At 54.1% G+C, this 112,661-nt stretch carries 117 protein-coding genes and 1 tRNA gene (2 of these 118 cut by a window edge); 76 read left to right on the forward strand and 42 right to left on the reverse strand.

Annotated features, from left to right (window positions below; genetic code table 11):
* Both ypeC and mgrA read right to left on the reverse strand, forming a co-directional pair.
* Positions 1-183 carry the 5' portion of a DUF2502 domain-containing protein YpeC gene (ypeC, locus tag I6L53_RS06430; RefSeq protein WP_042317701.1) on the reverse strand. 144 nt of this gene lie to the left of the window's left edge, so the window shows 183 of its 327 coding nt (coding positions 1-183); its start codon is at positions 181-183; its stop codon lies off the left edge, out of view.
* 126 nt (positions 184-309) lie between these two features.
* Positions 310-1,308, reverse strand: a complete 999-nt coding sequence (gene mgrA, locus I6L53_RS06435) for an L-glyceraldehyde 3-phosphate reductase (RefSeq protein ID WP_042317702.1) — start codon at positions 1,306-1,308, stop codon at positions 310-312.
* A gap of 181 nt (positions 1,309-1,489) precedes the next feature.
* Here mgrA and I6L53_RS06440 point away from each other — a divergent pair, with 181 nt between their 5' ends.
* Positions 1,490-3,145: an alpha-keto acid decarboxylase family protein gene (locus tag I6L53_RS06440; RefSeq protein WP_042317703.1), complete on the forward strand. Its 1,656-nt coding sequence runs from the start codon at positions 1,490-1,492 to the stop codon at positions 3,143-3,145.
* Here I6L53_RS06440 and I6L53_RS06445 read toward each other — a convergent pair whose 3' ends face one another.
* Positions 3,146-4,381, reverse strand: a complete 1,236-nt coding sequence (locus I6L53_RS06445; RefSeq protein ID WP_042317704.1) for an ion channel protein — start codon at positions 4,379-4,381, stop codon at positions 3,146-3,148.
* Between the two features lie 204 nt (positions 4,382-4,585).
* Here I6L53_RS06445 and glk point away from each other — a divergent pair, with 204 nt between their 5' ends.
* On the forward strand, positions 4,586-5,551 hold the full coding sequence (gene glk / locus I6L53_RS06450; protein WP_042317706.1) for a glucokinase: 966 nt from the start codon (positions 4,586-4,588) through the stop codon (positions 5,549-5,551).
* 205 nt (positions 5,552-5,756) lie between these two features.
* Positions 5,757-6,296: a DUF2058 domain-containing protein gene (locus I6L53_RS06455; RefSeq protein ID WP_042317707.1), complete on the forward strand. Its 540-nt coding sequence runs from the start codon at positions 5,757-5,759 to the stop codon at positions 6,294-6,296.
* 7 nt (positions 6,297-6,303) lie between these two features.
* Here the strand turns inward: I6L53_RS06455 and I6L53_RS06460 are convergent, their stop codons facing one another.
* Positions 6,304-7,002, reverse strand: coding sequence for an RluA family pseudouridine synthase (locus I6L53_RS06460; protein WP_042317708.1), 699 nt, complete (start codon positions 7,000-7,002; stop codon positions 6,304-6,306).
* Positions 7,003-7,191: 189 nt separating this feature from the next.
* Between I6L53_RS06460 and I6L53_RS06465 the strand changes: the two genes are divergently transcribed.
* The gene (locus I6L53_RS06465) at positions 7,192-7,674 is read left to right on the forward strand and encodes a cold-shock protein (protein WP_042317709.1); all 483 of its coding nucleotides are present in this window, start codon (positions 7,192-7,194) and stop codon (positions 7,672-7,674) included.
* 36 nt (positions 7,675-7,710) lie between these two features.
* Here the strand turns inward: I6L53_RS06465 and I6L53_RS06470 are convergent, their stop codons facing one another.
* Entirely contained in the window at positions 7,711-8,445 is a 735-nt protein-coding gene (locus tag I6L53_RS06470) for a LytR/AlgR family response regulator transcription factor (RefSeq protein ID WP_042317710.1), read from the reverse strand.
* A 14-nt stretch (positions 8,446-8,459) separates the two neighbouring features.
* Positions 8,460-10,157 carry a sensor histidine kinase gene (locus I6L53_RS06475; RefSeq protein ID WP_094465609.1) on the reverse strand — a complete coding sequence of 566 codons (1,698 nt, stop codon included), beginning with the start codon at positions 10,155-10,157 and terminating at the stop codon, positions 8,460-8,462.
* A gap of 388 nt (positions 10,158-10,545) precedes the next feature.
* Here I6L53_RS06475 and alaC point away from each other — a divergent pair, with 388 nt between their 5' ends.
* A complete protein-coding gene (gene alaC / locus I6L53_RS06480) occupies positions 10,546-11,784 on the forward strand; it encodes an alanine transaminase (RefSeq protein ID WP_042317712.1) in 1,239 nt (412 codons plus the stop codon).
* Between the two features lie 66 nt (positions 11,785-11,850).
* Here alaC and ypdK read toward each other — a convergent pair whose 3' ends face one another.
* Complete coding sequence (ypdK, locus tag I6L53_RS06485; RefSeq protein WP_010723117.1) at positions 11,851-11,922, reverse strand: membrane protein YpdK; 72 nt, start codon at positions 11,920-11,922, stop codon at positions 11,851-11,853.
* A gap of 369 nt (positions 11,923-12,291) precedes the next feature.
* Positions 12,292-13,212 (reverse strand): kdo(2)-lipid IV(A) palmitoleoyltransferase, encoded by a 921-nt coding sequence (lpxP, locus tag I6L53_RS06490; RefSeq protein ID WP_042317714.1) that lies wholly within the window; start codon positions 13,210-13,212, stop codon positions 12,292-12,294.
* 422 nt (positions 13,213-13,634) lie between these two features.
* Here lpxP and I6L53_RS06495 point away from each other — a divergent pair, with 422 nt between their 5' ends.
* Positions 13,635-13,877: a DUF2545 family protein gene (locus I6L53_RS06495; RefSeq protein ID WP_042317715.1), complete on the forward strand. Its 243-nt coding sequence runs from the start codon at positions 13,635-13,637 to the stop codon at positions 13,875-13,877.
* A gap of 167 nt (positions 13,878-14,044) precedes the next feature.
* On the opposite strand, the gene I6L53_RS06500 is transcribed toward I6L53_RS06495, so the two are convergent.
* The 4 genes from I6L53_RS06500 to I6L53_RS06515 form a co-directional block, all read right to left on the reverse strand.
* The gene (locus I6L53_RS06500; protein WP_042317717.1) at positions 14,045-15,226 is read right to left on the reverse strand and encodes a cyanate transporter; all 1,182 of its coding nucleotides are present in this window, start codon (positions 15,224-15,226) and stop codon (positions 14,045-14,047) included.
* Entirely contained in the window at positions 15,223-15,681 is a 459-nt protein-coding gene (locus I6L53_RS06505) for a nucleoside deaminase (protein ID WP_042317718.1), read from the reverse strand. The genes I6L53_RS06500 and I6L53_RS06505 overlap by 4 nt, the downstream gene beginning before the upstream one ends.
* 61 nt (positions 15,682-15,742) lie before the next feature.
* Positions 15,743-16,213, reverse strand: coding sequence for a cyanase (gene cynS / locus I6L53_RS06510; RefSeq protein ID WP_042317719.1), 471 nt, complete (start codon positions 16,211-16,213; stop codon positions 15,743-15,745).
* Positions 16,214-16,245: 32 nt separating this feature from the next.
* Positions 16,246-16,905, reverse strand: coding sequence for a carbonic anhydrase (locus I6L53_RS06515; RefSeq protein WP_042317720.1), 660 nt, complete (start codon positions 16,903-16,905; stop codon positions 16,246-16,248).
* 110 nt (positions 16,906-17,015) lie between these two features.
* Between I6L53_RS06515 and cynR the strand changes: the two genes are divergently transcribed.
* The 4 genes from cynR (at position 17,016) to I6L53_RS06535 (ending at position 20,321) form a co-directional block, all read left to right on the forward strand.
* Positions 17,016-17,909, forward strand: a complete 894-nt coding sequence (cynR, locus tag I6L53_RS06520) for a transcriptional regulator CynR (RefSeq protein ID WP_042317721.1) — start codon at positions 17,016-17,018, stop codon at positions 17,907-17,909.
* 106 nt (positions 17,910-18,015) lie between these two features.
* The gene (locus I6L53_RS06525; protein WP_042317722.1) at positions 18,016-18,783 is read left to right on the forward strand and encodes a basic amino acid ABC transporter substrate-binding protein; all 768 of its coding nucleotides are present in this window, start codon (positions 18,016-18,018) and stop codon (positions 18,781-18,783) included.
* A gap of 64 nt (positions 18,784-18,847) precedes the next feature.
* Positions 18,848-19,612 (forward strand): amino acid ABC transporter permease, encoded by a 765-nt coding sequence (locus I6L53_RS06530; RefSeq protein ID WP_042317723.1) that lies wholly within the window; start codon positions 18,848-18,850, stop codon positions 19,610-19,612.
* The gene (locus tag I6L53_RS06535) at positions 19,599-20,321 is read left to right on the forward strand and encodes an amino acid ABC transporter ATP-binding protein (protein WP_042317919.1); all 723 of its coding nucleotides are present in this window, start codon (positions 19,599-19,601) and stop codon (positions 20,319-20,321) included. Before I6L53_RS06530 ends, I6L53_RS06535 begins: the two co-directional genes overlap by 14 nt.
* A 50-nt stretch (positions 20,322-20,371) precedes the next feature.
* Here the strand turns inward: I6L53_RS06535 and I6L53_RS06540 are convergent, their stop codons facing one another.
* Positions 20,372-20,704 carry a YegP family protein gene (locus tag I6L53_RS06540; RefSeq protein ID WP_042317724.1) on the reverse strand — a complete coding sequence of 111 codons (333 nt, stop codon included), beginning with the start codon at positions 20,702-20,704 and terminating at the stop codon, positions 20,372-20,374.
* A 126-nt stretch (positions 20,705-20,830) separates the two neighbouring features.
* On the opposite strand from I6L53_RS06540, the gene I6L53_RS06545 reads away from it, so the two are divergent.
* Positions 20,831-21,304, forward strand: coding sequence for a methyltransferase family protein (locus tag I6L53_RS06545; RefSeq protein WP_042317725.1), 474 nt, complete (start codon positions 20,831-20,833; stop codon positions 21,302-21,304).
* A gap of 16 nt (positions 21,305-21,320) precedes the next feature.
* Here the strand turns inward: I6L53_RS06545 and I6L53_RS06550 are convergent, their stop codons facing one another.
* Positions 21,321-21,908 (reverse strand): dienelactone hydrolase family protein, encoded by a 588-nt coding sequence (locus tag I6L53_RS06550; RefSeq protein WP_042317727.1) that lies wholly within the window; start codon positions 21,906-21,908, stop codon positions 21,321-21,323.
* A gap of 7 nt (positions 21,909-21,915) precedes the next feature.
* Entirely contained in the window at positions 21,916-22,125 is a 210-nt protein-coding gene (locus I6L53_RS06555; RefSeq protein WP_253318425.1) for a hypothetical protein, read from the reverse strand.
* Positions 22,126-22,459: 334 nt separating this feature from the next.
* Between I6L53_RS06555 and I6L53_RS06560 the strand changes: the two genes are divergently transcribed.
* Positions 22,460-23,071 carry a DUF1062 domain-containing protein gene (locus tag I6L53_RS06560; protein WP_042317731.1) on the forward strand — a complete coding sequence of 204 codons (612 nt, stop codon included), beginning with the start codon at positions 22,460-22,462 and terminating at the stop codon, positions 23,069-23,071.
* Between the two features lie 211 nt (positions 23,072-23,282).
* Here the strand turns inward: I6L53_RS06560 and I6L53_RS06565 are convergent, their stop codons facing one another.
* The 3 genes from I6L53_RS06565 to I6L53_RS06575 all read right to left on the reverse strand — a co-directional run bounded on the left by I6L53_RS06565 (position 23,283) and on the right by I6L53_RS06575 (position 25,026).
* A complete protein-coding gene (locus tag I6L53_RS06565; protein ID WP_042317920.1) occupies positions 23,283-23,555 on the reverse strand; it encodes a hypothetical protein in 273 nt (90 codons plus the stop codon).
* Positions 23,556-23,933: 378 nt separating this feature from the next.
* Positions 23,934-24,008 (reverse strand) — tRNA-Arg (locus I6L53_RS06570).
* Positions 24,009-24,084: 76 nt separating this feature from the next.
* On the reverse strand, positions 24,085-25,026 hold the full coding sequence (locus I6L53_RS06575; RefSeq protein ID WP_042317732.1) for a formate/nitrite transporter family protein: 942 nt from the start codon (positions 25,024-25,026) through the stop codon (positions 24,085-24,087).
* A 291-nt stretch (positions 25,027-25,317) separates the two neighbouring features.
* Here I6L53_RS06575 and mlaA point away from each other — a divergent pair, with 291 nt between their 5' ends.
* Complete coding sequence (gene mlaA / locus I6L53_RS06580) at positions 25,318-26,073, forward strand: phospholipid-binding lipoprotein MlaA (RefSeq protein ID WP_042317733.1); 756 nt, start codon at positions 25,318-25,320, stop codon at positions 26,071-26,073.
* Positions 26,074-26,134: 61 nt separating this feature from the next.
* Here mlaA and fadL read toward each other — a convergent pair whose 3' ends face one another.
* On the reverse strand, positions 26,135-27,475 hold the full coding sequence (fadL, locus tag I6L53_RS06585; RefSeq protein ID WP_042317735.1) for a long-chain fatty acid transporter FadL: 1,341 nt from the start codon (positions 27,473-27,475) through the stop codon (positions 26,135-26,137).
* A 373-nt stretch (positions 27,476-27,848) separates the two neighbouring features.
* On the opposite strand from fadL, the gene I6L53_RS06590 reads away from it, so the two are divergent.
* The 4 genes from I6L53_RS06590 to sixA all read left to right on the forward strand — a co-directional run bounded on the left by I6L53_RS06590 (position 27,849) and on the right by sixA (position 32,460).
* Positions 27,849-28,133 carry a YfcZ/YiiS family protein gene (locus I6L53_RS06590; protein ID WP_042317736.1) on the forward strand — a complete coding sequence of 95 codons (285 nt, stop codon included), beginning with the start codon at positions 27,849-27,851 and terminating at the stop codon, positions 28,131-28,133.
* A gap of 179 nt (positions 28,134-28,312) precedes the next feature.
* Positions 28,313-29,623, forward strand: a complete 1,311-nt coding sequence (gene fadI, locus I6L53_RS06595; protein ID WP_042317737.1) for an acetyl-CoA C-acyltransferase FadI — start codon at positions 28,313-28,315, stop codon at positions 29,621-29,623.
* Positions 29,623-31,782 carry a fatty acid oxidation complex subunit alpha FadJ gene (gene fadJ / locus I6L53_RS06600; protein WP_042317738.1) on the forward strand — a complete coding sequence of 720 codons (2,160 nt, stop codon included), beginning with the start codon at positions 29,623-29,625 and terminating at the stop codon, positions 31,780-31,782. Before fadI ends, fadJ begins: the two co-directional genes overlap by 1 nt.
* 192 nt (positions 31,783-31,974) lie before the next feature.
* Positions 31,975-32,460 (forward strand): phosphohistidine phosphatase SixA, encoded by a 486-nt coding sequence (gene sixA / locus I6L53_RS06605; RefSeq protein WP_042317739.1) that lies wholly within the window; start codon positions 31,975-31,977, stop codon positions 32,458-32,460.
* 79 nt (positions 32,461-32,539) lie between these two features.
* On the opposite strand, the gene smrB is transcribed toward sixA, so the two are convergent.
* Positions 32,540-33,091 carry an endonuclease SmrB gene (gene smrB / locus I6L53_RS06610; protein WP_042317740.1) on the reverse strand — a complete coding sequence of 184 codons (552 nt, stop codon included), beginning with the start codon at positions 33,089-33,091 and terminating at the stop codon, positions 32,540-32,542.
* Positions 33,092-33,261: 170 nt separating this feature from the next.
* Between smrB and prmB the strand changes: the two genes are divergently transcribed.
* Genes prmB through I6L53_RS06640 form a run of 6 tightly spaced genes read left to right on the forward strand, consistent with a single transcriptional unit; the run spans position 33,262 to position 37,798 of the window.
* Positions 33,262-34,194 (forward strand): 50S ribosomal protein L3 N(5)-glutamine methyltransferase, encoded by a 933-nt coding sequence (gene prmB, locus I6L53_RS06615; protein ID WP_042317741.1) that lies wholly within the window; start codon positions 33,262-33,264, stop codon positions 34,192-34,194.
* A 26-nt stretch (positions 34,195-34,220) separates the two neighbouring features.
* The gene (gene aroC, locus I6L53_RS06620) at positions 34,221-35,306 is read left to right on the forward strand and encodes a chorismate synthase (protein ID WP_042317742.1); all 1,086 of its coding nucleotides are present in this window, start codon (positions 34,221-34,223) and stop codon (positions 35,304-35,306) included.
* A 3-nt stretch (positions 35,307-35,309) separates the two neighbouring features.
* Complete coding sequence (mepA, locus tag I6L53_RS06625) at positions 35,310-36,134, forward strand: penicillin-insensitive murein endopeptidase (protein ID WP_042317743.1); 825 nt, start codon at positions 35,310-35,312, stop codon at positions 36,132-36,134.
* On the forward strand, positions 36,134-36,943 hold the full coding sequence (locus I6L53_RS06630; protein ID WP_042317744.1) for a sulfite exporter TauE/SafE family protein: 810 nt from the start codon (positions 36,134-36,136) through the stop codon (positions 36,941-36,943). The genes mepA and I6L53_RS06630 overlap by 1 nt, the downstream gene beginning before the upstream one ends.
* Positions 36,943-37,491, forward strand: a complete 549-nt coding sequence (gene epmC / locus I6L53_RS06635; protein ID WP_042317745.1) for an elongation factor P hydroxylase — start codon at positions 36,943-36,945, stop codon at positions 37,489-37,491. The genes I6L53_RS06630 and epmC overlap by 1 nt, the downstream gene beginning before the upstream one ends.
* A 31-nt stretch (positions 37,492-37,522) precedes the next feature.
* Positions 37,523-37,798: a YfcL family protein gene (locus I6L53_RS06640; RefSeq protein WP_042317746.1), complete on the forward strand. Its 276-nt coding sequence runs from the start codon at positions 37,523-37,525 to the stop codon at positions 37,796-37,798.
* A 48-nt stretch (positions 37,799-37,846) separates the two neighbouring features.
* Here I6L53_RS06640 and mnmC read toward each other — a convergent pair whose 3' ends face one another.
* Positions 37,847-39,859 carry a bifunctional tRNA (5-methylaminomethyl-2-thiouridine)(34)-methyltransferase MnmC2/FAD-dependent 5-carboxymethylaminomethyl-2-thiouridine(34) oxidoreductase MnmC1 gene (gene mnmC / locus I6L53_RS06645; RefSeq protein ID WP_042317748.1) on the reverse strand — a complete coding sequence of 671 codons (2,013 nt, stop codon included), beginning with the start codon at positions 39,857-39,859 and terminating at the stop codon, positions 37,847-37,849.
* 157 nt (positions 39,860-40,016) lie between these two features.
* Between mnmC and fabB the strand changes: the two genes are divergently transcribed.
* Positions 40,017-41,234: a beta-ketoacyl-ACP synthase I gene (gene fabB, locus I6L53_RS06650; RefSeq protein WP_042317749.1), complete on the forward strand. Its 1,218-nt coding sequence runs from the start codon at positions 40,017-40,019 to the stop codon at positions 41,232-41,234.
* Positions 41,235-41,274: 40 nt separating this feature from the next.
* Here the strand turns inward: fabB and I6L53_RS06655 are convergent, their stop codons facing one another.
* The 3 genes from I6L53_RS06655 to I6L53_RS06665 form a co-directional block, all read right to left on the reverse strand.
* The gene (locus I6L53_RS06655; protein ID WP_042317750.1) at positions 41,275-41,808 is read right to left on the reverse strand and encodes a YqhG/Tai3 family protein; all 534 of its coding nucleotides are present in this window, start codon (positions 41,806-41,808) and stop codon (positions 41,275-41,277) included.
* Positions 41,808-42,176 (reverse strand): CHAP domain-containing protein, encoded by a 369-nt coding sequence (locus tag I6L53_RS06660; RefSeq protein WP_042317751.1) that lies wholly within the window; start codon positions 42,174-42,176, stop codon positions 41,808-41,810. The genes I6L53_RS06655 and I6L53_RS06660 overlap by 1 nt, the downstream gene beginning before the upstream one ends.
* Before the next feature lie 162 nt (positions 42,177-42,338).
* Positions 42,339-42,587: a helix-turn-helix domain-containing protein gene (locus tag I6L53_RS06665; protein WP_042317753.1), complete on the reverse strand. Its 249-nt coding sequence runs from the start codon at positions 42,585-42,587 to the stop codon at positions 42,339-42,341.
* 170 nt (positions 42,588-42,757) lie between these two features.
* Here I6L53_RS06665 and I6L53_RS06670 point away from each other — a divergent pair, with 170 nt between their 5' ends.
* Positions 42,758-43,132, forward strand: a complete 375-nt coding sequence (locus I6L53_RS06670; RefSeq protein ID WP_042317754.1) for a MerR family transcriptional regulator — start codon at positions 42,758-42,760, stop codon at positions 43,130-43,132.
* Between the two features lie 176 nt (positions 43,133-43,308).
* Positions 43,309-44,487 (forward strand): MFS transporter, encoded by a 1,179-nt coding sequence (locus tag I6L53_RS06675; RefSeq protein ID WP_042317755.1) that lies wholly within the window; start codon positions 43,309-43,311, stop codon positions 44,485-44,487.
* On the opposite strand, the gene flk is transcribed toward I6L53_RS06675, so the two are convergent.
* Positions 44,484-45,485, reverse strand: coding sequence for a flagella biosynthesis regulator Flk (gene flk, locus I6L53_RS06680; protein ID WP_042317921.1), 1,002 nt, complete (start codon positions 45,483-45,485; stop codon positions 44,484-44,486). The genes I6L53_RS06675 and flk overlap by 4 nt on opposite strands.
* 103 nt (positions 45,486-45,588) lie before the next feature.
* Between flk and pdxB the strand changes: the two genes are divergently transcribed.
* From pdxB to hisP, 15 genes are all read left to right on the forward strand, one after another.
* Positions 45,589-46,725 (forward strand): 4-phosphoerythronate dehydrogenase PdxB, encoded by a 1,137-nt coding sequence (gene pdxB / locus I6L53_RS06685; RefSeq protein ID WP_042317756.1) that lies wholly within the window; start codon positions 45,589-45,591, stop codon positions 46,723-46,725.
* A 66-nt stretch (positions 46,726-46,791) separates the two neighbouring features.
* Positions 46,792-47,805 (forward strand): aspartate-semialdehyde dehydrogenase, encoded by a 1,014-nt coding sequence (locus I6L53_RS06690; protein WP_042317758.1) that lies wholly within the window; start codon positions 46,792-46,794, stop codon positions 47,803-47,805.
* Positions 47,805-48,617, forward strand: coding sequence for a tRNA pseudouridine(38-40) synthase TruA (truA, locus tag I6L53_RS06695; RefSeq protein ID WP_042317759.1), 813 nt, complete (start codon positions 47,805-47,807; stop codon positions 48,615-48,617). The genes I6L53_RS06690 and truA overlap by 1 nt, the downstream gene beginning before the upstream one ends.
* A 28-nt stretch (positions 48,618-48,645) precedes the next feature.
* Positions 48,646-49,305, forward strand: a complete 660-nt coding sequence (locus I6L53_RS06700) for a DedA family protein (RefSeq protein WP_042317760.1) — start codon at positions 48,646-48,648, stop codon at positions 49,303-49,305.
* A 153-nt stretch (positions 49,306-49,458) separates the two neighbouring features.
* On the forward strand, positions 49,459-50,373 hold the full coding sequence (gene accD, locus I6L53_RS06705; protein ID WP_042317761.1) for an acetyl-CoA carboxylase, carboxyltransferase subunit beta: 915 nt from the start codon (positions 49,459-49,461) through the stop codon (positions 50,371-50,373).
* A gap of 68 nt (positions 50,374-50,441) precedes the next feature.
* Positions 50,442-51,710, forward strand: a complete 1,269-nt coding sequence (gene folC / locus I6L53_RS06710) for a bifunctional tetrahydrofolate synthase/dihydrofolate synthase (protein WP_042317922.1) — start codon at positions 50,442-50,444, stop codon at positions 51,708-51,710.
* Positions 51,700-52,383, forward strand: coding sequence for a cell division protein DedD (dedD, locus tag I6L53_RS06715; RefSeq protein WP_042317763.1), 684 nt, complete (start codon positions 51,700-51,702; stop codon positions 52,381-52,383). The genes folC and dedD overlap by 11 nt, the downstream gene beginning before the upstream one ends.
* 199 nt (positions 52,384-52,582) lie before the next feature.
* Complete coding sequence (gene cvpA / locus I6L53_RS06720) at positions 52,583-53,071, forward strand: colicin V production protein (protein WP_042317764.1); 489 nt, start codon at positions 52,583-52,585, stop codon at positions 53,069-53,071.
* Between the two features lie 34 nt (positions 53,072-53,105).
* Positions 53,106-54,623 (forward strand): amidophosphoribosyltransferase, encoded by a 1,518-nt coding sequence (gene purF, locus I6L53_RS06725; RefSeq protein WP_042317765.1) that lies wholly within the window; start codon positions 53,106-53,108, stop codon positions 54,621-54,623.
* 94 nt (positions 54,624-54,717) lie between these two features.
* Positions 54,718-55,287: a UbiX family flavin prenyltransferase gene (locus I6L53_RS06730; protein ID WP_042317766.1), complete on the forward strand. Its 570-nt coding sequence runs from the start codon at positions 54,718-54,720 to the stop codon at positions 55,285-55,287.
* 288 nt (positions 55,288-55,575) lie between these two features.
* Positions 55,576-56,358, forward strand: coding sequence for a lysine/arginine/ornithine ABC transporter substrate-binding protein ArgT (gene argT, locus I6L53_RS06735; protein WP_042317767.1), 783 nt, complete (start codon positions 55,576-55,578; stop codon positions 56,356-56,358).
* A gap of 247 nt (positions 56,359-56,605) precedes the next feature.
* Complete coding sequence (gene hisJ / locus I6L53_RS06740) at positions 56,606-57,388, forward strand: histidine ABC transporter substrate-binding protein HisJ (protein ID WP_042317769.1); 783 nt, start codon at positions 56,606-56,608, stop codon at positions 57,386-57,388.
* A gap of 91 nt (positions 57,389-57,479) precedes the next feature.
* Complete coding sequence (locus I6L53_RS06745; RefSeq protein ID WP_042317770.1) at positions 57,480-58,166, forward strand: histidine ABC transporter permease HisQ; 687 nt, start codon at positions 57,480-57,482, stop codon at positions 58,164-58,166.
* Positions 58,163-58,870: a histidine ABC transporter permease HisM gene (gene hisM, locus I6L53_RS06750; protein ID WP_042317771.1), complete on the forward strand. Its 708-nt coding sequence runs from the start codon at positions 58,163-58,165 to the stop codon at positions 58,868-58,870. Before I6L53_RS06745 ends, hisM begins: the two co-directional genes overlap by 4 nt.
* A 13-nt stretch (positions 58,871-58,883) precedes the next feature.
* The gene (hisP, locus tag I6L53_RS06755; protein WP_042317772.1) at positions 58,884-59,657 is read left to right on the forward strand and encodes a histidine ABC transporter ATP-binding protein HisP; all 774 of its coding nucleotides are present in this window, start codon (positions 58,884-58,886) and stop codon (positions 59,655-59,657) included.
* Positions 59,658-59,723: 66 nt separating this feature from the next.
* Here the strand turns inward: hisP and I6L53_RS06760 are convergent, their stop codons facing one another.
* The 4 genes from I6L53_RS06760 to yfcG form a co-directional block, all read right to left on the reverse strand.
* Entirely contained in the window at positions 59,724-60,233 is a 510-nt protein-coding gene (locus I6L53_RS06760) for a GNAT family N-acetyltransferase (protein WP_042317773.1), read from the reverse strand.
* Positions 60,234-60,302: 69 nt separating this feature from the next.
* Positions 60,303-61,196, reverse strand: a complete 894-nt coding sequence (locus I6L53_RS06765; protein WP_042317775.1) for a TIGR01777 family oxidoreductase — start codon at positions 61,194-61,196, stop codon at positions 60,303-60,305.
* A 20-nt stretch (positions 61,197-61,216) separates the two neighbouring features.
* Entirely contained in the window at positions 61,217-61,579 is a 363-nt protein-coding gene (folX, locus tag I6L53_RS06770) for a dihydroneopterin triphosphate 2'-epimerase (RefSeq protein ID WP_042317776.1), read from the reverse strand.
* Between the two features lie 54 nt (positions 61,580-61,633).
* Positions 61,634-62,281, reverse strand: a complete 648-nt coding sequence (gene yfcG, locus I6L53_RS06775; protein ID WP_042317777.1) for a GSH-dependent disulfide bond oxidoreductase — start codon at positions 62,279-62,281, stop codon at positions 61,634-61,636.
* Between the two features lie 138 nt (positions 62,282-62,419).
* Between yfcG and yfcF the strand changes: the two genes are divergently transcribed.
* From yfcF to yfcD, 3 genes are read left to right on the forward strand one after another with little or no spacing between them, the layout of a single operon-like run.
* Positions 62,420-63,064 carry a glutathione transferase gene (gene yfcF, locus I6L53_RS06780; protein ID WP_042317779.1) on the forward strand — a complete coding sequence of 215 codons (645 nt, stop codon included), beginning with the start codon at positions 62,420-62,422 and terminating at the stop codon, positions 63,062-63,064.
* A 55-nt stretch (positions 63,065-63,119) separates the two neighbouring features.
* Positions 63,120-63,671: a phosphodiesterase gene (yfcE, locus tag I6L53_RS06785; protein WP_042317780.1), complete on the forward strand. Its 552-nt coding sequence runs from the start codon at positions 63,120-63,122 to the stop codon at positions 63,669-63,671.
* Positions 63,672-63,727: 56 nt separating this feature from the next.
* The gene (gene yfcD / locus I6L53_RS06790; protein WP_042317782.1) at positions 63,728-64,294 is read left to right on the forward strand and encodes an NUDIX hydrolase YfcD; all 567 of its coding nucleotides are present in this window, start codon (positions 63,728-63,730) and stop codon (positions 64,292-64,294) included.
* A 4-nt stretch (positions 64,295-64,298) separates the two neighbouring features.
* Here the strand turns inward: yfcD and I6L53_RS06795 are convergent, their stop codons facing one another.
* Positions 64,299-65,318, reverse strand: a complete 1,020-nt coding sequence (locus I6L53_RS06795; protein ID WP_042317783.1) for a LacI family DNA-binding transcriptional regulator — start codon at positions 65,316-65,318, stop codon at positions 64,299-64,301.
* Between the two features lie 282 nt (positions 65,319-65,600).
* On the opposite strand from I6L53_RS06795, the gene I6L53_RS06800 reads away from it, so the two are divergent.
* From I6L53_RS06800 to I6L53_RS06820, 5 genes are all read left to right on the forward strand, one after another.
* Positions 65,601-66,011, forward strand: a complete 411-nt coding sequence (locus tag I6L53_RS06800; protein ID WP_217437769.1) for a PTS sugar transporter subunit IIA — start codon at positions 65,601-65,603, stop codon at positions 66,009-66,011.
* A 79-nt stretch (positions 66,012-66,090) separates the two neighbouring features.
* A complete protein-coding gene (locus tag I6L53_RS06805; protein ID WP_042317787.1) occupies positions 66,091-66,363 on the forward strand; it encodes a PTS sugar transporter subunit IIB in 273 nt (90 codons plus the stop codon).
* Positions 66,364-66,435: 72 nt separating this feature from the next.
* The gene (locus tag I6L53_RS06810; RefSeq protein ID WP_042317788.1) at positions 66,436-67,827 is read left to right on the forward strand and encodes a PTS ascorbate transporter subunit IIC; all 1,392 of its coding nucleotides are present in this window, start codon (positions 66,436-66,438) and stop codon (positions 67,825-67,827) included.
* The gene (locus tag I6L53_RS06815) at positions 67,824-68,654 is read left to right on the forward strand and encodes a transketolase (RefSeq protein ID WP_042317789.1); all 831 of its coding nucleotides are present in this window, start codon (positions 67,824-67,826) and stop codon (positions 68,652-68,654) included. Before I6L53_RS06810 ends, I6L53_RS06815 begins: the two co-directional genes overlap by 4 nt.
* On the forward strand, positions 68,647-69,600 hold the full coding sequence (locus tag I6L53_RS06820) for a transketolase family protein (RefSeq protein WP_042317791.1): 954 nt from the start codon (positions 68,647-68,649) through the stop codon (positions 69,598-69,600). The genes I6L53_RS06815 and I6L53_RS06820 overlap by 8 nt, the downstream gene beginning before the upstream one ends.
* 100 nt (positions 69,601-69,700) lie before the next feature.
* Here the strand turns inward: I6L53_RS06820 and yfcC are convergent, their stop codons facing one another.
* The 3 genes from yfcC to ackA form a co-directional block, all read right to left on the reverse strand.
* A complete protein-coding gene (gene yfcC / locus I6L53_RS06825; protein ID WP_042317793.1) occupies positions 69,701-71,221 on the reverse strand; it encodes a putative basic amino acid antiporter YfcC in 1,521 nt (506 codons plus the stop codon).
* Positions 71,222-71,408: 187 nt separating this feature from the next.
* The gene (gene pta / locus I6L53_RS06830; RefSeq protein ID WP_042317794.1) at positions 71,409-73,550 is read right to left on the reverse strand and encodes a phosphate acetyltransferase; all 2,142 of its coding nucleotides are present in this window, start codon (positions 73,548-73,550) and stop codon (positions 71,409-71,411) included.
* A 74-nt stretch (positions 73,551-73,624) separates the two neighbouring features.
* Positions 73,625-74,827: an acetate kinase gene (gene ackA / locus I6L53_RS06835; RefSeq protein WP_042317795.1), complete on the reverse strand. Its 1,203-nt coding sequence runs from the start codon at positions 74,825-74,827 to the stop codon at positions 73,625-73,627.
* Between the two features lie 339 nt (positions 74,828-75,166).
* Here ackA and yfbV point away from each other — a divergent pair, with 339 nt between their 5' ends.
* The 4 genes from yfbV to I6L53_RS06855 all read left to right on the forward strand — a co-directional run bounded on the left by yfbV (position 75,167) and on the right by I6L53_RS06855 (position 78,788).
* The gene (yfbV, locus tag I6L53_RS06840) at positions 75,167-75,622 is read left to right on the forward strand and encodes a terminus macrodomain insulation protein YfbV (protein ID WP_042317796.1); all 456 of its coding nucleotides are present in this window, start codon (positions 75,167-75,169) and stop codon (positions 75,620-75,622) included.
* Positions 75,623-75,714: 92 nt separating this feature from the next.
* Entirely contained in the window at positions 75,715-76,209 is a 495-nt protein-coding gene (locus I6L53_RS06845) for a YfbU family protein (protein ID WP_042317798.1), read from the forward strand.
* The gene (locus tag I6L53_RS06850; RefSeq protein ID WP_042317799.1) at positions 76,202-76,879 is read left to right on the forward strand and encodes a sugar phosphatase; all 678 of its coding nucleotides are present in this window, start codon (positions 76,202-76,204) and stop codon (positions 76,877-76,879) included. The genes I6L53_RS06845 and I6L53_RS06850 overlap by 8 nt, the downstream gene beginning before the upstream one ends.
* Before the next feature lie 76 nt (positions 76,880-76,955).
* Positions 76,956-78,788, forward strand: coding sequence for an SLC13 family permease (locus I6L53_RS06855; RefSeq protein ID WP_042317801.1), 1,833 nt, complete (start codon positions 76,956-76,958; stop codon positions 78,786-78,788).
* Between the two features lie 47 nt (positions 78,789-78,835).
* On the opposite strand, the gene yfbR is transcribed toward I6L53_RS06855, so the two are convergent.
* A complete protein-coding gene (yfbR, locus tag I6L53_RS06860) occupies positions 78,836-79,435 on the reverse strand; it encodes a 5'-deoxynucleotidase (protein WP_042317802.1) in 600 nt (199 codons plus the stop codon).
* Between the two features lie 83 nt (positions 79,436-79,518).
* The gene (gene alaA / locus I6L53_RS06865) at positions 79,519-80,736 is read right to left on the reverse strand and encodes an alanine transaminase AlaA (protein WP_042317803.1); all 1,218 of its coding nucleotides are present in this window, start codon (positions 80,734-80,736) and stop codon (positions 79,519-79,521) included.
* Positions 80,737-81,662: 926 nt separating this feature from the next.
* Between alaA and lrhA the strand changes: the two genes are divergently transcribed.
* From lrhA to nuoN, 14 genes are all read left to right on the forward strand, one after another.
* Positions 81,663-82,601 (forward strand): transcriptional regulator LrhA, encoded by a 939-nt coding sequence (lrhA, locus tag I6L53_RS06870; protein WP_042317805.1) that lies wholly within the window; start codon positions 81,663-81,665, stop codon positions 82,599-82,601.
* A gap of 629 nt (positions 82,602-83,230) precedes the next feature.
* Complete coding sequence (nuoA, locus tag I6L53_RS06875; RefSeq protein WP_042317806.1) at positions 83,231-83,674, forward strand: NADH-quinone oxidoreductase subunit NuoA; 444 nt, start codon at positions 83,231-83,233, stop codon at positions 83,672-83,674.
* A gap of 15 nt (positions 83,675-83,689) precedes the next feature.
* Positions 83,690-84,352 (forward strand): NADH-quinone oxidoreductase subunit NuoB, encoded by a 663-nt coding sequence (gene nuoB / locus I6L53_RS06880; RefSeq protein ID WP_003028075.1) that lies wholly within the window; start codon positions 83,690-83,692, stop codon positions 84,350-84,352.
* Positions 84,353-84,441: 89 nt separating this feature from the next.
* Positions 84,442-86,244, forward strand: a complete 1,803-nt coding sequence (gene nuoC, locus I6L53_RS06885) for an NADH-quinone oxidoreductase subunit C/D (protein WP_084196539.1) — start codon at positions 84,442-84,444, stop codon at positions 86,242-86,244.
* 2 nt (positions 86,245-86,246) lie between these two features.
* On the forward strand, positions 86,247-86,747 hold the full coding sequence (gene nuoE, locus I6L53_RS06890; RefSeq protein WP_042317807.1) for an NADH-quinone oxidoreductase subunit NuoE: 501 nt from the start codon (positions 86,247-86,249) through the stop codon (positions 86,745-86,747).
* Complete coding sequence (gene nuoF / locus I6L53_RS06895; RefSeq protein ID WP_042317808.1) at positions 86,744-88,081, forward strand: NADH-quinone oxidoreductase subunit NuoF; 1,338 nt, start codon at positions 86,744-86,746, stop codon at positions 88,079-88,081. The genes nuoE and nuoF overlap by 4 nt, the downstream gene beginning before the upstream one ends.
* Before the next feature lie 81 nt (positions 88,082-88,162).
* Complete coding sequence (nuoG, locus tag I6L53_RS06900; protein WP_042317924.1) at positions 88,163-90,889, forward strand: NADH-quinone oxidoreductase subunit NuoG; 2,727 nt, start codon at positions 88,163-88,165, stop codon at positions 90,887-90,889.
* Positions 90,886-91,863, forward strand: a complete 978-nt coding sequence (gene nuoH / locus I6L53_RS06905) for an NADH-quinone oxidoreductase subunit NuoH (protein WP_042317809.1) — start codon at positions 90,886-90,888, stop codon at positions 91,861-91,863. Before nuoG ends, nuoH begins: the two co-directional genes overlap by 4 nt.
* 14 nt (positions 91,864-91,877) lie before the next feature.
* Complete coding sequence (nuoI, locus tag I6L53_RS06910; protein WP_005129470.1) at positions 91,878-92,420, forward strand: NADH-quinone oxidoreductase subunit NuoI; 543 nt, start codon at positions 91,878-91,880, stop codon at positions 92,418-92,420.
* A gap of 11 nt (positions 92,421-92,431) precedes the next feature.
* The gene (gene nuoJ / locus I6L53_RS06915; protein ID WP_042317811.1) at positions 92,432-92,986 is read left to right on the forward strand and encodes an NADH-quinone oxidoreductase subunit J; all 555 of its coding nucleotides are present in this window, start codon (positions 92,432-92,434) and stop codon (positions 92,984-92,986) included.
* Positions 92,983-93,285 carry an NADH-quinone oxidoreductase subunit NuoK gene (gene nuoK / locus I6L53_RS06920; RefSeq protein ID WP_000612644.1) on the forward strand — a complete coding sequence of 101 codons (303 nt, stop codon included), beginning with the start codon at positions 92,983-92,985 and terminating at the stop codon, positions 93,283-93,285. The genes nuoJ and nuoK overlap by 4 nt, the downstream gene beginning before the upstream one ends.
* A complete protein-coding gene (gene nuoL / locus I6L53_RS06925) occupies positions 93,282-95,123 on the forward strand; it encodes an NADH-quinone oxidoreductase subunit L (RefSeq protein ID WP_042317812.1) in 1,842 nt (613 codons plus the stop codon). Before nuoK ends, nuoL begins: the two co-directional genes overlap by 4 nt.
* A gap of 161 nt (positions 95,124-95,284) precedes the next feature.
* On the forward strand, positions 95,285-96,814 hold the full coding sequence (gene nuoM, locus I6L53_RS06930; protein ID WP_042317814.1) for an NADH-quinone oxidoreductase subunit M: 1,530 nt from the start codon (positions 95,285-95,287) through the stop codon (positions 96,812-96,814).
* Positions 96,815-96,820: 6 nt separating this feature from the next.
* A complete protein-coding gene (gene nuoN, locus I6L53_RS06935) occupies positions 96,821-98,278 on the forward strand; it encodes an NADH-quinone oxidoreductase subunit NuoN (protein ID WP_042317815.1) in 1,458 nt (485 codons plus the stop codon).
* 58 nt (positions 98,279-98,336) lie between these two features.
* Here nuoN and I6L53_RS06940 read toward each other — a convergent pair whose 3' ends face one another.
* Together I6L53_RS06940 and rbn are read right to left on the reverse strand one after the other, a co-directional pair.
* Entirely contained in the window at positions 98,337-99,341 is a 1,005-nt protein-coding gene (locus tag I6L53_RS06940; RefSeq protein WP_042317816.1) for a chemotaxis protein, read from the reverse strand.
* Between the two features lie 63 nt (positions 99,342-99,404).
* Positions 99,405-100,322, reverse strand: a complete 918-nt coding sequence (rbn, locus tag I6L53_RS06945) for a ribonuclease BN (protein WP_042317817.1) — start codon at positions 100,320-100,322, stop codon at positions 99,405-99,407.
* Positions 100,323-100,388: 66 nt separating this feature from the next.
* Between rbn and I6L53_RS06950 the strand changes: the two genes are divergently transcribed.
* From I6L53_RS06950 to pmrD, 9 genes are all read left to right on the forward strand, one after another.
* The gene (locus I6L53_RS06950; protein WP_042317818.1) at positions 100,389-100,850 is read left to right on the forward strand and encodes a GNAT family N-acetyltransferase; all 462 of its coding nucleotides are present in this window, start codon (positions 100,389-100,391) and stop codon (positions 100,848-100,850) included.
* Between the two features lie 54 nt (positions 100,851-100,904).
* A complete protein-coding gene (elaB, locus tag I6L53_RS06955; protein WP_042317819.1) occupies positions 100,905-101,210 on the forward strand; it encodes a stress response protein ElaB in 306 nt (101 codons plus the stop codon).
* A gap of 97 nt (positions 101,211-101,307) precedes the next feature.
* Entirely contained in the window at positions 101,308-102,606 is a 1,299-nt protein-coding gene (menF, locus tag I6L53_RS06960) for an isochorismate synthase MenF (RefSeq protein ID WP_042317820.1), read from the forward strand.
* A gap of 84 nt (positions 102,607-102,690) precedes the next feature.
* Complete coding sequence (gene menD, locus I6L53_RS06965; RefSeq protein WP_042317821.1) at positions 102,691-104,361, forward strand: 2-succinyl-5-enolpyruvyl-6-hydroxy-3-cyclohexene-1-carboxylic-acid synthase; 1,671 nt, start codon at positions 102,691-102,693, stop codon at positions 104,359-104,361.
* Positions 104,358-105,116 carry a 2-succinyl-6-hydroxy-2,4-cyclohexadiene-1-carboxylate synthase gene (menH, locus tag I6L53_RS06970; protein ID WP_042317822.1) on the forward strand — a complete coding sequence of 253 codons (759 nt, stop codon included), beginning with the start codon at positions 104,358-104,360 and terminating at the stop codon, positions 105,114-105,116. Before menD ends, menH begins: the two co-directional genes overlap by 4 nt.
* Positions 105,117-105,130: 14 nt before the next feature.
* A complete protein-coding gene (menB, locus tag I6L53_RS06975; RefSeq protein ID WP_042317824.1) occupies positions 105,131-105,988 on the forward strand; it encodes a 1,4-dihydroxy-2-naphthoyl-CoA synthase in 858 nt (285 codons plus the stop codon).
* Complete coding sequence (gene menC / locus I6L53_RS06980) at positions 105,988-106,950, forward strand: o-succinylbenzoate synthase (RefSeq protein ID WP_042317826.1); 963 nt, start codon at positions 105,988-105,990, stop codon at positions 106,948-106,950. The genes menB and menC overlap by 1 nt, the downstream gene beginning before the upstream one ends.
* The gene (gene menE / locus I6L53_RS06985; protein WP_042317828.1) at positions 106,947-108,317 is read left to right on the forward strand and encodes an o-succinylbenzoate--CoA ligase; all 1,371 of its coding nucleotides are present in this window, start codon (positions 106,947-106,949) and stop codon (positions 108,315-108,317) included. Before menC ends, menE begins: the two co-directional genes overlap by 4 nt.
* A 110-nt stretch (positions 108,318-108,427) precedes the next feature.
* On the forward strand, positions 108,428-108,679 hold the full coding sequence (gene pmrD / locus I6L53_RS06990) for a signal transduction protein PmrD (RefSeq protein WP_378078175.1): 252 nt from the start codon (positions 108,428-108,430) through the stop codon (positions 108,677-108,679).
* Between the two features lie 3 nt (positions 108,680-108,682).
* On the opposite strand, the gene arnF is transcribed toward pmrD, so the two are convergent.
* The 5 genes in view from arnF to arnA are tightly spaced (each overlapping or abutting the next) and all read right to left on the reverse strand, a layout consistent with a single transcriptional unit that may run on beyond the window.
* Positions 108,683-109,069, reverse strand: coding sequence for a 4-amino-4-deoxy-L-arabinose-phosphoundecaprenol flippase subunit ArnF (arnF, locus tag I6L53_RS06995; RefSeq protein ID WP_042317831.1), 387 nt, complete (start codon positions 109,067-109,069; stop codon positions 108,683-108,685).
* The gene (arnE, locus tag I6L53_RS07000; protein ID WP_042317833.1) at positions 109,069-109,404 is read right to left on the reverse strand and encodes a 4-amino-4-deoxy-L-arabinose-phosphoundecaprenol flippase subunit ArnE; all 336 of its coding nucleotides are present in this window, start codon (positions 109,402-109,404) and stop codon (positions 109,069-109,071) included. Before arnE ends, arnF begins: the two co-directional genes overlap by 1 nt.
* Positions 109,401-111,056, reverse strand: coding sequence for a lipid IV(A) 4-amino-4-deoxy-L-arabinosyltransferase (gene arnT, locus I6L53_RS07005; protein ID WP_042317834.1), 1,656 nt, complete (start codon positions 111,054-111,056; stop codon positions 109,401-109,403). The genes arnE and arnT overlap by 4 nt, the downstream gene beginning before the upstream one ends.
* On the reverse strand, positions 111,053-111,955 hold the full coding sequence (gene arnD, locus I6L53_RS07010; RefSeq protein WP_042317835.1) for a 4-deoxy-4-formamido-L-arabinose-phosphoundecaprenol deformylase: 903 nt from the start codon (positions 111,953-111,955) through the stop codon (positions 111,053-111,055). The genes arnT and arnD overlap by 4 nt, the downstream gene beginning before the upstream one ends.
* A protein-coding gene (gene arnA, locus I6L53_RS07015; RefSeq protein WP_042317836.1) for a bifunctional UDP-4-amino-4-deoxy-L-arabinose formyltransferase/UDP-glucuronic acid oxidase ArnA crosses the window boundary here: on the reverse strand, positions 111,952-112,661 show its final stretch. The gene runs 1,273 nt beyond the window's last position; 710 of the gene's 1,983 nt are visible here — the last part of the coding sequence; its start codon lies off the right edge, out of view — the gene reads right to left on this strand; it ends in the stop codon at positions 111,952-111,954. Before arnA ends, arnD begins: the two co-directional genes overlap by 4 nt.

Below are 112,661 nucleotides of genomic sequence, written 5' to 3' on the forward strand. Positions count from 1 at the left end.
CCATTCATAATTGCGATGCCAGTAGTCGCGGTCACGCCAGTGTCCGCCGTCCCAGTAGTTACCGTAATTATCGCGATCGCCAATTTGTAATTTTATCGATGGCAACAGGGTGATTTCGCCCGCGTTTGCGGCAAGCGGTGTAAAAGCCAGTAAGGCTGCCGCCAGAATCAGTGACCTGAACATTCTTTATCTCCTTCACGATCGAAGCCGTAGTCGGCCTGTTAACGTAATATTACGGGGCCGTAAAGCCCCATTTCATCGCCTTAACTCTTAAATCATGAATGAGAGCACGAATTGCTAAAAAAATAGTTAGCGCGTGCTGTTCAGAATGTTGTCGATATCGGCGCACTCCTGCTCGGTGAAATGACGATTGGCCAGCATGCCGACCGCATCTTCAATCTGCGCGGTTTTACTGGCACCAATCAATACTGAGGTGACGTTGTCGTTACGCAGCACCCACGCGAGCGCCATCTGCGACAGTTTTTGCCCGCGCTTTTCGGCCAGCGTATTGAGCTGGCGAACGGTGTCCAGCTTTCCGGCGGTGATCTGATCCGGGTTCAGAAAACGGCTTCCGCTCGCCGCCCTGGAGTCTGCCGGGATCCCATTCAGGTAGCGATCGGTGAGTTGTCCTCCTGCCAGCGGCGAAAACGCGATACTGCCTACCCCTTTTTCCTGCAACATCGCCAACAGTTCGCTCTCCACCCAGCGTTCAAACATCGAATATTTGGGCTGATGAATCAGACACGGTGTACCCAGGTCGTTGAGAATATCAATAGCTTCACGCGCACGATCGGCAGGATAATTGGAGAGCCCCACATACAGCGCTTTCCCCTGGCGGACGATGTGGTCCAGTGCTTTCATCGTCTCTTGCAGAGGCGTTTGGGGATCCGGACGGTGATGGTAGAAAATATCCACGTACTCAAGCCCCATCCGCTTCAGACTTTGATCAAGGCTGGCAATCAGATATTTGCGGGATCCCCAGTCGCCGTAAGGGCCATCCCACATGGTATAACCCGCTTTGGTGGAGATGATCAGCTCATCGCGCCACGGCAAAAAATCTTCCTGAAGGATGCGGCCAAAGTTACGTTCCGCGGAACCCGGCGGGGGACCGTAGTTATTCGCGAGGTCAAAGTGGGTGATCCCCAGATCAAACGCCCGCTGAAGCAGGGCCCGGCTGTTTTCCACCTGGGTGGTGTCGCCGAAGTTATGCCACAAGCCAAGCGAGATAGCGGGTAGCTTCAGGCCGCTCTGACCGCAGCGGCGAAATGCCATTCTCTGATAACGATTTTCAACAGGCTGGTAAACCATTGTCTTCCCTCGCAGTGAATTCAGCTCTCAAGTGTATACGTTTACACTCGTCTTTATTCAATGACATTTTCGCCCCGGACACTGTACGTTTTTCTTTCCACCCTCATCGCCGCCGCTTTCTGGACAGCCCCAACGCTTCTTCAATACTCAACATGAGGTTATCGTCAGAAGGAAAGCTGTCATGCAAACCCCTTACACCGTTGCGGATTACCTGCTCGACAGAATCGCCGGGTGCGGCATCGGGCATCTGTTTGGCGTGCCGGGCGATTATAATTTGCAGTTTCTTGACCATGTGATCGAACATCCGCTTGTACGCTGGGTAGGATGCGCGAACGAGCTTAACGCCGCCTATGCGGCGGACGGTTATGCTCGGGTCGCAGGGGCTGGCGCGTTGCTGACCACGTTCGGCGTGGGGGAACTCAGTGCGATGAATGGTCTGGCGGGCAGCTATGCGGAATATGTCCCCATATTGCATATTGTTGGTGCCCCGTGTAGCGGCGCGCAGCGGCGGGGCGAACTGATGCACCACACGCTGGGCGATGGCGATTTCCAGCATTTCTACCGTATGAGCCAGTCCCTCTGTGTTGCCAGCGCGCTGTTGGATGAGCAAAACGCCTGTCACGAGATTGACCGCGTGCTGTGCACGATGTTGACCGCCCATCGCCCGGGTTATCTGATGCTGCCTGCTGATGTAGCGAAACGTCCCGCATTACCTCCCTCGACGGAGTTGGCTCTCGCTGGACCGGATTTGCAGGAGAACGTGGTGACGGCATTTCGCTACCATGCCCGACAAAAGCTGATTAACAGCCCGCGCGTGGCATTGCTGGCAGATTTTCTCGCCCACCGTTTTGGTCTGCAACCGGTCCTGCAACGTTGGATGGCCGAGACGCCCATCGCCCACGCCACGTTGTTGATGGGGAAAGGGCTTTTCGACGAACAACAGCCGGGGTTTGTTGGCACCTACAGCGCGGGAGCCAGCAGCGACGATGTCCGTCAGGCGATAGAACAGGCGGATACCACGATTTGCGTGGGCACCCGATTCGTCGATACGCTGACGGCTGGTTTTACCCAGCAACTGGCGCTGGAACGCACGATTGAGGTTCAGCCGCAGGCATCGCGGGTGGGAGAAATCTGGTTCAGCGGTCTGTCTATGGAGCAGGCGGTCACCACATTGCGTGAGCTGTGCCTGGAGCTCTCCTTTGCGCCGCCGCCCGCTAAACCTGCGACCGTACAGCCACACATTGAAAGAGGACCTCTGACCCAGGAGAACTTCTGGCATACCGTGCAGCAGGCACTGGCCCCCGGCGATCTTATCCTCGCCGATCAGGGAACGGCGGCGTTTGGCGCGGCGTCTTTGTCGCTACCCACGGGGGCGGAACTGATAGTCCAACCGCTCTGGGGATCGATAGGCTATTCGCTGCCCGCAGCGTTTGGCGCACAAACGGCGGCTCCTGAGCGTCGGGTGATTCTGATAACCGGCGATGGCGCGGCGCAACTGACTATCCAGGAAATAGGTTCTATGCTGCGCGACGGGCAGGCGCCGGTAATCCTGGTGCTTAATAACGACGGGTATACCGTCGAGCGTGCGATCCACGGGGAGAAACAGCGGTACAACGATATTGCTTCCTGGAACTGGACCCAGATCCCTCGGGCATTCAGCCTTGCGGATCAGGCTGAATGCTGGCGGGTGACTCAGGCCATCCAGCTCGAGGAGGTGCTGACCCGGCAGGCGCGTCCACAGCGGCTTTCGCTGATTGAAGTTGTACTACCGAAAGCCGATTTACCCGCGCTGTTACGTCAGGTCACCCAGGCGCTGGAATCGCGTAACAGCGGATGATTATTTATCTTCCCGGTTGGCGACCATCATCGGTTTACCCGCCAGTAGCAGCCAGGCCGGAAGCATCACAATACACAGTAGCGGCAGCAGGGTGGTGTCTGGCACCACCACCGCGGCCATAAACAGGCTGAGCCAGCCGTCACGGGTGACGACCAGTACGAGGCCCAGAATCGCGCAGGAGACGGTAATGGCCGCCGGAACGGCTTCAACGTGGGCGTGCAGCATCAGCCCTAACGCCACGCCGATAAAAACCGCCGGAAAGATCCGCCCTCCACGAAAACCGCTGGCTGCCGCAATGACCAGCGCGGCGAGTTTAATCACTGCTAACATGAAGAAATCCGTTGTGTCGAGCGTCTGGCTGAATGCCATTTGCTGCATTTCGTCCAGGCCCTTAAATAACGTCAGCGGTCCTCCCACCACGCCGAGTATCCCTAAAAGGAAGCCGCCGACGCCGAGGAGCAACACCGGGTTCTTCAGGCGATGCAGTAACGCGTGCAACCGGGGTAAGCACCAGACCGCCACCATCCCCACCGCAATAGCAATCGCCGCCACCACGGCTCCGGAGAAAATGTCCACGATGCGCATCTGGGTATAGTGGGCGACAGGCAGCGAGAAGTGAGGATGAAAGAACAAACTGGTGGTCAGCGAACCTGCCGCCGCCGCCATTAACGGTGCAAAGAGGCGATCCCACAAAGGGGTATCGTTCGAGCCGCTCAGGGTTTGCGAGAAAATCAATGCGGCGGCGACCGGTGTGCCAAACAGGGCGCCGATGGTGCCTGCAGAGGCCAGAATAGTCCAGTCGAGTGCATCAATCCGTGGAAAAAACCGACGCCCCAGCGCAACGGCTAATGCAATGTTAACTGCCATAATCGGATGTTCGGGACCGAGGCTAACGCCACCTGCCAGCCCCAGTACCAGCGCAACGATCAAACCAGGCAACGCCGCAGGAGAAATCGGCGCACCGATCAGCGGTTCGGTGGCAGGATCCGGGCCGGCATGTCCGGTGCTGTAGCGAATCACCAGACCAACCATAACCCCGGTTAGCGTCAGGATGAGCAGGATCCAGACGGAAGAATCGGCGGCGATCCCCAAACTTCCCGGCAGACGTTGCCAGAGTATGCTCTGCAAGATGGAAGCAAACTTCATGACGACTAACAGGACTAAACTGGATGCAACCCCCAGGATCAGAGCGGGAAGCGACAATAACAACATGGTTCTGGCTCGCGGATGGAGCATGTTTTTTTCCTTAATGCCGTGTCTTGTGCTCAGTTTGCCGTGTCAGACGGATGGCATCGCTGCAAATGGTGCTGAAACGATAAAGTTATTGTGTGACCTGGATCGATATTTTCAGGGGACTCGCTTTTCTGACGTTGTTGTTATGCCCCCGTGTATTTACAGTGTGGCAAAGACTTATTTTGACTTTAGCGGAGCAGTAGAAGAATGACAAAGTATGCTTTAGTAGGTGATGTCGGCGGCACCAACGCCCGTCTTGCTCTGTGTGATATCGACAGCGGTGAAATCTCGCAGGCCAAAACCTATTCCGGTCTGGACTATCCCAGTCTGGAAGCTGTCGTGCGTGTTTACCTCGATGAGCGCAAGGTTAACGTTGACGCTGGCTGTATCGCGATTGCCTGCCCCATTACGGGTGACTGGGTCGCGATGACCAACCATACCTGGGCGTTTTCTATTGCAGAGATGAAAAAGAATCTTGGCTTCAGCCACCTGGAAATCATTAATGATTTCACCGCGGTGTCGATGGCGATCCCGATGCTGAAAAAAGAGCATTTGATCCAGTTTGGCGGTGCGGAGCCGGTTGAGGGTAAGCCTATCGCGGTTTATGGTGCGGGCACTGGGCTGGGGGTATCGCATCTGGTTCATGTCGATAAACGTTGGGTCAGCCTGCCGGGCGAAGGGGGGCACGTCGATTTCGCGCCGAACAGCGAAGAAGAGGCGATCATCCTTGAGGTACTGCGTGCAGAGATTGGTCACGTCTCGGCGGAGCGTGTACTTTCTGGTCCGGGACTGGTGAATTTGTATCGCGCGATCGTTAAATCCGATGGTCGTTTGCCGGAAAATTTGCAGCCAAAAGATATTACTGAACGCGCGCTGGCCGACAGCTGCACTGATTGTCGCCGCGCGCTCTCGCTGTTCTGTGTGATCATGGGACGTTTCGGCGGCGATCTGGCGTTAACGTTGGGCACCTTTGGCGGCGTCTACATCGCCGGTGGCATCGTGCCTCGTTTCCTGGAATTCTTTAAAGCCTCGGGCTTCCGTGGCGGTTTTGAAGATAAAGGTCGCTTTAAAGCGTATGTCCAGGACATTCCGGTATATCTGATCGTTCACGATAATCCCGGTCTGCTCGGCGCGGGGGCACATCTGCGCCAGACGTTAGGCCAGATTCTGTAAGCTACGTTAGACGGACAAACCGCGTACTTCACGCGGTTTTTTGATCCCCATTCTCTGCGTCGCACGGACGCACTGTTTATTATCGGGCAGCATGTGTAACCCTGTCCGATCATAACGAGACCCGTAAACCGCGTCTGCCAACTGGTATCGCCGCAAATATTGCAGGTATAATTCCACCTATCATTCACCAGACTCAGAAGCAAAGATGACGAAACTTACCTTACAAGAGCAGATGCTGAAAGCGGGTTTAGTAACCAGCAAAAAGATGGCGAAAGTCCAGAGAACGGCTAAAAAATCACGCGTGCAGGCTCGTGAGGCAAGAGAGGCGGTCGAAGAAAATAAAAAGGCGCAGCTTGAGCGTGATAAACAGCTCAGTGAGCAGCAAAAACAGGCAACGCTGGCGAAAGAATTTAAAGCCCAGGTGAAGCAACTGATTGAAATGAACCGGATCACTGTCGCAAAAGGCGACATTGGCTTTAACTTCACCGATAACAATCTCATCAAAAAAATCGAAGTGGATAAGCTGACCCAGACGCAACTGATCAACGGACGTCTGGCCATTGCGCGTCTGGTGGCCGATAACAGCGGCGAGAGTGAATATGCGATTATCCCGGCCAGCGTCGCCGATAAGATTGCGCAGCGCGATGCCAGCAGCATCGTATTACACAGTGCGCTGAGTCAGGAAGAGCAGGATGAAGACGATCCGTATGCGGATTTTAAAGTGCCTGATGATTTAATGTGGTAAGGCACGGTCAAAACGGCGCGGCGTGATGAACGTTAATTTGCTCTCCGCTGACGGGGTGAACAAAGCGCAGTTCGCTGGCGTGAAGCATTAAACGCGAAGTGTGTTCTGTACCGGGCAGCAGGCGACCGCCATACAGGTCGCAGCCCAGAATCGGGTGCCCCACTTGCTGGCAATGAAGGCGTAGCTGATGTGTGCGCCCGGTTTCGGGCGTGAGTTGGACCCGCGTTAACGGTATAGAGGTCCCATCGGCCAGTTGCCGGGCAAAACGCTCAACGACCTGATAGCGAGACCGTGCGGGTTTGCCATTGATTGGGCAAATCGACATCAGCGGAAACAGGGCGGGATCTTTGGCAATCGGCGCGTCGATCGTTCCCTGGTCAGCTTCCAGATGTCCACAGAGCAGCGCGCTGTAGACTTTGCTGACGGTGCGCTGGCTGAACTGGTGGCAGAGGGCGGCATTGATCGCTTTATTCCGCGCCACCACCATCAGTCCGGACGTGCCGAAATCCAGGCGGTGGACCAGCGTGCAGCCAGGGAATTGCTGAACCAGCCGATAATGTACCGAATCAAGATTTTGCGGATTCTTCCCTGAAAGACTGAGTAACCCGGCAGGCTTATTGATCAACACCAGGTGATCGTCCTGATAGAGCGTCTCTATTTCATCGTCGCATGGTGGGGCAATAAAGGTATCAATGATCGTAGACATCAGGCTGCCCGGCGGGAAAGTGGGTGTGGATGATAACCCATTTTCAGCCGACCGGCGAATGACGACGACTTCACTTTCCCTCGCGTCCCCGAAATATATCATCCAGACTTAACCCAAAGACGTGGTCTGCGCAGGCATTGTGCTTTACACTGCGCGCTGCAAAAAATTGAGTAGATTAACCAGACGGTAATGGCGATGAACGGAACAATCACAACGTGGTTTAAAGATAAAGGTTTTGGATTTATCAAAGATGAGAACGGCGATAACCGCTATTTTCATGTGATTAAGGTTGCCAACCCTGAGCTTATCAAGAAAGATGCGGCGGTAACCTTTGAGCCGACCACCAACAACAAAGGCCTTTCTGCGTATGCGGTGAAGGTCGTGCCGGACAGTAAATATATCTATATCGCGGGCGAGCGCCTGAAGCTCACCTCGATTAAGTCATTCGTGGTGTTCAGCGAAGAGGTCCCGGTCGATACACCGATTGATAAAGACAATGCGGTGCTCTCTGTTGGGCTGCTGATGAACAGCATCAGGCCGAAAACCACGGCGAAACCCGGTGAAATGCGCTCGGTGAAAAAACTGGCGATCACCACTTTCCAGGGCACGACGCTGATCTTTTCGGAAGATGAGATTGATATCGAGTCCACGGTCAAAATGCTCAAAGTCTGATTTTTGCGCTGCCAGGCGACAACGCAACGCTGTTCACTATAAATGCATTAACTGCCGAAACTCTTTTACCTTACTGCGGCTTACGGGGATCTCAAATTCCAGATCCTTGAGCCGCAGAATATAGGTATTGTTAAACCACGGCTCGATCTCGCGGATCTTGTTCAGATTGACGCAGAACGAGCGGTGGCAGCGGAAAAAATGCGAGGGCGGCAGTTTGTTGCAGAACTCGGTGATATTGATGGGCATCACGTACGACTCCCGCCGCGTATAAACAAACGTCATTTTCTCATGGGCTTCGGCGTAATAAATATCGTTGATCGGCGTGACGATAATTCGCTCATCTTTGATCAGGTTGATGGTGTCGTTTTCGCGCGTAACGGGCCCAGTCGCACCGGCACCGGACTGTTGCTGCTGCCAGGCCGTCTCCAGTTTTTGCAGCATCCCGACGATCCGCGATTCCTGATATGGCTTAAGAATATAGTCAAATGCCTCCAGCTCGAACGCTTCAACCGCATGTTCTTTCCACGCGGTAATAAACACAATAAACGGCTTATGGGCGAACTGACTGATATTTTGCGCCAGCAGAACGCCGTCCAGAGACGGGATATTGATATCGAGAAAAATGGCGTCGACGCGGTGATGCTGCAAAAACTTCAGTACATCCAGGCCATCGTCAAACGTACCGACAATCTCCATCTGGCTATGTTCTTTAATCAGCCAACTGAGTTCCTGTTGGGCGAGGAATTCATCTTCAACGATGATGACTTTCACAGTGTTACTCCGGCTTAAAGCAATAACGTGGCGGGCGTAGCGGTCGCCGCGCGGTGGTTAGGCACATAAAAGGCGATTTCGGTACCTGGCTCCAGGCGGCGAATATGCAGGCCTTCACCGTATAACAGCTTAACGCGATGATGGACATTAAGCAGACCAATTTTATTGCCTGGCATTTCGTTGGATTCCACACGCTCAATCACCTTCGGATCGATACCGTGGCCGGTGTCCCTTACGGCAATGCGCACCCGGTTGCCGCACTCGGCGACGCTAATCGTCACCACGCCTTTCCCTTTACAGGGCTGGATGCCGTGGACAATAGCGTTCTCCACTAACGGTTGTATCAACAGGCTGGGGATGGCGCAGTTTACCTCTTCATCAATATCATAAATAACGGTCAGCTTATCGCCAAAACGGGCCTGTTCAATGGCAATGTAATCCTTGATTTGATACAGCTCTTTTTTGATGTCGATCTGCTCGTCATCCTTTAACTCAATGTTATAGCGCAGGTAACGCGACAAATTATAAATAAGCTGGCGAGCAGTATCCGGATTCAGCCGAATCGATGACGAAATGGCGTTCAGGGCGTTAAACAGGAAATGAGGATTAATTTTACTTTGTAACGCACGTAGCTCTGCCTTATTTGCCATTTCCCGTAATTGCTCGGTACGGGACACCTCGAGCTGGGTCGAAATAATCTGTGACAGACCAACCGCCATCTCCTGCAATGACGAGGTGATCTGATGGGCGTGACAGTAGTAAATTTTCAGTGTGCCGGTCACCACCCCTTTTTCCCATAATGGAATGACCAGCATGGAGTGGATCTCCGGCGTGCGGTGTGCTTCATCATTATTTTTAATGATAATTTCGCCATGATTGATCGCCTGTTGAGTGGTTGGGCTGACGAAGTCATCGTGGTTGCGGTAGTTGGCTTCCCCGACGCCGACGTAGGCCAGTACATGTTGGGTATTGGTAATTGCCACCGCGTCGGCGTGAATATCGTGACGAATGATTTCGCAGATCTGGCGCAACGACTCGCTGTTGACATGGCGAAACAGGGGCAGCGTTTTATTGGCGATATCCAGCGCCAGTTTGGCCTGTCGCGCGGCGCTCGCTTCTTTCTCCCCTTCAACGCTCTGTACCAGCATCACAATAAACCCGATACAGACGCTGCCGAGGATCATCGGAATACCGATTTTCGAGACGATATCCAGCCCCAGTTCGGTGGTTGGTGCCCAGAGAACAACCAGGATCATCGTCAGCGTTTCACAAAGCATGCCGCCCAAAATCCCGGCGCGCCAGTGTTGGGCTTTAGGGATCTTGCGGTTAATCCAGCCTGCAAGACACCCCGCCAGGATGCTGGTGATAAAGCAGGGGAGTGCTGTCACTCCGCCGATGTCAATCAGATAGCGGTGCGTCCCGGCAATTACCCCCGTAATAATACCTACCCACGGACCAAACAGGATCCCGCCTGACATCACGGCAATGATCCGCACATTCACCAGCGAACCTTCGACCGGAACGCCGGACCAGGTGCTGAACAACGCAAACATCGAAAAAATGGCGGTGACGGCGAGCAGTTCTTTTGGCGTATGGGCAGACTTATGCAGCAGCTCGCGAAACAGGCGGATGCGGATGAGAAAGAACAGACAGAATAGCATCAGCGCTGCACGGTCAAAGACGGCCAGCAGCATGGTAAATATTTCGTGCACGGGCGACTCTTGCCAAAGGGTTAAAGAACTATGATAGGTAACCGCAGGGCGGATGACCAGCCTGCTGAGATGTTGTGGCTAATGAGGAAAAACCTCAATTTTAAAAGGGGATTGATGCGTGATTGGTGTATTTACAATACATCTCATAAAACGCGGGCTTTCCTGGTTACTACTATAACAACAGAGTGTTATAGAAAAGTAACGCGAAATACGAGTGAAATAAGAAAGATTTCCTCTTTTAAAGTTGAGGTTCCTCTTTTTAGAAACAAAAAAATATTTTGCTTTCCCTCTCGACAGAGGGATTTTAATCAGGCTATTTTCTAAACATGCCACCATCGTGGCAGCGTCGCTCGGACGGTCCGGGCGCTAACGTGAATCTGAGGAAACTATGGCTGACTCTCGCCCTGAACGTCGCTTTACGCGTATTGATCGTCTCCCCCCCTACGTTTTTAACATCACGGCTGAACTGAAGATGGCTGCGCGTCGGCGCGGCGAAGATATTATCGACTTCAGCATGGGGAACCCGGACGGTGCGACGCCGCCTCACATCGTCGAAAAACTGTGCACCGTGGCGCAGCGCCCGGATACGCACGGTTACTCTACTTCTCGCGGTATCCCGCGCCTGCGTCGGGCCATCTCCCGTTGGTATCAGGAACGCTATGAAGTGGATATCGATCCCGAATCCGAAGCGATTGTCACTATTGGCTCAAAAGAGGGGCTGGCGCACCTGATGCTGGCCACACTCGATCATGGTGATACGGTGCTGGTGCCGAACCCCAGCTATCCCATCCATATTTACGGCGCGGTAATTGCCGGCGCTCAGGTGCGTTCTGTTCCGCTGGTGGAAGGTATCGATTTCTTCAACGAGCTGGAGCGTGCGATTCGCGAAAGTTATCCGAAACCGAAGATGATGATCCTCGGGTTCCCGTCTAATCCGACGGCGCAGTGCGTCGAGTTAGAATTTTTTGAGAAAGTGGTCGCGCTGGCGAAGCGTTACGATGTGCTGGTGGTACACGATCTGGCTTACGCCGACATCGTTTACGATGGCTGGAAAGCGCCGTCCATCATGCAGGTGCCTGGAGCGCGCGACGTGGCGGTGGAGTTTTTCACGCTGTCGAAAAGCTACAATATGGCGGGCTGGCGCATTGGCTTTATGGTCGGCAACAAAACGCTGGTCAATGCCCTGGCGCGGATTAAGAGCTATCACGACTACGGCACGTTTACCCCGCTACAGGTTGCCGCCATTGCGGCACTGGAAGGCGATCAGCAGTGCGTGCGGGATATCGCCGAGCAGTATAAGCGCCGTCGTGACGTACTGGTGAAAGGGCTACATGAGGCCGGGTGGATGGTCGAGATGCCGAAAGCCTCCATGTACGTATGGGCGAAGATCCCGGAACAGTATGCCGGGATGGGGTCGCTGGACTTCGCGAAGAAACTCCTGAACGACGCTAAAGTGTGTGTGTCGCCCGGAATTGGCTTTGGTGATTACGGTGATACCCATGTGCGCTTCGCGCTGATTGAGAACCGCGATCGTATTCGTCAGGCGATCAGAGGGATTAAATCGATGTTCCGCGCCGATGGCCTGTTGCCTGCCGGAACGAAATCGGCTTCTGAAACCCTCGAGTAACACGTTCTGTCCATCCAAACGTAAACAGGAGCCATCGGCTCCTGTTTTTTTGCTGCATTGTTGTCTTTAGATCATCAGGGCAAACGTACCGGCCCAAACGATGACCATAAAAGAAATGCCCATAAAGAAATATTTCACTTTCATCTCTCCGCGTAATGACTGATACGCCCGAATGAATTTCATCTCATCTGATTATAGAGAGCTGATACCAGTAAGAACAAAACCCGGAAAATTCCTCTGTTTCGTCTGCGGTATCACCTCAGAATTCTGTGCGTTGATTGCTCCAGACGGCGCTAATGTACGCCTAAAAATGAAGCGAGACAAGAGGCATTTTCTTATTTACTTTTAATAACTTACAACTGTCGTGATTCGGCGACAGTATAATTTCAGAGGGTAATAAATCACCATTGAGCGACGCGATCTCTGGCGTAAAAAGTGAGGATGAAAACCACAATATAATCAAGGTTATTGGTTATAGCAGACAATAAAAAAGGCCTTACGGCCTTTTTAGATGTAGAGCGAGGCTTCACCCAGTGGACGGGTTTTAAAGCGGCGGTGGATCCAGAGATACTGCTCAGGGGCGCGCATGATCTCTTTCTCGATAATTTTGTTCATATAGGCGGCGGCCTGGTTTTCATCTGCCGGGTAGCCTTTCATCTCAGGAGAGATATACAGACGGTAACCACTGTTACCGGCTTTTCTGACCATCGTAACGGTGAGCATGGCCGAACCTGATAAACGCGACAACACATAGGTACCATTCGTGGTTGCCACGTCCTTAACAGCGAAGAACGGAGCGAAAGAACTGCCTTTTGGGCCGTAGTCCTGATCCGGTGCAAACCAGACGGCTTCACCTTTCTTCAGGGCACCAACGATGCCGCGCAGATTGTTTCTGCCGATCATAGCTTTATTCGAACGCATCCGTCCGCGGGTCTGCACCCACTCCATCAGCGGATTGTTGTGTGGGCGATAGGTCGCCATCATCGGCTGGCAAAGGCCCATCACCCGACCACCCAGTTCCAGTGACATAAAGTGAACGCCAACGACCATCACGCCGCGGTTTTGCGCTTGCGCACGTTGCAGGTTATCCAGTCCCTCAACATCAAACCATTTACGCACGCGACGGTCCGGCCAGAACCAGGCCATACCGGTTTCCAGCAGCGCCATACCGAGAGAACGGAAATTCTCTTCGATCATCTTTTCTCTCTGTTCCAGAGAATAAGACGGGAAGCAGAGCTCAAGATTTTTACGGGCGATGGACTCGCGGCGCTTCAGGAAGGGGCGTGCCAACGAACCCGTTCGGGTGCCGAGAAAGCACAGAAGCGGATAGGGCAGTTGTACCAACAACCAAAGCACACCGAGGCCAAACCAGGTGAGCCAGTATCGCGGATGTAGGAACTCGCGGGAAAATTTGCATGTTGGGAACATAAATACCTTCTATTGATACCCATTTTTGTATCGCAGAAGACGTATTCTCCAACGCGGTACACTCAATGTTTTAGGCCATCATGTACGACAATGGTTCCTGCAAAGAGTGTAAAACTGCGTCAGGACAAAACCACGAGGGGCATGAATGCTGGACGTATAATGTACCACCAGGGGATTAATGTCAGCCACAAATAATTAATCAAGAAGCGTAAATATTTTCATTGCGTTTGAAAAATAATGGCGTGGTTTTTAATAGGTTGTTTTTAATAAAGTTTGAAAAGCACAATGCGGAATATTCGTATAATCACAATTGTTATAAAAAAGTTGAGAGATTTGCCGGAGAGACCACTTTCGCTTATGATTGAAAATATAAGGAGAGTAAGGATTTACGTTTGAAGTTCACGCAAAAAGGAGGTACGGCGATGATCTTTTTTTTAGCCTTTCTGCTCGTGAGTATGCTGGGTGTCAGTGGTTATATCGCGCAGGTTTTAGGTTGGGTATCAGCCATTAGCGCGTTTATCGGCATGATCATTCTGGCGGTGCTGATATACTACACCACGATGTGGTTGACTGCTGGTGATGAGATGGTCACAGGATTGTTTCTTTTTCTTTCACCGGCCTGCGGCCTGATCATTCGTTTTATGGTGGGCTACGGTAAGCGTTAATTAGCCCGGCAATAAATCATTAGTATTGATGATTGCCATTTTTTATATCGGGCTATCGCGTCGTAGGGAAAAGTGCCAGTTAGCTGGCACTTTCGTTGTCAGGATCAGCAAGAACGAACAGGTTAATTCCTTCTTATCTCCCTCCACCCCTTCATTTCTTTCGCGCCTTATTCAGCGACTGACCATTCCTGTGGATAGCGTGCCGGCACGAAACGCAGGGTGAGCGCCATAAGTCCGGCCACACAGAGGGCGTGGAACGTCCAGTCAAGCCAGTAATTGCCGCTCAGGCTCCGTAAGATACCGGAGAGCCAGGGAGAGAGGCCCGCGATTATAAAGCCAATCCCCTGCATAAAAGCGACTAATTTGCCGGATATCACCGGATGTTGGGCATGGTCCAGCGCCAGCACCAGACATAAAGGAAATGCGCCGCCCAGGCCGATACCGCAAACCACGGCCCAGAGGATTGGCAGTTGCGCAGGCCAGAGGATAAAACCGCAAAAGCCAAGCATCTGTAAGGCCAGCGTGAAAAGCAGCAGTTTACGACGATCCTGATGACGCGCAAGCATCGGCAATATTAGCGCCCCCGCTGTTTGACCGACGGTCATCAGAGCCAGCAGCGTGCCGCTGAACTGTGCGCTTTCGCCCAACTGAATATAGTACGGCGGCAGCCAGGCAATCAGGCTGCCGTAACCGCCATTGATCACGCCAAAATAGAGTCCCAGCGTCCAGGCGCGCGGGTTGAGTACGACGCGCACGGCAGCACTTTTCCGGTGAGGTGACGGCATCTCAGCTGAGCGAGGTTGTGCCAGCCAGCCGACCAGGGCAATCAGCGCAGGCAGAGCCCACCATGCCAGCGAGCGATACCAGAGTTCGCTATGTTGCGCGATCCACGGGGTCATCGCCGCGCCGAGTCCCCCTCCGCCCATTAATGCAGCTGACCAGAGCCCCATCACCTGCGGCATGCGACGATGAAAAAGGCGCTTAATTACCGTTGGCATGACAACCTGAACGATCCCAATACCGATACCGCCCAGCAGAGCGCTGCTCAGTAGTACGACGCTGTGCGGCGCCAGTTCGCGAAGCAACGCGCCGGTCGTAACCATCAACAGACTTAAGGCGACGCTAAGGCGCTCGCTGATATGGCGATTGATCCACCCTCCGGCCAGCGCCAGAGCCCCCATGGCGATCATCGGTAATGCTGTGAGCAGCGACGCCACGGCAAAGCTCATACCACTTGCGGCACGTAGTTGCGGCAAAAGTGGACCAACCGAGGTCAGCAGCGGACGCATATTCAGGCCAATCAGCACCAGAATCAGCAGGATTAGCCCAAAGTGGGGCGTTTTGTTCATGACTGTTTTTCAGCCCAGCGTTGATAAACTGCCAGCCCATTGGGTTGCGGAAGATGATGAACAGGCAGAGTTTGTTGCTCGAGGGGCTGCCGTAATTGCTGATAAATTGCCGCAGTGGAAAGACGGAATGTCTCACCATCGCCATTGCTGTTGGCGAACCAGACTTCTTTTACGCCGGTGAGATACATGGCACTAAGGCACATGGGGCACGGCTGACCGCTGGCGTAAACCACACATTCGCGAAGCGCCGCGCTGCCTGAATGAGCCGCAATCGCCCGAATGGCATTGAGCTCTGCATGCCCGGTGGGGTCATCATCCAGGTGTAGCGTGTTGACGGCTTCGGCGATCGCTTCGCCATTGCGGACAATAATCGCGCCAAACGGGCGTCCACCCTGTTCAACGTTGCGGGCTGCCAGGGCCAGTGCCTGTTGCAGATAATTATCATGTGCAGACATACTTTACTCCTGTGTACAGAGAAAAGAAGAACGATACGCCTGCGCGTACCGCTCTGATGGATTAGAAAGGCTTCGTGGGTAAATACTTACCATCGAGGGTAATTACGGCGCGCTCGCCGCCTTCCGGGTCCGCCACTTTTTTGACATCCAGCTTGAAGTTAATGGCGCTAATAATGCCGTCGCCAAATTTTTCGTGAACCAGCGCTTTTAACGTGGTGCCGTAAACCTGCAACATCTCATAGAAACGGTACATCGTCGGGTCTGTCGGTACGCGATCGTCAATACTGCCGCGCAATGGGATGGTCTGTAGCAACAATACTGCATCGCTGTCGAGAGCCAGTTTTTCGCCGACGAGACGCGCTGCATCGGCCGGGAGAGCATGTTGGCCAAGCAGCGCGGCGGTGACAAACGCTTCTGATAAGCCGGTGCCGTCCGCAAGTTGGGCAAACGTGAGATCTTTTTTGGCTTTGCTCAGCAGGATCTGGTCGGCCAGGGCCAGGCGAATATCACGGTTAATTTGCGACTGAATCATAATAGAACCTCTTTGATACGTTAAAAAATAGCTCAGGCTGCGGATGACTGGCGATAAGGCATCGCGCAGGTGTTTGGGTTTTCTGCCAGTGAAACGAACCGTCCGCGGGTGCCGTCGTAAGCGGCAATCTCAGCGCTTTCGATGTCATAGACCCAGCCGTGGAGCGCAATGCGTCCTTCTTCAAGTGCGAGACGCACTGAGGGATGGGTTTGAATGTTGGCGAGTTGCGCGATGACGTTTTCACGCACCATCGCGGCCGTTTTTTCAGCTAAAGAGGCATGCGTTCGTGACTCGTTGACTACGCGGGCGGAATCCGCATAGCGCAGCCAGTGATCGACGGCAGGCATGTGGTCCAGGCAGTGACACCCGGCAATCGCGGTCATCGCACCGCAATCGGAGTGCCCACAGATAACGATGTCGGTGACGCGAAGCGCAGAGACGGCGTATTCCACCGAGGCAGTCACCCCACCGGGTTCCGGGCCATATGACGGCACAATATTGCCGGCGTTGCGGATCACGAACAGATCGCCAGGCTCGCGCTGGGTGACCAGTTCGGGGACCAGGCGACTGTCCGAACAGGAGATGAATAACGCGCGGGGGTTTTGCTCAGTGGCAAGGCGTCTGAATAATTCCGCGCGTTCAGGAAATACATTGCGCTGAAATTTCAGGAAACCATCAATAATCTCTTTCACGAATAATCCTCTGTTTCGCTATGCGATGAACACAGGCTACGCGCTTCGTGTCATAAGATAAAAGACTCATTTATAATGGTGTCTATTGGAAAATCTTATAGGTAAGGGCGATGCTGGATCGACACACTCACTATTTTCTTGCCGTGGCGGAGCATCACGGATTCACCCGTGCAGCGGCGGCGCTGCACGTTTCGCAACCCGCGCTTTCGCAGCAAATCAGGCAACTGGAGGAGATGCTGGCCGTGCAGTTGTTCGATCGCAGTGGGCGAACGATCCGGTTGACCGACGCGGGAGAAGTCTATCTGCGCTATGCGCGCAGCGCGCTACAGGCGCTGGAAGAGGGCAAACGCGCCATTCATGATGTGGAGGATCTGAGTCGGGGCTCCCTGCGTGTTGCGGTCACACCGACTTTTACCGCCTGGTTTATCGGCCCGCTACTGGCTGAATACCATACCCGTTATCCCAATGTGACCTTACAACTACAGGAACTCTCACAGGATAAAATCGAAGAGATGGTGGTCAATGATGAACTGGATGTCGGCATTGCCTTTGATCAGGTTCACTCTGCGGATATCGATGCGCAGCCGTTGCTGACCGAGAACCTGGCCCTGGTCGTGGCGAATCATCATCCGCTGGCCGTGCAGGCGTCGGTGGATTTGAGCGTGCTCAATGACGAAAAGTTGATTTTATTGAACGCGGAGTTTGCTACCCGGGAGCAGATTGACCGTTACTGCCTACAGGCAGGACTGCGACCGCAGATTCTCATGGAGGCCAACTCTATTAGTGCTGTACTGGAGCTGGTGCGGCGCACCGGATTATCCACGTTGTTGCCTGCCCCCATCGCAGAACAGAGTCACGATCTCCAGGCGATTTCACTGACCCCGCAACTTCTCGAACGTACGGCCGTATTACTGCAGCGAAAAGGTGCCTGGCGAACCGCGGCTGCCAGGGCGTTTGTTGCGATGGCGCAAGAAGGCGTAACGGCTGGGAAAGCGGTAAGTTAATCGGGGATTTGGTGAGGTAAAACGCGGATCAGATAGTGATTGCATAAGGAAATCAGTTTGGGTATTTTTATGCAGTAAATGTGCATAAAAATAAAAGGAGAAGGGAATGTTCAGTCAGTGGATAAAAGCAGGATGTTTGATGATGGCGTTGACCGGGGCCGCTTTTGCAGCACAAGAAACTTACGTGGTCGGCGCGGGTGGCACCTATCGCCCGTTTGAGTTTGAAAACAGCCAGAAACAGCTGGAAGGCTTTGATATCGATATTATTAAAGCTATCGCTAAAGCGGAAAATTTTGATGTCAAACTGGTCAACACGCCGTGGGAAGGTATCTTCGCGACGCTGGGTTCCGGGGATCGCGACATTATTATCTCGGGGATCACCATCACGGATAAACGTAAGCAGATGGTGGATTTTTCTCTTCCTTATTTCCCGGCTGAGCAGTCAATTGTCGTTCCGGCTGATTCAAAAGTGAGTTCTCTGGACTCGCTGAAGACGGAAAAGGTTGGCGTCGTTAACTCCAGCACCGGTGACATTGTGGTTTCTGGCGTTCTGGGGAAAAACAGCACCGCGATTAAGCGTTTCGATAATACCCCGTTAATGCTACAGGAATTGTTTGAAGATGGTGTTAGCGCGGCGGTTGGCGATGTCGGTGTGGTGAAATACTACATCAAGCAGCATCCGGAAAAACAGTTCAAGCTCGTCCCGGATGCTAAGTTCGAACGCCAGTATTTTGGTATTGCGGTAGCCAAAGGGAATACCGAATTACAGCAGAAGATTAATGCGGGATTGAAGAAAATCATCGCTGATGGCACCTACGATAAAATTTATAAAACCTGGTTTGATAGCGAAGTCCCGACGCTTCCGTCAGAGTAATTTGCTTTATTAATTTTTTTAGGCTGACACGTTGTCTGTGTCAGCTTTTTTGCAGGGGAAAACCATGACGGGATTTCGTTGGGAAATCATCCAGGAGTATGCGCCATTGTTTATGGAAGGCGCGTGGATGACCATAAAATGTACCATCATCTGTGTCTGTCTTGGCACACTCTGGGGGTTGACGCTGGGGCTGGGCCGCATGGCGAAAGCCGAGCACGGCTTCTGGAAATACGCGCTCCGCTATTGTGTTCAGTATCCCGTTCGTTTCTACGTCAGCGCCTTTCGCGGAACGCCACTGTTTGTCCAGATCATGGTTGTCCATTTTGCGCTGGTGCCGCTGTTCATCAATCCCCGTGACGGGATGCTGGTTACCAGCGGACTGATGAGCGCCGATGTCGCCCGCGAATTGCGTTCGGGCTACGGTGCTTTCTTATCCTGTATTGTGGCGATCACGCTGAATGCCGGGGCCTATGTTTCTGAGATCTTCCGTGCGGGGATCCAATCGATTGACCCTGGTCAGATGGAAGCGTCGCGGGCGCTGGGAATGCCGTGGTGGAAAACCATGCGCAAAGTTATCCTGCCTCAGGCTTTTCGCCGTATTCTTCCTCCGCTGGGCAATAATGCCATCGCGATTGTCAAAGATTCCTCACTCGCCTCGGCAATCGGACTTGCCGATCTGGCCTATGCGGCGCGAACGGTTTCAGGTGCTTATGCAACCTACTGGGAACCCTACCTGACCATTTCGCTGGTGTACTGGGTACTCACCTTCCTGCTGGCACAGCTGGTTAACCGTCTGGAAAAAAGGTTTGGTAAAAGTGATCCACATTAAAAATTTACATAAACACTTTGGTGACAACCACGTTCTGCGCGGTATTGACTGTGATATCAAACCCCAGGAGGTGGTGTGTATCATTGGTCCATCGGGGTCCGGAAAAAGCACCTTCTTACGCTGCATGAATGCGCTCGAGACGGTTACCGAAGGCGAAGTCGTGGTGAATGGTTTTGCCGTTCACGATCGCAAAACCGATCTCAATAAAATGCGTGAAAGCGTCGGGATGGTGTTCCAGCGTTTTAATCTGTTTCCGCACATGACGGTGCTGGATAACCTGATGATGGCGCCGCAAATGCTGTTGGGGCTCTCCCGCAGTGAAGCGATTAACCGGGCTGAAATGCTGTTGGAAAAAGTCGGGTTAAGCGATAAACGCGATGCCTGGCCTTCACGCCTGTCGGGCGGTCAGCAGCAACGCGTGGCGATTGCACGCGCGCTGGCAATGAACCCCTCGATCATGCTGTTCGACGAGCCAACCTCGGCGCTGGACCCGGAGCTGGTTGGCGATGTGCTGGAGGTGATGAAGAACCTGGCCAATGAAGGCATGACCATGGCGATCGTCACCCATGAAATGGGATTTGCCCGTGAAGTGGCCGATCGGGTTATTTTTATCGATCACGGTATTATCCAGGAGGAAGGATCGCCGGAGGTACTTTTTACGTCGCCAGCAAATCCGCGAACGGCTGAATTTTTAAGTAAGGTTCTTTGATATAAGATGCCAGATCGGTATTTCCCGATCTGGCCATTTACGTCAGAAAATCAGATTTGCTCTTTTATTGTTTTGCTGCTGCCGTTTGTTTTTACCGACGCGATACCGACATCGCGCGACTGCGTGGAGGCGTACATCTGGCTGGTGCCAATGACCTGATGATTGCCTGCTTTTAAATTGAAGAAGAACTTACCATTCGACGCAGTTTTCGTTTCGTAGCGTTCGTCCAGCGGACTGTTCGACTGAACGGAAGCAATACCATTTTCTGCCGCCGCTTTCGTGGTATACAGTTCGCTCGTGAGGATCACCTCGCCATTCCCTGCTTTCAGTACAAAGCGGAACTGATCGTTTGTACTCTTACTTAATTCAAACCAACCGGCCATAATTATCACCTTTTTAAAAAGAGAGGAATTACCGCACCGTATTGAGCATAGTTTAATAATAATTTATCAGGCAATATTCGAAGGAATCTGAAAAGTCTCAAATAATCGCGGTGCAAAAGGAGGGGAATGAAACACGTCAATGTGCGTCTCGAAAAGCTCAGGAGTCGATTTCCGCCACCGGTTATTCTGTTAATCTTTGTGGTGGGAGATTGTCTTACCGCAAATCCGCGTTTTACCTTTGGTCTGGTTACCCAGGTTCTGAGCCTGGCGATAGCTGCGGTAAGCCTTGGCGTCATCATGACAACCGCGTGGCAAATGCATGTGAATCGCACCACGCTCAATCCGCTTCAGGCCGATAAAACGACGACGCTGGTCACGCGCGGATGCTATGCCTGGAGCCGAAATCCGATTTATCTTGGACTGAGCGGAGGACAACTTGCCGTTGCCCTCTGGATGGGCAGTCTGCCTGGCCTGATTGCCGTTCCACTCTTCATGTTGGCGGTGGCCAGGTTGCATATCGATTTTGAAGAGTTTCAGTTACATAAGCGCTTTGGGGCAGAGTGGGAGCACTACGCTAAGCAGGTTCGTCGCTGGCTATAAAAGGCCATCATGCTGGCTATCCGCAGATTGCGTCGACAAAGGCGATGGCATCAGCGACAGCATGGCGCGCCTGCCACGCAAGATGTCCGGGGCTGTCGGCGTCGCAGAAACCGTGCTGTGCATCGAACATATGACATTGCACCAGGGGCAATGTTTCCAGCTTCTGCTGCAGTGCTGTCGGGTCGAATGACGGCTCGTGGCGGGCCATGATCATCAGCGCAGGGCAGTGCGGTAACTCATCGCTGTACTGACGAATGCGAGAGCCATAGTGACAGATAACCCCATCACACAAGCCGCTTCCTGCGATTCGCCACGCAAGCGTTGCCCCGGTGCTGTAACCAATGACAATCAGTTTGCGATGTTGCGCGCGCAGTGTGGCAAGCAGCGTTAAGACGGGTTGGGGATCAAAACCCACGTGGTTTGAAAAATAGCGATAAGCTTCATCCTGTTGCGCATAACTGAAGGGACTGTCATGGGGGAAAAGCGCGGGAGTATAAACCGCGAACCCACGCGCTCGCCACATATCGCTGGTACGTTGTATATGTGCATTGATGCCGTAAATTTCATGCAGAATGACGACGGCATCTGACCGTTGGCTGGACATCTGCGGTTTAGTCGTCCGCTTTATGCGCCCAGGCTGGCATGGACGTCAGGAAGCGAATCGCACGCTTACGTGATTCCTCAGGGCCAACTTTTTGCCAGGAGTCAAGAAAACCCGCCAGGCCAGAAACGGCTTCATCCCAGGGCTTCAGATTGCCTTCGGCGTCGCTGCAATATGCGCAGTATTTATCGCTCGCTCCTTTGGCATCGGGTGCGGACAGCGGCATTCCGCAGGCGTGGCAAAACTGTTCTTGCTGTGACATGTAACGCTCCTTGTGTCCTGTGGTTGATGAATAAATATACGGTTATTTTTCGAGAAGAATCCGATGCCAGATCAAATAACCCTGTCAGATGTGTAACAAATATTGATTTGGTTTATGTATTGAGAAAATGAGGGTCTGTTAGTCTTACTGTCTCACCGATGACTCAAGGGATAGTTGTGCTGGAAATCTTTTCTTAACCCACTGAAAAATATCTTTAAATATTTTTCTCTTAGCAAAATTCATGGTTCGTTCAGGACGAATCCGTTTTTGTATGGGTTAAAAAAGGGTCAACATGCACCTCATATGGACCGTCAGTCCCGTGGGCTATCAGCGCATCGCGAAGCGCTGTCCTGCCTGCAATATCAAACGCGAATTCATCCCTTCCGGGGCTTTCAGAATGAATTCGCAAAAAAAGTTGCTGGATATCTGGAGCATCTATAAGTGTCTTCACTGTGATTACACCTGGAATATCAGCCTGTTCTCGCGACTCCCTGTCAACCGTATTGACCGCGATCTCTATGCGCGGATCGTTGCCAATGACGCAAGGGCGATCCAACTTTTCGCTCACGATCGCCACATTCTGAAGCGAAATAATGCCGAACTCTCCGGGAGCCCGGACTTTGCTGTTCGCGAGCAGTGGCGGATCACGTTTGCCCGGCATCAGCATCTGAAGGTGAGTATCAGATTAACGATCGCCTTTCAGGTCAGTCTGTTATCGGTGATGAAAAAGCAGTTGCGACTCAGTACGGGGGAGATAGCGCGGTGGGTTGCCGAGGGTAAGATTTGCGGTGTTACGCTGCGTGAACTCAAAAATCGTAAACGTCAGGATACGGCTTATGATTTCTGGATGAGCCCGGACGCGTTTTACGCGATCAGGAAAATGCGCATGGAAGCGAAACGCTAAACCAGGCGACGCCCGGCCTGCATGGCGGGCGTCAAAATTGGCGGGAAACGCAACGCCGAATCAGTTTCTTGTCTGGTGCTTTTCAAGGTAAATCATCGTCCGATCCGCGTGAATGGGGTTGCGACGGTATTCCTGATAACCCCTTGCTGGGGCATTCTCAGAAGCCACCTTCTTATTCTTAGGAGGTGGCTTCTATATTGAAGATGTTATTTTATCTGGCAGCGGCTCCTGCGGTTCCCCCAAATGCGCCGACTCCCAGGAGAAAACCAAAGTCATACCATCCGCCATTATTAGGAACGGAGTAAATAGCAATGGAATTATCAAACAGATGCCCAATCATCGCGAATACAGCAATCCATCCGTGCCACAATCCTGAGAAGAAACCCGGAGCCGACTCGTAAACCGCCCAATCCGATCGGCTTGCACAGCCAGTCAGCATCAGGGTTGCGACCACCACGAACGCTACTGCACTCATCTTTTTCATTCTCGATATTACCGTCATGAATTATCACCCTGAGATATGGATAACGGAGCACCTTAACATTTTCACCGTCAGCCACTTTTGCGCTACATCACGCATGCGGTGGTGTGTCGAATACCACGATAATTTGTACCGGTCCGGGAAACGGTAGCGTAAAGGTGCTTACATTCAATCGGTTTATGATTTCATCTTCTGGGCGGATTGTTTTGACCTGACTAACGGTGAATCAGTTGAGAGTCTTTCTGGTCAAATTGGGGATTCATAGATAATCGGAGCAGGAATACGTCATGGACTTTGTTAATTTCAACAGGTAATGATGAACATCAGGATAATAAAATGCCTTTTGTTATAGGGATGGATGGACGTTGGTGTTCGGCGGGATGGTGTCCCCTGCAGGAATCGAACCTGCAACTAGCCCTTAGGAGGGGCTCGTTATATCCATTTAACTAAGGGGACGAAGCGGCACCGAGTATACCGGTTTTTGTTTGTCTCGGTAAGTGAGGGGCCGCCTGACTGTTCAAACCGTCACCATTCAGGACTGTTTTTCCACCTTTTTCTGCGCGTTGTCTCTTTTTTGCGCCGTGATCCTGGCTTCTTCTTTACGCTTGTTGCTCATATCGTTGCGGATCTGCGCGTGGCTCATCAGGGCGAAGATAAAGGTACCGCCGCATATGTTTCCGGCAAGTGTCGGTAAGGCAAACGGCCAGAGGAAGTTGCTCCAGTGCAGCGTACCGTTGAATACCAGATAGAGAATTTCAACTGACCCAACCACGATGTGAGTGGTATCGCCCAACGCAATCAGCCACGTCATCAGGATAATCACCACGATCTTCGCCGCGCCAGCCGCCGGGAACATCCAGACCATCGTGGCAATCAGCCAGCCGGAAATAATAGCGTTGGCAAACATTTCCGCGGGGCTGTTTTTCATCACCTCCATGCCTATCTTAACGAACGCATCGCGGGTCTCTTCGTTAAAGATAGGCATATATTCAAAGGCCCACGCCGCAATCGCAGTGCCCAGAATATTCCCCAGCAATACAATGCCCCACAGCCGCATCAACAGCCCCGCGTTACCGAACGTCGGATTTTGCATCACGGGCAACACGGCCGTAACCGTGTTTTCGGTAAACAGCTGCTGACGAGCCATAATGACGATGATAAAGCCAAAGGTATAGCCGAGATTCTCCAGCAAGAAACTGCCCGGTACGCCCTCCAGTTTGACGTGGAAGATGCCTTTTGCCAGCAGTGAGGCACCCATTGAAAGTCCGGCGGCAATGGCTGACCACAACAGCGCCATCGCATCTCGCTCCAGCTCTTTCTCCCCGTCCTGACGAATATGCTCGTGAATCGCCATCGCCCGTGAAGGGAGGCGATCCTCATCCACTTCTATCTTCTTCCCGCTCTGTTTCTCTTCACTTTCGACAGCTAGCTCGTCGCTATGTTTATCTATCTTGTCGTTTTCATGATCAACCATCATTCATCCCCGATATGAGCACAGACAGAATAAAGCGTAGCGGTTTTTAGCCAGAACCCCGTGAAGACATACTCTGAAAACGCAAAAATGGTAACGTTTGTTTTTCTTCATCTCGCTAGAATAGAAGCGCGGCGATTCTGGTGTGACCAGGCTATGATCACATCAACGAGTTCGGTGATATAGACATCGTTTGACGTACTGTTACAATCGCTCACACCTTTACAGGCGGATACGATAGCGTTCCGTCATGGATGGCAATCAGCGATAGCCATAATTAACAGGGAGACATTTATGAAGCTTCGCCTGTCGGCGCTTGCGCTGGGAACCACACTGCTGGTGGGGTGTGCAAGTTCTGGCACAGAACAGCAGGGGCGTTCGGACCCGTTTGAAGGGTTCAACCGCACCATGTACAACTTCAACTTTAATGTGTTGGATCCGTATATCGTTCGACCGGTGGCTGTCGCCTGGCGTGATTATGTTCCGCAGCCTGCCCGTAATGGTCTGAGCAACTTCACCGGAAACCTGGAAGAACCAGCGGTAATGGTGAACTATTTCCTGCAGGGCGATCCGTATCAGGGGATGGTGCATTTCACCCGTTTCTTCCTCAACACGATTCTGGGGATGGGCGGTTTCATTGACGTCGCTGGTATGGCGAATCCGAAACTGCAACGCGTTGAGCCACATCGCTTCGGCAGCACCTTAGGTCATTATGGCGTAGGTTATGGTCCTTACGTGCAGTTACCGTTCTACGGTAGTTGGACTATCCGCGAGGACGGTGGTGATATGGCGGATACGCTCTATCCGGTTCTCTCCTGGCTGACCTGGCCGATGTCTATCGGCAAGTGGACGATTGAAGGGATTGAGACCCGCGCTCAGTTGCTGGATTCCGATGGCCTGCTGCGCCAGTCTTCCGATCCCTACATCATGGTTCGTGAAGCTTACTTCCAGCGTCATGACTTTATTGCGGATGGTGGGAAACTCAAGCCGCAGGAAAACCCGAACGCGCAGGCGATTCAGGACGAACTAAAAGAGATCGATTCCGAGTAAGCCGGTTTAGGCAAATAAAAAGGTGAGCTAAAAAGCTCACCTTTTTTACGTCTGCATCAAATCAGAATGCGTAGTTAAAGTTAGTACCGAACAGCCAGGCTTTACCTTCAGACTCGAACTGGTACGGACCTTCGTTAATTTTAACGCTCTGGCCGTGCATGTAAGAGACGCCAACGTCCACAGACGCATCTTTATTGAAGGCGTAGGTGGTACCGGCGCTCAGCCAGAAGCGGTCCTGATCCGGAATCGAGATAGAGCGGTTTTGTGACGGAACCGGGCTGTCATCGAAGGCGATACCGGTACGGAACGTCCAGTTATCATCGTAGTAGTAGGTGGTTCCCAGGGCGATACGGTAGGCGTCTTTAAAGCCTTCATCTTTCTGGAACAGCGTCTGACCACCGGTGGATTTCGCTTTCAGCTCCTGGAACTGACTCCAGCTGGTATATGCCAGGCTGTAGTGGATAGCCCACTGCGGTGCCACGCGGTTATAACCGGATACTTCCCACATTTCTGGCAGGTTCAGCGTCAGATAACCTGACTGGGTTGCACCGCCGGTAGCGGTCGGGATGCCCAGGTTATAGTTGTTGATCGCCGGCGGCAGATCGCTGCTGTAGTTACCTTTAAAGTCAATTTTGACTTCAGAACGGTAGGTCAACGCGTAACGGTTGTTCTTATCCAGTTCATACAGGATCCCGGCGTTCCAGCCGAAGCCCCATTGGTTACCGTTCAGGTGGGCAATTTTGGTATCGCTCGGGATGCCATTTGCGGTGGCCGCCAGTTGCTGACCCTGCGGTGTTTGTCCGGCGGGAGATTGCATCACCTGACCAGCGACCAGTTGACCCAGGTCACCGGCGAAGCGTTCGATTTTCGCACGCGCATAAACGGCGTTCAGACCAAGACCAAAGCTCCAGGCGTCATCTAAGCGATAGGCACCGCTTAAGTTGAGGTTCATGGTTTCGAGGTCGGTGGTACCGCCGACAGAACCGCCGGCGTAGGTATCGTTAAACTCTGTCGCCAGACCGTAGTTAGAGGTGATTGATGCCCCCCAACCGAACTGATCGTTGATTGGCGCAACAAAGTGCGCGTTTGGTACCCATGCTGTTGGGGCGATGTTGTCCGCATCAAGGCTACGGCCAGACGGCGAGCGTCCGCTGATGTTGACGTCCGGATCGATATAGACCGCACCGGCGGAGAACGTCGGGCGATCGAACATCGTGATCAGCGCTGGGTTACGGCTGACGTTACCTGCATCGTCTGCGATAGCGCCTTCACCCGAATAGGCCCGGCCGAGGCCAGAGGAAGAAAATTCGTTTAACTGAAAGCCTGCAGACCAGGCCTGGGTGGAGATGATTGCCACTGCGACTGCGAGAGCAGACTTTGTTAACAGGGTTTTCTGGCTCATGACCATAACCTCAATTGATTTATTTTTATACAAACTATGTTACATGGTGTAACAGGAGCGCGAAGTGTAGGGTCTGTGGGACGACTTAGAAATCAGACCAGTGGCGTGAGTATAGGTCTGATCAGCTGAAATGTTGCAAGTATGTTTATAAGTTTTTTCAATTGTGATCTCTAAAACGCGATCCAGTTGGCAAAATTGACGGCTTGCGCACTCATCCTTTTGGGTGAAATTTGTTTTAGATCATTTTTAAGTGTGATTTCGGTCACTTATCTCATTTCGCACAATTAACAACTGGAGAGGCGCATGTGGGGAGCGTAAAATATTCCCATCGTTTATCTGGCACCTTGGGTGCAAAATACAGAGGAAATCTACAATGAGTAAATGCAGTGCTGATGAAACCCCGGTTTGCTGCTGTATGGATGTTGGTACCATCATGGACAACTCCGATTGCACCGCATCATACAGCCGCGTGTTCGCTAACCGCGCAGAGGCTGAAGAGACGCTGGCGGCGCTGACCGAAAAAGCGCGTAGCGTGGAATCTGAACCGTGCAAAATCACCTCGACTTTCACCGAAGAGTCTGACGGTGTGCGTCTTGATATCGATTTCGTCTTCGCCTGCGAGGCCGAAACCCTGATCTTCCAGTTGGGTCTGCGTTAATCCCTCCTCGTTATTTTTGCTGCCCCGGTGAATTTTCCCGGGGCATTTTCATTTCTGGCAGTGATTATTCACTGTGCCATAGCTCTCACTTTCTTTGCGCTTCGCTTGGCTAAATGTAAAAAATTGGTTAAGACTATGATCAGGTCAGACCACTTATTTTATTTTTACAGGGGAGTGTTATGAGTCAGGCTTTACCGCTGGTCACCCGCCAGGGCGATCGCATCGCCATTGTGAGCGGATTACGTACGCCTTTTGCCCGTCAGGCGACCGCCTATCATGGCATTCCCGCCGTCGATCTCGGCAAAATGGTGGTTGGCGAACTGCTTGCACGCAGTGAAATTCCTGCTGATGTCATTGAACAGCTGGTGTTTGGGCAAGTTGTCCAGATGCCGGAAGCGCCGAACATTGCGCGCGAAATCGTACTCGGGACCGGCATGAACGTGCATACCGATGCCTACAGCGTCAGTCGCGCCTGTGCGACCAGTTTTCAGGCCGTAGCAAACGTTGCGGAAAGTCTGATGGCTGGCACCATTCGTGCGGGTATCGCCGGAGGGGCGGACTCGTCTTCGGTGCTGCCCATTGGCGTCAGCAAAAAACTGGCTCGGGTGCTGGTTGATGTTAACAAAGCCCGCACGATGGGACAGCGTCTGAAGCTCTTTTCTCGTCTGCGCTTGCGCGATCTGATGCCCATACCGCCTGCCGTAGCGGAATATTCTACCGGCCTGCGAATGGGCGACACCGCCGAGCAGATGGCGAAAACCTACGGCATTACCCGTGAACAGCAGGACGCTCTGGCGCATCGCTCTCATCAGCGTGCCGCTCAGGCGTGGGCGGAAGGAAAGCTGGCCGATGAGGTGATGACCACTTACACGCCACCTTTTAAAGATCCGTTGTCAGAAGATAACAACATTCGCGGTAATTCCACGCTGGCGGATTATGCCAGACTGCGTCCGGCATTTGACCGGAAACATGGCAGCGTAACGGCGGCAAACAGTACACCACTGACGGATGGCGCGGCGGCAGTCATCCTGATGACGGAATCCCGTGCCAAAGAGTTGGGGCTGGTTCCGCTCGGCTATCTGCGAAGCTACGCGTTTACCGCGATCGATGTCTGGCAGGACATGTTGCTGGGGCCTGCGTGGTCCACGCCGCTGGCGCTGGAACGCGCGGGTATCACCATGGCCGATCTGACGCTTTTCGATATGCACGAAGCCTTCGCCGCGCAGACGCTGGCTAATCTCCAGTTACTTGGCAGCGAGCGCTTTGCGCGTGAGGTGCTCGGTCGGTCCCATGCCACCGGTGAAGTCGATGACAGCAAATTTAATGTACTCGGTGGCTCGATTGCCTATGGACATCCGTTTGCCGCAACGGGCGCGAGGATGATTACACAAACCTTACACGAGTTACGCCGGCGCGGCGGCGGTTTTGGCCTGGTCACCGCCTGTGCGGCGGGGGGACTGGGTGCGGCAATGGTTCTGGAGGCGGAATAATGGAAATGACATCGGCTTTTACGCTTAACGTTCGCCTGGACAATGTCGCCGTCATCTCTGTTGATGTCCCCGGAGAAAAGATGAATACCCTCAAGGCGGAATTTGCCTCGCAGGTCCGGGCCATGCTGAAACAGATCCGCGAAAACAAGGCGATTCGCGGCGTCGTGATCATTTCCGCGAAAGCGGATAATTTCATTGCCGGGGCGGATATTAATATGATTAGTCGCTGCAAAAGCGCGCAGGAAGCGGAAACGCTGGCGCGACAAGGGCAGCAACTGATGGCTGAGATCAACGCGCTGCCGATCCCGGTGGTTGCCGCCATTCACGGTGCCTGTCTGGGCGGTGGGCTTGAACTGGCGCTGGCCTGTCATGCGCGTGTCTGCACAGATGATGCAAAAACCGTACTTGGTTTACCGGAAGTTCAACTCGGGCTGCTGCCAGGTTCTGGTGGCACCCAACGGCTACCACGACGAGTGGGAATCAGTATTGCACTGGATATGATTCTTACCGGTAAACAACTTCGCGCGAAGCAGGCGCTGAAAGCCGGGCTGGTAGATGAGGTGGTTCCGCAGACGATCCTGCTGGACGCTGCCGTGGAATGGGCGAAAAAAGATCGCCCTGGTCATCGACCCCTTCCGGTTCGTGAACGTATTCTGGCGGGTCCACTTGGGCGAGCATTGTTGTTCCGCATGGTCAGCAAGAAAACAGAACAGAAAACCCAGGGAAATTACCCGGCGACAGAACGCATTTTACAGGTGATTGAGACCGGACTGGCACAGGGTAGCAGCAGCGGCTATGACGCGGAAGCGCGCGCGTTTGGCGAGCTGGCGATGACGCCGCAGTCCCAGGCGTTACGCAATATCTTTTTTGCCAGTACGGATGTGAAAAAGGACCCCGGCAGCGAGGTTCCACCCGGACCGCTTAACAGCGTCGGTGTACTCGGCGGTGGGCTGATGGGCGGCGGTATTGCCTACGTCACGGCCTGTAAAGGTGGCTTGCCAGTTCGCATCAAAGACATTAATCCCAAAGGAATCAATCACGCACTGAAATACAGCTGGGACCAGCTTGAAACGAAGGTGCGTCGGCGGCATATCAAAGCCAGTGAGCGTGACAAACAGCTGGCGCTGATTTCGGGGTCGGTGGACTATCGCGGCTTTTGCCATCGCGATCTGGTTATTGAAGCGGTGTTTGAAGATCTGTCGTTAAAACAACAGATGGTGGCAGAAGTTGAGCAAAATTGCGCGTCTCACACCATTTTTGCATCCAATACCTCATCTTTACCTATTGGTGATATTGCGGCAAAAGCGGCCAGACCCGAGCAGGTGATAGGTCTACACTTCTTTAGCCCGGTTGAAAAAATGCCGCTGGTGGAGGTGATTCCGCATGCCACGACGTCGGGGAAAACCATTGCCACCACGGTTAAGTTGGCAAAAAAACAGGGTAAAACACCGATTGTGGTGCGTGATAAGGCCGGGTTCTACGTAAACCGTATTCTTGCGCCATATATCAATGAAGCGATTCGCCTGCTAACCGAAGGCGAGCGGGTCGACCAGATTGACAGCGCACTGGTAAAGTTTGGTTTTCCGGTCGGGCCAATCCAACTTTTGGATGAGGTCGGAATCGACACAGGCACTAAAATTATACCGATACTGGAAGCCGCTTATGGCGAGCGTTTTAGCGCCCCTGCAAATGTTGTTTCATCAATTTTGAATGACGATCGCAAAGGTAGAAAAAATGGTCGGGGTTTCTATCTTTATGGGGCGAAAGGGCGTAAAAGCAAAAAACAGGTCGACCCTGCAATTTATGCGCTTATTGGCGCGCAGGGGCAAAGTCGGCTCTCCCCCCAACAGATGGCGGAACGCTGTGTCATGTTAATGCTCAATGAGGCGGCGCGCTGCTTTGATGAGCAGGTGATCCGTAGTGCGCGCGATGGTGACATCGGCGCGGTGTTTGGTATTGGTTTTCCTCCGTTTCTCGGGGGCCCGTTCCGTTATATGGATGCTCTCGGTGCGGGTGAAGTGGTTGCGGTATTGCAACGTCTGGCTTCGCTGTATGGTCCGCGGTTTACGCCGTGCGACAGGTTGTTACAGATGGCGGAGCGAGGTGAAAGTTTCTGGAAAACAGATGCAACTGACCTGAATGAACAAGGTCAAATGTAAGGTAAATCCGTACTGAATGGTTGTGAGTTGATTAAATTGTAAACACAGATTGACTATACTTACGCCATTGAGGTAAAACACAGCGTTTCATTCAGTGAACGGATAAGGCACAATGCCGGCCACTGCATTACAGCAACCCTGAGGGGTTTTTGCTGGAGTGCGTGTGATTCTGGTTAACAAAAGCGGTGCAATATGCAAGTTTTTATCATGCGTCACGGCGACGCGGCCCTCGATGCCGCCAGTGATTCGGTTCGTCCCTTAACCACCTGTGGTTGTGATGAATCTCGCCTTATGGCGAACTGGCTGAAAGGTCAAAAAGTGGATATCGAACGTGTTCTGGTGAGCCCGTTCCTGCGAGCCGAACAAACGTTGGATGTGGTAGGGGGATGCATGAACCTGCCAGGCAACGTGGATGTTTTGCCGGAGTTGACTCCCTGCGGCGATGTCGGTCTGGTCAGTGCTTATTTGCAAGCTCTGGCCAATGAAGGTGTTGCTACCGCACTGGTGATCTCACACCTCCCGTTAGTGGGCTATCTGGTGTCTGAACTGTGTCCTGGCGAAACGCCGCCGATGTTTACCACCTCAGCGATTGCCTGTGTAACGCTGGATGAAAGTGGAAAAGGGGTTTTCAACTGGCAGATGAGCCCGTGTAACCTCAAAATGGCGAAAGCGATTTAACCTGTCGTCTTATCCTGTATGGGATGAGGTTTGTCGTACTCTCAAAGAGCCGCTGATGCGGCTCTTGTTGTTTTTGCGCTCAGGGGAGTTCCGGCGGTGTCCACTCTTCCACTTCAATCAACACGAGCAACGCGGCATCGCCGCCGTATTCTTTCGGCGCCTGATGGAAGGCCATGACATGGGGATGCTGCGCCAGCCACAGTGGCGTCTGTTGCTTCAGAACATGTTTGCCGTGACCGTGCATCACGCAGGCGCAAAACACGTGTTCCCGTCGGCAGGCGGCAATCAGCGCGCCCAGTTCCTGCTTGGCCTGAAGCTGCGTCAGTCCGTGTAAATCAAGAAACAATTCCGGGGAGTAATCGCCACGGCGCATTTTCTTCAGTTCAAAGTGACTGACGTCAGGACGAACATATTTCACCGGGCCTTCTGTATTCAGCAGCGGCTGAAACTCATCAGAGAAATAGTGGCTGGCATCGGCCTGCTCCGAAAGCAGTCGCTTAACCGGAACCTCAGTGACCTTTTTACGCAGCGGGCGATGAACAATGGTGTCCTGTTTAATCTGACGGGTGCCGGTCATCAACTGCCGGAACAGCGCCTGGTCCTCCTCGCTGAGCGATGTTTTCTTTTTCATTCTGCGGTCTCATCTTTTTTTATTATCCGCTAGTTTACCCGACTCGACGCGGATGCGAATGCTCAAAACGCAATTTTCACCCGCTATCCCCGCGCTTGATTGCTGATTTATCGCCGTCTTCATGGCAAACTAGCCGCCGAAATTAATGCGAGCATGCCCTGGAGGAACAGGTGGATAAAATTTTCGTTGATGAAGCAGTGAGTGATCTGCATACCATTCAGGACATGTTGCGCTGGGCGGTCAGCCGCTTTAGTGCGGCGAATATCTGGTACGGCCATGGTACTGATAACCCATGGGATGAAGCCGTACAGCTGGTGCTGCCCTCACTGTATCTGCCGCTGGATATTCCAGAAGATATGCGCACCGCGCGCCTGACCTCCAGCGAACGCCACCGTATTGTTGAGCGTGTGATCCGTCGTGTGAATGAACGTATCCCGGTGGCCTATCTGACCAATAAAGCCTGGTTCTGCGGCCATGAGTTCTACGTTGATGAACGCGTGCTGGTGCCGCGCTCTCCGATTGGTGAGCTGATCAACAACCGCTTTGCGGGGCTGATTGCACAGCAACCACACCACATACTGGACATGTGCACGGGGAGCGGTTGTATTGCTATTGCCTGCGCCTATGCCTTCCCGGAAGCGGAAGTGGACGCGGTCGATATCTCGGCGGACGCGCTGGCTGTGACTGAACGCAACATTGAAGAACACGGCCTGATCCATCACGTCACGCCTATTCGCTCCGATCTGTTCCGCGACCTGCCTAAAGTTCAGTACAACCTGATCGTGACCAACCCGCCGTACGTTGACGCGGAAGATATGTCCGATCTGCCTAATGAATATCGTCATGAGCCGGAACTGGGGCTGGCGTCCGGCACTGACGGCCTGAAACTCACCCGTCGCATTCTGGGCAATGCGCCGGATTACCTGTCTGATGACGGTATTCTGATTTGTGAAGTCGGTAACAGCATGGTACATCTGATGGAACAATATCCTGATGTGCCGTTCACCTGGCTGGAATTCGACAATGGCGGCGATGGCGTCTTTATGCTGACCAAAGCCGAGTTGATTGCTGCCCGCGAGCACTTCAGCCTCTATAAAGATTAAACAACAACGACAACAACGAGACCGCAATGGCAGGAAATACAATTGGACAACTCTTTCGTGTAACCACCTTCGGCGAATCGCACGGGCTGGCGCTCGGTTGTATCGTCGACGGTGTGCCGCCGGGCATTCCGCTGACGGAAGCTGACCTGCAGCACGATCTCGACAGACGTCGCCCTGGCACGTCGCGTTACACGACGCAGCGTCGCGAACCGGATCAGGTCAAAATCCTTTCCGGCGTGTTTGAAGGCGTAACGACAGGAACCAGCATTGGTCTGCTGATTGAAAATACCGACCAGCGTTCGCAGGATTACAGCGCTATCAAGGATGTGTTTCGTCCCGGACACGCCGATTACACCTACGAGCAAAAATATGGTCTGCGTGATTATCGCGGCGGCGGACGTTCCTCCGCGCGGGAAACCGCGATGCGCGTGGCGGCAGGCGCAATTGCGAAAAAATACCTCGCCGAAAAATTTGGCGTAACCATTCAGGGCTGCCTGACTCAAATGGGCGACATTTCGCTGGCGATCAAAGACTGGTCGCAGGTCGAGCAAAACCCGTTCTTCTGTCCGGACCCGGATAAGATCGAAGCGCTGGATGAACTGATGCGTGCGTTGAAAAAAGAGGGCGATTCCATCGGCGCGAAGGTGACGGTGGTCGCCAGCAGCGTACCGGCGGGGCTGGGGGAACCGGTCTTCGATCGTCTCGATGCTGATATCGCCCATGCACTAATGAGCATTAACGCGGTGAAAGGCGTCGAAATTGGCGACGGGTTTGACGTTGTGGCGCTACGCGGCAGTCAGAACCGTGACGAAATCACCAAAGACGGGTTCCAGAGCAATCACGCTGGCGGTATTCTGGGCGGGATCAGCAGCGGCCAACAGATCGTGGCCCATATGGCGCTGAAACCGACGTCCAGTATTACCGTTCCAGGGCGCACCATTAATCGCTTTGGCGAAGAGGTGGAGATGATCACTAAAGGTCGTCACGATCCGTGCGTGGGGATCCGCGCCGTACCGATCGCAGAAGCGATGTTGGCGATCGTGCTGATGGATCACCTGTTACGTCAACGGGCGCAAAATGCGGATGTCAAAACGGATATTCCACGCTGGTAAGAGATGAAAAAAACCGCGATAGCATTGCTGGCTCTGCTTGCCAGCACGGCCAGCCTGGCGGCGACGCCGTGGCAGAAAATTGCCCAACCGGTGCCGGGCAGCGCGCAGTCAATTGGTGGCTTCTCGAACGGTTGCATTGTGGGGGCGGATACGCTTCCCGTGCAGTCGGATCACTATCAGGTGATGCGCACCGATCAACGCCGTTATTTCGGCCATCCCGATCTGGTGATGTTCATTCAGCGTCTGAGTACACAGGTGAACAATCTTGGGCTGGGAACGGTGCTGATTGGCGATATGGGAATGCCCGCCGGTGGGCGATTTAATAGCGGACATGCCAGCCATCAGACCGGCCTGGATGTGGATATTTTCCTGCAGTTGCCAAAAACGCGCTGGACTCAGGCGCAACTGCTGCGCCCCCAGGCGCTGGATTTGGTCGCCCGTGACGGTAAACATGTCGTGCCCTCGCTGTGGAAACCGGAAATCGCCAGCCTGATTAAGCTGGCGGCGGAAGATAACGATGTCACCCGCATTTTTGTGAATCCTGCCATAAAACAACAACTTTGCCTGGATGCCGGTACCGATCGCGACTGGTTACGTAAAGTGCGACCCTGGTTCCAGCATCGTGCGCATATGCATGTACGATTGCGTTGCCCTGCCGACAGCCTTGAGTGCGAAGATCAGCCTTTGCCTCCTCCGGGCGATGGTTGTGGCGCTGAGCTGCAAAGTTGGTTTGAACCACCAAAACCTGGAACAACAAAGCCTGAGAAGAAGACACCACCTCCGTTGCCGCCTTCCTGCCAGGCGCTACTGGATGAGCATGTACTCTAATGGATAATTTTGCGGACCTGTTTTTGGTCTCTCCGCTGCTGTTGATGGTATTGTTTTTTGTGGCAATGCTGGCTGGATTCATCGACTCACTGGCGGGCGGCGGTGGTCTGTTGACCATCCCTGCGCTGATGGCGGCAGGGATGACTCCCGCGCAGGCGCTGGCGACCAATAAACTACAGGCCTGCGGCGGCTCGATTTCATCTTCAATTTATTTTATTCGCCGTAAAGTGGTAAACCTCGCCGACCAGAAACTCAATATCGCGATGACGTTTATTGGTTCGATGAGCGGCGCGTTGCTGGTGCAACACGTGCAGTCAGACGTGCTACGTCAGGTTTTGCCTGTCCTGGTGATCTGCATTGGTCTCTACTTTTTGCTGATGCCGAAAGTGGGTGAGGAAGACCGGCAGCGTCGCCTGTACGGTCTGCCGTTTGCCCTGGTTGCCGGAGGCTGCGTGGGTTTCTACGATGGCTTCTTTGGCCCGGCGGCAGGCTCCTTTTACGCGTTGTCATTTGTCATGCTGTGCGGCTATAACCTCGCCAAATCGACGGCCCACGCGAAAGTGCTCAATGCCACCTCTAATATTGGCGGTCTGCTGCTGTTTATCATCGGCGGGAAAGTGATTTGGGCCACCGGCTTTGTCATGCTGATCGGACAATTTCTCGGGGCGCGGATGGGCTCGCGACTGGTACTGAGCAAAGGACAAAAGCTGATTCGGCCGATGATCGTCATTGTCTCGGCAGTTATGAGCGCCAAACTTATTTATGATAACCATGGACAGGAGATTCTCCACTGGCTGGGGATGAATTAATGAACAGTACGCACCGCTACGAACAGTTGATTGACATTTTTAACGGCTGCTTTGCCGATGATTTTAATACCCGTCTGATTAAAGGCGACGACGAACCGATCTATCTTCCTGCTGATGCAGAGGTCCCGTATCACCGGATTGTCTTTGCGCATGGCTTTTACGCCAGCGCATTGCATGAGATTTCGCACTGGTGCATTGCCGGAAAGGCGCGCCGCGAATTAGTGGATTTTGGCTACTGGTATTGTCCGGATGGCCGCGATGCGGCGACGCAGGGACAGTTTGAAGATGTAGAAGTGAAACCGCAGGCGTTTGACTGGTTGTTCTGCGTGGCGGCGGGGTATCCGTTTAACGTCAGTTGCGACAACCTGGAAGGCGATTTTGAACCAGACCGTGTGGTGTTCCAGCGTCGGGTTCATGCACAGGTGATGGCGTATCTGGAGAACGGCATTCCCGAACGTCCGGCGCGCTTCATTAAGGCATTGCAGAATTATTATCACACGCCTGAACTTACGGCGGAACAATTCCCGTGGCCAGAAGCGCTCAACTGAAGCCAGCGCCACGTTACAATGAGGAAAGAAGATGATCGCGGAGTTTGAATCACGCATTCTGGCATTAATCGATGACATGGTAGAGCATGCAAGCGATGATGAGCTGTTTGCCAGTGGGTATTTGCGTGGCCACCTGACGTTAGCCGTCGCAGAACTGGAAGGTACTGATGATCATTCCGCTCAGTCCGTCTATGCCAACGTCACCCGCAGTCTGGAAAATGCGATCGGTGCCGGTGAGTTGTCGCCACGCGATCAGGCGTTAGTGAAAGCGATGTGGGACGTGCTGTTCCAGAAAGCCACACAATAATCACATACCGCCATCCGGCCTGGTCAACTTGCCGGATGGCGCGCCTGTTTATCCCATCTGTGTTTTAACCGCTTTACCCTTCAACAGTTTCCGCACCCATAAACGATTGGGATTTAATGCTGCCAGCGTGGCGGCATCCATCGGCACCGGTTCATCACTCATCTGTGAGGCCAGAATTTCTGCGCACAGGGGAGCGGAGCACAGCCCGCGGGAACCCAGCGCACCCAGCATAAACAAATCGTCATACACCGGCGCACTTGCCGCGTCCGCTTTGTTGTTGGCTAAATCGGCGTACTGCACCAGTGTGGCAGTGTAGTCCGGAACGCTTCCCACCATCGGCAAATGGTCGCGGGTGGCGCAACGCACGCCGCAACGCGCCGCGTTGTCGCTGACATCGACCTCTTTGGCCCATTCCGCCGCCGGGAAGCAGTCAATCAGACGCTGTCGATTCTGCTGCTGGTCGTCTTCCCGATACTGCGTCTCTTCACTGCCGCGATGGTAACTGGCACCGATACAGTGCTGCTGATTAGCCGGGTTCTGCGGCGTGAGATAGCCGTCATAGCACAGCACCTGACGGATCCCGCTAAGCCCAGGCGTCGTCGGAATATGGCTTACCTGGCCGGCGACAGCATAGACGGGTAACGGTTGTGTCTGCGTGAAATGGCTAATCTGATGACCGTTAGCCAGGACCACCACCGCATGTTCAGCGCAATTACCGCGCATAAAGTGCAAATCCCAGCCGGATGCAGACTGGTTAAGTGCCACCAGCGAATGCTGATAGTGGCAGCGTAATCCCTGTTTTTCGGCAAGCTGAAGCACGGCTGAGGTTAATTGCGCCGGGCACAGCCAGCCCCCCAGAGGATACGTCACACCGCCACAGTCGGTTTCGACACCGGTAAGCTGCCGTGCCTGTTCAGCATCGACTGCGCTTGCCAGCGCTGAAGGTAAATCCAGCGACAGCATCTGCGCGATTTTCTGCTGACTCTTGTCGTCCCAGCCGAGCTGCGTGACGCCACACCAGTCGTGCTCGAACTCGACGGGGAGGGCGTCATAGAGACGACGGGCGAACGTAAATGCGGCGGGGAAAAAGAAGTTTATTGCCGTGTCGTGTTTGCTGAGAAGAGGGTAGAGCGCTCCCTGACGGTTGCCGGACGCGCCCTGAGCGGGTTTATCATCCGCGCAATAGAGTGTGACCTGCCAACCGCGGCGCAGCAGCGCCAGCGAAAGCAGTGCGCTGGCAATCCCGCCGCCGATGAGGGCAACCTCGCGTTTTTTACTGCCCTGACGGGAAAACCACGGCATTAACGTCGGCAGCGTGAGGGTTTGTTCCATCACGCCGCGAAGCATTTCGCGCTTGCGACCGAAGCCTTTGCATTTCTGCATGGAAAAACCGGCTTCCTGCAAACCGCGACGGACAAATCCGGCAGACGTAAAGGTTGCCAGCGTGCCGCCCGGACGAGCGAGTCTCGCCATCGCGTTAAACAGTTTTGGCGTCCACATATCCGGGTTTTTGGCAGGGGCGAAACCATCAAGAAACCAGGCGTCGACTTGTTGATTCAGGCTGTCATCGAGTTGATCGGTGAGTTCATTGATATCGCCAAACCAGAGATCGAGCGTGACGCGTCCTCCATTCAGCAGCAGACGATGGCACCCCGCCAGCGGCAACGGCCACTGGGCCTGAAGTTGCCCGGCAAACTCGGCCAACTCCGGCCAGTGCTGATGTGCCGCCGTGAGATCGTCGCGGCTCAGCGGAAATTTTTCAAAACTGATGAAATGTAATCTTTGTAGCGTAACGTCGGGCTGCGTAGCGCGAAATGCAGCGAACGCCTGCCAGAGCGTGAGAAAGTTCAGACCGGTGCCGAAGCCGCTCTCCGCAACGATAAACAGCGGGTGAGAATGTGCCGCAAAGCGTTCGGTGATCCGGTTGCCTCCAAGGAAGACATAGCGCGTCTCTTCCAGACCGTTGTCGTTGGAAAAGTAGACGTCGTCAAAATCTCGGGAAACAGGTGTACCCTCAGCGTTGAATTCGAGGTTGGCGGGTTGTATAGCGTATTGTTTCACGTAAGTTACTCGTCTGACAGGCAGTGTCACGATCTTAGCGATGTGTGCCTGGCGGCGCAAATTTCAGTATAAATTGGCTGATCGGACTTGTTCGGCGTACAAGTGTACGCTATTGTGCCAATCGAAACTTACTATAGTGCGATTACAGAGGTATTGAATGAAACGTGCAGTGATTACTGGCTTGGGCATCGTTTCCAGCATCGGTAATAACCAGCAGGAAGTCCTGGCATCTCTGCGTGAAGGACGTTCAGGGATCACTTTTTCTGACGAGTTTAAAGATGCAGGGATGCGTAGCCACGTATGGGGCAACGTCAAACTGGACACCACTGGTTTGATTGACCGTAAGGTGGTTCGTTTCATGAACGATGCCTCTATTTATGCCTATCTCTCCATGCGTGAAGCGATTGCGGATGCAGGCCTGAGTGAAGAAGCCTATCAGAACAACCCGCGCGTTGGCCTGATTGCCGGTTCCGGTGGCTCTTCCAAAGCGCAGGTGTTCGGCGCTGACGCCATGCGTAGCCCGCGTGGCCTGAAAGCGGTTGGCCCGTATGTGGTTACCAAAGCGATGGGCTCCGCGGTTTCCGCCTGCCTCGCGACACCGTTCAAAATTCACGGCGTAAACTACTCAATCAGCTCCGCCTGTGCGACCTCCGCGCACTGCATCGGTAATGCGGTCGAGCAGATCCAACTGGGCAAACAGGACATCGTATTTGCGGGCGGCGGCGAAGAGCTGGGCTGGGAAATGGCCTGTGAGTTCGACGCGATGGGTGCACTATCTACCAAATATAACGACCAGCCTTCTAAAGCTTCTCGTACCTATGACGCGCACCGTGACGGGTTTGTCATCGCAGGCGGCGGCGGTATGGTCGTCGTTGAAGAGCTGGAACACGCACTGGCGCGTGGCGCACATATCTACGCGGAAATCGTGGGCTACGGTGCGACTTCTGATGGTGCTGACATGGTGGCTCCGTCTGGCGAAGGTGCTGTGCGCTGCATGCAGATGGCGATGCACGGCGTTGACACCCCAATTGACTACCTGAACTCCCACGGTACTTCTACACCGGTGGGTGATGTGAAAGAACTGGGGGCGATTCGTGAAGTGTTTGGCGATAACAGCCCGGCGATCTCCGCCACCAAGGCGATGACCGGTCACTCTCTGGGCGCTGCTGGCGTACAGGAAGCGATCTACTCTCTGCTGATGCTGGAACACGGCTTTGTCGCACCAAGCATCAACATCGAAGAGATGGACGAGCAGGCTGCGGGTCTGAACATCGTGACTGAGACTCTCGATCGTGAACTGACTACCGTTATGTCCAACAGCTTCGGCTTCGGCGGCACCAACGCCACGCTGGTAATGCGTAAGCTGAAAGCGTAAGATCGCGGTTGACGAAAAAGGGAGCCAAACGGCTCCCTTTTTACTTTTTAAGCGGTTCGTATTCAGGCGCGATTTCTGCAGACCACGCCCTGGCGCGGGCAATAGCACCTGCATCGTAGATCGGATGTTCAAACTGGTGCGTAAGATCGCGTACGCGATAAATTTTCCATTGGCCATCTTCCCGGCGGGTGTACACCAGTAAATGAATAAGGTGGGTACTGGAATCGCCGAGCCATACTTCCACTTTTTCGCCGCCCAGAAAAGCGCTGGCCGTTCCAGTGCGAAATTTAGCGATCCACTCCGGTGCGTAATCCTGCACGTACATAAAGTAGTCCGAATTCACGATCTCCTGCTCATAAAAATTGTCAATTTGCTTCAGCCTTTGAATAATCTCAGTTGAAACATATTTTTCATAAACAGGGCTAGTGTAATTGATGAGACTCTCATCGTTGTCGCTGGTGTATATCGTCATGTACTGAAGGTAGAATTGATTCACCGCGTTACGACTACTTGTATCATTGTGAACACTACATCCCGATATTAATAAAAGAAGTAATGGGAGAATAAGCCGCATCAGTTCCTCCTGTATATCGTATATTGTGGTTTTGCTGTTCGGTAACCCGGTCCCGCCCACATATCACGTTGCCTGAAATCGGAATACCATTCTTGCCCATCAAAAATGGCCATATGACCGCTGGCATTTCCTCCCGCATAGGGTTGTAAAATGACAACATCGCCTGCTCGCGGAGATTCATAAGGAGAGACGGGTCTGAAACCTGCGTTAATTAAAAGAGAGCCATAATCTTTGGCATGCCCTGTGTGTCCTATATCTATGCCTCCGGCATGGATTGCCTTTCGCGTATATTCAGCACATCGACTGATTGAGTGCGCATGAGCGTGATGTTTTGCATAGTTTGTTGCTGCTCTAATATCCCATGTCATATTATATTCTCCCGGTATTATTACGTGATCCGTTAATTAATTATCACTGAAGCTATGGGGAAAATAGGTAATATGTGCTATAGGGAAAGCTTATAAATAACTCACGCGTATTTTATATATCAATGATATTGATTTTTAAAATACTCGAGAATGATTGCACTTTTATTCTTTTGAATGCGGATGGGGTTCTTCATCGTTGGAAAGGTAGCGCGACGGCCAAATCACGTCCGGCGTTGTTTCCAGCGCGTTGGCAATAATCCATTCTGCGCGAGGCCAGCTACGAACGAAGACGTTGCGCAGGGAGTCTGGTGATAATCCTGCTATACGAGAAAGTTCTCTGAGCGTAATACCTTTTTTTTCAAGTGCACTTTTAATATCTGCACGATGCCAGTCTTGGCTTTTTTCTCTCATTCTGTAATCCTACAAAGATGTGTTATCGGCACCGATATTTTTCAGGGGGTAATATTACAGCGATAAAAGAAGGTGATTTTCTTTTGTCGAATGAATATTGCCAGAATAACCCTGGAATTGCGCGAAAAAAGAAAGATTATTTTTATGTCATTGGTGAAAGGAACGAAATGATGTCTAAAGAATGGCTCACGGTACAGGAATGTATTGGTCTACCTGGTTTTCCCGGTAGCGTCCCCGCTATTCGCAGTCGGCTCAATATCCTGAGTGCAGGTAAAGAAGGCATTAAGCGCAAACGCAGCAAATCGAAGGCATGGGAATACCATATTTCGATTCTCCCCGTGTATGTTCGCCCATACGTTGTGGACAGCGATCCTGAATCAGTGCGGAATGAGGCATCGGCCTGGGAAGCGGAGCCGAAAGAGATTTGGGATATGATGTTCAGACTTCTGACACCAGAACAGCAGCAGCAGGTGACTTATCTGTTTGGCACAAAAGGGATTGGCGCGGTGCTGCCTTCCCTCTTCGACAATAAATCCCACTATTGAGCGTACTGCACGGTTTGCGGTTGACAACTTTAGCCACTCACAGGCAGACTTCAGGCCCATCATTATCTTCCGGATAATGCGTAAGCGTTTGACGTTATCCAACGCACCTTAATCCTGACAGTCAGGTGGAGGGGGCGTGGCATTTCCTCGCCTTACTCTGCATTCTGGAGTAACGCATGACAGCAGTAACCCATAAAGAAAAGACATCTGCAGCGAACACATCGCTTTTTCGCATCGCGTTTGCGGTTTTTTTGACCTACATGACGGTCGGTTTGCCGTTACCCGTCATTCCACTATTTGTCCACCATGAACTGGGCTATGGCAATACGATGGTCGGTATCGCCGTGGGGATTCAGTTTCTGGCCACCGTTTTAACGCGCGGCTATGCCGGACGACTTGCCGATCAATACGGTGCCAAGCGCTCCGCGCTTCAGGGAATGTTTGCCTGCGCGCTGGCGGGCGGCGCATGGCTACTGGCGGCGCTGTTACCCGTTTCTGTGCCGATCAAATTCGCGTTATTAATCGTCGGACGATTGATCCTCGGTTTTGGTGAAAGCCAGTTATTGACCGGAACACTGACCTGGGGACTTGGCCTGGTGGGACCTGCGCGTTCCGGCAAGGTAATGTCGTGGAACGGGATGGCGATTTACGGTGCGCTGGCGGCAGGCGCGCCGCTGGGGCTGCTGATCCACAGCCATTTTGGCTTTGCGGGGCTTGCGGGTACGACAATGGCATTACCGCTATTGGCATGGGCGTTTAACGGAACGGTGCGTAAAGTGCCGGCCCATGCGGGTGAGCGTCCCTCGCTATGGAGCGTGGTGGGGTTGATCTGGAAACCGGGTCTGGGCCTCGCGCTACAAGGCGTAGGATTTGCCGTTATCGGCACCTTTATCTCTCTCTATTTTGCCAGTCATGGCTGGACGATGGCCGGCTTTACGCTGACCGCGTTTGGCGGGGCCTTTGTCATTATGCGCGTACTGTTTGGCTGGATGCCGGACCGTTTTGGCGGGGTCAGGGTAGCTATTGTTTCCCTGCTGATAGAGACCGTCGGGCTGGTACTGCTCTGGCTGGCTCCAACGGCGTGGTTTGCGTTGCTCGGCGCGGCATTAACCGGTGCGGGCTGTTCGCTGATCTTCCCCGCGCTGGGCGTTGAGGTTGTTAAACGCGTACCGTCGCAGGTGCGTGGGACTGCGTTAGGGGGCTATGCCGCATTTCAGGATATCTCTTACGCGGTTACCGGCCCGCTGGCGGGCCTGCTTGCCACGTCCTGTGGCTATCCTTCGGTATTCCTTGCCGGTGCGATTTCGGCGGTGCTGGGGATTGTGGTGACGCTGTTGTCGTTTCGTCGGGGTTAGACGACCAGCCAGAAAATCAGTAACGCGACCAGCAGGGCGATAAACAGCAGTCCGGGACGCGCAGTGAACGATCGTAGCGTCTCGATAACTGGCGCAAACGGACTGTAAATCGGTTGTATGTGGCGCGGATCGTTGAGTTCCCGATCGCGTTCAACGCGCTTCAGGAAGATCTGATTCAGGAGATCCTGTACCTGGGCTGTAGTGAGCACAGTTTGTGGTTGGAGCTGCCAGGTTTGCTGGGCGTAATCTTTCAAACGGGTCAGTTCTTCTGCTTCCAGCGGTTGCTTAAGCGCCGCCTGTAGCGATTGCAGGGTAGGGGCGTGTTGCAGACTCAACGTCTGACGCGCCTGTAGCCAGGTCGCCAGATGGGTGAAATGTTTCGCCGGGATCAGCTCACCGCTTTTCACGCCGGAGAGTTCCAGCATCGATTGCCAGATCAGCTTGCCAGACTCCCCCGTTGCGGCGGCCAGTTTAGTCACCAGTTGATTTAACGTATTGTGTTCTGCGGGTAACAGTGGGCGATCGGTTGCCGGTCGTTGCAGCGGCTGCGGGATCGACAACTGCCCCTGCTGCAAAAGCGTCAGTACGTTTTTAAGCTGTTCCGGCTTGAGTTGACTGAGCGCCGTTTGTCCGTACTGCTGGCGAATGAAATCACTTACCGCCTGGCGGTTGTTTCCCTGACTCAACAATTCTGTCAGCTGCGAAAGCACCTGACGGTTGGCATGATTCTGTTGAGCCGTGTCAAGACGCTGGCTGAGGTTTTGCTCCGCCGCAGGGAAATGGCGCGACAGCAGCGGAGTGTCGCTTTTCACACCGAGATCGTGCTTCATGCCGGCCCACACTTCCGCACTTTGCTGTTGCGTCAGTGAAATCAGGCGGGTTATTAGTCGTTCCAGTACGGTCCGCTGTTGCGTGGAGAGCGGCTGTTCGCCCGCCGTGGAAACCGCTGGTTGCCCTTCACCGGGAGGGCGCGCGGGAGTACCGGAAATGGGTTGCATCATCACTTATCCTTAAACCATCAATCTTAGCAAAGTATGCCTGGCGGCCAGATTATGGCACACTTGCCCGGTTAACTCTCGTTCTCAAACAGGTACGACAGACGTGAAAATTCTCGTTGATGAAAATATGCCTTATGCCCGCGAATTGTTTAGTCGTTTGGGTGAGGTCAAAGCGGTTCCCGGACGCCCCATCCCTGTCGCTGAACTGGATGATGCCGATGCTTTAATGGTGCGTTCTGTCACCAAAGTGAACGCGTCATTGCTGGAGGGAAAAGCCATCAAGTTCGTTGGTACTGCAACTGCGGGTACCGACCATGTGGATGAGAACTGGCTTAAGCAGGCCGGAATCGGCTTTTCAGCGGCTCCTGGCTGCAACGCCATCGCAGTGGTGGAATACGTTTTCTCCTCACTGCTGATGCTGGCGGAGCGTGACGGATTCGCATTACGCGATCGTACCGTCGGGATTGTCGGCGTGGGCAACGTCGGAGGGCGCTTACAGGCACGGCTGGAAGCGCTGGGGATTCGTACGCTGTTATGCGATCCACCGCGTGCGGATCGCGGGGACGAGGGGGATTTCCGCTCGCTTGATGAGCTGGTACAGGAAGCCGACGTCCTGACCTTCCATACGCCGCTGTTTAAAGAAGGGCCTTACAAAACGCTGCATCTGGCCGATGAGGCGCTGCTTAGTCGCCTGAAGCCGGGCGCCATTCTGATTAATGCCTGTCGTGGCGCAGTGGTTGATAATACCGCGCTGCTGGCGCGCCTTAATGCCGGGCAAGAGCTCAGTGTGGTTCTGGATGTCTGGGAAGGCGAGCCGGATCTGAATGTCGATCTGTTGCGTAAGGTTGATGTTGGCACTGCGCACATTGCGGGCTACACGCTGGAAGGCAAGGCGCGCGGCACCACACAGGTCTTTGAAGCCTGGAGCGCATTTATCGGTCGCGAGCAGCATGTCGCGCTGGATACCCTGTTGCCTGCGCCGGAGTTTGGCCGCATTACGCTGCATGGCCCGTTGGATCAGCCGACGCTGAAAAGACTGGTGCATTTGGTGTATGATGTGCGCCGCGACGATGCGCCACTGCGTAACGTTGCCGGAATACCGGGTGAATTTGATAAATTGCGCAAAAATTATCTCGAGCGCCGTGAATGGTCCTCACTGTACGTGATGTGCGACGACGCGGATGCGGCGGCGTTACTGTGTAAACTGGGTTTTAACGCGGTTCATCACCCGGCACGTTAATGTCTTCTTAATGCTCCCTGACGAATAATCGGCAGGGAAGCTTATGCTTTTCTGGAGTAAACCACCATGTCTGAAGGCTGGAATATTGCCGTCCTCGGCGCGACGGGCGCCGTCGGCGAAGCGTTGCTTGAAACCCTGGCTGAACGTCAGTTCCCGGTTGGAGAAATTTTTGCGCTGGCGCGTAATGAAAGCGCAGGCGAACATCTGCGCTTTGGTGGTAAGTCAGTGATTGTGCAGGATGCGGCTGAATTCGACTGGACGCAGGCGCAACTGGCCTTTTTCGTTGCCGGCGTCGACGCCACGGCAGCCTGGGTAGAAGAGGCGACTAATGCGGGCTGTCTGGTCATTGATTCCAGCGGTCTGTTTGCACTCGAGCCGGACGTCCCGCTGGTGGTGCCGGAAGTGAATCCGTTTGTGCTGGCAGATTACCGCAATCGTAATGTGATTGCCGTGCCGAACAGCCTGACCAGCCAGTTGCTGGCCGCGTTGAAGCCGCTCATCGATCAAGGGGGACTCTCTCGCATCACCGTAACCAGTCTGCTTTCTGCGTCAGCGCACGGCAAGAAAGCCGTCGATGCTCTGGCTGGACAGAGCGCGAAATTGCTGAACGGGATCCCTGTCGATGACGATGATTTCTTTGGCCGCCAGCTGGCGTTCAACATGTTGCCGCTGTTGCCGGATCGCGAAGGTAGCGTGCGTGAAGAGCGGCGGATCGTCGATGAAGTCCGCAAAATCATGCAGGACGAGGGGGTGATGATCTCGGCAAACTGCGTTCAGTCCCCGGTGTTTTACGGTCACGCGCAGATGGTGGCTTTTGAAGCTCTGCGTCCACTGGCTGCCGAAGAGGCACGCGATGCTTTTGCCCGTGGTGAAGACATTGTGCTGTCAGAAGAGAGTGATTTCCCGACTCAGGTTGGCGACGCCACAGGCAGCGCACACCTCTCCGTGGGCTGCGTGCGTAACGATTACGGCATGCCGGAGCAGGTTCAGTTCTGGTCCGTGGCGGATAATATCCGCTTTGGCGGCGCGCTGATGGCGGTGAAGATCGCGGAAAAACTGGTGCAGGAGTATCTGTACTGATGTCTGACCAGCAACAACTGCCGGTGTATAGAATTGCGCTGGGCATCGAGTATGACGGTAGCAAATATTATGGCTGGCAGCGTCAGAATGAAGTCCGCAGTGTGCAGGAAAAGCTGGAAAAGGCGCTCTCGCAGGTCGCCAACGAGCCGATTAACGTCTTTTGCGCCGGACGCACTGATGCCGGCGTGCACGGCACCGGGCAGGTTGTGCATTTTGAAACCTCCGCGCTGCGCAAAGATGCGGCATGGACACTGGGTGTAAATGCGAATTTACCTGGTGACATTGCGGTGCGATGGGTGAAAGCTGTACCGGAAGATTTTCACGCACGTTTCAGCGCTACGGCTCGCCGATATCGTTACATCATCTACAATCATCGGTTACGTCCGGCGGTGTTAGGTAAAGGTGTGACGCATTATTATGAGCCGCTGGACGCCGAGCGCATGCATCGTGCGGCGCAGTGTCTGATTGGCGAGAATGACTTTACGTCGTTTCGCGCCGTCCAGTGCCAGTCGCGCACACCGTGGCGCAACGTGATGCACATCACTGTTTCGCGTCATGGCGCGTATGTGGTGGTCGATATCAAAGCGAATGCCTTTGTACATCATATGGTCAGGAACATTGTTGGCAGCCTGATGGAAGTAGGTGCCCACAACCAGCCGGAGAGCTGGATAGCAGAGTTGTTAGCGGCAAAGGACAGAACGCTTGCAGCGGCAACGGCGAAAGCTGAAGGACTGTATCTGGTGGCGGTGGACTACCCTGACCGGTTTGATCTTCCTAAACCGCCCATGGGCCCGCTCTTTCTGGCGGACTAATTTGCGTCGTACAAAGGTATAGGCAACTATGGACCTGATTTATTTTCTCATCGATTTTATCCTGCACATTGATGTGCATCTGGCGGAACTGGTCGCAGAATACGGCGTCTGGGTTTACGCGATTTTGTTTCTGATTCTGTTTTGTGAAACCGGACTGGTGGTGACGCCGTTCCTGCCAGGGGATTCTCTGCTGTTTGTGGCGGGGGCGCTGGCGTCGCTTGGCACCAACGATCTCAATGTGCACGTGATGGTGTTGTTGATGCTGATTGCCGCGATTGTCGGCGATGCAGTGAACTACACTATTGGTCGATTGTTTGGTGAGAAGTTATTCAGTAACCCGAACTCGAAGATTTTCCGTCGCAGCTATCTGGACAAAACGCACCAGTTTTACGAAAAACACGGTGGAAAAACCATCATTCTCGCCCGTTTTGTGCCGATCGTCAGAACATTTGCGCCGTTTGTGGCGGGAATGGGACATATGTCTTATCGTCATTTTGCGGCTTATAACGTGATAGGCGCTCTGCTGTGGGTTCTGCTCTTTACTTACGCAGGTTACTTCTTTGGTACCATTCCGATGATTCAGAACAACCTTAAATTGCTGATTGTAGGGATTATTGTGGTGTCTGTTCTGCCGGGCGTGGTGGAAATTATTCGCCATAAACGCGCTGCGTCACGTGTAACAAAATAGAAACTAACTCGGCGGTTCGACCACTTTTTTGTCCAAAGTTTCGGGCTGTTATGTTTTAATGTGCAACATTCATGGTCTGTTGGGGGCAAAAATGGCATTATGCGCCCCCACGGCAAAACTGGAACACACCAGGTTCAGGCAGAAAGGTCATAAATGAGCTGGATTGAACGAATTAAAAGCAACATTACTCCCACCCGCAAGGCAAGCATTCCTGAAGGGGTGTGGACTAAGTGTGATAGCTGCGGTCAGGTTTTATACCGTGCTGAGCTGGAACGTAATCTTGAGGTCTGTCCGAAGTGTGACCATCACATGCGTATGTCGGCGCGTAACCGCCTGCATAGCCTGTTAGATGAAGGAACGCTGGTGGAGCTGGGTAGCGAACTTGAGCCGAAAGACGTACTGAAGTTCCGTGACTCCAAGAAATACAAAGACCGTCTGGCTTCCGCGCAAAAGGAAACCGGCGAGAAAGATGCGCTGGTGGTGATGAAAGGCACGCTTCACGGTATGCCGGTTGTCGCCGCGGCATTTGAGTTTGCTTTCATGGGCGGCTCGATGGGGTCTGTGGTTGGCGCACGTTTTGTGCGTGCTGTTGAGCAGGCGCTGGAAGATAACTGCCCGCTGGTGTGCTTCTCCGCCTCCGGCGGCGCGCGTATGCAGGAAGCGCTGATGTCGCTGATGCAGATGGCGAAAACCTCTGCGGCGCTGGCAAAAATGCAGGAGCGCGGTCTGCCGTACATCTCCGTGCTGACCGACCCAACGATGGGCGGTGTCTCTGCAAGCTTCGCGATGCTGGGCGATCTCAACATCGCTGAACCGAAAGCGCTGATCGGCTTTGCTGGTCCGCGCGTTATCGAACAAACCGTACGTGAGAAACTGCCGCCGGGATTCCAGCGCAGTGAGTTTCTGATCGAAAAAGGCGCTATCGATATGATCGTCCGCCGTCCGGAGATGCGCCTAAAACTGGCAAGCATTCTGGCGAAGCTGATGAATCTGCCGGCGCCGAATCCGGATACTCCGCGTGAAGGCGTGGTGGTGCCACCGGTGCCGGATCAGGAACCCGAGGCCTGATAACTGAAAAGGGCAGGGCCACAGGCGCTGCCCTTTTGCTTTCTCAACGTAACGAATTTACGGGCATCATGAATAACAAACGCATTCCTAAAGCCGCGTCGCCCCTGGCCTCGTGGCTTTCTTATCTGGAAAACCTCCACGCAAAAACGATCGATCTGGGCCTGGAACGCGTAAGCCAGGTGGCTGCGCGACTGCGTGTGCTGAAGCCTGCGCCGTTTGTCTTCACCGTGGCCGGCACCAATGGCAAAGGCACCACCTGCCGGACGCTGGAATCCATACTGACGGCGGCGGGATACAAAGTCGGGGTATACAGTTCACCGCATCTGGTGCGCTACACTGAACGTGTGCGCGTGCAGGGCAAAGAATTGCCCGAAGCGGCCCACACCGAATCCTTCGCGGAGATCGAAGCGGCACGTGGGGATATCTCGCTGACCTATTTTGAATACGGCACGCTGTCTGCGCTGTGGCTGTTTAAGCAGGCGCAACTGGATGTGGTGATTCTGGAGGTCGGGTTGGGTGGACGACTGGACGCGACGAACATTGTCGATGCCGATGTTGCCGTGGTCACCAGCATTGCGCTGGATCATACCGACTGGCTGGGTCCCGATCGTGAAAGCATTGGTCGCGAAAAGGCCGGCATCTTCCGTGCGGATAAGCCGGCGATTGTCGGCGAACCGGAAATGCCCTCTACCATTGCCGATGTGGCGCAGGAGAAAGGTGCGCGGTTACAGCGCCGTGGCGAAGACTGGCAGTTTACGGTAACGGAGACGGGGTGGTCCTTCCGCGACGGCCATGGCACGCTGGCCGATTTACCGCTACCTCAGGTGCCACAGCCCAATGCGGCGACCGCGCTGGCGGCACTGCGCGCCAGTGGTCTGAACGTCAGCGAGCAGGCGATCCGCGACGGCATTGCCCAGGCGATTTTACCGGGACGTTTCCAGATTGTGAGCGAGTCGCCGCGCGTCATCCTCGATGTCGCGCATAATCCCCATGCGGCGGAATATCTGACCGGACGGCTGAAAATGTTGCCGAAAAGGGGGCGCGTTCTTGCCGTTATCGGTATGCTACATGATAAGGATATCGCAGGGACGTTGGCCTGGTTGAAAAGCGTGGTTGACGACTGGTATTGTGCTCCGCTGGAAGGCCCTCGAGGGGCGACGGCAGAGCAGCTGCTGGAACATCTCGGTAAAGGCAGTGTCTATGACAGTGTCGCGCTGGCATGGCACGCTGCTCTGGCAGACGCGAGACCAGAAGATACCGTACTGGTGTGTGGCTCGTTTCACACGGTTGCACATGTCATGGAAGTGATGGACGCGGGGAGAATCGGTGGCGAGTAAGTTTCAGAATCGTTTAGTCGGCACGATTGTGCTGGTTGCGCTGGGCGTGATTGTGCTGCCCGGGCTGCTCGACGGGCAGAAAAAACATTATCAGGATGAATTCGCAGCGATCCCGCTGGTTCCGAAACCAGGCGATCGCGACGAACCGGATATGATGCCCGCGGCAACACAGGCATTACCCACTCAACCGCCAGAAGGGGCGGCGGAAGAGGTGCGTGCAGGCGATGCGGCGGCTCCGTCGCTGGATCCTTCACGCTATGCGTCAGCCAACAACCCTGAGCTTGAACCGACGCCAGCGCCCGTAGAGCAACCCAAACCTAAACCGGTTGAAAAACCGAAGCCACAACCGAAGCCGCAGCCGCCTGTGGAGGCTACGCCCGAACCGGCTCCTGCGCCAAAACCAGCGACGGAAGAGAAACCGGCGCCGACGGGCAAAGCCTACGTTGTACAGCTCGGCGCGCTGAAAAATGCCGATAAGGTCAATGAGATCGTGGGTAAACTTCGTAGTGCGGGTTTCCGGGTATATACTTCTCCGTCAACGCCAGTACAGGGTAAAATAACCCGTATTCTCGTGGGGCCGGATGCATCGCGCGACAAGCTGAAAGGTTCGCTCGGCGAGTTACAGCAAATCTCCGGATTAAGCGGTGTGGTGATGGGCTACAACCCGAATTGAGTCACGGTTTTATCCGCCGGACAGGGTGATGCCACCGCGTCCGGCAATGCCCGAAGAGGCAAAAAGTCTGATGGCGTTGAATATTTTTTCAGCGCCATTTTTATTTACGCGCGGGAAGGAAATCCCTACGCAAACGTTTTCTTTTTCTGTTAGAATGCGCCCCGAACAGGACGACAGGGCGTAAAATCGTGGGACACATATGGTCTGGATTGATTACGCCATTATCGCGGTGATTGGGTTTTCCTGTCTGGTTAGCCTGATCCGTGGCTTTGTTCGTGAAGCGTTATCGTTGGTGACATGGGGTTGTGCTTTCTTTGTCGCCAGCCATTACTACACTTACCTGTCTGTCTGGTTTTCGGGCTTTGAAGACGAACTGGTTCGAAACGGGATTGCCATCGCGGTGCTGTTTATCGCGACGCTGATCGTCGGCGCCATTGTGAACTACGTGGTAGGGCAACTGGTTGAGAAAACCGGTCTGTCAGGTACCGACCGGGTTCTGGGAGTCTGTTTCGGGGCTCTGCGTGGTGTGTTGATTGTTGCTGCCATTCTGTTCTTTCTCGACACCTTTACCGGCCTGTCGAAAAGCGAAGACTGGAGTAAGTCACAACTGATCCCGGAGTTCAGTTTCATCATCAGATGGTTCTTTGACTATCTGCAAAGCTCGTCAAGTTTCTTGCCCAGAGCATAAGCGTTGGGTTGTAGCTTAACGAGGAAAAAGACGTATGTGCGGTATTGTCGGTATCGCCGGTGTTATGCCGGTTAACCAGTCGATTTATGACGCCTTAACAGTGCTCCAGCATCGTGGTCAGGATGCCGCTGGCATTATCACCATCGATGCAAATAACTGCTTCCGTTTGCGTAAAGCAAACGGCCTGGTGAGTGATGTATTTGAAGCTCGTCACATGCAGCGTATGCAGGGCAACATGGGCATCGGTCATGTGCGTTACCCAACGGCTGGTAGCTCCAGCGCCTCTGAAGCTCAACCTTTCTACGTCAACTCTCCGTACGGCATCACGCTTGCCCACAATGGCAATCTGACCAATGCCCACGAACTGCGTAAAAAGCTGTTTGAAGAGAAGCGCCGCCATATCAATACCACCTCAGATTCTGAGATTCTGCTCAATATCTTCGCCAGCGAACTGGATAACTTCCGCCACTATCCGCTGGAAGCAGACAATATTTTTGCTGCGATTGCCGCGACTAATCGCCAGATCCGCGGCGCGTATGCCTGCGTGGCGATGATTATCGGTCACGGGATGGTGGCCTTTCGCGACCCGAACGGTATCCGTCCGCTGGTGTTGGGTAAACGCGATATCGGTGATGGTCGCACCGAGTATATGGTGGCGTCTGAGAGCGTCGCGCTGGATACCCTGGGCTTTGAATTTCTGCGTGATGTTGCGTCGGGTGAAGCGGTCTATATCACTGAGAAAGGGCAACTGTTCACCCGTCAGTGTGCTGAAAACCCGGTCAGCAATCCGTGTCTGTTCGAATATGTTTACTTCGCGCGTCCGGACTCCTTCATCGACAAGATTTCCGTCTACAGCGCCCGTGTGAATATGGGGACAAAGCTTGGCGAAAAGATTGCCCGCGAATGGGAAGATCTGGATATCGATGTGGTCATTCCGATTCCAGAAACCTCCTGCGATATCGCGCTGGAAATTGCGCGTATTCTCGGCAAGCCGTACCGTCAGGGATTTGTGAAAAACCGCTATGTCGGTCGTACCTTTATCATGCCGGGACAACAGTTACGCCGTAAGTCTGTACGCCGCAAACTGAACGCTAACCGTGCGGAGTTCCGTGATAAAAACGTCCTGCTGGTGGATGACTCCATCGTGCGCGGCACCACCTCAGAGCAGATTATTGAGATGGCGCGTGAGGCGGGGGCGAAGAAAGTGTATCTGGCTTCCGCCGCACCAGAAATTCGTTTCCCGAACGTGTACGGTATCGACATGCCTACCGCAAACGAGCTGATTGCACATGGTCGCGAAGTAGATGAGATTCGCCAGATCATCGGTGCAGACGGTCTTATCTTTCAGGATCTTAACGATCTAATTGACGCCGTGCGTGCCGAGAACCCGGATATTCAGCAGTTTGAATGTTCCGTGTTTAACGGCGTATACGTCACGAAGGATGTGGATCAGCAGTATCTCGATTTCCTCGATTCCCTGCGTAATGACGATGCCAAAGCGGTTCAGTTGCAGAACGAAGTCGAAAACCTCGAGATGCATAACGAAGGGTAATCCTGACCTGCCAGGGGGCGAATCCGCCCCCTGACTTGCAACTCCCCATAAAATCCTGCAAAGTCAGCCCAGAAGTCAGACAGGGCGATAAATCATGAAACGACTCATAGTAGGGATCAGCGGTGCCAGCGGTGCCATTTACGGCGTGCGGCTGTTACAGGTTTTGCGCGATGTACCGGACGTTGAAACGCATCTGATCATGAGTCAGGCCGCCCGCCAGACGCTGTCTCTCGAGACTGACTTATCCTTGCGTGACGTTCAGGCGCTCGCCAGCGTGACGCACGATGCGCGTGATATTGCCGCCAGCATTTCATCAGGCTCATTTCCGACGGCTGGCATGGTGATTCTGCCATGCTCTATCAAAACGCTTTCCGGTATTGTGCATAGCTATACCGATGGCTTGTTGACCCGCGCGGCAGACGTGGTGTTGAAAGAGCGCCGTCCGCTGGTGCTGTGCGTTCGGGAAACGCCGCTCCATCTTGGGCATCTGCGCCTAATGACTCAGGCGGCGGAAATTGGTGCCGTCATTATGCCGCCGGTTCCGGCGTTTTATCATCGACCTCAGACACTGGATGATGTGATTAATCAAACAGTTAATCGCGTACTCGATCAGTTTGATGTTGCCCTGCCGCAGGACCTCTTCACCCGTTGGCAGGGGGCATAATGCTGCGCCGTCAGCGTGCCTTTTTGCATCAGTTGCCCTGTTTCAGGGCAATTTTGTAACCGCGATCATATCCTCAACATTTAATTCGCTAAATCCCGTCGAAACGCTGCGGTTCATCCTGCAGACCTGCTATCTTCAACATCAGGACAATATTGCAACGTTTTATTAACATATTTAACGTCGAATATCCCGCGCGGCGCGAAAATGGCATAAGACCTGCATGAAAAAGCCTGCAAACACACAACACAACGTAAAACATAATAAAGTCATTCCACTTGAGGGTTATGTATGAAGAAGTCAATTCTCGCTCTGTCATTGCTGATTGGTCTTTCTGCTACTGCATCGAGCTATGCCGCGCTGCCGCAAACGGTGCGCATTGGCACAGACACAACCTATGCCCCGTTCTCTTCGAAAGACGCTAAAGGCGATTTTGTCGGCTTTGATATCGATCTGGGCAATGAGATGTGTAAGCGTATGCAGGTCAAATGTACCTGGGTCGCCAGTGATTTTGATGCGCTGATCCCATCACTCAAAGCGAAGAAAATTGATGCCATTATCTCTTCGCTCTCTATTACCGATAAGCGCCAGCAGGAAATTGCCTTTTCTGACAAGTTGTACGCGGCGGACTCGCGTTTGATCGCGGCAAAAGGCTCACCGATTCAACCGACGCTTGACGCCCTGAAAGGTAAGCACGTTGGCGTGTTACAAGGCTCAACTCAGGAAGCGTATGCCAATGATATCTGGCGCAGTAAGGGCGTGGATGTGGTGGCCTATGCAAACCAGGATCTGATCTATTCCGACCTGACTGCGGGCCGTCTAGATGCGGCATTGCAGGATGAAGTGGCTGCCAGCGAAGGCTTCCTCAAACAGCCTGCGGGCAAAGACTATGCTTTTGCCGGTCCTTCCGTCAAAGATAAAAAGTACTTCGGCGACGGCACGGGTGTCGGTTTACGTAAAGATGATGCTGAACTAAAGGCCGCCTTTGATAAGGCGCTGGCCGATCTGCGTCAGGATGGCACTTATGACAAGATGGCGAAAAAGTACTTTGACTTTAACGTCTACGGCGACTGATACCTCGATAAGGGGAGCGGATTGCACCGTTTGGGTTAGCCATTGCGGTGCGTGACAGGAGAAATGCACCCTCATGGTGCAATTATTGCGGGTAAACAGGGCGGGAGTGCATATTTAAGCGCTTTTCATGCAAATTAAACCGGGCGACAGGGTAGAATGTTTTGCCTTGTCGACCCGATTAGTGGCACGATAACTGCACCTGGTCCTGTAAACATCCCCTATAAAAGACAGTCTGTTGAGGATAGTTATGAAAAAACTGGTGTTATCTCTTTCTCTGGTCCTGGCTTTCTCCAGTGCTACCGCAGCATTTGCCGCCATTCCGCAAAAAGTTCGTATTGGTACCGATCCGACCTACGCCCCGTTTGAGTCAAAGAATGCCCAGGGGGAATTAGTCGGTTTTGATATCGATCTGGCGAAAGAGCTGTGCAAACGTATCAATACACAATGTACCTTCGTTGAGAACCCGCTGGATGCGCTGATCCCTTCGTTGAAAGCGAAGAAAATCGACGCGATCATGTCCTCGCTTTCGATTACTGAAAAACGTCAGCAGGAAATCGCCTTCACCGACAAACTTTATGCAGCCGACTCTCGTCTGGTGGTGGCTAATACGTCTGACATTCAACCTACCGTTGAGTCGCTGAAAGGCAAACGCGTCGGTGTGCTGCAGGGCACCACCCAGGAGACGTTTGGTAACGAACACTGGGCGCCAAAAGGCATCGAAATCGTTTCGTATCAGGGCCAGGACAATATTTACTCCGACCTGACTGCCGGGCGTATTGATGCCGCATTCCAGGACGAAGTTGCCGCGAGCGAAGGCTTCCTGAAACAACCCGTTGGCAAAGATTACAAATTCGGCGGCCCGTCTGTGAAAGACGAGAAACTGTTTGGTGTAGGGACCGGTATGGGTCTGCGCAAAGAGGATAACGAATTGCGCGAAGCCCTGAACAAAGCGTTTGCAGAAATGCGCGCTGACGGAACTTACGAGAAGCTGGCGAAGAAGTACTTTGATTTTGATGTTTATGGCGGTTAATCACCGCAGGTGCAGATAAAGTCCGCTCCCTCCTGTTGTCAGGAGGGAGAAAAGAGGCTTCTAACTCGCCACTCACGACAGGACAGGCAGCATGTTGTACGGGTTTTCAGGTGTTATTTTACAGGGCGCAATTGTCACGCTGGAGCTGGCTCTCAGTTCCGTGGTGTTGGCCGTTCTGATCGGCCTCGTCGGGGCGGGGGCCAAACTCTCGCAAAACCGGGTGACGGGGCTTATTTTCGAAGGATATACCACCCTCATTCGCGGGGTGCCGGATCTGGTGCTGATGCTGCTGATTTTTTATGGCTTGCAGATAGCACTTAACGCGTTAACTGATGCGATAGGCATCAACCAGATTGATATCGACCCGATGGTCGCCGGTATTATTACGCTCGGCTTTATTTACGGCGCCTATTTTACGGAAACTTTTCGCGGTGCCTTTATGGCGGTCCCTAAAGGTCATATTGAAGCGGCGACGGCCTTCGGTTTCACCTCTTCGCAAACCTTTCGTCGCATTATGTTTCCGGCGATGATGCGATATGCGCTGCCGGGGATTGGCAACAACTGGCAGGTGATCCTCAAAGCGACAGCGCTGGTCTCGTTGCTCGGTCTGGAAGATGTGGTAAAAGCCACGCAACTGGCCGGGAAGAGTACCTGGGAGCCTTTCTATTTCGCCATCGTCTGCGGACTTATCTATCTGGTTTTTACTACGGTTTCCAATGGTGTGCTGTTGTTCCTTGAGCGCCGTTATTCCGTCGGTGTGAAGAGGGCTGACCTGTGATCGAGATTATTCAGGAGTACTGGAAATCCCTGTTGTGGACGGACGGTTATCGCTTTACGGGCGTGGCGATTACGCTGTGGCTGCTGATCTCCTCCGTGGTGATGGGCGGTCTTCTGGCGGTGATTCTGGCGATTGGCCGCGTCTCCAGCAACAAATTCGTTCAGTTTCCCATCTGGCTATTTACCTATATTTTCCGTGGGACACCGCTGTATGTTCAGCTACTGGTGTTCTATTCAGGGATGTACACGCTGGAAATAGTCAAAGGCACTGATTTTCTTAACGCCTTTTTCCGCAGCGGTCTGAACTGTACCGTTCTGGCGCTGACGCTGAACACCTGTGCGTATACGACGGAGATTTTCGCCGGGGCGATTCGCTCGGTTCCACACGGTGAAATTGAAGCGGCGCGGGCGTATGGTTTCTCCTCATTCAAAATGTATCGTTGCATTATTCTGCCTTCGGCGCTGCGTATCGCGTTACCCGCGTACAGCAACGAAGTCATTTTGATGCTGCACTCCACGGCGCTGGCCTTCACCGCGACGGTCCCGGATCTGCTGAAAATCGCCCGTGATATTAACTCGGCGACCTATCAGCCCTTTACCGCCTTCGGTATTGCCGCCGTACTGTACCTGATCATATCGTATGTCCTGATAAGCCTCTTCCGCCGGGCGGAAAGACGCTGGTTGCAGCATGTTTCCTCTAAATAATTCGAGTAACACGATGTCTGAGAATAAATTAAACGTTATCGATTTGCACAAACGCTACGGCGAACACGAAGTGCTGAAAGGGGTTTCGCTGCAGGCCAACGCCGGGGATGTGATCAGTATTATTGGCTCATCCGGATCGGGGAAAAGCACGTTCTTGCGCTGCATAAACTTCCTCGAAAAACCGAGCGAAGGGTCGATTGTGGTCAATGGCCAGAACATCAACCTGGTGCGTGACAAAGATGGTCAGCTAAAGGTGGCGGATAAAAATCAGCTTCGTTTACTGCGTACGCGTCTGACGATGGTGTTTCAGCATTTTAACCTGTGGAGCCACATGACGGTGCTGGAAAACGTGATGGAAGCGCCGATTCAGGTACTGGGTCTGAGCAAACAGGAGGCCCGCGAACGGGCGATCAAATACCTGGCAAAAGTCGGCATTGATGAACGTGCCCAGGGGAAATATCCGGTGCATCTTTCTGGTGGTCAGCAGCAGCGGGTGTCGATTGCGCGCGCGTTGGCAATGGAACCAGAAGTGTTGCTCTTTGATGAACCGACTTCGGCGCTGGATCCTGAACTGGTGGGTGAGGTGCTGCGTATCATGCAGCAACTGGCGGAAGAGGGAAAAACGATGGTGGTGGTGACGCATGAAATGGGCTTTGCTCGCCATGTTTCCAGCCACGTTATTTTTCTGCATCAGGGGAAAATCGAAGAAGAGGGGGATCCGGAGCAACTCTTTGGCAATCCGCAAAGTCCACGCCTGCAACAGTTCCTGAAAGGATCGCTAAAGTGACATTTCGCTGTTGGCGTGGTGTTAATCAGAGCCTGGTGGTCTGATTATGCATCGCGCCATCAGACGCTAAAATGCTTCTGCCTCCAGACGGTATCCCCAGTCATCATAGCGGATGCCGTTGACCTCAAACGCTTTCTCCAGTACTTGCGTACGCACAAATCCGAGCTTTTCCAGCAGACGAACTGACCCCTGATTCTCGGCTAGCACCCAGGCGTTGATGGCTTTCACACCGGCATCGCGGAAGGCATAGTCGCAGACAGCCCGAACGGCTTCACTGGCGATACCGCGTCCCTGGACGGCGGGGATCACGCAATAACCGATATCCGCTTCCTGCGGAAAATGATGGCTGATTTGCAAACCAATATCGCCCAGTGGCGTGGCATCGTTATGCTGGCGGATCACGAAAGTGTGTTTAGACGTAAGGCGACGTGCAAACAGCAAACGCGTTTCGCGTTCGGGGCAGAGGTTGCCCATGAAACGCATAACGTCCGGATTTTCACGAAGCGCGAGGAAAAAGGGCCAGTCTGTGGGTTGAAACGGGGAAAGCGTCAGTCGTTCGGTTATGAGTCGTGCCATAAAATCGCCATTCCGGAAGCCAGTGAGACTACCTTACCACCGGAATGGCGGGGGTGAACAGGGAGGATGTTAGCGAATGACATCCGCCAACGCTTCTTCAAGGTCATACCAACGGAAGGGAAATCCGGCGGCTTCCAGTCGTTTTGGCAGGGCACGCTGCCCACCCAGCACCAGCACGGACGACTCGCCCATCAGCAGGCGAATAACCGTAGCCGGTACGCGAAGAATCGCAGGCCGCTGCAGGGCATGACCCAGCGCATGAGCAAACTGCTCATTGCGTACCGGATAAGGTGAAACCATGTTGAACGGTCCACGCAGGTCGTTATCCAGCAGCCAGAGGATCGCATTGACCATGTCATCAATGTGGATCCAGGACAGATACTGGCGACCGTTGCCAATGGGACCACCGAGGCCCAGGCGAAACGGCGGGATCATTTTGGCGAGGATTCCCCCCTTTGGTGCCAGCACGACACCGGTACGCAGCAGGCAAACGCGAGTTTTGTCGCTTTGCGCCTCACAGGCAATTTGTTCCCAGCGGGCGCAAAGCTTATGGGTGAATTCGTTATGCGGAGGCTCTTCCTCGGTGACAACCACCTCACCCAAATCACCGTAATAACCTGTGGCAGAACCCGAAATCAGTACCGACGGCGGCGTCTCACTGGCGTTAATGAGGTCTGCCAGTTTCTGGGTGATGCGCCAGCGGCTCTGGCACAGGCGATCTTTTTGCTCTGTCGTCCAGCGCTTGTCAGCAATGGGTTCACCGGCCAGGTTAATCACCGCATCGATACCGTCGAGGTTGTGCTTATCTTCCAGTGTGTTCCACAGTATGACCCGATCATTGAGTTTTTTTCGGGCGTCATCGGGGCGGCGGGTCAATACCGTCACCTGATGACCCAGTTCCTGCAGGCGCGGGACCAGGTGTCCTCCGATAAGGCCAGTCCCTCCGGTTACCAGTATCTTCATGCAGCCTCCCGTGATAGCGGTTAGCGCTGCCAGCTCAACGTCATGGAGACAGAATCGGCATAACGCAACGCGTGTAGTTTGTCGACTTCCACTTCAGCATAAGTGACCCAGTGGTGTTCGCGTGCGATATCGAGCACATCCTGGGTTAATTTTTCTAACAATGAGAAGCGGTTGTTCTCAACGTGCAGGATGATGTTTTTGGTGATCGTACGGTAATTCAACGCGTCATTGATATCTTCGCTGACGCGGGCCCTGTCTGCCGGATAGTGAATCGCAACGTTGATGACAATATCCTGTCGGTTATTGATCTCTTCCTCTTTGATACCGATGAAAGTGCGTAAGCGAAGGTTTTTTATACGAATTATAGCGTCATGATGTGACATTGCAGGTCTCCTCCATGTATGAACTCTCGCATGATACACGAGAACCCGGCCGCGTTATCTTTTTGCACTCGCAGGATCCTGCTGTGCCAGCATCATTGCGCGCTCCGTAGCGGGCCGACTGCGAATGCGTTCAGCCCAATTCTTCACGGCGGGGAACATGTCAAGATCGACGCGCTGACGCTGCCAGGCGTTTACCCACGGCCAGCAGGCGATATCGGCAATGCTGTAATGCTCGCCGCCCAGCCACGGCGATGTTTCCAGCCGTTTATTGAGGACGCTGTACAGCCGCTGTGTTTCCACCTGATAGCGCTCGATAGCATAGGGGATGGCCTGCGGGGCGAAATGGTTGAAATGGTGATTCTGACCGAGCATCGGCCCCAGCCCGCTCACCTGCCAGAACAGCCATTGCAGCGTGGTATGGCGTTCGCGCAATTCGCCGCTAAGCAACAGGCCGCTCTTTTCTGCCAGATAGAGCAAAATGGCGCCGGACTCAAACAGGCTGAGCGGTGCGCCGCCATCGACCGGAGCATGATCGACGATGGCGGGGATTTTGTTGTTGGGTGAAATGGCGAGAAAATCAGGGCGAAACTGATTACCTCTACTGATATCCACCTTAATGAGTCGGTAGTCCAGCGCAGCCTCTTCAAGGAAGATCGTAATCTTGTGCCCATTGGGTGTCGGGGCGTAATAAAGGTCGATCATTGCAGCTCCACAACGTGTTTATCGGATAAGCCAACCACAAGTATAGAAAGCCTGTCGTGCTGTGTGAGTTTTCATCAGGTGACAGCGAGCGAAAGACCCTCTATGTTGGGAGAAAAGCCTAATAACGACGAGGATGCTATGAGTAAACCCAACATCACGCTTTGGTCAGACGCGAACTTTTTCTCTCCCTACGTGCTGTCTGTCTATGTCGCTTTGCAGGAAAAGGGACTGCCGTTTAGCCTGAAAACCGTCGACCTTGATAATGGTGAACATCTACAACCGGGCTGGCAGGGCTATGCACTGACTCGCAGGGTGCCATTGCTGGAGATAGATGGTTTTGAGCTGAGCGAGTCCTCCGCGATAGCTGAATATCTGGAAGACAGTTTTGCGCCGCCCACCTGGGAGCGAATCTACCCTCATGACCTGCAAAAGCGCGCGCGTGCGCGGCAGATACAGGCATGGTTACGCAGTGATTTAATGCCCATACGAGAAGAGCGTCCGACGGATGTCGTTTTTGGTGGGGTAAAGAAAGGACCGCTGAGCGAAGCGGGGAAAGTCAGCGCGGAAAAACTGTTCGCCACCGCGGGGAATCTGTTGGCACACGGTATGCCAAATCTGTTCGGAGAATGGTGTCTGGCGGATACCGATTTAGCCCTGATGCTCAACCGTCTGGTTCTCAACGGCGACGACGTCCCGGAGCGGCTGGCGGAATATGCAGCATTTCAATGGCAACGCGCATCTGTCCAGCGTTATATTGCGCTTTCCGCGAAGCGTTCAGGCTGATAAAGCGTCTACAATCCAGTATCATAATGCGGTTTTTGATGACACGGAGTATGTGATGAAACTGATGTTTGCATCCGACATTCACGGGTCCTTACCTGCCACAGAGCGCGTGCTGACCTTGTTTTCCCGCAGCGGCGCGCAGTGGCTGGTGATACTGGGAGATGTACTCAACCACGGGCCGCGAAATGCTTTACCCGAAGGCTACGCGCCCGCTCAGGTGGCTGAGCGACTCAATGAGCAGGCGGCGCAGATTATCGCCGTACGGGGAAACTGTGATAGCGAAGTTGATCAGATGCTGCTGAAGTTTCCAATGACCGCGCCCTGGCAGCAGGTACTACTGGAAAATCAGCGGCTGTTTCTGACGCATGGTCATCTCTTTGGGCCGGATAATCTGCCCGCTCTACGCGCCAGCGATGTCCTGGTGTATGGGCATACGCATCTGCCGGTGGCTGATAAAAAGGGCGATATTTATCACTTCAACCCGGGTTCAGTGAGCATTCCTAAGGGGGGCTTTCAGGCAAGTTATGGCCTGCTGGACGATAATGTTTTAAGCGTTATCGCACTCAATGATCAAAGTATCATTGCACAGGTTGCGATTAATTCGTAATTTACCCCAACATATGTAAATGCGCCGTAAGAGCGCCAGAAAAAGAAGGTTTCCTGATGGTGGAACAGCGTCGTTTGGCAAGTACGGAATGGGTGGATATTGTGAATGAAGACAACGAAGTCATTGCGCAATCCAGCCGGGAACAGATGCGAGCGCAGGGCCTGCGTCATCGTGCGACCTATATTGTCGTACACGACGGGATGGGCAAAATACTGGTGCAGCGTCGTACCGAGACAAAAGACTTTTTACCCGGAATGTTAGATGCCACTGCCGGTGGCGTTGTGCAGGCCGACGAACAACTGCTGGATTCTGCCCGCCGCGAAGCGGAAGAAGAGTTAGGCATTGCCGGTGTGCCATTCGCCGAACACGGTCAGTTCTACTTCGAAGATAAGAACTGTCGCGTCTGGGGAGCGCTGTTCAGCTGTGTGTCACATGGCCCGTTCGCCTTACAGGAAGAAGAGGTCAGCGAAGTGTGCTGGCTGACGCCAGAAGAAATTACCGCCCGCTGCGATGAATTCACGCCCGACTCTCTGAAGGCGCTGGCGCTGTGGATGACCCGTAACGCTAAAAACGAAGCGGCCAGGTCAGAGTCGCAGCAAGAGAAGCAGGAAGAAGCCGAGTAACCGCTCAGCAACTCTCCCTTACGCATAAACTGGAGGCGATCGGTTTTTGATCGCGCCAGTTGCCATCCTCAAACCGCGCCAGTAATGCTCGTCCGGCCTCAATGCCAATCTTACGATGTGGCACTGCCATCGTAGTCAACGGCGGCTGGCAAACCCTGCTCACATCGCTATCGCCAAATCCAACTACCGCTAAATCGTCAGGCACCTTGATGCGTCGCCGTTGGCACTCAAACAGCACACCGCAGGCCAGTTCATCCGACACGCAAACCAGCGCGTCGAGTTCAGGCCAGGCGAGAATAAACTCGGGAAGCTGCGAAGCGCCGGTGGAGAAGTTGGGGGGGAGTGCCGCGTTGATCACCCGATTCGGCGACATGTGGTGGCGCAGCATTGCCTTGTACCAGCCCTGCAGGTGCTGCTGAAAAATCCACTGTTCCTGATTGGCACAAAGCAGTCCAATGTTCTGATAGCCGCGTTGAATTAACATTTCAGTGAGTTCAAACATTGCTGCGACGTTATCAATACCAATGTTCATATCAATGGGATCGCTACGAATCGCCCCCATCTCCATGACCGGAATTCTGGCGTTTTTCAGCCAGTTCCGCACGGTGTCGCTGTGCTCGACGCTGAGCAAAATGGCGGCGGCAATATTGGAGGCCAGCAGCGTCTCCAGTAACGTTTCTTCCTGTTCCAGGCGATGACGGGACTCTGCCAGCATGATCTGGTATCCGGCGGGCTGCAGGACTTCCTGCAAGCCTGCGAACATCTCCGAGCAGCCAGCCTCAGAGAGATTCGGTACGACCATCGCAATGGTTCGTGACGACGCAGACGCCAGCGCACTTGCTGCCAGATTGGGCATGTAGCCCAGTTCATGCACTGCAGCGTCTATTTTTTCCCGGAGTTTATCGGAAACCTGTTCAGGCGTGCGCAGTGCGCGAGAGACGGTCATGGTGCCGACACCAGCAAGTTGAGCGACATCAGCAATAGTCACTTTGCCTGTACTACGTCGTTTTCGGGTCAGAGACATACACATTCCTGCGCAATTACAACCAGTTGAGCCGCTTTTTATCGTCATTCTTTGCTTCGCATACTGGGCAAGTATACGCCTTTAATGGCTTTCAATGCTGTGATTTTACCCGGTAATTGTATTTTGATAGCGCTATCACATATCTGAACGATATCTTTTGATAGCGCTATCTTTGTGAGAACGATCGCAGATATGGTTTCAGGGGTTGAATAAAGTTTGTTCACATTGAGCGAAAAATGAGGAGGAGACGTGCTAAATAAATGGTTAACGGAGACAACCATCATGCTGCGCGAGAGTGTGGCGGACTGGCAACAGGCTCTTGAGTGGTGTGCCAGACCTTTGATCGCTGCCGGGGTTATTACACCGGAATACCTCACCGCCATCGTCGCGCAGCATCAGCAACTGGGACCTTATTACGTTCTGGCGCCGGGTCTGGCGATGCCGCATGCCAGACCCGAAGAAGGGGCAAAAGCATTAGGGCTCTCATTATTAAAACTGGAGCACGGTGTTTCATTTGGCGCAGGCGAATTTGATCCTGTCGATATTATTATCATGCTGGCGGCACCGGATAAACACAGCCATATTGCCATGATATCCGCACTGGCCGAATTATTTTCAAGCGATGAGGACCTGACGCAATTACATCAGGCAACCACTCTGGAGGAAATCAAAACAGTCATTTCGCGTTTCTGATTTAAGTCATCTCGGCATTTTCTAAAACATGACGCGAAAGCGTGATGTGGGCGCACTCTACCTAAAAAAGGGGATAATAATGAAAATTCTGGCGATTTGTGGTTCTGGCCTGGGTAGCAGTTTTATGGTCGAAATGAATATTAAAAAAGTGCTCAAGAAACTTAATATTCAGGCAGACGTTGAACATTCCGATCTCTCCTCCGCCACACCAGGCGCTGCCGATCTGTTTGTGATGGCAAAGGATATTGCCGCCAGCGCCAGTGTACCGGAAACTCAACTGGTGGTGATTAACAATATTATCGATATCAATGAACTGGAAGCGCAATTGCGCGCATGGTTCGACAAACAATAACTGTACATGCACTCTGGCATGCAAACGGCCCGATGGCGGTTCGCGCCCTGATGTGCATAAAGCGAGGTGGATATGTTTATCCTTGAAACGCTGAATTTTGTTGTTGATATTCTTAAAGTCCCCTCCGTGCTGGTAGGGTTAATTGCATTAATTGGCCTGGTGGCACAGAAGAAATCTTTTTCCGATGTGATAAAAGGGACAATTAAAACGATTCTGGGGTTTATTGTTCTTGGCGGCGGCGCAACGGTGTTGGTGGGTTCATTAAATCCGCTAGGCGGAATGTTTGAGCACGCCTTTAATATTCAGGGCATCATTCCTAATAATGAAGCCATTGTCTCTATCGCCCTGGAGAAATATGGTGCCTCAACTGCGCTTATTATGGCTTTCGGGATGGTGGCGAATATTATTGTCGCCCGCTTCACGCGCCTGAAGTATATCTTCCTGACCGGGCATCATACGTTTTATATGGCCTGTATGATCGGCGTTATTCTGACCGTCGCTGGATTCGATGGAATTGGCCTGGTTTTCACAGGCTCGCTGATTCTGGGGCTGGTGATGGCTTTTTTCCCCGCGCTGGCGCAGCGTTACATGCGGCGGGTCACCGGGAATGATGAGATTGCTTTTGGTCACTTCGGCACGCTGGGATATGTGCTGTCAGGCTGGATTGGCAGCGTCTGCGGCAAAGGTTCCCGTTCGACCGAAGAGATGAATCTGCCGAAGAATCTGAGCTTTTTGCGCGACAGTTCAATCTCTATCTCTCTGACCATGATGATCATCTATCTGATTATGGCGATCAGCGCCGGTCGGGAATATGTCGAAAGTACCTTCAGCGGCGGGCAGAACTATCTGGTTTACGCCATCATCATGGCGATCACCTTTGCCGCTGGGGTGTTTATTATTCTGCAAGGTGTCCGTCTGATTCTGGCAGAAATCGTCCCGGCGTTTACCGGTTTTTCTGAAAAGCTGGTGCCTAACGCGCGACCCGCGCTGGATTGTCCGGTGGTCTATCCCTATGCCCCGAATGCGGTACTGATTGGCTTCCTGTTCAGTTTTCTCGGCGGGCTGGTAGGGCTGTTCCTGCTGGGACAGATGAAACTGGTGCTGATCTTGCCTGGCGTCGTTCCTCACTTTTTTACTGGCGCAACGGCCGGGGTGTTTGGTAACGCCACCGGTGGGCGTCGCGGGGCCATGATTGGCGCGTTTGCCAATGGCCTGTTAATCACCTTCCTGCCGGTTCTCCTCCTGCCCGTACTGGGCGCGATTGGTTTTGCCAATACCACCTTCTCGGATGCTGACTTTGGCGTCATTGGCATCGTTCTCGGCAACCTGGCTCGTTATTTGTCGCCTTTTGCCATTACGGGACTGGTTGTGGCGTTGTTTGCGCTGTTGGTGGCCTGGAACCTGTTCGCAAAAAACCGGACGGTTGCAGGTCAGACTAAGGAAAATACGGGAGCCAAATCATGAATGTAAAGGCGGTAACCCAACTGGCGCGGGAGATTCGCATCGCCACCCTGAAGTCGCTTATTCATCTCGGCTTTGGCCATTTTGGCGGCTGTATGTCGGTGGTGGAAACGCTGGCGGTGTTGTATGGCGAGGTGATGAACATTGACCCTGCCGATCCGGACTGGCCAGAGAGGGACTATTTCGTATTGTCAAAAGGGCATGCCGGACCGGCGCTGTATAGTACGCTGGCGCTGAAAGGCTACTTCCCGGTCGAAGAATTGAACACGCTGAACCAGAATGGCACGCGTCTGCCCAGTCACCCGGACAGGCTTAAGACGCGCGGCGTTGATGCGACGACAGGATCCCTGGGGCAGGGCATTTCTATCGCCGGGGGGATGGCGCTGTCGCACAAACTGGCGCAGCGGACGAACCGGGTATTCTGCATTGTTGGCGATGGCGAGCTCAATGAAGGGCAGTGCTGGGAAGCGTTCCAGTTTATTGCCCATCATCGACTGAACAACCTGACGGTCTTCGTTGACTGGAATAAGCAGCAACTGGACGGCGAACTGAACGACATCATTCACCCGTTTTGTCTTGAAGATAAATTCCGTGCATTTGGTTTTGAGGCGTTCACGGTGAAAGGGGATGACATCCCTGGTCTGCTGGCGGTGGTACAACCGGTTCTGGATAACCAGGCTCGTCCACGCGTTGTGATTCTTGACAGCATCAAAGGGCAAGGGGTGCCGTATCTGGAGCAATTAGCTAACTCACATCACCTGCGCCTGACGGATGAGACCAGACACGCGCTGAACGATAATCTTCGCCAACTGGAGGCTACGCATGATTAAGCTCGCGCCCGCAGGACAAAAAGACAGTGTGGAGATGCGCAAGGTTTATGCCGGTTTTGTCGCGAAAGAAGTGGCAGCGGGAAGTCCGATCATTGCGCTGGAAGCGGATTTGATGAGCTCCATGGCGATGGATGGCGTGGCGCGCGACTATCCGCAACATGTTATTAATTGCGGCATCATGGAGGCAAACGTTATTGGTACCGCGGCGGGGCTGGCGCTGACCGGGCGCAGGCCGTTTGTGCATACCTTTACGGCGTTCGCCAGTCGCCGCTGTTTCGATCAATTGTTTATGTCGCTCGATTATCAGCGGAGTAACGTCAAAGTCATCGCCTCAGATGCTGGCGTGACCGCCTGTCATAACGGCGGGACGCACATGTCTTTCGAAGATATGGGTATCGTTCGTGGGCTGGCGCATTCGGTGGTGCTGGAAGTCACAGATGCCGTCATGTTTGACGATATCTTACGTCAACTGATTGACCTCGACGGGTTTTACTGGGTACGTACCATCCGTAAGCAGGCACCGAGTATTTACGCCTCGGGATCGACCTTTACGCTGGGGAAAGGAAATGTGTTGCGGGAAGGCAATGATGTCACCTTAATTGCTAATGGGATTATGGTCGCTGAAGCGCTGGAAGCGGCACGCCAACTGGAGCGGATGGGGGTCAGTACGGCTGTCATCGACATGTTCACTCTCAAGCCTATCGATCGCATGCTGGTGAAGAACTATGCCGAAAAAACGGGGCGAATTGTGACCTGTGAAAATCACAGTATCCATAATGGGCTGGGATCGGCGGTAGCGGAAGTACTGGTAGAAACCTGCCCGGTTCCGATGCGGCGGGTTGGCGTCAGGGAGCGCTACGGACAGGTCGGCACTCAGGATTTCTTACAGGAAGAGTATGGACTCACTGCGGCAGCGATTGTGACTGCCGCAAAATCACTGCTTTAGAAAGGAGAAGCCGGATGAGCGCTAACGCTTATCCGGCTTGCAGGACATCATCTTTGTAGGCCGGATAAGGCACACTAGCGTCGCCATCCGGCATTTTGGATCAATGGTAGCCCATAATCTGTGCGCCAATCACCACCACGCTGGACATAATAAACAGCAGCCCCAGCAGCGTCGCACCCACTTTTAGCCAGTTACGGAAATCCACCCGACAAACGCCTAAGGTCGCCATCAGTGACGCAGAGGTCGGATAGATGATATGGCTGAAGCCATCGCCAAACTGGAATGCCAGCACGGTCACCTGACGGTTAACACCCACCAGATCGCCGAGCGGCGCTAACAGCGGCATGGTCAGCGCCGCCTGGCCCGATCCTGAGGTAACAAAGAAATTAAACACGGCCTGGAAGAGCAGCATAAACCACGCGGCAACGGCGTTATCCAGCCCGCTGATGCCGTTGGCGATGCTGTGCAACAGCGTATTCAGTACACTCGCGTCACCTGCTTCGCCGTTGCCTACCAGCAGCAATATGCCTTTGGCAAAGCCAACCAGCAGGGCGGGGGCAATCATCATGCGCGCGCCTTCGGTGAAAGAGGACGCCATAATGTTGACCGTCATACCGTTAAGGCGAAAGACAACGGCAATAATGCCAATCACCAGGCCCATGGTGAAGAACTGGCTGGCGATTTCAGGAATAAACCACGCGTTGACGATGACGCCCCAGATCACCCATACCATTACACCGGTCAGAACCAGTAGCACCAGCCAGTCGCCGATCGTGAAGCGTCGCTCGACAATGTCAGCCTGCTGTTCACGGAAGAAACGATCGGACTCATGCACGCGCGACAGATGCGGGTTCTTTTTCACGCGCGAGGCATAGGCGAGGGTAAACGTCAGGCCAATCAGCGTTGAAATGACCCATACCACAATGCGCAGACCGGAACCGGAGAGAACGGGGACGCCAGCTATTCCCTGAGCGACTACCACGCAGAAGGGATTCATCCACGAACTGGCAAAGCCAATTTGTGTCGCGATGTAGGTCACCAGCACGGTGGTGATACTGTCGTAGCCCAGTCGTACCATCAGCGGCGCGATGATGATCGCAAAGGCGACCGCCTCTTCTCCCATACCGAATACCGCGCCGCCCAGTGAGAAGAGAATAAACAGCACCGGGATGAACAGAACCTCGTTGCCTTTGGTATGACGGATCAGCGCCAGGATGCCATTATCAATAGTTCCTGTGCGCATGACGATGCCAAACGCGCCACCAATCACCAGCATAAACATGATGATACCGACGGCGGTGCCGAATTTAGAGCCAGAAGTCAGCCCTTCGAACGGGAAGTTCATCAGGCCCGGACTTTCATCACCGGTGGTAAAGAACTTCACCGGGTGGTACTGCGCTTCACCAGCCTCGTTGGTCAGAATACGAAAGGAGTGCGGGTCGACCACTTTACGGGTTTTTGTCTGACCATCTACCTGGTATTGGACCTCCTGGCTGTCGAACATCCCGACCGGGACAACCCAGGTCGCAAGGCTGGTTAAAATAGCGACAAAGAAAATAATGACCAACGTATCGGGCATGGCCCATTTTCTGGTTGGCTGTGTTTCGGTTACTGCAGACATGACAGACTATCCCTGTTGCAAAGCAAAGAGACTAAGTATGCAAACAGGCGAATGGTTATTCATTGATACAGCGCAGTTAAGCCAAAAAATCAGATTTCACAAGGCTGAAAAAGAGGGAATAAAAAATCCGGAAACCATTACGATTTCCGGATGTTGGCCGGGCCCGTCAGCGCCCGGATGAGACAGTTTACTGCTGTTGTGAAGACTGAATCGCGGTCAGGGCGATGGTGTAGACGATATCGTCTACCAGCGCGCCACGAGACAGGTCGTTCACCGGCTTGCGCATACCCTGCAGCATCGGCCCGATGGAGATCAGGTCGGCAGAACGCTGTACCGCTTTGTAGGTGGTGTTACCGGTGTTCAGATCCGGGAAGATGAACACGGTAGCGCGACCGGCAACCGGAGAGTTCGGCGCTTTGGATTTTGCGACATCAGCCATCACGGCGGCATCGTACTGCAGCGGACCATCGATCATCAGGTCAGGACGTTTTTCCTGCGCCAGACGAGTCGCTTCGCGCACTTTTTCTACGTCGCTACCCGCACCAGAGGTGCCGGTGGAGTAGGAGAGCATCGCAACGCGCGGTTCGATGCCAAAGGCAATAGCGGAATCGGCAGACTGGATAGCGATCTCAGCCAACTGTTCAGCGGTCGGATCCGGGTTGATCGCGCAGTCACCGTAAACATAAACCTGTTCCGGCAGCAGCATGAAGAATACGGAGGAAACCAGTGAGCTGCCTGGCGCTGTTTTGATCAATTGCAGCGGCGGACGAATGGTGTTCGCCGTGGTGTGAACGGCACCCGATACCAGACCGTCAACTTCGTCTTGTTCCAGCATCAGCGTACCGAGAACCACGTTGTCTTCCAGCTGTTCGCGGGCAACGGTTTCGGTCATGCCTTTGCTCTTACGCAGTTCAACCAGACGTGCGACATAGCTTTCGCGAACCACTTCCGGGTCAACGATTTCGATGCCAGCGCCGAGTTCAACACCCTGAGACGCCGCAACGCGGTTGATCTCTTCCGGATTACCCAGCAGCACGCAGGTAGCGATACCACGTTCAGCACAGATGGCTGCCGCTTTCACGGTACGCGGTTCGTCGCCTTCCGGCAGCACAACACGTTTACCGGCTTTACGTGCCAGTTCGGTCAACTGATAGCGGAAAGCGGGTGGAGACAGACGACGGCTGCGCTCAGAGGTCGCGGTCAGAGACTCGATCCAGTCAGCGTTGATGTAGTTCGCCACATACTCCTGAACTTTCTCGATGCGAGCGTGATCGTCAACCGGCACTTCCAGGTTGAAGCTTTGCAGGCTCAGAGAGGTCTGCCAGGTATTGGTGTTCACCATGAATACCGGCAGGCCGGTCGCAAAAGCGCGTTCACACAGTTTAGAAATGCGCGCGTCCATTTCGTAACCACCGGTCAGCAGCAGGGCGCCGATTTCTACGCCGTTCATCGCGGCCAGACAAGCGGCAACCAGCACGTCCGGACGGTCAGCGGAGGTAACCAGCAGAGAACCGGCGCGGAAGTGTTCCAGCATGTGCGGAATGCTGCGCGCACAGAAGGTGACAGATTTCACGCGACGCGTGTTGATGTCGCCTTCGTTAACGATGGTGGCATTCAGGTGGCGCGCCATGTCGATTGCACGAGTCGCAATCAGATCAAAGCTCCACGGCACCGCGCCCAGAACCGGCAGCGGGCTGCTTGCGGTGAGCTGGGCCGGATCAACCTTCACGACCTGTGCTTTGGAAGAGTCGTCGAAAATCTCGGACAGATCCGGGCGAGTACGACCCTGTTCATCAACCGGAGCGTTCAGTTTATTAACGATAACGCCAGTGATGTTGGTATTTTTTGTGCCGCCGAAGCTGCTGCGAGTCAGTTCAATACGCTCGTTCAGCTGTTCTGGCGTATCGGTGCCCTGAGACATCACGAATACGATTTCTGCATTCAGCGTTTTGGCAATTTCGTAGTTCAGCGACTGCGCGAACTGGTGTTTACGGGTTGGGACCAGGCCTTCAACCAGTACCACTTCTGCGTCTTTGGTGTTCGCGTGGTAGTTCGCGATGATCTCTTCCATCAGCACATCTTTCTGATTGCTGGACAGCAGAGACTCAACGTGGCTCATCTTCAGCGGTTCAGCCGCTGTTACAGAGGAGTTTGCACGAACGATAGCGGTGGTCTGGTCTGGCGCATCGCCACCGGCGCGTGGCTGGGCGATTGGCTTAAAGACACTCAGACGAACGCCTTTGCGTTCCATAGCGCGGATGACGCCGAGGCTGACGCTGGTCAGGCCGACGCTGGTTCCGGTAGGGATCAGCATAATAATACGGGACACGGTTTATCCTCTTTCGTTACCGCCCGTTGGGCGGGTTACAAAACAGCACCGCCAGCTTAGCTGGCGGTGTGAAATCAGGCAGTCAGACGGCTCGCGTCTTGCGCGATAACCAGTTCTTCGTTGGTTGGGATCACCACCGCAGGACGGGTACCTTCCTTGTTGATGAAACCGGACTTACCGAAACGTGCAGCCAGGTTACGTTCATGATCAACTTCAAAGCCCAGCACGCCCAGTTTACCCAGGGACAGCTCGCGAACCATCGCCGCGTTCTCACCGATACCACCGGTGAAGACAACGGCGTCCAGACGACCATCCATCAGCGCCGTGTAGGAACCGATGTACTTCGCCAGACGGTGGCAGTAAACGTCCATTGCACGTTTCGCGTCTTCTTTGGTGGTGTAGTTGTCTTCAACATAACGGCAGTCGCTGGTGACTTCGGTCAGACCCAGCAGGCCAGACTCTTTGGTCAGCATTTTGTTAATCTGATCAACGCTCATGCCCAGCGTGTCGTGCAGGTGGAAAATGATTGCCGGGTCGATGTCACCGGAACGAGTACCCATCACCAGACCTTCCAGCGGGGTCAGGCCCATAGAGGTATCAACACATTTACCGTTGCGGATAGCAGAAACAGAACCACCGTTGCCCAGGTGGCAAGTGATGATGTTCAGTTCTTCTACCGGTTTGTTCAGCATTTTTGCCGCTTCCTGAGTGACGAAGAAGTGGCTGGTACCGTGCGCGCCATAACGACGAACGCCGTGTTCTTTGTACAGGCTGTACGGCAGGGCATAGAGGTAAGACTCTTCCGGCATGGTCTGATGGAACGCGGTGTCAAACACAGCCACGTTTTTGTCTTTCAACTGCGGGAAGGATTTCAGTGCTTCTGCGATCCCGATCAGGTGAGCCGGGTTATGCAGCGGTGCGAAAGAGGCAGAATCTTTGATGCCCTGAATAACAGAGTCATCGATAACCACGGAGCTGGTATACTTCTCGCCGCCGTGTACGATACGGTGACCGATTGCAGTCAACTGCGCAGACAGTTCTGGTTTTTGTGCCAGAATAGTATTAACGATAAAGTTCAGCGCTTCACTGTGAGCGGCGCCTGCACCTAAAGCCGCTTCTTGTTTACCGCCGTCCATTTTCCATTTGATACGCGCTTCTGGGAGATGGAAACATTCGGCTAAACCAGAAAGGTATTCTTCACCGTTAACTGCATCGATGATTGCAAATTTCAGTGAGGAGCTACCGCAGTTCAGAACCAGTACTAACTTACTCGACATGGAAGTACCTATTATTGATACGTGGCTAAAAAAACGTCAGGGAGCCATAGAGCGTAGCGCAGTGTGACGCTGACATTTATGATTAACATCATGCGCAGTTGTCTTTTTTGGCATGATGGAAGAAATACCTTTGAGTCTATGCCATTTTGCGTATTTTTCAGCCAATGGCATACTATATGTAAATTTGACGACTCAATGATTTTGGACTACAGGCCATTTACAGGCCGCTACAGGATACCCGATAGTGGGTATCAATGACAAAATGTTTTGAACGTTGTCCCGCATAGTTGTTGTTTTGCACAAATATTTGAATTTTTATATGTGAAGTTGAGGTAAGCCATGTCGACGCCGGATCATCGCTCCGTAAATTTTTTCAGCCTTTTTCGCCGGGGGCAGCATTATTCAAAGACGTGGCCAATGGAAAAGCGCCTTGCACCCGTCTTTGTTGAGAACCGCGTGATACGGATGACGCGCTACGCGATCCGCTTTATGCCGCCGATCGCCATTTTTACCCTGTGCTGGCAGATAGCACTGGGGGGGCAGTTAGGGCCTGCCGTCGCCACCGCGTTGTTTGCGCTCAGCCTGCCGATGCAGGGGCTGTGGTGGTTAGGAAAACGTTCCGTCACGCCGCTGCCGCCCTCTATCCTGAACTGGTTCTATGAAGTCAGAGGCAAATTACAGGAAGCGGGACAGGCGCTCTCCCCGGTTGAAGGAAAGCCGGATTACCAGGCGTTAGCTGACACGCTTAAGCGTGCCTTCAAACAACTGGATAAAACTTTCCTTGATGATTTGTAATTGACCCCGGATTACGCATATAAAAGAAGGCATATTGATGCCTTCTTTTTTTTCACTTTTTTCACCGTAGTAGAGTGATACAGGAGTCCCAAATGGAAATGACCAACGCTCAACGTCTGATTTTGTCTAATCAATACAAAATGATGACCATGCTCGATCCGACAAACGCCGAGCGCTATCGTCGTCTGCAGACGATCATTGAACGCGGCTACGGTCTGCAAATGCGCGAGCTGGATCGGGAGTTTGGCGAGCTGAAAGAGGAAACCTGTCGTACGGTTATCGACATCATGGAGATGTATCATGCCCTGCACGTCTCATGGGCTAACCTGAAAGATGCGCAAAATATCGATGAGCGTCGGGTGACCTTCCTGGGCTTTGACGCTGCAACGGAAGCGCGCTACCTCGGCTATGTTCGCTTTATGGTGAATGTGGAAGGACGTTACACCCATTTTGATGCCGGCACTCACGGCTTCAACGCGCAGACGCCAATGTGGGAAAAATATCAGCGGATGTTAAGCGCGTGGCACGCCTGTCCGCGTCAGTATCATTTGAGCGCCAACGAAATCAACCAAATCATCAATGCCTGAGGAGGTGAACGTGCAGTGCAAAGGCTTTCTGTTTGACCTGGATGGAACTCTGGTTGACTCTTTACCCGCAGTGGAACGGGCATGGTGTAACTGGGCCGACCGCTTTGGGCTGACGCATGACGAGGTGCTGGGTTTTGTTCATGGCAAGCAGGCGATCACCTCTTTGCGTCATTTTATGGCGGGCAAGCCTGAGGCGGAGATCGCCGCCGAGTTTACACGTCTGGAGCAAATTGAAGCGACAGAAACGGCGGGCATCACCGCACTGCCTGGTGCGGTTGCGCTGCTCAATCATCTGAATAAGGCCGGGATCCCGTGGGCGATTGTGACATCCGGGTCAATGCCGGTCGCACGTGCACGTCATCAGGTGGCCAACCTGCCGGCACCAGAGGTTTTCGTGACGGCTGAGCGGGTCAAACGCGGTAAGCCTGAACCGGATGCCTATTTGTTGGGGGCGCAGTTGCTGGGCTTAGCGCCGCACGAATGTGCGGTGGTGGAGGATGCTCCTGCGGGCGTGCTCTCGGGGTTGGCCGCAGGTTGCCATGTCATCGCAGTGAATGCCCCGGCGGACACGCCGCGTCTGGATGAGGTCGATTTCGCCCTGACCAGTCTGGAACAGCTTTCGGTGACGAAACAACCGAACGGTGATGTGGTCGTATCAAGAAATACCTGATCATGATTTAGCCCCGATTTGTCGGGGCTTTTTTATGGCAGAATCATTCCATCTTCTCATCTGACAAGGATAGGTTGTGAACGGTGAATTGATCTGGGTTCTCTCGCTGTTGGCGATTGCCGTTATTTTGTTTGCGACAGGCAGAGTGCGTATGGACGCGGTAGCTCTGTTGGTCATCGTAGCCTTTGTTCTGAGTGGAACATTAAGTATTACCGAAGCCTTCTCTGGCTTCAGCGACCCTAACGTGGTGTTGATTGCCGCACTGTTTATCATCGGTGACGGACTGGTGCGCACCGGCGTAGCGACCGTTATGGGGACCTGGCTGGTGAAAATGGCGGGCAGCAGCGAAATCAAGATGCTGGTCCTGCTGATGCTGACCGTTGCCGGCCTGGGCGCGTTTATGAGTTCAACCGGCGTCGTCGCGATTTTTATCCCCGTGGTACTCAGCGTCTCGATGCGTATGCAAACGTCGCCGTCGCGCCTGATGATGCCGCTGAGTTTTGCAGGGCTTATTAGCGGCATGATGACGCTGGTGGCCACCCCGCCAAACCTGGTCGTTAACAGCGAATTATTGCGTGAAGGCCATGCTGGTTTCAGCTTCTTCAGCGTTACACCTATTGGTCTCGTCGTGCTGGTGCTGGGCATTATTTATATGTTGCTGATGCGTTTTATGCTCAAAGGCGACAATCCGCAACAGCAACGGGATGGCTGGAAGCGCCGCACTTTCCGCGATCTGATCAAAGAATATCGCCTGACCGGGCGGGCGCGTCGACTGGCTATTCGTCCGGGGTCGCCGATGATCGGCCAGCGTCTCGACGATCTCAAACTGCGTGAGCGCTATGGCGCTAACGTGATCGGTGTCGAACGCTGGCGGCGTTTTCGGCGGGTGATTGTGAACGTGAATGGGGTTTCGGAGTTTCGCGCCCGCGACGTATTGCTGATTGATATGTCTGCCGCCGACGTCGATCTCCGTGAATTCTGTAGCGAGCAACTGCTGGAGCCGATGGTGCTGCGCGGGGAATATTTCTCTGACCAGGCGCTGGATGTGGGAATGGCGGAAATCTCGCTGATCCCGGAATCAGAGCTGATTGGCAAGTCGGTGCGGGAAATCGGTTTTCGTACCCGTTACGGGCTGAACGTGGTTGGTCTGAAACGCGACGGCGTGGCGATCGAAGGCTCGCTTGCCGATGAGCCGCTGCTGATGGGCGATATCATTCTGGTCGTCGGAAACTGGAAGTTGATCGGCATGCTGGCGAAGCAGGGGCGAGATTTTGTCGCGCTTAACCTGCCGGAGGAGGTGAGCGAGGCATCACCTGCGCACAGCCAGGCCCCGCATGCTATTTTCTGTCTGGTTCTGATGGTCGCGCTGATGCTGACCGACGAAATTCCTAATCCCGTAGCGGCAATTGTTGCCTGTCTGCTGATGGGGAAATTCCGCTGCATTGACGCCGAAAGCGCCTACAAAGCGATTCACTGGCCAAGTATCATTTTGATCGTCGGCATGATGCCTTTTGCTCTGGCGCTGCAAAAGACCGGCGGTGTGGATCTGGCGGTGAAAGGATTGATGGACGTCGGCGGCGGTTATGGTCCGTACATGATGTTGGGTTGTTTGTTTGTGCTGTGTGCGACCATTGGCCTGTTTATCTCAAATACCGCGACGGCGGTATTAATGGCGCCGATTGCGCTGGCGGCGGCGAAATCGATGGGTGTTTCCCCTTATCCCTTTGCGATGGTGATCGCGATGGCGGCGTCGGCGGCCTTTATGACGCCGGTTTCATCACCGGTCAACACGCTGGTGTTAGGGCCGGGGAATTACAGCTTTAGCGATTTTTTAAAGCTGGGCGTTCCGTTCACCCTCATCGTGATGGCGGTATGCGTGGTGATGATCCCAATGCTGTTTCCGTTTTAATATTGTGTCGTATTGCCGGATGGAGCAGACGCTTATCCGGCAAACGGTTACAGCGGAGAATCCTGGCTAATTTCATCGAGAGACAGGTGGAAGCTGGGGACGAAGACCTCCATGAAATAATCCATCTCCGGGCTCCGGCGTGATTCCAGCGTTTTTTCCAGTCGCGTCTTCGCCAGCAGAAATTCATTATTTCCCGCCGACAATTCTTCCAGACACTTCAGATAAGCGCACAGCGCGTCGGCCTGTTTCACAATTGATTTTTCTTCTTCGCTATAGGCATGCTCATCAATCAGCGGAGCAAAAATATCCCGCAACTCATCGGGCACCATATCGACCAGTTTCTGCTGCGCGATTTTCTCAATAGCCTTATATTCCTGAGCGATTTGTGAATTGAAATATTTCACCGGCGTCGGCAGATCGCCGGTCAGCACTTCTGACGCATCGTGATACATCGCCAGCAGCGCAATGCGTTCGGCATTCACCTGTCCGGCAAATTTACGATTTTTGATCGCCGCCAGCGCATGGGCGACCATTGCGACCTGGAGGCTGTGCTCAGAGACGTTTTCTGTACGCACATTGCGCATTAAAGGCCAGCGGTTAATGAGTTTGAGGCGGGAGAGGTGGGCAAAAAAATGGCTCTGCTTCATAGTGACCTTTTCATGATAACAACCTGGAGGTCATTGTGCGCAGAGAAGGCCATCGGATGCAAATACCGACGGCCAGTTTACGGTTATAACTGATGATATCCCGACAGGAAACGACCAAATTTGCTCAGCGACATTTCAATATCGTCAATGCGGGGCAGGGTGACGATGCGCACATGATCCGGCCACGGCCAGTTAAACGCCGTCCCCTGAACCAGCAGGACTTTTTCCTGCAACAGGAAATCGAGCACCATTTTCTGGTCGTCGTGAATATTGAAACGTTTGGCGTCTATTTTCGGGAACATATACAGCGCACCGCGTGGCTTCACGCAGGAGACGCCCGGAATATCGTTGATCAATTCCCAGGCGCGATTGCGCTGCTCATACAGACGTCCACCGGGCATGATAAATTCACTGATACTCTGGTAACCGCCCAGCGCCGTCTGAATAGCGTGTTGCGCTGGCACGTTGGCACAAAGACGCATCGATGCCAGCATCTCCAGTCCTTCGATATAGCCTTTCGCATGTTTCTTCGGACCGTTGAGAACCATCCAGCCCTGACGGAATCCTGCCACGCGATAGGTTTTGGACAGGCCGTTAAAGGTGATCGTCAGCAGATCCGGTGCCATCGCGGCGATGGAATGGTGCTCGGCATCGTCATACAGGATCTTATCGTAGATCTCATCGGCAAAGATGATGAGGTTATTCTGCCGCGCGATCTCGACAATCTCCATCAGCAGCTCTTTGGAATAAACCGCACCGGTCGGGTTATTCGGGTTAATAATAACGATCCCACGGGTACGTGGCGTAATTTTTGCGCGAATGTCATCAAGATCGGGGAACCAGTCGGATGACTCATCGCACAAGTAATGTACTGCATTCCCACCGGAGAGCGCGACCGCCGCTGTCCACAGCGGATAATCTGGTGCAGGCACCAGCATTTCGTCCCCACTGTTCAGCAATGCCTGCATCGCCTGCACAATTAGCTCTGAAACGCCATTGCCGATGTAGATATCTTCGACGGTGACGTCACGCATGCCACGCGCCTGATAATGCTGCATGATGGCTTTGCGAGCGGAATAGAGGCCTTTCGAATCGCAATAACCCTGCGCGGTAGGCAGATTGCGAATGACGTCCACCAGAATCTCATCGGGAGCGTCAAAGCCAAAAGGAGCGGGGTTACCAATGTTCAGTTTCAGGACCTTATTGCCTTCTTCTTCAAGGCGTTTCGCTTCCTTCAGAACAGGACCGCGGATGTCATAACAGACGTTATCTAATTTGCTGGATTTCTCAATGGGGGACATGAACCTTGACCTTTATGCTGTTATCACCACTTCCTGCCGTGGAAGTCAGTTTGAAACAATGTACTCCCACGGCGGGGCGTTTTGAAGGCTTTACAGAAGAAGATTTTGCTGAATGGTAACGTGCTATTGTGCTGTTATTAACTGGATTTTATGGGTTTTTTAGAGATAAAATCAGGATGTTGGTTGTTTATCAGAATTATGTTTTGGGTTTTTTGCTGCCGGCTGGCTTATTCTCTTGCCGGGAAAAGGTTCTGTGCTCGCGAAATTTCGGGGAGATTCTTATGTCACTTAATAATTCGTAAATACTGAAAGATTAAGCGCCGGTAGTGTTATCGGGATGTACGGGAACCCTGGCGGTGTAAATCTAATGTTAAGCAGGATTTATGAATGACCTCGAATCTCATTAATTATTATTTAATAATTAAAAAGGCTTTACGCAAGGCGAGAATAATAGCGGCTTGATTTGAGAAACATAACAAAACTTTGCATCAGATTATTCGTATTAAGGCTTATAAATAAAAAGGTTTTAGGTTAAGATACGCATGAAGAAATGACACGTGGCCGCATGATTTGTTAATATCCTGGATGGGATTGTGTGGCTAACTTACTGCCATGTATGCTTATTTCTCGTTGATGTATGCTAAGCTCCATTCTTTACATTTACACTTTTACATCCAGATAATGGCAGAAATCTGCATACACTTTAATAGGTAAGCCCGTTCTTAACGAAATAACCTGACAGACACCGTAAGGTATTATTACGTAAGAAAGAGAGTAGCATTTCGCCAGTCACATGATATACCTATTTACTTTCACCTGCAGTCAGCGGGTGACTCTGCTAAGGAAGCGCATTACAAACGGAATTGCTTGATTTTGTATGCACAGCATTAACAAGCTCAGTATGAGCCGCCAGTAAGTGAAAAATTATGATAAATGCAAATCGTCCGATAATTAACCTCGACCTCGATCTGCTGAGAACATTTGTTGCTGTTGCCGACCTGAACACATTTGCAGCAGCGGCTGCAGCGGTATGTCGTACTCAGTCTGCGGTGAGTCAACAGATGCAGCGCCTCGAGCAACTCGTGGGAAAAGAACTCTTCGCTCGTCACGGTCGTAATAAACTGTTGACTGAACACGGCATTCAGCTTCTGGGTTACGCCAGAAAAATTTTACGTTTCAATGATGAGGCGTGCTCATCATTGATGTTCAGCAATCTTCAGGGAGTATTAACTATCGGGGCTTCTGATGAATCTGCCGATACAATACTGCCTTTCCTTCTGAATCGCATTAGCTCGGTTTATCCGAAACTTGCGCTGGATGTCAGGGTGAAGCGAAATGCCTTCATGCTTGATATGCTGAAATCGCAAGAAGTGGATCTGATCGTCACCACCAACCGGCCGGGATCGTTTGAGAGCCTGACGCTGCGTACCTCGCCGACACACTGGTACTGTGCCGCAGAGTATGTGTTGCAAAAAGGCGAACCGGTTCCGCTGGTGCTGTTGGATGATCCCAGCCCGTTCCGCGATGTGGTCCTTGCCACCCTGAACGCGGCAAACATTCCCTGGCGACTGGCCTATGTGGCATCGACATTGCCGGCAGTGCGCGCGGCGGTGAAGGCTGGGCTCGGCGTGACGGCGCGCCCGGTAGAAATGATGAGTCCGGATCTGCGCGTGCTGGGGGCGGTTGATGGATTACCGCCGTTGCCGGACACCGAATACCTGCTGTGCCGTGACCCGGCATCGAAGAACGATCTGGCTCAGGTTATCTATCAGGCGATGGATACCTGGCAGAATCCGTGGCAGTACAGCCCGATTACCCCCGAAGGGGGAGATGATTCCGTGCTGGTCGAAGGAGACTATGAGTAACGGATCACATAAAAAGCGTTAAAAAATGCATGTGTAAAAAAGAGCCACTGGTGATCAAAAAACACCCAGTGGTTCTTTTTTTGTACTAATATCCTTAACGGGCAGGAGGAAAGAGGTAAAAATCCTCATAAATCAGCGAGTAGACGTTGCGTTTCAAAAACGCGTAAAAAATAAGCGAAATTCGCAGGCCGGCTTTCTCATGTTAAAAAACGAGAGAAATTGTTGCTGTTTTTTGAGGTGGATTAACAAAAGCGTGTCACAGATCAAGAAAATACTCCCTTTTAGGGGAAGGCTTTTGGATCAATTCCTGTCAAAATAGGCGCGTTTTTTCCTACTTACTTCACAACGGACACGATTCAACAACGACCCCATTTAGCCTGTGAATCGATCAACACGGTGCTAAAGCGCATTAAATGTTAAGGGTGTTGTTATCATGTAAATTAATGTGAGGAAACTTTTGTTAAAGTTGACAAAAGGTTATAGAAAGGAGTAAAAAACCCCATCAATTGGCTGTCTAAAACATTTTTTGCAGCGATTGTAAGGTTTTTTTTATTCCTCCCCATGAATCGATGTGGCGTTCATCTGCCGTAAAGAGCAGAGAATTTGGCGCTACTTTTGATGAGTAAGCAATGAGTATGTCAACATCCACTGAAGTCATCGCTCATCACTGGGCATTCGCTATCTTTCTTATTGTTGCCATTGGCCTGTGCTGCCTGATGCTTATCGGCGGTTGGTTTTTAGGCGGTCGCGCACGCGCGAGGTCAAAAAACACCCCGTTTGAATCAGGTATCGACTCGGTCGGCACCGCCCGCTTACGCCTGTCTGCCAAATTTTATCTGGTAGCCATGTTCTTCGTTATCTTCGACGTTGAAGCGCTGTATCTGTTCGCATGGTCGACCTCTATCCGTGAAAGCGGCTGGGTTGGCTTTGTGGAAGCTGCAATTTTTATTTTTGTGTTACTGGCAGGTCTGGTTTATCTGGTGCGTATTGGCGCGCTGGACTGGACGCCCGCGCGTTCACGCCGCGAGCGTATGAACCCGGAAACGAACAGTATCGCTAATCGTCAACGCTAACCGCGAGGCATTAAGATGGATTATACGCTCACCCGCATAGATCCTAACGGTGAGAACGACCGTTACCCCCTGCAAAAACAGGAGATCGTAACCGACCCCCTGGAACAGGAAGTTAATAAAAACGTGTTCATGGGCAAACTCCATGACATGGTTAACTGGGGTCGCAAAAACTCAATCTGGCCTTATAACTTCGGCCTTTCCTGCTGCTACGTTGAGATGGTGACCTCCTTCACCGCCGTGCATGACGTGGCGCGCTTTGGCGCGGAAGTCCTGCGTGCTTCACCGCGTCAGGCTGACCTGATGGTGGTGGCGGGGACCTGCTTTACCAAGATGGCGCCGGTTATTCAGCGTCTCTATGACCAGATGCTGGAGCCGAAATGGGTGATTTCCATGGGGGCGTGTGCCAACTCCGGCGGTATGTACGATATTTATTCGGTAGTGCAGGGCGTTGATAAGTTTATCCCTGTGGATGTTTACATCCCGGGTTGCCCGCCGCGTCCGGAGGCGTACATGCAGGCGTTAATGCTGTTGCAGGATTCCATTGGCAAAGAACGTCGTCCGCTCTCCTGGGTGGTTGGCGATCAGGGCGTTTATCGCGCCAACATGCAGTCAGAGCGCGAGCGTAAACGCGGCGAACGCATTGCAGTAACGAATCTGCGTACACCAGACGAGATTTAATTTGCGCCTGTCGGCAGCAGCATTTTACTTCGCCCATCACTACATAAATTCAGCGAAGCTCTGTCGACAGTCACCACGGACCATTTGCAATGGTGAACAATATGACCGACTTAACCGCGCAGAATGCCGCATGTCTTACCCGGGATCACCTTGATGACCCGGTCATCGGCGAACTGCGCAACCGTTTTGGGCCGGATGCCTTTACCGTTCAGGCGACTCGCACCGGGGTACCCGTTGTTTGGGTCAAGCGTGAACAATTACTGGAAGTGGGCGATTTCTTAAAGAGATTGCCGAAACCTTACGTCATGCTGTTTGACTTACACGGCATGGACGAACGTCTGCGCACACACCGCGAAGGATTACCTGCCGCGGATTTTTCCGTTTTCTACCACCTGATTTCCATTGAACGCAACCGCGATATCATGCTCAAGGTGGCATTATCTGAAAACGACCTGCGCGTGCCGACCTTCACCAAACTGTTCCCGAACGCCAACTGGTATGAGCGTGAAACCTGGGAAATGTTTGGTATTGATATTGAAGGTCACCCGCACCTGACGCGCCTGCTGATGCCGCACACCTGGCAGGGCCACCCGCTGCGTAAAGACTACCCGGCGCGTGCCACCGAATTCGATCCGTTTGAGCTGACCAAAGCGAAACAGGATCTGGAAATGGAAGCGCTGACCTTCAAACCGGAAGACTGGGGGATGCAGCGCGGTACCGAAAACGAGGACTTCATGTTCCTCAACCTCGGCCCGAACCACCCGTCCTCGCACGGGGCATTCCGTATTGTTCTTCAGCTTGATGGCGAAGAGATTGTCGACTGCGTACCTGACATCGGCTACCACCACCGTGGAGCTGAAAAGATGGGTGAACGTCAGTCATGGCACAGCTACATTCCGTATACCGACCGTATCGAATACCTCGGCGGTTGCGTCAACGAGATGCCGTACGTGCTGGCCGTGGAAAAACTGGCGGGCATTACCGTACCGGATCGCGTTAACGTTATCCGTGTGATGCTCTCCGAGTTGTTCCGCATTAACAGCCATCTGCTGTATATCTCGACGTTTATTCAGGACGTCGGCGCGATGACGCCGGTCTTCTTTGCCTTTACCGACCGCCAGAAAATCTACGACATCGTGGAAGCGGTTACTGGTTACCGTATGCACCCGGCCTGGTTCCGTATCGGCGGTGTGGCGCATGACCTGCCGCGCGGCTGGGACAAACTGTTGCGCGAGTTCCTCGACTGGATGCCGAAGCGTCTGGCTTCTTACGAGAAAGCCGCACTGCAAAACACCATTCTGAAAGGGCGTTCGCAGGGCGTGGCCGCTTACGGCGCGAAAGAAGCGCTGGACTGGGGCTGCACCGGCGCGGCGCTGCGTGCTACCGGTATTGATTTCGACGTGCGTAAAGCGCGTCCTTACTCTGGCTACGAAAACTTTGACTTTGAAGTGCCGGTTGGCGGCGGGGTTTCCGACTGCTACACCCGCGTAATGCTGAAAGTGGAAGAGCTGCGTCAGAGTCTGCGCATCCTTGAGCAGTGCCTCAATAACATGCCGGAAGGCCCGTTCAAAGCGGATCACCCGCTGACCACGCCGCCGCCGAAAGAGCGCACGCTGCAACATATCGAAACCCTGATCACCCACTTCCTGCAAGTGTCATGGGGCCCGGTAATGCCGGCGAACGAGTCCTTCCAGATGGTGGAAGCGACCAAGGGTATCAACAGTTACTACCTGACCAGCGATGGCAGCACCATGAGTTATCGTACCCGTATTCGTACCCCGAGCTATGCGCATTTGCAGCAGATCCCGGTGGCAGTACGTGGCAGCCTGGTGTCCGACCTGATCGTCCATCTGGGTAGTATCGATTTTGTTATGTCAGATGTGGACCGCTAATTATGCACGAGAATCAACAACCACAAACCGAGGCTTTTGAGCTGAGTGCGGCAGAGCGTGAAGCCATTGAGCACGAGAAGCACCACTACGAAGACCCGCGTGCGGCGTCCATTGAAGCGCTGAAAATCGTTCAGAAACAGCGCGGCTGGGTGCCAGACGGTGCGATCCATGCGATCGCCGATGTGCTGGGTATCCCGGCCAGCGATGTCGAAGGTGTTGCGACGTTCTACAGCCAGATCTTCCGTCAACCGGTGGGCCGCCATGTGATCCGCTATTGCGACAGCGTGGTATGCCATATCAACGGGTACCAGGGGATTCAGGCTGCGCTGGAGAAAAAGCTCAACATTAAGCCGGGGCAGACGACCTTCGACGGTCGCTTTACGCTGCTGCCGACCTGCTGCCTGGGGAACTGCGACAAAGGGCCGAACATGATGATCGATGAGGACACTCACGCTCACCTGACCCCGGAAGGCATTCCTGAACTGCTGGAGCGGTATAAATGAAAGACATTATCCGTACTCCCGAAACGCACCCGCTGACCTGGCGGCTGCGTGATGATAAACAGCCCGTCTGGCTGGACGAATATCGTAGCAAGAACGGCTACGAAGGCGCGCGTAAGGCGCTGACCGGTCTGTCCCCGGACGAGATCGTCAATCAGGTAAAAGACGCTGGCCTGAAAGGGCGCGGCGGTGCAGGCTTTTCCACCGGTCTGAAGTGGAGCCTGATGCCAAAAGACGAATCCATGAACATCCGCTACCTGTTGTGTAACGCCGATGAAATGGAGCCGGGCACCTATAAAGACCGTCTGCTGATGGAACAACTGCCACATCTGCTGGTGGAAGGCATGCTGATCTCCGCGTTTGCGCTGAAAGCGTACCGGGGTTACATCTTCCTGCGCGGTGAATACATTGAAGCAGCCGTGCATCTGCGCCGTGCGATTGCGGAAGCGACCGAAGCCGGTCTGCTTGGCAAAAACATTATGGGCACCGGTTTTGACTTCGAACTGTTTGTCCACACTGGGGCAGGGCGTTATATCTGCGGCGAAGAAACTGCGCTGATCAACTCCCTTGAAGGCCGTCGCGCTAACCCGCGCTCGAAGCCGCCGTTCCCGGCGACCTCTGGCGCATGGGGCAAACCGACCTGCGTCAATAACGTGGAAACGCTGTGTAACGTTCCGGCGATCCTCGCCAATGGCGTGGAGTGGTATCAGAACATTTCGAAGAGCAAAGATGCCGGTACCAAGTTGATGGGCTTCTCGGGTCGCGTGAAGAATCCGGGACTGTGGGAACTGCCGTTCGGCACCACCGCGCGTGAGATCCTCGAAGATTATGCGGGCGGTATGCGCGATGGGCTGAAGTTCAAAGCCTGGCAGCCCGGCGGCGCGGGGACCGACTTCCTGACTGAAGCGCACCTCGATCTGCCAATGGAATTTGAGAGCATTGGTAAAGCCGGAAGCCGTCTGGGTACCGCGCTGGCGATGGCGGTTGACCACGAGATCGGTATGGTGCCGCTGGTGCGTAACCTGGAAGAATTCTTTGCCCGTGAATCCTGCGGATGGTGTACGCCGTGTCGTGACGGCCTGCCGTGGAGCGTAAAAATTCTGCGCGCGCTGGAGCGTGGTGAAGGCCAACCGGGGGATATCGAGACGCTTGAGCAACTGTGTCGTTTCCTCGGTCCGGGCAAAACCTTCTGTGCACACGCACCGGGTGCGGTTGAGCCGCTACAGAGCGCCATTAAATATTTCCGCGAAGAATTCGAAGCTGGCATCAAGCAGTCGTTCAGCAATACCCATGCGATTGGTGGTATTCAGCCGAACCTGCTTAAAGAGCGCTGGTAATTTCAGGGTTAACCCTGAATCGCGATATGAATTTCGATTAACGCTCAGTCTCCGACTGAGCCAACTGGAAGCATGCTGACTATGGCTACGATTCATGTAGACGGCAAAGAATATGAGGTCAACGGTGCGGACAACCTGCTGGAAGCTTGTCTGTCTCTCGGCCTTGATATTCCGTACTTTTGCTGGCATCCGGCGCTGGGAAGCGTTGGTGCTTGCCGCCAGTGTGCGGTGAAGCAATACCAAAACGCGGAAGATACGCGTGGTCGCCTGGTGATGTCTTGTATGACACCGGCCACCGAAGGCACGTTTATTTCGATTGACGACGAAGAAGCGAAACAGTTCCGCGAAAGCGTGGTGGAGTGGTTAATGACCAACCACCCGCACGACTGTCCGGTCTGTGAAGAGGGCGGCAACTGCCATCTTCAGGATATGACCGTGATGACCGGCCACAGTTTCCGTCGTTATCGTTTCACCAAACGTACTCACCGCAATCAGGACCTTGGGCCGTTCATCTCTCACGAAATGAACCGCTGCATCGCCTGTTATCGCTGTGTGCGTTACTACAAAGATTACGCCGACGGCCAGGATCTGGGCGTGTATGGCGCGCACGATAACGTCTACTTCGGTCGTCCGGAAGACGGTACGCTTGAAAGCGAGTTCTCCGGTAACCTGGTGGAAATCTGCCCGACCGGCGTGTTCACCGATAAAACGCACTCCGAGCGTTATAACCGTAAGTGGGACATGCAGTTTGCGCCGAGCATCTGCCAGCAGTGTTCCATCGGCTGTAACATCAGTCCGGGTGAGCGCTACGGTGAGCTGCGTCGTATCGAAAACCGCTACAACGGGACCGTTAACCATTACTTCCTCTGCGACCGCGGTCGTTTTGGCTATGGTTACGTCAACCTGAAAGACCGTCCGCGTCAGCCGGTACAGCGTCGTGGTGATGATCTGATCACCCTCAACGCAGAGCAGGCGATGCAGGGCGCGGCAGATATTCTGCGTCAGTCTAAAAAAGTCATTGGCATCGGATCTCCGCGCGCCAGCGTCGAGAGCAACTTCGCGCTGCGTGAACTGGTCGGGGCGGAAAACTTCTATACCGGGATTGCGCATTCCGAGCAGGAACGTCTGCAACTGGCACTGAAAGTGCTGCGTGAGGGCGGAGTGCATACCCCTGCGCTGCGTGATATCGAATCTTACGATGCGGTGCTGGTGCTGGGCGAAGATATCACCCAGACCGGGGCCCGCGTTGCGCTGGCCGTGCGCCAGGCGGTGAAAGGCAAAGCGCGCGAAATGGCGGCGGCCCAGAAAGTGGCTGACTGGCAGATTGCGGCGATCCTCAACATCGGTCAACGCGCGAAGCACCCGCTGTTCGTGACCAACGTGGACAACACCCGTCTGGATGATATCGCGGCGTGGACTTACCGTGCGCCGGTTGAAGATCAGGCGCGCTTAGGCTTCGCCATCGCCCACGCGCTGGACAACACGGCGCCAGCGGTTGACGGTATCAGCAGCGATCTGCAAAACAAAATCGACGTGATCGTTCAGGCGCTGGCCGGGGCGAAAAAACCGCTGATCATTTCCGGCACCAACGCCGGTAGCGCTGAAGTGATTCAGGCGGCTGCCAACGTGGCGAAGGCGCTGAAAGGTCGCGGCGCTGACGTCGGTATCACGATGATTGCCCGCTCGGTTAACAGTATGGGGCTGGGCATTATGGGCGGCGGTTCGCTTGATGATGCGTTAACGGAGCTGGAAACCGGTCGTGCGGACGCGGTGGTGGTGCTGGAAAACGATCTGCATCGTCACGCGTCGGCAACGCGCGTCAATGCCGCACTGGCAAAAGCGCCGCTGGTAATGGTGGTTGACCATCAGCGTACGGCGATCATGGAAAACGCTCACCTGGTGCTTTCTGCGGCAAGCTTTGCAGAAAGCGATGGTACGGTCATCAACAACGAAGGCCGGGCTCAGCGTTTCTTCCAGGTTTACGATCCGGCGTACTACGACAGCAACACCATTATGCTGGAAAGCTGGCGCTGGCTGCATTCGCTGCACAGCACCGTGCAAAACCGCGAAGTAGACTGGACGCAACTTGACCACGTGATCGACGCTGTGGTTGCCGCAATGCCTGAACTGGCCGGTATTAAAGACGCTGCGCCGGATGCAACCTTCCGCATTCGTGGACAGAAACTGGCGCGTGAGCCGCACCGTTACAGCGGTCGTACAGCTATGCGCGCGAACATCAGCGTTCACGAACCTCGTCAGCCGCAGGACAAAGACACGATGTTTGCCTTCTCTATGGAAGGGAACAACCAGCCGTCTGCGCCGCGTTCACAGATTCCATTTGCCTGGGCTCCGGGCTGGAACTCCCCGCAGGCGTGGAACAAGTTCCAGGATGAAGTGGGCGGTAAACTGCGTCATGGCGATCCAGGTGTGCGTCTGATCGAAGCGTCAGAAAGTGGTCTGGACTACTTCACCTCTGTTCCGGCGAGCTTCCAGGCGCAGGACGGACAGTGGCGTATTGCGCCGTACTACCATCTGTTTGGTAGCGATGAATTGTCTCAGCGTGCGCCGGTCTTCCAGAGCCGCATGCCGCAACCGTACATAAAACTCAACCCGGCCGATGCCGCGAAGTTGGGAGTGAATGCCGGTACCCGCGTCTCCTTTAGCTACGACGGCAACACGGTTACGCTGCCGGTTGAAATCGCTGAAGGGTTGACGGCAGGGCAGGTCGGTTTGCCGATGGGCATGTCGGGCATTGCGCCTGTTCTGGCGGGTGCGCGCCTTGAGGATCTGCAGGAGGCACAACAATGAGTTGGATTACACCGGATCTTGTCGATATCCTGCTGACCATCCTCAAAGCGGTGGTGATCCTGCTGGTGGTGGTCACCTGCGGGGCATTCATGAGCTTTGGCGAACGTCGTCTGCTGGGTCTGTTCCAGAACCGTTACGGACCGAACCGTGTAGGCTGGGGCGGTTCGCTCCAGTTGGTCGCGGACATGATTAAGATGTTCTTTAAAGAAGACTGGATCCCGAAATTCTCGGATCGCGTCATCTTTACGCTTGCGCCAATGATTGCCTTTACCTCACTGCTGTTGGCGTTTGCCATCGTGCCGGTAAGTCCGGGTTGGGTGGTCGCAGATCTGAACATCGGGATCCTGTTCTTCCTGATGATGGCGGGTCTGGCAGTGTACGCGGTGCTGTTCGCCGGTTGGTCGAGCAACAACAAATACTCGCTGTTGGGTGCAATGCGTGCGTCTGCGCAAACGCTCAGCTACGAAGTGTTCCTCGGGCTCTCCCTGATGGGCGTGGTGGCGCAGGCCGGTTCATTTAACATGACCGACATCGTCAACAACCAGGCGGATATCTGGAACGTTATTCCGCAGTTCTTTGGTTTTGTCACCTTCGCTATCGCGGGCGTGGCGGTGTGCCACCGTCACCCGTTTGACCAGCCGGAAGCCGAACAGGAACTGGCGGATGGTTATCACATTGAATACTCCGGCATGAAGTTCGGTCTGTTCTTTGTGGGGGAATACATCGGTATTGTTACCATTTCTGCGCTGATGGTTACCCTGTTCTTCGGTGGCTGGCATGGCCCGTTCTTACCACCATTCATCTGGTTCGCGTTGAAAACCGCGTTCTTCATGATGATGTTCATTTTGATTCGTGCGTCGTTACCGCGTCCTCGTTATGACCAGGTAATGTCCTTCGGCTGGAAGATCTGCCTGCCGTTGACGCTCATCAACTTGCTGGTAACGGCGGCTGTCATTCTCTGGCAGGCGCAATAAGGGGCACAAAGACCATGACCTTAAAAGAATTGTTAGTAGGTTTCGGCACCCAGGTACGCAGTATCTGGATGATCGGCCTGCATGCGTTCGCGAAACGCGAAACGCAGATGTACCCGGAAGAGCCGGTCTATCTACCGCCCCGTTTCCGTGGTCGTATCGTTCTGACGCGCGACCCGGACGGCGAGGAGCGTTGCGTTGCCTGTAACCTGTGTGCGGTAGCGTGTCCGGTAGGCTGTATTTCTCTGCAAAAAGCGGAGACCAAAGACGGTCGCTGGTATCCGGAGTTTTTCCGCATCAACTTCTCACGCTGCATTTTCTGTGGTCTGTGCGAAGAAGCCTGTCCGACAACCGCGATTCAACTTACGCCAGATTTCGAACTGGGTGAGTATAAGCGCCAGGATCTGGTTTACGAGAAAGAGGATCTGCTGATCTCCGGTCCGGGTAAATATCCGGAATATAACTTCTACCGGATGGCAGGTATGGCAATCGACGGCAAAGATAAGGGCGAAGCAGAGAACGAAGCCAAGCCTATCGACGTCAAGAGCCTGTTACCGTAAGGAGAGGGGCAATGGAGTTCGCTTTTTATATCTGTGGCCTGATCGCCATTCTCGCTACCTTGCGGGTGATCACCCATACCAATCCGGTGCACGCGCTGCTGTACCTGATTATTTCGCTACTGGCGATTTCTGGGGTGTTCTTCTCGCTGGGCGCTTACTTTGCGGGTGCGCTGGAAATTATCGTTTATGCAGGCGCCATTATGGTGCTGTTCGTGTTCGTGGTGATGATGCTCAACCTGGGCGGCTCTGAAATTGAACAGGAGCGCCAATGGCTGAAACCGCAGGTGTGGATTGGTCCGGCAATTCTGTCGGCTATCATGCTGGTGGTGATTGTTTACGCCATTCTGGGTGTTAACGATCAGGGTATCGACGGTACGCCAATCAGCGCGAAAGCGGTGGGTATTACACTGTTCGGACCTTATGTACTGGCGGTTGAGCTGGCGTCCATGCTGCTGCTGGCAGGTCTGGTCGTCGCCTTCCACGTCGGCCGCGAAGAGCGTTCGGGCGAGGTGCTGAGTAATCGTAAAGACGACAGCGCGAAAAGAAAAACGGAGGAGCACGCATGATCCCCTTACAACATGGATTGATCCTCGCTGCGATTTTATTCGTTCTGGGCTTAACCGGTCTGGTTATCCGCCGTAATCTGCTGTTCATGCTGATTGGTCTGGAAATCATGATCAACGCTTCCGCGCTGGCCTTTGTGGTCGCCGGGAGCTACTGGGGCCAGACCGATGGTCAGGTGATGTACATTCTCGCCATCAGCCTTGCGGCTGCCGAAGCGAGTATTGGACTTGCGCTGTTGCTGCAACTTCATCGCCGTCGCCAGAACCTGAACATCGATTCAGTAAGTGAGATGCGTGGATGAACATGCTTGCCTTAACCATCATTCTGCCATTGATTGGCTTTGTCCTGCTGGCGTTCTCTCGTGGACGCTGGTCAGAAAATCTCTCCGCAACCGTGGGCGTCGGCTCCATCGGTCTGGCGGCGCTGGTCACTGCCTTTGTCGGTGTCGATTTCTTCGCGAACGGCAAACAGGCGTTCAGCCAGCCGCTGTGGACGTGGATGTCTGTCGGTGACTTCAACATTGGTTTCAGCCTGGTTCTGGACGGTCTGTCGCTGACCATGCTGTCGGTGGTCACCGGTGTCGGCTTCCTGATCCACATGTTCGCGTCCTGGTATATGCGCGGTGAAGAAGGGTACTCCCGCTTCTTCGCCTACACGAACCTGTTTATTGCCAGCATGGTTGTTCTGGTGCTGTCCGATAACCTGCTGTTGATGTACCTCGGCTGGGAAGGCGTGGGTCTGTGTTCCTATCTGCTGATCGGTTTCTACTACACCGATCCGAAGAATGGCGCGGCGGCCATGAAAGCGTTTGTCGTGACCCGTGTGGGTGACGTATTCCTCGCGTTCGCCCTGTTCATTCTGTACAACGAGCTGGGCACCCTGAACTTCCGCGAAATGGTGGAACTGGCACCGGCACACTTCGCAGCAGGCAACAAAATGCTGACGTGGGCGACGCTGATGCTGCTGGGTGGCGCGGTCGGTAAATCGGCACAGCTGCCGTTGCAGACATGGCTGGCTGACGCGATGGCGGGCCCGACGCCTGTCTCCGCGTTAATCCACGCCGCAACGATGGTCACCGCCGGTGTCTACCTGATTGCGCGTACGCATGGCCTGTTCCTGATGACCCCGGAAATTCTGCATCTGGTCGGTATCGTGGGTGCGGTGACGCTGGTGATGGCCGGTTTTGCCGCGCTGGTGCAGACCGACATCAAACGCGTACTCGCCTATTCCACCATGAGCCAGATAGGCTATATGTTCCTGGCGCTGGGCGTTCAGGCATGGGATGCGGCGATTTTCCACCTGATGACGCACGCCTTCTTTAAAGCGCTGCTGTTCCTGGCGTCCGGTTCCGTCATTCTGGCGTGCCATCACGAACAGAACATCTTCAAGATGGGCGGTCTGCGTAAGTCCATTCCGCTGGTATATCTCTGCTTCCTGGTGGGCGGCGCGGCGTTGTCGGCGCTGCCATTGATTACTGCCGGCTTCTTCAGTAAGGATGAGATTCTGGCGGGGGCCATGGCAAATGGTCATATCAATCTGATGGTGGCAGGTCTGGTCGGGGCGTTCATGACCTCCCTGTATACCTTCCGTATGATTTTCATCGTGTTCCACGGTAAAGAGCAAATTCACGCTCATGCAGGGAAGGGGATTACTCACCACCTGCCGTTAATTGTCCTGATGATCCTGTCCACCTTCGTTGGCGCACTGATTGTGCCGCCGTTGCAGGGTGTACTGCCGCAGACAACCGAACTTGAGCATGGCCGCGTGATGACCCTGGAAATTACCTCTGGCGTGGTGGCGATTGCAGGCATCCTGATTGCCGCATGGCTGTGGCTGGGTAAACGTACGCTTGTGACGTCGATTGCCAACAGTGCGCCTGGCCGTCTGCTGGGGACCTGGTGGTATAACGCCTGGGGCTTCGACTGGCTGTACGACAAAGTGTTCGTTAAGCCGTTCCTTGGCGTCGCCTGGCTGCTTAAACGCGATCCGCTCAATGCCCTGATGAACGTACCGGCAATCCTTTCTCGCTTCGCAGGTAAAGGCCTGCTGTTCAGTGAGAACGGTTATCTGCGCTGGTATGTCGCTTCAATGAGTATTGGCGCCGTCGTGGTGCTGGCACTGCTGATGGTATTGCGTTGAGTTTGAGGATTGGGGTGTTTTGCCCGGTGGGCAGGGCTTACCGGGCCTACGAAACGTAGGTCGGATAAGCGCTAGCGCCATCCGACAGTACCCAAAAGAATTTTCGAAATTCGTTGAAAATCAGGTCCTTTAGAGGACTTTTACAAGGAATAAAGATCACCATGTTATTACCCTGGTTGATACTAATCCCCTTTATCGGTGGCTTTCTGTGCTGGCAGACCGAACGCTTTGGCGTGAAGGTGCCGCGCTGGATAGCGCTGGTAACCATGGGACTGACGCTCGCGCTTGGCCTGCACCTGTGGCTACAGGGCGGCTATTCGCTGACGCAATCTGCTGGCATTCCGCAGTGGCAGTCTGAATTTGTCCTGCCGTGGATCCCGCGCTTTGGCATCTCGATTCATCTGGCAATCGACGGTTTGTCGCTGCTGATGGTGGTGCTGACCGGCCTGCTCGGCGTTCTGGCGGTACTCTGCTCCTGGCGAGAAATCGAAAAATACCAGGGCTTTTTCCACCTGAACCTGATGTGGATCCTCGGCGGCGTTATCGGCGTGTTCCTTGCCATCGACATGTTCCTGTTCTTCTTCTTCTGGGAAATGATGCTGGTGCCGATGTACTTCCTGATCGCGCTGTGGGGCCATAAGGCGTCTGACGGTAAAACGCGTATCACGGCGGCAACCAAGTTCTTCATTTACACCCAGGCGAGTGGTCTGGTGATGCTGATTGCCATCCTGGCGCTGGTGTTCGTTCACCACAATGCGACCGGCGTGTGGACCTTCAACTATGAAGACCTGCTGAAAACCCCGATGTCGCACGGCGTTGAGTATCTGCTGATGCTGGGCTTCTTCATCGCATTTGCGGTGAAAATGCCGGTGGTTCCGCTGCACGGCTGGCTGCCGGATGCGCACTCCCAGGCACCGACCGCAGGTTCCGTTGACCTCGCCGGTATTTTGCTGAAAACCGCCGCTTACGGTCTGCTCCGCTTCTCCCTGCCGCTGTTCCCGAACGCGTCGGCGGAATTTGCGCCTATTGCGATGTGGCTGGGCGTCATCGGTATCTTCTACGGTGCGTGGATGGCGTTCACGCAGTACGACATCAAACGTCTGATCGCTTACACCTCGGTTTCACACATGGGCTTCGTGCTGATTGCCATCTACACCGGCAGTCAACTGGCGTATCAGGGGGCAGTGATTCAGATGATCGCGCACGGCCTGTCCGCGGCGGGTCTGTTCATTCTGTGTGGTCAGTTGTACGAACGTCTGCATACCCGCGACATGCGCATGATGGGCGGATTGTGGGGCAAAATGAAATGGTTGCCTGCGCTGTCTATGTTCTTCGCGGTGGCGACGCTGGGTATGCCGGGTACCGGTAACTTCGTTGGCGAATTCATGATCCTGTTCGGCAGCTACCAGGTGGTTCCGGCGATCACGGTGATTTCGACCTTTGGTCTGGTGTTTGCCTCTGTTTACTCGCTGGCGATGCTGCATCGCGCTTACTTCGGTAAAGCAAAGAGTCAGATTGCACAACAAGAACTGCCAGGAATGTCGCTGCGTGAGCTGTTTATCATCCTGTTGCTGGTCGTGCTTCTGGTACTGCTTGGCTTCTATCCGCAGCCGATTCTGGATACCTCGCATTCTGCGATGAGCAACATCCAGCAGTGGTTTGTTAATTCCGTTACTACTACAAGGCCGTAAATCGCCATGACAATAACTCCACAACACCTGATTGCGCTGCTACCGCTGCTGATCGTCGGCTTGACGGTGGTGGTTGTGATGCTCTCCATTGCGTGGCGACGCAATCACTTCCTCAATGCCACGCTGTCGGTCATTGGGCTTAACGCCGCGCTGGTTTCGCTCTGGTTTGTTGGCCAGGCTGGCGCGATGGATGTCACCCCGCTGATGCGGGTTGACGGTTTCGCGATGCTCTACACCGGACTGGTTCTGTTGGCGAGTCTGGCGACTTGTACCTTTGCCTACCCGTGGCTGGAAGGCTATGACGACAACCGGGAAGAGTTCTACCTGCTGGTGCTGATTGCTGCGCTGGGCGGTATTCTGCTGGCGAATGCGAATCATCTGGCGGCGCTGTTCCTCGGTATTGAGCTTATCTCCCTGCCGCTGTTTGGTCTGGTGGGTTATGCGTTCCGTCAGAAACGCTCGCTGGAAGCCAGTATCAAATACACCATCCTGTCTGCTGCCGCCTCTTCATTCCTGCTGTTCGGTATGGCGCTGGTGTACGCACAGTCTGGCAATCTGTCGTTTGTAGCGCTCGGTAAGAGCCTCGGCGATGGTATGCTGAACGAGCCGCTGCTGCTGGCGGGCTTCGGGATGATGATTGTGGGTCTGGGCTTTAAACTCTCTCTGGTTCCGTTCCACCTCTGGACGCCAGACGTGTACCAGGGTGCACCTGCTCCGGTTTCCACCTTCCTGGCGACGGCGAGCAAAATCGCTATCTTCGGCGTGGTGATGCGTCTGTTCCTGTACGCGCCGGTTGGCGACAGTGAAGCGGTTCGCGTGGTGCTGGGTGTGATTGCCTTTGCCTCCATCATCTTTGGTAACCTGATGGCGCTGAGCCAGACCAACATCAAGCGTCTGCTCGGTTACTCGTCTATCTCTCACCTCGGCTACCTGCTGGTGGCGCTGATTGCCTTGCAGAGCGGCGAGATGTCAATGGAAGCGGTGGGCGTTTATCTCGCCGGTTATCTGTTCAGCAGCCTCGGCGCATTCGGCGTGGTCAGTCTGATGTCCAGCCCGTACCGTGGCCCGGATGCTGATTCTCTGTTCTCCTACCGCGGTCTGTTCTGGCATCGTCCGATCCTCGCGGCAGTGATGACGGTGATGATGCTGTCTCTGGCCGGTATCCCAATGACGCTGGGCTTTATCGGTAAGTTCTACGTGCTGGCAGTTGGTGTGCAGGCGCACCTGTGGTGGCTGGTTGCCGCTGTGGTGGTAGGTTCCGCAATTGGTTTGTACTACTACCTGCGCGTTGCCGTGAGTCTGTACCTGAGCGCGCCGCAGCAGCTTAACCGCGATGCGCCGTCTAACTGGCAGTACAGCGCAGGCGGTATTGTGGTCCTGATCTCCGCACTGCTGGTGCTGGTACTGGGTATCTACCCGCAGCCGCTGATCAGCATCGTACAGTTGGCCGCCCCGCTGATGTAAGCGAAAAGCAGAAACGAAAAAACCGCCGATTCGGCGGTTTTTTTATGGGTGGTAATATTCAGGCAATCAACTGACGGCTGACCAGCGGACCAGTGATGTTTTGCGCCGCCCGGTCCATCACTTCCTGAATAACGGATGACAGCTCATTGACCTCAAACTTGGCCACATAGCCATCGGCTTTCACTTTGCGGACGTGATCTTCGTTGGCGCTGCCGGAGAGGGAAGAGTGAATCACCACCGGGATCTTCTTCAGTCGCTCATCGGTTTTGATTTTTCGGGTCAGAGTGAAGCCATCCATCTCTGGCATTTCAAGATCGGTCAGCACCAGCGCGATCTTCTCGCTGATCGCTTTGCCTTCCGCTTCTGCTTCCTGCGCCAGTTGCTGGATTTTGTCCCACGCATCCTTACCGGTGACATGCATCTGATGGGGGATCTCCATCGCCGTCAGACCTTTCTCCAGCATCGCGCGCGCCACGCGGGAATCTTCCGCGACAATGGCGACAGCACCTGGGGTGATGTTGAACTTATTGGTTTTCAGTTCCGTTGCGCGCAGGTCGTGATTCGACGGTACGATGTCATACAGGATCTGCTCCACGTCGAGCACCAGCGCCAGGTTGTTGGTCTCTTTGTCCTCGTCCAGACAGGCGATACTGGTGATATAGCGGCCGTTCACCGCTTTTTCTGCAGTGTGTACCTGCTTCCAGTCCAGGCGCATGATGTTTTCTACTGATTCGACGGCGAAGGCCTGCACGCTGCGGGCGTATTCGGTGATCAGCAGAATGTTGAGCCCATTCTCTGGCTTACAACCGGCAACGGCAGGGAGGTCAATGACCGGAATAACCTGGTCGCGGATGTTGACCATTCCCAGCAGCGGGGCTTTCATCCCGGCCGGACGGGTAAAGGCGGGCATGGGGACAATTTCGCGCAATTTGAACACGTTAATGCCAAATAGCTCAGATTTCTGTTCGTGCAGAGAGTTTCCCAGACGAAACAGCAGCAGTTCAAAGCGGTTGGACAGGGTCAGATTCGCCCTGTCATCAATATCTTTCTGGAAATTATCCATTCTGTCCTCAGTGTGAATACAGCGTTTTTACTGTTATCGGCACTGAGCGCAAAAAATGGAGCACTAAACCGTGAAAACGGCGAAATCGTCGGCAAGTTCCGTGGCGGGAAAGATGGCCTGACACTCTGCCAGCAGCCGCTGGCAGCCCGCGCCGTCATAGCGCGAACTGACGTGCGTTATGATGAGTCTCCCGACAGCGGCCTCCCGTGCCAGCAGCGCCGCCTGGCGGGTAGAACTGTGCCCACGGCTGTTGGCCTTTTCTTCCATCGACGCATCCAGCGTGGTTTCGTGAATCATCACGTCAACCCCTTTCGCCAGCTCAAACGCGGATGCACAGGGGGCAGTATCGCCAAAAATCGCCACCGCTTTGCCGGGGATTGCCGGAGCAAGAAAATCAGCACCGCGTATCACGCTGCCATCTTCCAGGGTGACCGTTTTGCCAGCTTTCAGATCCTGAAACCAGGGGCCGGCTTTCACTCCCGCCGCTTTCAACGCTCTGGCGTTCAGCGCACCGGGTTTGTCATGCTCTTCAACGCGGTAGCCGTAGCATTCCAGCGGGTGCTCAAGCGGGTAAGCCGTCACTTTTCTTAGCTCGTCATCAAGAATATCCCCGGCGGTGATTTCGACGATTTCCAACGGGTAGTCGGTCCAGGAGCCGCTCAGGCGCAGCGCGGTTTCCGTAAACTCGCGCAGCCCCTTTGGACCGTAAAGCGTCAGCGGGTGAGCATTGCCCGCCATCGAACGGCTGCATAACAAACCCGGTAAACCGAACAGATGATCGCCGTGCAGATGGCTGATGAAAATCCGCTCAATCTTGCCAGGATGATATGCCGTGCTCAACATCTGATGCTGTGTGCCTTCCCCACAGTCAAACAGCCACAGCGCCGGCTGCGTCGGGTGTTGATGATGTAGCAGAATGGCCGTCACGTTACGTGTCCGCGTGGGAACGCCAGCCGAGGTGCCTAAAAAGAGAAATTCCATTATTTCATTACACTTTTGAAAAATAATCTGGCTAGTATAAATCGTTTACGGAAAAAGGAGCGCACGATGATTACCTGGCAAGACCTGCATCATTCGGAATTAACCGTCCCTCAGCTTTATGCGCTGTTAAAACTACGCTGTGCGGTGTTTGTTGTGGAGCAGAACTGTCCCTATCTTGACGTAGACGGCGACGACCTGGTGGGTGAAAACCGCCATATCCTCGGCTGGCATGACGGCGAACTGGTGGCGTATGCGAGGATTCTGAAAAGCGCTGAAGATCTGGAGCCGGTAGTGATCGGGCGGGTAATTGTCAGTGAGGCGTTACGCGGTGAAAAACTGGGGCAAAATCTGATGGCGCAGGCGCTGGCATCTTGCCAACGACACTGGCCGGAGAAGGCGCTGTATCTGGGGGCGCAGGCGCATTTGCAGGCATTCTATGCGCGATTTGGTTTTACGCCGGTCACTGAGGTATACGATGAAGATGGTATCCCTCATGTGGGGATGGCGCGCGAAGCGATTCGGGCGTGATCCTGAGTCATTGTCTATAGTTAGGGGCAGGTTTTACTAACATGGAGAACGAGAATGTCATATCAATTTGGTGATTCGCGTATTGATGACGACCTGACGTTGCTGAGCGAAACGCTGGAAGAGGTGCTGCGTTCCTCAGGGGATCCTGCCGATCAAAAGTACATTGAGCTGAAAGCGCGGGCGGAACAGGCGCTGGACGAGGTCAAAAAGCGCGTAAGTCAGGCTTCAGATAGCTACTATTATCGTGCCAGGCAGGCGGTTTATCGTGCAGATGACTATGTACACGAAAAACCCTGGCAGGGGATTGGCGTTGGCGCAACGGTCGGACTGGTGCTCGGCTTACTGCTGGCACGACGCTAACCTGTAACCGGGATCGCATTTACTCCCTAAACTGGGGTACTGCTTTTTTTCCGCAGTACCCCGTATAATGTGAGGTTTTTAACAGGGAGAGGTCCGCGTGCATTCACTCACTACTGCGCTGGAAGGTCTGACGCGTCTTTTGTCTCAGGCGATCCCGGCGGCACCAGGCATTCGGGTTCTCGATGTTCCTTTTCCCTTAAATGACGCCTTCGATGCGTTAAGCTGGCTGGCAAGCCAGTCCATTTATCCGCAATTTTACTGGCAGCAGCGCAACGGCGATGAAGAAGCCGCCGTGCTGGGCGTTGTTGCCCCATTTTCCTCGCTTGATGAGGCGCAACGCTTTCTTCGTCAACATCCGCAGCAAACCGATCTGCGTATCTGGGGGCTGAACGCGTTCGACCCTCAGCAGGGCAACCTGGTGTTACCACGCCTTGAGTGGCGGCGCTGTGCGGGGGTGGCGGTACTGCGTCTGCATTTGTGGAGTGATTTTTCTCTGCGTGAGGATGCCGATCGGGCGCTGACCTTCCTGGCTTCGCTGACGAGCGTAAAGCCGTTGCCGACGCTGCGTCTGAGCAAAACCGGTGAACAGCACTGGCCTGAAAAAGCAGGTTGGATAAACCTGATTGAGCAGGCCACTCAGACGATTGCCGAAGGCGAACTGGATAAAGTGGTGCTGGCGCGCGCCAGCGATCTGCAATTTTCTCGCCCGGTGAATGCCGCAGCCGTCATGGCCTCGAGTCGCCGTTTGAATCTGAACTGCTACCATTTTTACATGGCTTTTTGCGCCGAGCGCGCGTTTCTGGGGTCGTCCCCGGAACGTCTCTGGCGTCGTCGTGATACCGCGCTACGTACCGAGGCGCTTGCCGGGACGGTGGCGAATCATCCTGATGATTATAAGGCCTGGCAACTGGGCGAATGGCTGATGAAGGACGACAAAAACCAGCGCGAAAACATGCTGGTGGTCGAGGATATCTGTCAGCGCCTGCAGGACTACACGCATTCGCTTGACGTTTTGCCGCCGCAGGTACTGCGGTTGCGAAAAGTGCAGCACCTGCGACGCTGCATCTGGACGGCGCTAAATCAGGCGGATGACACGCTGTGTTTACTGCAGTTGCAGCCGACGGCGGCCGTCGCCGGGATCCCCCGCGAGCGGGCGCGGGCGTTTATTCAGCAGCATGAACCTTTTGCGCGGGAATGGTACGCCGGCTCGGCGGGCTATCTGTCATTGCAGCAAAGCGAGTTTTGTGTCTCGCTGCGGTCGGCGAAAATCAGCGGTAACGTGGTTCGACTGTATGCCGGCGCGGGTATTGTTCGCGGGTCAGATCCTGAGCAGGAGTGGCAGGAAATCGATAATAAAGCCGCCGGCCTGCGATCTTTGTTACAGATTGATGGATAATGAGTCACATATTCCCGATTCATATCAATAATCCCTTTTTTCCGTTCTTTATACTGAGTCGCAATATTGATACCGGACAATCTCATGTCAGTAAGCGCATTTAACCGACGCTGGGCGGCGGTCATTCTGGAAGCATTAACTCGCCACGGTGTCAGGCATGTTTGCATTGCCCCTGGCTCTCGTTCCACGCCGCTCACTCTGGCGGCGGCGGAAAATTCGGCCTTTATTCACCACACCCATTTTGATGAGCGTGGTCTTGGTCATCTGGCGCTGGGACTGGCGAAGGTGAGTAAACAGCCGGTTGCCGTGATCGTAACCTCAGGCACGGCGGTTGCTAATCTTTATCCGGCACTGATTGAAGCGGGGCTGACCGGTGAAAAACTGATCCTCCTGACAGCCGATCGTCCCCCTGAACTGATTGACTGCGGCGCGAACCAGGCGATTCGCCAGGCGGGTATGTTTGCGTCACATCCGTCACAAACGCTTTCCCTCCCGCGCCCGACGCAGGACATTCCGGCTCGCTGGCTGGTGTCGACTATCGACAATGCGCTGGCCTCGCTGCATGCCGGCGCGGTGCACATCAACTGTCCATTTGCCGAACCGCTGTATGGCGAGATGGATGAAACCGGTCTGGCCTGGCAGCAGCGCCTCGGCGACTGGTGGCAGGATGACAAGCCCTGGCTGCGCGAAGCGCGTCGTCTGGAGAGTGACAAACAGCGCGACTGGTTCTTCTGGCGTCAAAAACGCGGCGTTGTCATCGCCGGGCGAATGAGCGCGGAAGAGGGCAAAAAAGTTGCGCAGTGGGCGCAGACGTTAGGCTGGCCGCTGATTGGCGATGTGCTGTCACAAACCGGACAGCCGCTTCCCTGCGCCGATCTCTGGCTCGGTAATGCGAAGGCCGTGACGGAACTCCAACAGGCGCAGATTGTGGTGCAACTGGGGAGCAGTCTGACCGGAAAGCGCTTACTGCAATGGCAGGCAAGCTGTACGCCAGAAGAGTACTGGATTGTCGATAACCTCGAAGGACGGCTGGATCCGGCGCACCATCGCGGTCGCCGTCTGGTCGCAAAAATTGGCGACTGGCTGGAGCTGCATCCAGCGGAAAAACGTCAGCCGTGGTGTGAAGACATTCCACGTCTGGCGGAGCAGGCCTGGCAGGCCGTGGTGGCACGTCGGGATGCCTTTGGCGAGGCGCAACTGGCGCATCGCATTCGCGACTATCTTCCTGAACAGGGGCAGCTTTTTGTCGGCAACAGCCTGGTGGTACGCCTGATTGATGCGCTGTCAAAACTCCCGGCAGGATACCCGGTTTACAGTAATCGTGGGGCCAGCGGTATTGATGGTCTGTTATCGACAGCCGCGGGTGTGCAGCGTGCCAGCGCAAAATCGACGCTGGCGATCGTGGGCGATTTGTCGGCGTTGTATGACCTCAATGCGTTAGCCTTGCTGCGACAGGTTTCCGCGCCGTTCGTACTGATTGTCGTGAACAATAACGGCGGGCAGATTTTCTCGCTGCTGCCCACACCGCAGAGCGAACGTGAACGCTTCTATCTGATGCCGCAGAATGTCCATTTTGAACACGCTGCCGCGATGTTCAACCTCAAGTACCATCGCCCGGAAAGCTGGGATGAACTGGAGGCGGCGCTGGCGGGCGCATGGCGTATTCCTGCGACCACGGTGATTGAACTGGTGGTCAACGACACCGACGGCGCGCAAACCCTGCAACAGCTCCTGGCGCAGGTAAGCCATCTATGATCCTGCACGCGCAGGCAAGAGACGCACAGCCAGGTTCTCCCTGGCTGGTTTTTCTTCACGGCTTTTCGGGGGACGGCCAGGAGTGGCTGACGGTCGGCGAGCAGCTTACGCGTTTTTCCCGGCTGTATGTCGACTTACCCGGTCACGGCGGATCGGCGGATATTCGCGTCAGCGGATTTGCCGATGTCATTGCCTTACTGCGCAATACTCTTCTTAGTTACAACATACTAAACTACTGGCTGGTGGGATATTCTCTCGGCGGTAGAGTGGCGATGATGGCGGCCTGTCAGGCGATGCCGGGGCTTTGTGGCCTGGTGGTTGAAGGCGGTCATCCTGGATTGCAAAGCGACGCGGAACGCGACGCGCGCCGACGTTCTGACCATCACTGGGCGGAACGTTTTCGCCATGACGCGCTGGCTGACGTGTTTACTGACTGGTATCAGCAGCCGGTGTTTGCCTCGCTGGACGCGCAGCAACGAGAGGCTCTGGTTGTACTGCGTAGCCGGAATAACGGTGAAACGCTGGCGGCAATGCTGGAGGCCACCTCGCTGGCGGTCCAGCCCGATTTGCGCGATGCGCTCAACGCGCGCGCATTTCCGTTTTATTATTTATGTGGTGAACGTGACAGCAAATTCTGCGCCCTCGCGACGGAGTTAGCGGCGACCCGCCATGTGATTCGTAACGCCGGACACAACGCCCACCGGGAAAATCCCGCGGGCGTGGTGGCGTGTCTGGCTCAGATTCTGCGTCTCTGACTAAAGGACACACTATGATCTATCCTGATGAAACAATGCTTTATGCACCGGTAGAATGGCAAGATTGCTCCGAAGGCTACACCGACATTCGCTATGAGAAATCTACCGACGGTATTGCAAAAATCACCATTAATCGTCCGCAGGTGCGCAACGCATTCCGTCCTCTGACCGTCAAAGAGATGATCCAGGCGCTGGCGGATGCCCGCTACGACGATAACGTGGGCGTGATTATTCTGACTGGCGCAGGCGATAAAGCCTTCTGTGCCGGGGGCGACCAGAAGGTTCGCGGCGACTACGGCGGCTATCAGGATGACTCCGGCGTACATCACCTGAACGTGCTGGATTTCCAGCGCCAGATCCGTACCTGTCCGAAGCCGGTAGTGGCGATGGTGGCGGGTTACTCCATCGGCGGCGGCCATGTGCTGCATATGATGTGTGACCTGACGATCGCGGCGGAAAATGCCATCTTCGGCCAGACCGGCCCGAAAGTGGGCTCCTTTGACGGTGGTTGGGGAGCATCTTACATGGCGCGGATTGTTGGGCAGAAGAAAGCGCGTGAAATCTGGTTCCTGTGCCGTCAGTACGACGCCAAACAGGCGCTGGATATGGGCCTGGTCAACACTGTCGTTCCGCTGGCCGAACTGGAAAAAGAGACCGTGCGCTGGTGTCGTGAAATGCTGCAAAACAGCCCGATGGCGCTGCGTTGTCTGAAAGCTGCACTGAATGCTGACTGTGATGGCCAGGCCGGGCTGCAGGAACTGGCGGGTAACGCCACCATGCTGTTCTACATGACGGAAGAAGGTCAGGAAGGTCGTAACGCCTTCAACCAGAAACGTCAGCCTGATTTCAGCAAATTCAAACGGAATCCATAATGCGTAGCGCGCAGGTATACCGCTGGCAGATCCCCATGGACGCGGGGGTGGTTCTGCGCGACAGGCGGTTAAAAACGCGTGACGGACTGTATGTCCGGCTGTACGACGGCGAGCGTCAGGGATGGGGAGAGATCTCCCCCCTGCCGGGCTTCAGTCAGGAAACCTGGGAAGAGGCGCAGACTGCGCTGCTGGCCTGGGTTGACGGCTGGCTGCAGGGAGAAGATGCATTGCCGACAATGCCTTCTGTGGCTTTCGGCGTCAGCTGTGCGCGGGCGGAACTGGAAGATGCCTTGCCAGAGGAGGCGGATTATCGTGCCGCGCCGCTGTGTACCGGGGATCCCGACGATCTGGTGTTACAGCTGGCTGACATGCCTGGTGAAAAAGTGGCGAAGGTGAAGGTCGGGCTGTATGAAGCGGTTCGCGACGGCATGGTGGTCAATTTGCTGCTGGAAGCCATACCGGAACTGCAGTTACGGCTGGATGCTAACCGTGCCTGGACGCCGCTGAAGGCCCAGCAGTTCGCGAAGTATGTGAACCCGGACTACCGCAACCGCATCGCTTTCCTCGAAGAACCGTGCAAAACGCGTGATGACTCACGTGCCTTTAGCCGGGAAACCGGTATTGCCATCGCCTGGGACGAGAGTCTGCGTGAAGCGGATTTTGCCTTTGAGGCAGAAGAGGGCGTCCGTGCGGTGGTGATCAAACCGACGCTGACCGGTTCGCTGGAGAAAGTTCGCGAGCAGGTGCAGGCGGCGCATGCGCTGGGGCTGACGGCGGTGATCAGTTCGTCTATTGAGTCGAGCCTGGGCCTGACGCAACTGGCGCGCATTGCCGCATGGCTGACGCCAGATACCATTCCGGGACTGGATACGCTGAGTCTGATGCAGGCACAGCAGATTCGTCGCTGGCCGGGCAGCACGTTGCCGCTGATTAACGACGACGCACTGGAACGCCTGCGATGACCTTTCCTGACTGGCCGTGGCGTTACTGGCGGCAGGTTCAGGGAGATGCGCCAGCCTTACGCCTGAATGATGACGTACTGAGCTGGCGCGCACTCTGTAACCGGATCGATGCCCTGGCGAGCGGTTTTGCCGCACAGGGCGTCACCGAAGGCAGCGGTGTTATGCTGCGCGCATGGAATCATCCGCAGACCCTGCTGGCATGGCTGGCGCTGTTGCAGTGTGGGGCAAGGATCCTGCCGGTCAATCCACAGCTTCCCCAGTCCTTGCTGGCGACCCTGTTGCCCGATCTCACGTTGCAGTTTGCGCTGGACCTGGAGGGCGAAAATCCCTTTCCCTTTCTGGTCTCGCTGGATTGTCAGGACGCTGATGGCCAACATGCTGTCGACTGGCAACCGCAGCGTCTTAGCTCCATGACGCTGACCTCCGGTTCTACGGGGCTACCGAAAGCGGCGGTCCATACCTGTCTGGCGCACCTTGCCAGTGCTGAGGGTGTGCTGTCGCTAATACCGCTGGCAAAAGAGGATGACTGGCTGCTTTCTCTGCCGCTGTTTCATGTCTCCGGGCAGGGGATTCTGTGGCGCTGGTTAGTGGCCGGTGCGCGGATGACCGTACGGGATAAACAGCCTCTGGAACAGATGCTGGCCGGGTGTACTCATGCTTCGCTGGTGCCGACGCAACTCTGGCGACTGCTGGTAAACCAGACCCCGGTGGCGCTGAAAGCGGTTTTGCTGGGCGGTGCAGCGATTCCGGTAGCGTTAACCGAGCAGGCGCGCGCACAGGGTATTCGCTGCTGGTGCGGTTACGGCCTGACGGAATTTGCTTCGACGGTGTGTGCGAAAGAGGCGGATGGTCTGGCTGACGTCGGTACGCCCTTACCGGGACGCGAGGTCAGAATCGTGAATGACGAAGTCTGGCTGCGCGCGGCCAGTATGGCGGAAGGCTACTGGCGAAACGGTAAACTGGTTCCGCTGGTCAACGACGAAGGCTGGTTCGCCACACGCGATCGCGGTGGGCTGAATGATGGCAAACTGACCATCGTCGGGCGTCTGGATAATCTCTTTTTCAGTGGCGGAGAGGGTATTCAGCCGGAAGAGGTGGAACGGGTAATCGTGACTCATCCTCATGTGCTACAGGCATTTATCGTCCCGATCGAGGATGCTGAGTTTGGTCATCGTCCGGTGGCGGTGGTTGAATATGACGCTGATGTTTCACAGACCGATCTCAGTGATTGGGTGAAAGACAAACTGGCGCGCTTCCAGCAGCCGGTATGCTGGCTCTCTCTGCCCGCAGAACTGAAAAGTGGGGGGATCAAAATTTCCCGACGGGCAATTGTTGATTGGGTGAATGAAACATTAAGAAAACATTAATTTCACTTCGCAATTTTGCCAATTGATGCCCATTGCGACTTTGTTTATCTGCTACTGTGTAACGTTATGTGAACGACCCCGATAAGTAAAGGTAAGCAATGGAATGGCAGGTGAAGAAGTCATGCTATGACAAAACGTCAGGGAAGCATGCATTAGTGTTGAGTGATGCCGGCGGTTCACTGAAAATGATCGCTGAAGTTCAGTCTGACATTGTTGTGAATGCTGGTGACATCCTTTCCCCGCAGAAGGATGCCCTGTATTCCGTCAACCGTGATAATGGGCGGACGGTGAAGATTCTGGATGCCAGGAGCTATACCTGCGATGAGTGGGAGCGCCTGAAAACGATGCTGGTAAAAAAATGAATATCAGCCTGTTTTCCGCTGTGCGGGCAGAAAGATGAACATCAGTCCGGCCATGATACACGATACGCCCAGTAACGCTTTCAGGGAGAATGCGCCCTGCCAGCCGGGTAAGGTAATCGACGCCACCCACACCAGCACATAACTCAGACTGAGCAGCGCGTAAGCCTTGCTCAGCGCGAGGTAATGCAGCGCGTTATGCCAGCAGAAAACCGACAGCAAATAGCCCATTAAGCCCGCGAATAACGCGAGTGTACCGGTATGAACAGAGAACAACGCCGGGATAAACGTCTGCCACTGCGTCATCGACGGCAGGTTTGCCATCGCAAAGCCCAGACCCAGTTGCGCGACGGACGTGATGATCACGCTGCACAGTCCCCACAGTAACCCCATTACGCCGCGCTCCCCAGAATAAAAATACCGCAAATGATTAAAGCGATACCCAGCCAGTGACGAAGTGTCACTGGTTCGCGCCAGATTTTCCATGCCAGCAATGTGACCCAGACAAAATTCAGGCTGAGCATCGGATAAGCAATACCCACAGGAATGCTCTGCAATACCAGCAGCCACAGCACCATCGCCAGGCCGAGGCAGGCGAGTGCCAGCCCCAGCCACAGGGTAAGATGGCGTCTTCGCGTACTGGTTGGCACGCGGAGTGTCGCCTGCTTCTGGCATAACTGCCCCGCAACGCTGAGCAGGCTGGCCATCACTAAAACCAGCCAGATCATTTGGGATGATACTGAATCAGCACCAGACGCCCCTGGTTGTCTATTGTGTCGGCAGGCGGAATGGCAAGGCGGTTGATGTCTTCATCTTTCGCGATGGTGAGCACGAGCGTAATAATCCCCTCCTGACGGTGTTGGCTGAGCCAGTCCGCAAAATCGGCATAGGGAATGAACCGGCCTTTGGCATCGGGATAGTTAAGGCCATATTTCAGTTCACCTGTTTGTCCATACATTAAGATATCGTCCCGCTTCAGACTCCAGGCCAGACCGGCGGCGACCCCCACGCTATCGGTAAGAATGTAGCGGCTTGGCGCCAGGTTTTCTCGGGTCATCTCGACAAAAAACTGCGGCTGCTTGGATTCCATCACCCGATCGGGAACCGAAAAACCAAACAATAACGCCAGCGCCAGCGGGCACAGCGCGGCGTAAACCCAGCGTTTCCCCGTGTTACTCAGCGTATACCAGCCGAAAAAGGTCCACAGGGAAAAAATACCCAGCGAGCAGAAGACTTTGTATACCTCGATGTGCCCCCAGACCGGCGATTTCAGTGGCCCCCACGGCGAGACGATCAGCGTGGCGATGATCCCGACGACACCGAACAGAATATTGATCCAGCTATTGATGCGCAGCGCGGCATAGCCTTTTTCCGCAGCATTCAACCCATATCTTGCCATCAGTATCGCGAGCGGGGCGAAACAGGACAGGATATAAGTGGGTAATTTGCCTTTGGCGATACTGAAGAACACCAGCGGCATCACTACCCAACCGAGCAGATAGAGGGCGCCGCGCGACTCATCGCGCGCCTGCCAGCCGGTTTTTAATGCTCCCGGAAGCAGAGCAAGCCACGGCAGGCTGCCGGCGATCAGCACCGGCAGATAGTACCAGAACGGCGCTTTGTGCTGGGCGTCATCCATCGCGAAACGCTGGATATGTTCGACCCAGAAAAAGTAGTGCCAGAAATCGGGTTCACGCTGGGCGATCGCCAGCCCCCACGGCAGGATGACGGCGACACAACTGATGACCGCTAATCCGCCAAAGAGAAACAGGTCTTTCCAGCGTTTTTGCGCGGCGACCCACGGCAGGACACTGAGCACGGGTACGGCAAGCGCCAGAAAGCCCTTGGTCATGACGCCCATCCCGCAGGTCACGCCCAGCAGCAGGAATCCCACGCTTTTCCCGTGCCAGGTGGTGGCCTGCATCGCCAGCCAGAAACAGCACAGTCCCGCCATCAGCCAGAGCGCGATCAGCGGATCGAGTACCGCGTAAGTGCCGATACCGTAAACAATGAACAACGACAAGAAGATGATGACAGACAACAGCGCGGTACGCGTATCCCGCCATAAGCGCATGGCGAGCCATCCCACCAGCGCGGCGGTTACCAGCGTCGCAAAAATCGCGCCAGCGCGAACGCCGAAATTGTTCGCACCAAACAGCCATTGCCCGATGCTGTTGATCCAGTATCCGGCTATTGGTTTTTCAAAGTAACGCACGCCCAAAAAATGGGGGACGAGCCAGTCACCGGATGCCAGCATCTCGCGACTGATCTCGGCATAGCGCGTTTCATCAGGCTGCCACAGCAGGCGCAGGTTGATGGGGATGATGTACCAGAACGCGATAAGTGCGATCAGTATCTGATAATAACGGGTGTTCTTCATGGTATGACACTCATTGCTTGCTGGCAGCCTAACCATCCCTCTCTTCCCGCGATGTTACCGCGTACAATCGCTCCCGACGGTAAGGTATTGAGATCGGCAGGCAGCAGATCCCCAAGCGGACAGAAGGTGATGCCCGCCTCTGCGGCACGCTGGAGCAAATCCTCAAACTGGCTATGCCAGGCGCCGCCTTCGACTTCGGCATGGATGGTATACACAGGGGTACCGGTGTCCTGCTGCATCCGGGAGAGGATCCAGTCGTTGAAATCCTCTGCCTGAACCTCGCGGCCCACCGCTTCGTCCCACGTGGGCAGCGTGACCGGGATTTGCGGTGTTCCGGGCGAATCAGCCCCGAGAACCGGGCGGAAAGGCATCCTGCCCCGGCAATCGCTGTTGTAACGCAGAGGGAATGCCTCTTTGGCGAGAATCACACGCTGGTCAGCGCGCCAGCCTGCGACGGCGGAACAGGTTACCGGCTGACCGGTGATGGCCTCCAGGGCGGTTATCCCGTGTGAAATATCGGCGATCAGCTGCTGTTCGCTCCACTGAGGGCTCCGGGACTGCCAGGCATGGTGATCCCAGGCGTGCAGCCCCGTTTCATGCAGGCGCGCCGTTTCACGGATAATCTCCGCATTTGCGCGGCCGATTTCCTTCCCAGGCCAGGCGGTACCGGCCAGAAGAATATCCCAGCCGTAAAGGGAAACCGCGTTTGAACGCAGCATCTTCCACAGAAACTGGGGTTTGATCAGGCGCCAGAGATGGCGCCCCATGTTGTCTGGTCCGACACAGAAGAAAAAACTTGCCCGAATGTGGTATCGGCTCAATGACGCTAACAGGCGTGGCACACCGTCGCGGGTGCCACGGAAGGTATCGACATCAATTCGCAAGCCGACTTTTGTCATGATGAATGTTCCGTGAGATCCACACTGCGCAGGAAGAAATCCAGCGTCTCGTCGACCGTTTCGCGCATATCGATGGTCGGTTCCCAGTCCAGGCAACGTTTTGCATTACGGATGTTGGGCTTACGGTGCTCCACATCCTGATAGCCTTTGCCATAATAGCTGCTGCTTTCAACTACCCGTAACCCGGCAAACGGAGGGAAGTGATTGCGCAGTGGATGTTTGTCGAAACTCTCCAGCAGCATTTCCGCCAGTTCCTTGATGCTGGCTTCGTTTTCCGGGTTACCGATGTTGATAATTTCACCATCACAGCGGCCCCCAGCGTTTTCGATAATCCGGTATAACGCTTCGATGCCGTCACGGATATCCGTAAAGCAGCGCTTCTGTTTACCCCCTTCAATCAGCTTGATCGGCGATCCCTCGACCAGATTGAGGATCAACTGCGTAATGGCGCGCGAGCTACCAATTCGCGCGGAATTCAGGCTGTCCAGTCGCGGTCCCATCCAGTTGAACGGACGGAAGAGGGTAAAGCGCAGCCCTTCTTTTTCGCCGTATGCCCAAATGACGCGATCGAGAAGCTGTTTGGACACCGAATAAATCCAGCGCGGTTTGTTGACCGGCCCGACAATCAGATTCGAACTGTCCTCATCGAACACGTTGTCGGTACACATTCCGTAAACTTCGGAGGTTGACGGGAAAATAATGCGCT

The organism is Citrobacter farmeri (genome assembly GCF_019048065.1).
GTDB lineage: Bacteria > Pseudomonadota > Gammaproteobacteria > Enterobacterales > Enterobacteriaceae > Citrobacter_A > Citrobacter_A farmeri.

What these genes read in the sequence shown, in the direction of transcription:
- I6L53_RS06550 (WP_042317727.1), bottom strand. Translation starts at nt 21,908, where the DNA reads ATGTCCAGCCAACGGTCAGATGCCGTCGTCATTCTGCATGAAATTTAC.
- nuoF (WP_042317808.1), top strand. Translation starts at nt 86,744, where the DNA reads ATGAAAGACATTATCCGTACTCCCGAAACGCACCCGCTGACCTGGCGG.
- lrhA (WP_042317805.1), top strand. Translation starts at nt 81,663, where the DNA reads ATGATAAATGCAAATCGTCCGATAATTAACCTCGACCTCGATCTGCTG.
- I6L53_RS06815 (WP_042317789.1), top strand. Translation starts at nt 67,824, where the DNA reads ATGAATGTAAAGGCGGTAACCCAACTGGCGCGGGAGATTCGCATCGCC.
- mlaA (WP_042317733.1), top strand. Translation starts at nt 25,318, where the DNA reads ATGAAGCTTCGCCTGTCGGCGCTTGCGCTGGGAACCACACTGCTGGTG.
- I6L53_RS06655 (WP_042317750.1), bottom strand. Translation starts at nt 41,808, where the DNA reads ATGCGGCTTATTCTCCCATTACTTCTTTTATTAATATCGGGATGTAGT.
- I6L53_RS06530 (WP_042317723.1), top strand. Translation starts at nt 18,848, where the DNA reads ATGACGGGATTTCGTTGGGAAATCATCCAGGAGTATGCGCCATTGTTT.
- lpxP (WP_042317714.1), bottom strand. Translation starts at nt 13,212, where the DNA reads ATGTTCCCAACATGCAAATTTTCCCGCGAGTTCCTACATCCGCGATAC.
- fadJ (WP_042317738.1), top strand. Translation starts at nt 29,623, where the DNA reads ATGGAAATGACATCGGCTTTTACGCTTAACGTTCGCCTGGACAATGTC.
- folX (WP_042317776.1), bottom strand. Translation starts at nt 61,579, where the DNA reads ATGTCACATCATGACGCTATAATTCGTATAAAAAACCTTCGCTTACGC.
- I6L53_RS06675 (WP_042317755.1), top strand. Translation starts at nt 43,309, where the DNA reads ATGACAGCAGTAACCCATAAAGAAAAGACATCTGCAGCGAACACATCG.
- argT (WP_042317767.1), top strand. Translation starts at nt 55,576, where the DNA reads ATGAAGAAGTCAATTCTCGCTCTGTCATTGCTGATTGGTCTTTCTGCT.
- I6L53_RS06940 (WP_042317816.1), bottom strand. Translation starts at nt 99,341, where the DNA reads ATGGATAATTTCCAGAAAGATATTGATGACAGGGCGAATCTGACCCTG.
- I6L53_RS06760 (WP_042317773.1), bottom strand. Translation starts at nt 60,233, where the DNA reads ATGGCACGACTCATAACCGAACGACTGACGCTTTCCCCGTTTCAACCC.
- I6L53_RS06805 (WP_042317787.1), top strand. Translation starts at nt 66,091, where the DNA reads ATGAAAATTCTGGCGATTTGTGGTTCTGGCCTGGGTAGCAGTTTTATG.
- menB (WP_042317824.1), top strand. Translation starts at nt 105,131, where the DNA reads ATGATCTATCCTGATGAAACAATGCTTTATGCACCGGTAGAATGGCAA.
- yfcD (WP_042317782.1), top strand. Translation starts at nt 63,728, where the DNA reads ATGGTGGAACAGCGTCGTTTGGCAAGTACGGAATGGGTGGATATTGTG.
- rbn (WP_042317817.1), bottom strand. Translation starts at nt 100,322, where the DNA reads ATGGAATTTCTCTTTTTAGGCACCTCGGCTGGCGTTCCCACGCGGACA.
- nuoC (WP_084196539.1), top strand. Translation starts at nt 84,442, where the DNA reads ATGGTGAACAATATGACCGACTTAACCGCGCAGAATGCCGCATGTCTT.
- epmC (WP_042317745.1), top strand. Translation starts at nt 36,943, where the DNA reads ATGAACAGTACGCACCGCTACGAACAGTTGATTGACATTTTTAACGGC.
- I6L53_RS06590 (WP_042317736.1), top strand. Translation starts at nt 27,849, where the DNA reads ATGAGTAAATGCAGTGCTGATGAAACCCCGGTTTGCTGCTGTATGGAT.
- nuoN (WP_042317815.1), top strand. Translation starts at nt 96,821, where the DNA reads ATGACAATAACTCCACAACACCTGATTGCGCTGCTACCGCTGCTGATC.
- sixA (WP_042317739.1), top strand. Translation starts at nt 31,975, where the DNA reads ATGCAAGTTTTTATCATGCGTCACGGCGACGCGGCCCTCGATGCCGCC.
- yfbR (WP_042317802.1), bottom strand. Translation starts at nt 79,435, where the DNA reads ATGAAGCAGAGCCATTTTTTTGCCCACCTCTCCCGCCTCAAACTCATT.
- I6L53_RS06660 (WP_042317751.1), bottom strand. Translation starts at nt 42,176, where the DNA reads ATGACATGGGATATTAGAGCAGCAACAAACTATGCAAAACATCACGCT.
- nuoM (WP_042317814.1), top strand. Translation starts at nt 95,285, where the DNA reads ATGTTATTACCCTGGTTGATACTAATCCCCTTTATCGGTGGCTTTCTG.
- I6L53_RS06950 (WP_042317818.1), top strand. Translation starts at nt 100,389, where the DNA reads ATGATTACCTGGCAAGACCTGCATCATTCGGAATTAACCGTCCCTCAG.
- arnE (WP_042317833.1), bottom strand. Translation starts at nt 109,404, where the DNA reads ATGATCTGGCTGGTTTTAGTGATGGCCAGCCTGCTCAGCGTTGCGGGG.
- truA (WP_042317759.1), top strand. Translation starts at nt 47,805, where the DNA reads ATGTCTGACCAGCAACAACTGCCGGTGTATAGAATTGCGCTGGGCATC.
- I6L53_RS06565 (WP_042317920.1), bottom strand. Translation starts at nt 23,555, where the DNA reads ATGAAAAAGATGAGTGCAGTAGCGTTCGTGGTGGTCGCAACCCTGATG.
- purF (WP_042317765.1), top strand. Translation starts at nt 53,106, where the DNA reads ATGTGCGGTATTGTCGGTATCGCCGGTGTTATGCCGGTTAACCAGTCG.
- I6L53_RS06465 (WP_042317709.1), top strand. Translation starts at nt 7,192, where the DNA reads ATGGCGATGAACGGAACAATCACAACGTGGTTTAAAGATAAAGGTTTT.
- I6L53_RS06690 (WP_042317758.1), top strand. Translation starts at nt 46,792, where the DNA reads ATGTCTGAAGGCTGGAATATTGCCGTCCTCGGCGCGACGGGCGCCGTC.
- mepA (WP_042317743.1), top strand. Translation starts at nt 35,310, where the DNA reads ATGAAAAAAACCGCGATAGCATTGCTGGCTCTGCTTGCCAGCACGGCC.
- nuoH (WP_042317809.1), top strand. Translation starts at nt 90,886, where the DNA reads ATGAGTTGGATTACACCGGATCTTGTCGATATCCTGCTGACCATCCTC.
- menC (WP_042317826.1), top strand. Translation starts at nt 105,988, where the DNA reads ATGCGTAGCGCGCAGGTATACCGCTGGCAGATCCCCATGGACGCGGGG.
- menH (WP_042317822.1), top strand. Translation starts at nt 104,358, where the DNA reads ATGATCCTGCACGCGCAGGCAAGAGACGCACAGCCAGGTTCTCCCTGG.
- accD (WP_042317761.1), top strand. Translation starts at nt 49,459, where the DNA reads ATGAGCTGGATTGAACGAATTAAAAGCAACATTACTCCCACCCGCAAG.
- yfcC (WP_042317793.1), bottom strand. Translation starts at nt 71,221, where the DNA reads ATGTCTGCAGTAACCGAAACACAGCCAACCAGAAAATGGGCCATGCCC.
- menD (WP_042317821.1), top strand. Translation starts at nt 102,691, where the DNA reads ATGTCAGTAAGCGCATTTAACCGACGCTGGGCGGCGGTCATTCTGGAA.
- fadL (WP_042317735.1), bottom strand. Translation starts at nt 27,475, where the DNA reads ATGAGCCAGAAAACCCTGTTAACAAAGTCTGCTCTCGCAGTCGCAGTG.
- menE (WP_042317828.1), top strand. Translation starts at nt 106,947, where the DNA reads ATGACCTTTCCTGACTGGCCGTGGCGTTACTGGCGGCAGGTTCAGGGA.
- hisP (WP_042317772.1), top strand. Translation starts at nt 58,884, where the DNA reads ATGTCTGAGAATAAATTAAACGTTATCGATTTGCACAAACGCTACGGC.
- I6L53_RS06500 (WP_042317717.1), bottom strand. Translation starts at nt 15,226, where the DNA reads ATGAACAAAACGCCCCACTTTGGGCTAATCCTGCTGATTCTGGTGCTG.
- nuoK (WP_000612644.1), top strand. Translation starts at nt 92,983, where the DNA reads ATGATCCCCTTACAACATGGATTGATCCTCGCTGCGATTTTATTCGTT.
- I6L53_RS06445 (WP_042317704.1), bottom strand. Translation starts at nt 4,381, where the DNA reads ATGCTCCATCCGCGAGCCAGAACCATGTTGTTATTGTCGCTTCCCGCT.
- nuoL (WP_042317812.1), top strand. Translation starts at nt 93,282, where the DNA reads ATGAACATGCTTGCCTTAACCATCATTCTGCCATTGATTGGCTTTGTC.
- I6L53_RS06820 (WP_042317791.1), top strand. Translation starts at nt 68,647, where the DNA reads ATGATTAAGCTCGCGCCCGCAGGACAAAAAGACAGTGTGGAGATGCGC.
- I6L53_RS06670 (WP_042317754.1), top strand. Translation starts at nt 42,758, where the DNA reads ATGTCTAAAGAATGGCTCACGGTACAGGAATGTATTGGTCTACCTGGT.
- I6L53_RS06540 (WP_042317724.1), bottom strand. Translation starts at nt 20,704, where the DNA reads ATGGCCGGTTGGTTTGAATTAAGTAAGAGTACAAACGATCAGTTCCGC.
- I6L53_RS06745 (WP_042317770.1), top strand. Translation starts at nt 57,480, where the DNA reads ATGTTGTACGGGTTTTCAGGTGTTATTTTACAGGGCGCAATTGTCACG.
- nuoE (WP_042317807.1), top strand. Translation starts at nt 86,247, where the DNA reads ATGCACGAGAATCAACAACCACAAACCGAGGCTTTTGAGCTGAGTGCG.
- glk (WP_042317706.1), top strand. Translation starts at nt 4,586, where the DNA reads ATGACAAAGTATGCTTTAGTAGGTGATGTCGGCGGCACCAACGCCCGT.
- yfbV (WP_042317796.1), top strand. Translation starts at nt 75,167, where the DNA reads ATGTCGACGCCGGATCATCGCTCCGTAAATTTTTTCAGCCTTTTTCGC.
- arnF (WP_042317831.1), bottom strand. Translation starts at nt 109,069, where the DNA reads ATGGGGTTACTGTGGGGACTGTGCAGCGTGATCATCACGTCCGTCGCG.
- fadI (WP_042317737.1), top strand. Translation starts at nt 28,313, where the DNA reads ATGAGTCAGGCTTTACCGCTGGTCACCCGCCAGGGCGATCGCATCGCC.
- elaB (WP_042317819.1), top strand. Translation starts at nt 100,905, where the DNA reads ATGTCATATCAATTTGGTGATTCGCGTATTGATGACGACCTGACGTTG.
- I6L53_RS06495 (WP_042317715.1), top strand. Translation starts at nt 13,635, where the DNA reads ATGATCTTTTTTTTAGCCTTTCTGCTCGTGAGTATGCTGGGTGTCAGT.
- smrB (WP_042317740.1), bottom strand. Translation starts at nt 33,091, where the DNA reads ATGAAAAAGAAAACATCGCTCAGCGAGGAGGACCAGGCGCTGTTCCGG.
- I6L53_RS06765 (WP_042317775.1), bottom strand. Translation starts at nt 61,196, where the DNA reads ATGAAGATACTGGTAACCGGAGGGACTGGCCTTATCGGAGGACACCTG.
- nuoA (WP_042317806.1), top strand. Translation starts at nt 83,231, where the DNA reads ATGAGTATGTCAACATCCACTGAAGTCATCGCTCATCACTGGGCATTC.
- I6L53_RS06575 (WP_042317732.1), bottom strand. Translation starts at nt 25,026, where the DNA reads ATGGTTGATCATGAAAACGACAAGATAGATAAACATAGCGACGAGCTA.
- I6L53_RS06850 (WP_042317799.1), top strand. Translation starts at nt 76,202, where the DNA reads ATGCCTGAGGAGGTGAACGTGCAGTGCAAAGGCTTTCTGTTTGACCTG.
- nuoJ (WP_042317811.1), top strand. Translation starts at nt 92,432, where the DNA reads ATGGAGTTCGCTTTTTATATCTGTGGCCTGATCGCCATTCTCGCTACC.
- I6L53_RS06455 (WP_042317707.1), top strand. Translation starts at nt 5,757, where the DNA reads ATGACGAAACTTACCTTACAAGAGCAGATGCTGAAAGCGGGTTTAGTA.
- cynS (WP_042317719.1), bottom strand. Translation starts at nt 16,213, where the DNA reads ATGATTCAGTCGCAAATTAACCGTGATATTCGCCTGGCCCTGGCCGAC.
- I6L53_RS06700 (WP_042317760.1), top strand. Translation starts at nt 48,646, where the DNA reads ATGGACCTGATTTATTTTCTCATCGATTTTATCCTGCACATTGATGTG.
- aroC (WP_042317742.1), top strand. Translation starts at nt 34,221, where the DNA reads ATGGCAGGAAATACAATTGGACAACTCTTTCGTGTAACCACCTTCGGC.
- alaC (WP_042317712.1), top strand. Translation starts at nt 10,546, where the DNA reads ATGGCTGACTCTCGCCCTGAACGTCGCTTTACGCGTATTGATCGTCTC.
- nuoI (WP_005129470.1), top strand. Translation starts at nt 91,878, where the DNA reads ATGACCTTAAAAGAATTGTTAGTAGGTTTCGGCACCCAGGTACGCAGT.
- I6L53_RS06640 (WP_042317746.1), top strand. Translation starts at nt 37,523, where the DNA reads ATGATCGCGGAGTTTGAATCACGCATTCTGGCATTAATCGATGACATG.
- I6L53_RS06730 (WP_042317766.1), top strand. Translation starts at nt 54,718, where the DNA reads ATGAAACGACTCATAGTAGGGATCAGCGGTGCCAGCGGTGCCATTTAC.
- I6L53_RS06505 (WP_042317718.1), bottom strand. Translation starts at nt 15,681, where the DNA reads ATGTCTGCACATGATAATTATCTGCAACAGGCACTGGCCCTGGCAGCC.
- folC (WP_042317922.1), top strand. Translation starts at nt 50,442, where the DNA reads ATGAATAACAAACGCATTCCTAAAGCCGCGTCGCCCCTGGCCTCGTGG.
- yfcG (WP_042317777.1), bottom strand. Translation starts at nt 62,281, where the DNA reads ATGATCGACCTTTATTACGCCCCGACACCCAATGGGCACAAGATTACG.
- I6L53_RS06460 (WP_042317708.1), bottom strand. Translation starts at nt 7,002, where the DNA reads ATGTCTACGATCATTGATACCTTTATTGCCCCACCATGCGACGATGAA.
- I6L53_RS06810 (WP_042317788.1), top strand. Translation starts at nt 66,436, where the DNA reads ATGTTTATCCTTGAAACGCTGAATTTTGTTGTTGATATTCTTAAAGTC.
- I6L53_RS06845 (WP_042317798.1), top strand. Translation starts at nt 75,715, where the DNA reads ATGGAAATGACCAACGCTCAACGTCTGATTTTGTCTAATCAATACAAA.
- I6L53_RS06630 (WP_042317744.1), top strand. Translation starts at nt 36,134, where the DNA reads ATGGATAATTTTGCGGACCTGTTTTTGGTCTCTCCGCTGCTGTTGATG.
- cvpA (WP_042317764.1), top strand. Translation starts at nt 52,583, where the DNA reads ATGGTCTGGATTGATTACGCCATTATCGCGGTGATTGGGTTTTCCTGT.
- flk (WP_042317921.1), bottom strand. Translation starts at nt 45,485, where the DNA reads ATGCAACCCATTTCCGGTACTCCCGCGCGCCCTCCCGGTGAAGGGCAA.
- yfcE (WP_042317780.1), top strand. Translation starts at nt 63,120, where the DNA reads ATGAAACTGATGTTTGCATCCGACATTCACGGGTCCTTACCTGCCACA.
- I6L53_RS06545 (WP_042317725.1), top strand. Translation starts at nt 20,831, where the DNA reads ATGAAACACGTCAATGTGCGTCTCGAAAAGCTCAGGAGTCGATTTCCG.
- arnD (WP_042317835.1), bottom strand. Translation starts at nt 111,955, where the DNA reads ATGACAAAAGTCGGCTTGCGAATTGATGTCGATACCTTCCGTGGCACC.
- ackA (WP_042317795.1), bottom strand. Translation starts at nt 74,827, where the DNA reads ATGTCGAGTAAGTTAGTACTGGTTCTGAACTGCGGTAGCTCCTCACTG.
- I6L53_RS06800 (WP_217437769.1), top strand. Translation starts at nt 65,601, where the DNA reads ATGCTGCGCGAGAGTGTGGCGGACTGGCAACAGGCTCTTGAGTGGTGT.
- mgrA (WP_042317702.1), bottom strand. Translation starts at nt 1,308, where the DNA reads ATGGTTTACCAGCCTGTTGAAAATCGTTATCAGAGAATGGCATTTCGC.
- nuoG (WP_042317924.1), top strand. Translation starts at nt 88,163, where the DNA reads ATGGCTACGATTCATGTAGACGGCAAAGAATATGAGGTCAACGGTGCG.
- cynR (WP_042317721.1), top strand. Translation starts at nt 17,016, where the DNA reads ATGCTGGATCGACACACTCACTATTTTCTTGCCGTGGCGGAGCATCAC.
- yfcF (WP_042317779.1), top strand. Translation starts at nt 62,420, where the DNA reads ATGAGTAAACCCAACATCACGCTTTGGTCAGACGCGAACTTTTTCTCT.
- fabB (WP_042317749.1), top strand. Translation starts at nt 40,017, where the DNA reads ATGAAACGTGCAGTGATTACTGGCTTGGGCATCGTTTCCAGCATCGGT.
- I6L53_RS06795 (WP_042317783.1), bottom strand. Translation starts at nt 65,318, where the DNA reads ATGTCTCTGACCCGAAAACGACGTAGTACAGGCAAAGTGACTATTGCT.
- I6L53_RS06525 (WP_042317722.1), top strand. Translation starts at nt 18,016, where the DNA reads ATGTTCAGTCAGTGGATAAAAGCAGGATGTTTGATGATGGCGTTGACC.
- alaA (WP_042317803.1), bottom strand. Translation starts at nt 80,736, where the DNA reads ATGTCCCCCATTGAGAAATCCAGCAAATTAGATAACGTCTGTTATGAC.
- I6L53_RS06440 (WP_042317703.1), top strand. Translation starts at nt 1,490, where the DNA reads ATGCAAACCCCTTACACCGTTGCGGATTACCTGCTCGACAGAATCGCC.
- nuoB (WP_003028075.1), top strand. Translation starts at nt 83,690, where the DNA reads ATGGATTATACGCTCACCCGCATAGATCCTAACGGTGAGAACGACCGT.
- I6L53_RS06560 (WP_042317731.1), top strand. Translation starts at nt 22,460, where the DNA reads ATGCACCTCATATGGACCGTCAGTCCCGTGGGCTATCAGCGCATCGCG.
- hisJ (WP_042317769.1), top strand. Translation starts at nt 56,606, where the DNA reads ATGAAAAAACTGGTGTTATCTCTTTCTCTGGTCCTGGCTTTCTCCAGT.
- arnT (WP_042317834.1), bottom strand. Translation starts at nt 111,056, where the DNA reads ATGAAGAACACCCGTTATTATCAGATACTGATCGCACTTATCGCGTTC.
- I6L53_RS06665 (WP_042317753.1), bottom strand. Translation starts at nt 42,587, where the DNA reads ATGAGAGAAAAAAGCCAAGACTGGCATCGTGCAGATATTAAAAGTGCA.